The organism is Anoxybacillus tepidamans PS2, assembly GCF_000620165.1.
Taxonomy (GTDB): domain Bacteria; phylum Bacillota; class Bacilli; order Bacillales; family Anoxybacillaceae; genus Anoxybacteroides; species Anoxybacteroides tepidamans_A.
Genome location: NZ_JHVN01000011.1, coordinates 1 through 115,343, shown reverse-complemented (window position 1 = coordinate 115,343; position 115,343 = coordinate 1). Strand labels below are relative to the sequence as shown.

104 protein-coding genes, 1 tRNA gene, 2 pseudogenes, 1 riboswitch and 3 other annotated features (1 of these 111 running past the window's edge) are annotated in these 115,343 nt (G+C 43.5%); of the genes and pseudogenes, 98 read left to right on the top strand and 9 right to left on the bottom strand.

Going from position 1 to position 115,343, the window contains the following annotated elements; translation table 11 throughout:
- On the bottom strand, positions 1 to 672 hold the 5' portion of the coding sequence (locus N667_RS0110580; protein WP_027409546.1) for a phosphosulfolactate synthase. The gene continues 108 nt to the left of window position 1, outside the view; only the first 672 of its 780 coding nucleotides appear in the window; the start codon lies at positions 670 to 672; its stop codon lies off the left edge, out of view.
- The gene (locus tag N667_RS0110575) at positions 669 to 1,352 is read right to left on the bottom strand and encodes a 2-phosphosulfolactate phosphatase (protein WP_027409545.1); all 684 of its coding nucleotides are present in this window, start codon (positions 1,350 to 1,352) and stop codon (positions 669 to 671) included. The genes N667_RS0110580 and N667_RS0110575 overlap by 4 nt, the downstream gene beginning before the upstream one ends.
- A 242-nt stretch (positions 1,353 to 1,594) precedes the next feature.
- On the opposite strand from N667_RS0110575, the gene N667_RS0110570 reads away from it, so the two are divergent.
- The 4 genes and pseudogenes from N667_RS0110570 to cysC all read left to right on the top strand — a co-directional run bounded on the left by N667_RS0110570 (position 1,595) and on the right by cysC (position 4,550).
- Positions 1,595 to 2,311, top strand: a complete 717-nt coding sequence (locus N667_RS0110570; protein WP_035098725.1) for a phosphoadenylyl-sulfate reductase — start codon at positions 1,595 to 1,597, stop codon at positions 2,309 to 2,311.
- A pseudogene (locus tag N667_RS18580) lies at positions 2,308 to 2,739 on the top strand (inorganic phosphate transporter); the annotation flags it as partial. The gene N667_RS0110570 and the pseudogene N667_RS18580, both read left to right, overlap by 4 nt.
- Before the next feature lie 54 nt (positions 2,740 to 2,793).
- A complete protein-coding gene (gene sat / locus N667_RS0110560) occupies positions 2,794 to 3,960 on the top strand; it encodes a sulfate adenylyltransferase (protein WP_027409543.1) in 1,167 nt (388 codons plus the stop codon).
- Positions 3,957 to 4,550, top strand: a complete 594-nt coding sequence (cysC, locus tag N667_RS0110555) for an adenylyl-sulfate kinase (RefSeq protein WP_027409542.1) — start codon at positions 3,957 to 3,959, stop codon at positions 4,548 to 4,550. Before sat ends, cysC begins: the two co-directional genes overlap by 4 nt.
- A 92-nt stretch (positions 4,551 to 4,642) precedes the next feature.
- Here the strand turns inward: cysC and rnhC are convergent, their stop codons facing one another.
- Complete coding sequence (rnhC, locus tag N667_RS0110550) at positions 4,643 to 5,548, bottom strand: ribonuclease HIII (RefSeq protein WP_027409541.1); 906 nt, start codon at positions 5,546 to 5,548, stop codon at positions 4,643 to 4,645.
- Between the two features lie 120 nt (positions 5,549 to 5,668).
- Here rnhC and zapA point away from each other — a divergent pair, with 120 nt between their 5' ends.
- The 21 genes from zapA to N667_RS0110440 all read left to right on the top strand — a co-directional run bounded on the left by zapA (position 5,669) and on the right by N667_RS0110440 (position 29,397).
- Positions 5,669 to 5,932, top strand: a complete 264-nt coding sequence (gene zapA, locus N667_RS0110545; RefSeq protein WP_027409540.1) for a cell division protein ZapA — start codon at positions 5,669 to 5,671, stop codon at positions 5,930 to 5,932.
- Between the two features lie 4 nt (positions 5,933 to 5,936).
- Complete coding sequence (locus tag N667_RS0110540) at positions 5,937 to 6,476, top strand: CvpA family protein (RefSeq protein ID WP_027409539.1); 540 nt, start codon at positions 5,937 to 5,939, stop codon at positions 6,474 to 6,476.
- A gap of 99 nt (positions 6,477 to 6,575) precedes the next feature.
- A complete protein-coding gene (polX, locus tag N667_RS0110535; RefSeq protein WP_027409538.1) occupies positions 6,576 to 8,300 on the top strand; it encodes a DNA polymerase/3'-5' exonuclease PolX in 1,725 nt (574 codons plus the stop codon).
- Positions 8,301 to 8,317: 17 nt separating this feature from the next.
- Positions 8,318 to 10,672, top strand: a complete 2,355-nt coding sequence (locus tag N667_RS0110530) for an endonuclease MutS2 (protein ID WP_027409537.1) — start codon at positions 8,318 to 8,320, stop codon at positions 10,670 to 10,672.
- A gap of 15 nt (positions 10,673 to 10,687) precedes the next feature.
- The gene (locus N667_RS0110525; protein WP_027409536.1) at positions 10,688 to 11,095 is read left to right on the top strand and encodes a DUF350 domain-containing protein; all 408 of its coding nucleotides are present in this window, start codon (positions 10,688 to 10,690) and stop codon (positions 11,093 to 11,095) included.
- Between the two features lie 341 nt (positions 11,096 to 11,436).
- Entirely contained in the window at positions 11,437 to 13,110 is a 1,674-nt protein-coding gene (locus N667_RS0110515) for an AMP-binding protein (protein ID WP_027409535.1), read from the top strand.
- A gap of 111 nt (positions 13,111 to 13,221) precedes the next feature.
- Positions 13,222 to 13,806 carry a TetR/AcrR family transcriptional regulator gene (locus N667_RS0110510; RefSeq protein ID WP_027409534.1) on the top strand — a complete coding sequence of 195 codons (585 nt, stop codon included), beginning with the start codon at positions 13,222 to 13,224 and terminating at the stop codon, positions 13,804 to 13,806.
- A 33-nt stretch (positions 13,807 to 13,839) separates the two neighbouring features.
- Positions 13,840 to 14,613: an enoyl-CoA hydratase gene (locus N667_RS0110505; protein ID WP_027409533.1), complete on the top strand. Its 774-nt coding sequence runs from the start codon at positions 13,840 to 13,842 to the stop codon at positions 14,611 to 14,613.
- Between the two features lie 86 nt (positions 14,614 to 14,699).
- Complete coding sequence (locus N667_RS0110500) at positions 14,700 to 15,473, top strand: electron transfer flavoprotein subunit beta/FixA family protein (RefSeq protein WP_027409532.1); 774 nt, start codon at positions 14,700 to 14,702, stop codon at positions 15,471 to 15,473.
- A 60-nt stretch (positions 15,474 to 15,533) separates the two neighbouring features.
- Positions 15,534 to 16,511, top strand: a complete 978-nt coding sequence (locus N667_RS0110495) for an electron transfer flavoprotein subunit alpha/FixB family protein (protein ID WP_027409531.1) — start codon at positions 15,534 to 15,536, stop codon at positions 16,509 to 16,511.
- A gap of 160 nt (positions 16,512 to 16,671) precedes the next feature.
- Entirely contained in the window at positions 16,672 to 16,986 is a 315-nt protein-coding gene (trxA, locus tag N667_RS0110490) for a thioredoxin (protein WP_027409530.1), read from the top strand.
- 336 nt (positions 16,987 to 17,322) lie between these two features.
- On the top strand, positions 17,323 to 18,510 hold the full coding sequence (locus N667_RS0110485; RefSeq protein WP_027409529.1) for a hypothetical protein: 1,188 nt from the start codon (positions 17,323 to 17,325) through the stop codon (positions 18,508 to 18,510).
- A gap of 114 nt (positions 18,511 to 18,624) precedes the next feature.
- Positions 18,625 to 19,569, top strand: coding sequence for an NAD-dependent epimerase/dehydratase family protein (locus tag N667_RS0110480; RefSeq protein WP_027409528.1), 945 nt, complete (start codon positions 18,625 to 18,627; stop codon positions 19,567 to 19,569).
- Positions 19,559 to 20,491: a lysylphosphatidylglycerol synthase transmembrane domain-containing protein gene (locus tag N667_RS0110475; RefSeq protein WP_027409527.1), complete on the top strand. Its 933-nt coding sequence runs from the start codon at positions 19,559 to 19,561 to the stop codon at positions 20,489 to 20,491. The genes N667_RS0110480 and N667_RS0110475 overlap by 11 nt, the downstream gene beginning before the upstream one ends.
- The gene (locus N667_RS0110470; RefSeq protein ID WP_027409526.1) at positions 20,488 to 21,984 is read left to right on the top strand and encodes an alkaline phosphatase family protein; all 1,497 of its coding nucleotides are present in this window, start codon (positions 20,488 to 20,490) and stop codon (positions 21,982 to 21,984) included. Before N667_RS0110475 ends, N667_RS0110470 begins: the two co-directional genes overlap by 4 nt.
- A complete protein-coding gene (locus N667_RS0110465) occupies positions 21,944 to 22,705 on the top strand; it encodes a glycosyltransferase family 2 protein (RefSeq protein WP_027409525.1) in 762 nt (253 codons plus the stop codon). Before N667_RS0110470 ends, N667_RS0110465 begins: the two co-directional genes overlap by 41 nt.
- A 112-nt stretch (positions 22,706 to 22,817) precedes the next feature.
- Positions 22,818 to 23,576, top strand: coding sequence for a hypothetical protein (locus tag N667_RS0110460; protein WP_027409524.1), 759 nt, complete (start codon positions 22,818 to 22,820; stop codon positions 23,574 to 23,576).
- A 23-nt stretch (positions 23,577 to 23,599) separates the two neighbouring features.
- Entirely contained in the window at positions 23,600 to 24,532 is a 933-nt protein-coding gene (locus N667_RS0110455) for an FTR1 family protein (protein WP_027409523.1), read from the top strand.
- 52 nt (positions 24,533 to 24,584) lie between these two features.
- Positions 24,585 to 26,027, top strand: coding sequence for a nucleoporin-interacting protein (locus N667_RS0110450; RefSeq protein WP_156936116.1), 1,443 nt, complete (start codon positions 24,585 to 24,587; stop codon positions 26,025 to 26,027).
- A gap of 17 nt (positions 26,028 to 26,044) precedes the next feature.
- Entirely contained in the window at positions 26,045 to 27,817 is a 1,773-nt protein-coding gene (gene uvrC, locus N667_RS0110445) for an excinuclease ABC subunit UvrC (protein WP_027409521.1), read from the top strand.
- Between the two features lie 69 nt (positions 27,818 to 27,886).
- Positions 27,887 to 28,065: riboswitch (Lysine riboswitch) on the top strand.
- Positions 28,066 to 28,176: 111 nt separating this feature from the next.
- Positions 28,177 to 29,397 carry an aspartate kinase gene (locus N667_RS0110440; protein ID WP_027409520.1) on the top strand — a complete coding sequence of 407 codons (1,221 nt, stop codon included), beginning with the start codon at positions 28,177 to 28,179 and terminating at the stop codon, positions 29,395 to 29,397.
- Between the two features lie 370 nt (positions 29,398 to 29,767).
- On the opposite strand, the gene N667_RS0110435 is transcribed toward N667_RS0110440, so the two are convergent.
- Complete coding sequence (locus tag N667_RS0110435; protein WP_027409519.1) at positions 29,768 to 30,223, bottom strand: YslB family protein; 456 nt, start codon at positions 30,221 to 30,223, stop codon at positions 29,768 to 29,770.
- 274 nt (positions 30,224 to 30,497) lie between these two features.
- Between N667_RS0110435 and N667_RS0110430 the strand changes: the two genes are divergently transcribed.
- From N667_RS0110430 to yihA, 26 genes are all read left to right on the top strand, one after another.
- A complete protein-coding gene (locus N667_RS0110430) occupies positions 30,498 to 31,106 on the top strand; it encodes a succinate dehydrogenase cytochrome b558 subunit (protein WP_027409518.1) in 609 nt (202 codons plus the stop codon).
- A 35-nt stretch (positions 31,107 to 31,141) separates the two neighbouring features.
- On the top strand, positions 31,142 to 32,902 hold the full coding sequence (gene sdhA / locus N667_RS0110425) for a succinate dehydrogenase flavoprotein subunit (RefSeq protein WP_027409517.1): 1,761 nt from the start codon (positions 31,142 to 31,144) through the stop codon (positions 32,900 to 32,902).
- Positions 32,899 to 33,660 carry a succinate dehydrogenase iron-sulfur subunit gene (gene sdhB / locus N667_RS0110420; protein WP_027409516.1) on the top strand — a complete coding sequence of 254 codons (762 nt, stop codon included), beginning with the start codon at positions 32,899 to 32,901 and terminating at the stop codon, positions 33,658 to 33,660. Before sdhA ends, sdhB begins: the two co-directional genes overlap by 4 nt.
- A 59-nt stretch (positions 33,661 to 33,719) precedes the next feature.
- On the top strand, positions 33,720 to 34,187 hold the full coding sequence (locus N667_RS0110415) for an acyl-CoA thioesterase (RefSeq protein ID WP_027409515.1): 468 nt from the start codon (positions 33,720 to 33,722) through the stop codon (positions 34,185 to 34,187).
- Positions 34,188 to 34,317: 130 nt separating this feature from the next.
- A complete protein-coding gene (gerE, locus tag N667_RS0110410) occupies positions 34,318 to 34,542 on the top strand; it encodes a spore germination transcription factor GerE (RefSeq protein ID WP_027409514.1) in 225 nt (74 codons plus the stop codon).
- A gap of 167 nt (positions 34,543 to 34,709) precedes the next feature.
- Positions 34,710 to 35,153, top strand: coding sequence for a MarR family winged helix-turn-helix transcriptional regulator (locus tag N667_RS0110405; protein WP_027409513.1), 444 nt, complete (start codon positions 34,710 to 34,712; stop codon positions 35,151 to 35,153).
- A gap of 9 nt (positions 35,154 to 35,162) precedes the next feature.
- A complete protein-coding gene (gene racE, locus N667_RS0110400; RefSeq protein ID WP_027409512.1) occupies positions 35,163 to 35,957 on the top strand; it encodes a glutamate racemase in 795 nt (264 codons plus the stop codon).
- A 96-nt stretch (positions 35,958 to 36,053) separates the two neighbouring features.
- On the top strand, positions 36,054 to 37,130 hold the full coding sequence (locus N667_RS0110395; protein ID WP_027409511.1) for a GerMN domain-containing protein: 1,077 nt from the start codon (positions 36,054 to 36,056) through the stop codon (positions 37,128 to 37,130).
- A gap of 83 nt (positions 37,131 to 37,213) precedes the next feature.
- Positions 37,214 to 37,978, top strand: coding sequence for a ribonuclease PH (gene rph / locus N667_RS0110390; protein ID WP_027409510.1), 765 nt, complete (start codon positions 37,214 to 37,216; stop codon positions 37,976 to 37,978).
- A complete protein-coding gene (locus N667_RS0110385; protein WP_027409509.1) occupies positions 37,975 to 38,586 on the top strand; it encodes an XTP/dITP diphosphatase in 612 nt (203 codons plus the stop codon). The genes rph and N667_RS0110385 overlap by 4 nt, the downstream gene beginning before the upstream one ends.
- On the top strand, positions 38,583 to 39,092 hold the full coding sequence (locus N667_RS0110380) for a metallophosphoesterase family protein (protein WP_027409508.1): 510 nt from the start codon (positions 38,583 to 38,585) through the stop codon (positions 39,090 to 39,092). Before N667_RS0110385 ends, N667_RS0110380 begins: the two co-directional genes overlap by 4 nt.
- A 217-nt stretch (positions 39,093 to 39,309) precedes the next feature.
- Positions 39,310 to 39,383, top strand: a tRNA-Arg gene (locus tag N667_RS0110375).
- Positions 39,384 to 39,672: 289 nt separating this feature from the next.
- Entirely contained in the window at positions 39,673 to 40,572 is a 900-nt protein-coding gene (gene ilvE, locus N667_RS0110370; RefSeq protein WP_027409507.1) for a branched-chain-amino-acid transaminase, read from the top strand.
- A gap of 22 nt (positions 40,573 to 40,594) precedes the next feature.
- Positions 40,595 to 40,850: a binding site (T-box leader), on the top strand.
- A gap of 77 nt (positions 40,851 to 40,927) precedes the next feature.
- Positions 40,928 to 42,661 carry an acetolactate synthase large subunit gene (gene ilvB, locus N667_RS0110360; protein ID WP_027409506.1) on the top strand — a complete coding sequence of 578 codons (1,734 nt, stop codon included), beginning with the start codon at positions 40,928 to 40,930 and terminating at the stop codon, positions 42,659 to 42,661.
- Positions 42,640 to 43,158 carry an acetolactate synthase small subunit gene (gene ilvN, locus N667_RS0110355; RefSeq protein ID WP_027409505.1) on the top strand — a complete coding sequence of 173 codons (519 nt, stop codon included), beginning with the start codon at positions 42,640 to 42,642 and terminating at the stop codon, positions 43,156 to 43,158. Before ilvB ends, ilvN begins: the two co-directional genes overlap by 22 nt.
- Positions 43,064 to 44,212 (top strand): ketol-acid reductoisomerase, encoded by a 1,149-nt coding sequence (gene ilvC / locus N667_RS0110350; RefSeq protein ID WP_269528351.1) that lies wholly within the window; start codon positions 43,064 to 43,066, stop codon positions 44,210 to 44,212. The genes ilvN and ilvC overlap by 95 nt, the downstream gene beginning before the upstream one ends.
- Positions 44,199 to 45,746 carry a 2-isopropylmalate synthase gene (locus N667_RS0110345; RefSeq protein WP_027409503.1) on the top strand — a complete coding sequence of 516 codons (1,548 nt, stop codon included), beginning with the start codon at positions 44,199 to 44,201 and terminating at the stop codon, positions 45,744 to 45,746. Before ilvC ends, N667_RS0110345 begins: the two co-directional genes overlap by 14 nt.
- A 28-nt stretch (positions 45,747 to 45,774) precedes the next feature.
- Complete coding sequence (leuB, locus tag N667_RS0110340; RefSeq protein ID WP_027409502.1) at positions 45,775 to 46,890, top strand: 3-isopropylmalate dehydrogenase; 1,116 nt, start codon at positions 45,775 to 45,777, stop codon at positions 46,888 to 46,890.
- 81 nt (positions 46,891 to 46,971) lie between these two features.
- Positions 46,972 to 48,387 carry a 3-isopropylmalate dehydratase large subunit gene (gene leuC, locus N667_RS0110335; protein ID WP_027409501.1) on the top strand — a complete coding sequence of 472 codons (1,416 nt, stop codon included), beginning with the start codon at positions 46,972 to 46,974 and terminating at the stop codon, positions 48,385 to 48,387.
- A gap of 12 nt (positions 48,388 to 48,399) precedes the next feature.
- Positions 48,400 to 48,990 (top strand): 3-isopropylmalate dehydratase small subunit, encoded by a 591-nt coding sequence (gene leuD / locus N667_RS0110330; protein ID WP_027409500.1) that lies wholly within the window; start codon positions 48,400 to 48,402, stop codon positions 48,988 to 48,990.
- A gap of 88 nt (positions 48,991 to 49,078) precedes the next feature.
- On the top strand, positions 49,079 to 50,056 hold the full coding sequence (locus N667_RS0110325; RefSeq protein ID WP_027409499.1) for a tetratricopeptide repeat protein: 978 nt from the start codon (positions 49,079 to 49,081) through the stop codon (positions 50,054 to 50,056).
- A 146-nt stretch (positions 50,057 to 50,202) separates the two neighbouring features.
- Positions 50,203 to 51,489: a trigger factor gene (gene tig, locus N667_RS0110320; protein ID WP_027409498.1), complete on the top strand. Its 1,287-nt coding sequence runs from the start codon at positions 50,203 to 50,205 to the stop codon at positions 51,487 to 51,489.
- 281 nt (positions 51,490 to 51,770) lie between these two features.
- Positions 51,771 to 53,036 carry an ATP-dependent protease ATP-binding subunit ClpX gene (clpX, locus tag N667_RS0110315; protein WP_027409497.1) on the top strand — a complete coding sequence of 422 codons (1,266 nt, stop codon included), beginning with the start codon at positions 51,771 to 51,773 and terminating at the stop codon, positions 53,034 to 53,036.
- 113 nt (positions 53,037 to 53,149) lie between these two features.
- Entirely contained in the window at positions 53,150 to 54,811 is a 1,662-nt protein-coding gene (gene lonB / locus N667_RS0110310; RefSeq protein ID WP_027409496.1) for an ATP-dependent protease LonB, read from the top strand.
- Positions 54,812 to 55,059: 248 nt separating this feature from the next.
- Positions 55,060 to 57,384, top strand: a complete 2,325-nt coding sequence (gene lon / locus N667_RS0110305; protein WP_027409495.1) for an endopeptidase La — start codon at positions 55,060 to 55,062, stop codon at positions 57,382 to 57,384.
- Positions 57,381 to 57,965: a ribosome biogenesis GTP-binding protein YihA/YsxC gene (gene yihA / locus N667_RS0110300; protein ID WP_027409494.1), complete on the top strand. Its 585-nt coding sequence runs from the start codon at positions 57,381 to 57,383 to the stop codon at positions 57,963 to 57,965. The genes lon and yihA overlap by 4 nt, the downstream gene beginning before the upstream one ends.
- Positions 57,966 to 58,012: 47 nt before the next feature.
- Here yihA and N667_RS0110295 read toward each other — a convergent pair whose 3' ends face one another.
- Positions 58,013 to 58,498, bottom strand: coding sequence for a LiaF transmembrane domain-containing protein (locus N667_RS0110295; protein ID WP_027409493.1), 486 nt, complete (start codon positions 58,496 to 58,498; stop codon positions 58,013 to 58,015).
- A 216-nt stretch (positions 58,499 to 58,714) separates the two neighbouring features.
- On the opposite strand from N667_RS0110295, the gene hemA reads away from it, so the two are divergent.
- The 8 genes from hemA (at position 58,715) to ysxE (ending at position 67,334) form a co-directional block, all read left to right on the top strand.
- Complete coding sequence (hemA, locus tag N667_RS0110290) at positions 58,715 to 60,049, top strand: glutamyl-tRNA reductase (protein WP_027409492.1); 1,335 nt, start codon at positions 58,715 to 58,717, stop codon at positions 60,047 to 60,049.
- Positions 60,050 to 60,065: 16 nt separating this feature from the next.
- The gene (locus N667_RS0110285) at positions 60,066 to 60,887 is read left to right on the top strand and encodes an inner membrane protein YpjD (RefSeq protein WP_035098711.1); all 822 of its coding nucleotides are present in this window, start codon (positions 60,066 to 60,068) and stop codon (positions 60,885 to 60,887) included.
- 11 nt (positions 60,888 to 60,898) lie between these two features.
- Positions 60,899 to 61,831 (top strand): hydroxymethylbilane synthase, encoded by a 933-nt coding sequence (gene hemC, locus N667_RS0110280; RefSeq protein ID WP_027409490.1) that lies wholly within the window; start codon positions 60,899 to 60,901, stop codon positions 61,829 to 61,831.
- Entirely contained in the window at positions 61,831 to 62,604 is a 774-nt protein-coding gene (locus N667_RS0110275) for a uroporphyrinogen-III synthase (RefSeq protein ID WP_027409489.1), read from the top strand. Before hemC ends, N667_RS0110275 begins: the two co-directional genes overlap by 1 nt.
- A 222-nt stretch (positions 62,605 to 62,826) precedes the next feature.
- Positions 62,827 to 63,804, top strand: a complete 978-nt coding sequence (gene hemB / locus N667_RS0110270) for a porphobilinogen synthase (protein WP_027409488.1) — start codon at positions 62,827 to 62,829, stop codon at positions 63,802 to 63,804.
- Between the two features lie 14 nt (positions 63,805 to 63,818).
- Positions 63,819 to 65,108: a glutamate-1-semialdehyde 2,1-aminomutase gene (gene hemL / locus N667_RS0110265; protein WP_027409487.1), complete on the top strand. Its 1,290-nt coding sequence runs from the start codon at positions 63,819 to 63,821 to the stop codon at positions 65,106 to 65,108.
- 116 nt (positions 65,109 to 65,224) lie between these two features.
- A complete protein-coding gene (gene spoVID, locus N667_RS0110260) occupies positions 65,225 to 66,199 on the top strand; it encodes a stage VI sporulation protein D (RefSeq protein ID WP_027409486.1) in 975 nt (324 codons plus the stop codon).
- 88 nt (positions 66,200 to 66,287) lie between these two features.
- Positions 66,288 to 67,334: a spore coat protein YsxE gene (ysxE, locus tag N667_RS0110255; protein ID WP_027409485.1), complete on the top strand. Its 1,047-nt coding sequence runs from the start codon at positions 66,288 to 66,290 to the stop codon at positions 67,332 to 67,334.
- Here the strand turns inward: ysxE and N667_RS0110250 are convergent.
- Positions 67,281 to 67,469, bottom strand: a complete 189-nt coding sequence (locus N667_RS0110250) for a hypothetical protein (protein ID WP_027409484.1) — start codon at positions 67,467 to 67,469, stop codon at positions 67,281 to 67,283. The two genes, ysxE and N667_RS0110250, sit on opposite strands and share 54 nt — an antisense overlap.
- Before the next feature lie 152 nt (positions 67,470 to 67,621).
- Positions 67,622 to 67,854, top strand: a binding site (T-box leader).
- A gap of 47 nt (positions 67,855 to 67,901) precedes the next feature.
- Between N667_RS0110250 and N667_RS0110245 the strand changes: the two genes are divergently transcribed.
- From N667_RS0110245 to N667_RS0110230, 4 genes are all read left to right on the top strand, one after another.
- The gene (locus N667_RS0110245; protein ID WP_027409483.1) at positions 67,902 to 70,544 is read left to right on the top strand and encodes a valine--tRNA ligase; all 2,643 of its coding nucleotides are present in this window, start codon (positions 67,902 to 67,904) and stop codon (positions 70,542 to 70,544) included.
- 95 nt (positions 70,545 to 70,639) lie between these two features.
- Positions 70,640 to 71,935, top strand: coding sequence for a bifunctional folylpolyglutamate synthase/dihydrofolate synthase (locus N667_RS0110240; RefSeq protein ID WP_027409482.1), 1,296 nt, complete (start codon positions 70,640 to 70,642; stop codon positions 71,933 to 71,935).
- Between the two features lie 64 nt (positions 71,936 to 71,999).
- Positions 72,000 to 75,440, top strand: coding sequence for a DUF5057 domain-containing protein (locus N667_RS0110235; protein ID WP_027409481.1), 3,441 nt, complete (start codon positions 72,000 to 72,002; stop codon positions 75,438 to 75,440).
- Between the two features lie 18 nt (positions 75,441 to 75,458).
- Positions 75,459 to 76,307 (top strand): ankyrin repeat domain-containing protein, encoded by an 849-nt coding sequence (locus N667_RS0110230; RefSeq protein ID WP_027409480.1) that lies wholly within the window; start codon positions 75,459 to 75,461, stop codon positions 76,305 to 76,307.
- Positions 76,308 to 76,327: 20 nt separating this feature from the next.
- On the opposite strand, the gene N667_RS0110225 is transcribed toward N667_RS0110230, so the two are convergent.
- From N667_RS0110225 to N667_RS0110215, 3 genes are read right to left on the bottom strand one after another with little or no spacing between them, the layout of a single operon-like run.
- Positions 76,328 to 77,959 carry a hypothetical protein gene (locus N667_RS0110225; protein WP_027409479.1) on the bottom strand — a complete coding sequence of 544 codons (1,632 nt, stop codon included), beginning with the start codon at positions 77,957 to 77,959 and terminating at the stop codon, positions 76,328 to 76,330.
- 14 nt (positions 77,960 to 77,973) lie between these two features.
- Positions 77,974 to 78,540: a type II secretion system protein J gene (locus N667_RS0110220; protein WP_027409478.1), complete on the bottom strand. Its 567-nt coding sequence runs from the start codon at positions 78,538 to 78,540 to the stop codon at positions 77,974 to 77,976.
- Positions 78,524 to 79,132 carry a prepilin-type N-terminal cleavage/methylation domain-containing protein gene (locus tag N667_RS0110215; protein ID WP_027409477.1) on the bottom strand — a complete coding sequence of 203 codons (609 nt, stop codon included), beginning with the start codon at positions 79,130 to 79,132 and terminating at the stop codon, positions 78,524 to 78,526. The genes N667_RS0110220 and N667_RS0110215 overlap by 17 nt, the downstream gene beginning before the upstream one ends.
- 115 nt (positions 79,133 to 79,247) lie before the next feature.
- Here N667_RS0110215 and N667_RS0110210 point away from each other — a divergent pair, with 115 nt between their 5' ends.
- The 35 genes and pseudogenes from N667_RS0110210 (at position 79,248) to N667_RS18565 (ending at position 114,555) form a co-directional block, all read left to right on the top strand.
- Positions 79,248 to 80,678 (top strand): hypothetical protein, encoded by a 1,431-nt coding sequence (locus tag N667_RS0110210; protein ID WP_027409476.1) that lies wholly within the window; start codon positions 79,248 to 79,250, stop codon positions 80,676 to 80,678.
- A gap of 4 nt (positions 80,679 to 80,682) precedes the next feature.
- Positions 80,683 to 81,456, top strand: coding sequence for a PRC-barrel domain-containing protein (locus N667_RS0110205; RefSeq protein WP_027409475.1), 774 nt, complete (start codon positions 80,683 to 80,685; stop codon positions 81,454 to 81,456).
- A gap of 19 nt (positions 81,457 to 81,475) precedes the next feature.
- Entirely contained in the window at positions 81,476 to 82,783 is a 1,308-nt protein-coding gene (locus N667_RS0110200) for a VanW family protein (protein ID WP_027409474.1), read from the top strand.
- Between the two features lie 8 nt (positions 82,784 to 82,791).
- Positions 82,792 to 84,459, top strand: a complete 1,668-nt coding sequence (locus N667_RS0110195) for a GspE/PulE family protein (RefSeq protein WP_027409473.1) — start codon at positions 82,792 to 82,794, stop codon at positions 84,457 to 84,459.
- An 11-nt stretch (positions 84,460 to 84,470) separates the two neighbouring features.
- Positions 84,471 to 85,514 carry a type IV pilus twitching motility protein PilT gene (locus tag N667_RS0110190; RefSeq protein ID WP_027409472.1) on the top strand — a complete coding sequence of 348 codons (1,044 nt, stop codon included), beginning with the start codon at positions 84,471 to 84,473 and terminating at the stop codon, positions 85,512 to 85,514.
- A gap of 1 nt (position 85,515) precedes the next feature.
- Complete coding sequence (locus N667_RS0110185) at positions 85,516 to 86,727, top strand: type II secretion system F family protein (RefSeq protein ID WP_027409471.1); 1,212 nt, start codon at positions 85,516 to 85,518, stop codon at positions 86,725 to 86,727.
- 72 nt (positions 86,728 to 86,799) lie between these two features.
- Complete coding sequence (locus tag N667_RS0110180) at positions 86,800 to 87,252, top strand: prepilin-type N-terminal cleavage/methylation domain-containing protein (RefSeq protein WP_027409470.1); 453 nt, start codon at positions 86,800 to 86,802, stop codon at positions 87,250 to 87,252.
- Between the two features lie 14 nt (positions 87,253 to 87,266).
- Positions 87,267 to 88,013 carry a prepilin peptidase gene (locus N667_RS0110175; protein WP_035098706.1) on the top strand — a complete coding sequence of 249 codons (747 nt, stop codon included), beginning with the start codon at positions 87,267 to 87,269 and terminating at the stop codon, positions 88,011 to 88,013.
- 16 nt (positions 88,014 to 88,029) lie between these two features.
- Positions 88,030 to 88,986, top strand: coding sequence for a type IV pilus biogenesis protein PilM (gene pilM / locus N667_RS0110170; RefSeq protein ID WP_027409468.1), 957 nt, complete (start codon positions 88,030 to 88,032; stop codon positions 88,984 to 88,986).
- Entirely contained in the window at positions 88,976 to 89,578 is a 603-nt protein-coding gene (locus N667_RS0110165; RefSeq protein WP_027409467.1) for a fimbrial protein, read from the top strand. Before pilM ends, N667_RS0110165 begins: the two co-directional genes overlap by 11 nt.
- Positions 89,575 to 90,351 carry a hypothetical protein gene (locus N667_RS0110160; RefSeq protein ID WP_027409466.1) on the top strand — a complete coding sequence of 259 codons (777 nt, stop codon included), beginning with the start codon at positions 89,575 to 89,577 and terminating at the stop codon, positions 90,349 to 90,351. Before N667_RS0110165 ends, N667_RS0110160 begins: the two co-directional genes overlap by 4 nt.
- Positions 90,352 to 90,371: 20 nt before the next feature.
- Positions 90,372 to 90,836 (top strand): prepilin-type N-terminal cleavage/methylation domain-containing protein, encoded by a 465-nt coding sequence (locus tag N667_RS0110155; RefSeq protein ID WP_027409465.1) that lies wholly within the window; start codon positions 90,372 to 90,374, stop codon positions 90,834 to 90,836.
- Between the two features lie 110 nt (positions 90,837 to 90,946).
- Positions 90,947 to 91,837, top strand: coding sequence for a hypothetical protein (locus N667_RS0110150; RefSeq protein ID WP_051530026.1), 891 nt, complete (start codon positions 90,947 to 90,949; stop codon positions 91,835 to 91,837).
- A gap of 210 nt (positions 91,838 to 92,047) precedes the next feature.
- The gene (locus N667_RS0110145) at positions 92,048 to 92,608 is read left to right on the top strand and encodes a Maf family protein (RefSeq protein WP_027409463.1); all 561 of its coding nucleotides are present in this window, start codon (positions 92,048 to 92,050) and stop codon (positions 92,606 to 92,608) included.
- Between the two features lie 27 nt (positions 92,609 to 92,635).
- Positions 92,636 to 93,316, top strand: a complete 681-nt coding sequence (gene radC, locus N667_RS0110140; RefSeq protein ID WP_027409462.1) for a RadC family protein — start codon at positions 92,636 to 92,638, stop codon at positions 93,314 to 93,316.
- 152 nt (positions 93,317 to 93,468) lie between these two features.
- Positions 93,469 to 94,497, top strand: coding sequence for a rod shape-determining protein (locus N667_RS0110135; RefSeq protein ID WP_027409461.1), 1,029 nt, complete (start codon positions 93,469 to 93,471; stop codon positions 94,495 to 94,497).
- An 18-nt stretch (positions 94,498 to 94,515) separates the two neighbouring features.
- Positions 94,516 to 95,379 carry a rod shape-determining protein MreC gene (gene mreC / locus N667_RS0110130; RefSeq protein ID WP_027409460.1) on the top strand — a complete coding sequence of 288 codons (864 nt, stop codon included), beginning with the start codon at positions 94,516 to 94,518 and terminating at the stop codon, positions 95,377 to 95,379.
- A complete protein-coding gene (mreD, locus tag N667_RS0110125; protein ID WP_027409459.1) occupies positions 95,376 to 95,894 on the top strand; it encodes a rod shape-determining protein MreD in 519 nt (172 codons plus the stop codon). Before mreC ends, mreD begins: the two co-directional genes overlap by 4 nt.
- A 78-nt stretch (positions 95,895 to 95,972) precedes the next feature.
- The gene (minC, locus tag N667_RS0110120) at positions 95,973 to 96,626 is read left to right on the top strand and encodes a septum site-determining protein MinC (RefSeq protein WP_269528352.1); all 654 of its coding nucleotides are present in this window, start codon (positions 95,973 to 95,975) and stop codon (positions 96,624 to 96,626) included.
- A gap of 2 nt (positions 96,627 to 96,628) precedes the next feature.
- Positions 96,629 to 97,432, top strand: a complete 804-nt coding sequence (gene minD / locus N667_RS0110115) for a septum site-determining protein MinD (protein WP_027409457.1) — start codon at positions 96,629 to 96,631, stop codon at positions 97,430 to 97,432.
- A 233-nt stretch (positions 97,433 to 97,665) separates the two neighbouring features.
- Complete coding sequence (locus N667_RS0110110; protein ID WP_051530029.1) at positions 97,666 to 99,114, top strand: glycoside hydrolase family 32 protein; 1,449 nt, start codon at positions 97,666 to 97,668, stop codon at positions 99,112 to 99,114.
- A gap of 117 nt (positions 99,115 to 99,231) precedes the next feature.
- The gene (locus tag N667_RS0110105; RefSeq protein ID WP_027409455.1) at positions 99,232 to 99,996 is read left to right on the top strand and encodes a M23 family metallopeptidase; all 765 of its coding nucleotides are present in this window, start codon (positions 99,232 to 99,234) and stop codon (positions 99,994 to 99,996) included.
- The gene (locus tag N667_RS0110100) at positions 99,989 to 100,852 is read left to right on the top strand and encodes a M50 family metallopeptidase (RefSeq protein WP_027409454.1); all 864 of its coding nucleotides are present in this window, start codon (positions 99,989 to 99,991) and stop codon (positions 100,850 to 100,852) included. The genes N667_RS0110105 and N667_RS0110100 overlap by 8 nt, the downstream gene beginning before the upstream one ends.
- Before the next feature lie 120 nt (positions 100,853 to 100,972).
- Positions 100,973 to 101,052: a sequence feature (ribosomal protein L21 leader region), on the top strand.
- 14 nt (positions 101,053 to 101,066) lie between these two features.
- A complete protein-coding gene (gene rplU / locus N667_RS0110095; protein ID WP_027409453.1) occupies positions 101,067 to 101,375 on the top strand; it encodes a 50S ribosomal protein L21 in 309 nt (102 codons plus the stop codon).
- 10 nt (positions 101,376 to 101,385) lie between these two features.
- Positions 101,386 to 101,727 carry a ribosomal-processing cysteine protease Prp gene (locus N667_RS0110090; RefSeq protein ID WP_027409452.1) on the top strand — a complete coding sequence of 114 codons (342 nt, stop codon included), beginning with the start codon at positions 101,386 to 101,388 and terminating at the stop codon, positions 101,725 to 101,727.
- A gap of 5 nt (positions 101,728 to 101,732) precedes the next feature.
- Positions 101,733 to 102,023 carry a 50S ribosomal protein L27 gene (gene rpmA, locus N667_RS0110085; protein WP_027409451.1) on the top strand — a complete coding sequence of 97 codons (291 nt, stop codon included), beginning with the start codon at positions 101,733 to 101,735 and terminating at the stop codon, positions 102,021 to 102,023.
- 202 nt (positions 102,024 to 102,225) lie between these two features.
- Positions 102,226 to 102,765 (top strand): sporulation initiation phosphotransferase B, encoded by a 540-nt coding sequence (locus tag N667_RS0110080; protein ID WP_027409450.1) that lies wholly within the window; start codon positions 102,226 to 102,228, stop codon positions 102,763 to 102,765.
- 29 nt (positions 102,766 to 102,794) lie between these two features.
- Positions 102,795 to 104,081, top strand: coding sequence for a GTPase ObgE (obgE, locus tag N667_RS0110075; RefSeq protein WP_027409449.1), 1,287 nt, complete (start codon positions 102,795 to 102,797; stop codon positions 104,079 to 104,081).
- Between the two features lie 21 nt (positions 104,082 to 104,102).
- Entirely contained in the window at positions 104,103 to 104,546 is a 444-nt protein-coding gene (locus N667_RS0110070) for an ACT domain-containing protein (protein WP_027409448.1), read from the top strand.
- Between the two features lie 20 nt (positions 104,547 to 104,566).
- A complete protein-coding gene (pheA, locus tag N667_RS0110065) occupies positions 104,567 to 105,415 on the top strand; it encodes a prephenate dehydratase (protein WP_027409447.1) in 849 nt (282 codons plus the stop codon).
- 215 nt (positions 105,416 to 105,630) lie between these two features.
- Positions 105,631 to 111,258: a DNRLRE domain-containing protein gene (locus N667_RS18575; RefSeq protein WP_232223955.1), complete on the top strand. Its 5,628-nt coding sequence runs from the start codon at positions 105,631 to 105,633 to the stop codon at positions 111,256 to 111,258.
- A gap of 567 nt (positions 111,259 to 111,825) precedes the next feature.
- Positions 111,826 to 112,116, top strand: coding sequence for a hypothetical protein (locus N667_RS0110050; RefSeq protein ID WP_027409446.1), 291 nt, complete (start codon positions 111,826 to 111,828; stop codon positions 112,114 to 112,116).
- Between the two features lie 293 nt (positions 112,117 to 112,409).
- A pseudogene (locus N667_RS0110045) lies at positions 112,410 to 112,853 on the top strand (RHS repeat-associated core domain-containing protein); the annotation flags it as partial.
- A 358-nt stretch (positions 112,854 to 113,211) separates the two neighbouring features.
- On the top strand, positions 113,212 to 113,832 hold the full coding sequence (locus N667_RS20185) for an RHS repeat-associated core domain-containing protein (protein ID WP_084279108.1): 621 nt from the start codon (positions 113,212 to 113,214) through the stop codon (positions 113,830 to 113,832).
- Positions 113,833 to 114,105: 273 nt separating this feature from the next.
- Positions 114,106 to 114,555 (top strand): DUF5071 domain-containing protein, encoded by a 450-nt coding sequence (locus N667_RS18565; protein WP_051530025.1) that lies wholly within the window; start codon positions 114,106 to 114,108, stop codon positions 114,553 to 114,555.
- Positions 114,556 to 115,343 lie beyond the last annotated feature (788 nt).

Below are 115,343 nucleotides of genomic sequence, written 5' to 3'. Positions count from 1 at the left end.
ATTAGAACCAAATAATTTAATAAAGTAAGTCTGCATTGTTTTCGTAGGTGCTTCAAAAATGATACGATCAATATTGATTCCAGAGAAAATGATTTCGTCCATTAATCCTTGGCGAATTTCGCCATTGCGATGGCATAAACCGCTCGTTCCGCTCTCTCTCGCTTCAGTAATCACTTTTTCTGCTCCGGCTTCAAGGTCCTCGATAATATACTCAAGCCATTCAGCAGGGCTTTGCAGGGCGGATTTGTCGCAGTCTTTGTTTCCTACCTCGCTCAACACATGGAATTCTTGGGAAAACTCAGAAATGAACTTTGCTTTTTCTTTGTTTGTTAAGTTTATAGTACCATTAGAAATTTCAACGTATTTGCAGCCGTATGTCTTGCAGTAATGATAAAAATCCTCCACTTTTCCTTGACTGCAAAACTTCTCAAATAACGTGCCGCCAAAAAAGAATTGAATATCGTTTTCCTTGAGGCAAGCGATTTTCTCTTCTATATGTTTGGTAAGAAGCGACGTTCCCCAACCGAACTTGACAAAATCGATGAAATTTTCGTTGCTATCAATTGTATCCTTAAAATAATTTAATGGAACACCATTATCAATTAAAATAGTAATCCCGCGGTTTCTCGGTTTTGATTCTCTTATTGGTAAGAGAAGTGCAGAATCGCTCATATTTTTAACCTCTCAATTGTTGGTATTTCTTTGGATTTGTTCACCCACATTACAAAATCGCTATTTATCTCACGCATACAAAAATCAATATCTTCACGGTTAAACTCACATCTGTTTGGATCATAAAATTTTTGCGCAGCAAACGAGTTTTTAATTCGATTCATTACATCGGACGCTGTGGGCCCATTCTCTCCTTTAATAATCCCTCGGATATATTCGGCGCAAGCCAGATCATCATCCCCCGTTGGATGAGAGGCAATGATGTTGATGGAAAGATCTTTCCCTAAGTCTCGAACATAGGTTGCAGTCGTTTTCGCATTTGAAAAACCTGTTACGAAAACATTTTCGGCGTTCAAGGAATTCAGTGTCGCCTTTACCCCATTGGTTGTCTTTTGGACCAACGTTTTATTTTTTACATCGTGGGATAAGAGACGTTTTGGAGAATTATCTAGGTCAAACCCTTGAATTGCTAGACCGTTCACCTCCCCGGCCAATAGGTAATGAGGATGTGCTGATTTTAACCAGAATGCTTCCTCAACGGACGGAACAAGCAAAATGTTTTTGGCGCCATGAAGAAATGCGTAATGCGCAACGGTAAAAGCGCGAATGACATCAATGACGATGTTTATATCAGAGGCTCTCAGCTTTTGGTCATTGCCCTGGTATATCGTAATGGTCATCGTGTTTTCCACCTCGTTTTATGTTCAAGGTCAAAAGAATTATATTCACCCATGCTAACCAATGTTACCCATTATTGATAAAGTTTAGATGGAGTTATAATTAGGCTTTCTTACGAAGAACATTTTTATCTTGCGTGAATATTTTGCCTATAGGTTTTGACCTAGTTTACGAGTCAGTAAAAACAAATTGGTAAATAGAACAGATGATAACGATTTGTAATAGAAAGGAGTTAACCAGAAAAATGCTGACATATGAGACATGGGACCGAAAATATGTAGAAAATGCAATAAAGCAAATGACTGATTATATGGATGTGATCAAATGGGCTTATCGTGAATATGGCGACAAAGTGGTATATGCCTGTAGTTTCGGGGCGGAAGGGGTCGTCTTGATCGATCTGATTTCCAAAGTTAACAAAACCGCCACTGTACTGTTTCTAGATACAGGGCTGCATTTTAAAGAAACTTACGATGTGATTGAAAAAATAAAGAAAAAGTATCCTAGCCTAAATATTGAAATGGTAAAGCCTCGGATTAGTCTTGAGGAGCAGGAGAAGTTTTATGGCAACGAATTATGGAAGGATAATCCAAATCTTTGCTGCCATCTTCGTAAGGTAGTTCCTCTTAAGGAAAGGCTAGCGGAAGCAAAAGCTTGGATTTCAGGGTTAAGGCGTGAGCAATCGGATGCTAGGAAACATATTGATTTTATTAATAGAGATGAAAAATTTCAACGAATAAAAATTTGTCCAATCATTTATTGGACATGGGAAGATGTTTGGAACTACATTAGACTAAATGATTTGCCTTACAATGAACTGCATGATTACAATTATCCGAGCATTGGTTGCGAAACGTGCACATTGCCTGTGAACGACTTAAACAATTTGCGGGCAGGGAGATGGGCCGGAAGCGAAAAAACGGAATGCGGTCTTCATAATCTGCACGAGGAAAAACAATGATGCTCACGACAATAGCTTTTATTATTTCCTTCTTTTTTGCAATGAACATTGGGGCGAGCGGTGCGGCTGCAGCAATGGGAGTGGCATATGAATCCGGTGCGATCAAAAGAAGATATGTTGCTCTTCCGCTATGCAGTATCGGTGTTTTCCTCGGCAGCCTCGGGGGAGGAGAAGTCGTGAAGACAATCGGTTCCGGGATTATCCCATCGTCCATTTTAACGATTCAAATCGTTATTATTATTTTGACAGCTGCCGCGATTCCTCTATTCGCCGCAAACATCATGGGCATTCCGTTATCGACGGGCGAAATCACTGTCGGCTCTGTTGTCGGCGTCGGAATTGCCTACAATGCTCTGTATGTTAATAAACTACTATTTATTGTTTTAGTATGGATTATTATTCTAATTATTGCGTTTACCGTTACTTTTTATAGATAAATGGCAATTTCTAATATGCTTCATATCCTCAGGAGGTTATCAACAATGAATTTAAGCACCCCACACGGCGGAACATTAGTAAACCGCTGGAATCCCGAATATCCACTTAGCTCTATAACGCAAGAAATTAAGTTGTCATACGCAGAGTTAAGCGATCTTGAGCTCATCGCTAATGGCGCTTACAGTCCACTTACGGGGTTTTTAGGACATGAGGATTACACATCTGTCGTTGAAACAATGCGCCTTGCTGATGGTACCGTCTGGAGCATTCCGATCACGCTTGCTGTTACAGAAGAAGAAGCGAATAACCTTTCTATTGGTGAAGCGGCAAAGCTCATTTATAACGATGAGGTATACGGCGTGATTGAAATCGATGACATTTATTACCCTGATAAACAAAAAGAAGCACTCTTTGTATATAAAACAAATGAAATCGCTCATCCGGGAGTTAAGAAGTTATATGAAAAGCCTAACGTTTACATCGGCGGACCAATTACGCTTATTAAACGTACTGATAAAGGCATCTTTGCCCCTTTCTACTTCGATCCAGTAGAAACGAGAAAGCATTTTACGGAACTTGGATGGAAAAGTGTTGTTGGTTTTCAGACGAGAAATCCTGTTCACCGAGCTCATGAATACATTCAAAAATGCGCGCTTGAAACTGTTGATGGTCTGTTTTTGCATCCATTAGTGGGAGAGACAAAATCAGATGATGTCCCGGCACATATTCGGATGGAAAGCTATCAAATATTACTTGAAAACTATTACCCAAAAGAGCGCATCTTCCTTGGGGCGTTTCAAGCTGCCATGCGCTACGCTGGGCCGCGCGAAGCCATTTTCCATGCGATAGTGCGCAAAAACTTTGGATGTACACATTTCATTGTTGGACGCGACCACGCAGGAGTTGGGAATTATTATGACACATATGAGGCGCAAGCCATTTTTCTAAACTTTACCCGGGAGGAACTCGGGATTATCCCATTATTTTTTGAGCATAGCTTCTATTGCACAAAATGTAGAGGAATGGCATCGACAAAAACATGTCCGCATGATCGTGAGTATCATATCGTGCTATCGGGAACAAAGGTAAGAGAAATGCTTCGGAATGGGGAATTGCCGCCAAAGGAGTTTAGCCGTCCTGAAGTCGCAAACATACTTATTGAAGGGATGCAAGATCATATTAGGAAAGTTGGGACGGAGGGAGCCCGGTGACTAATAATATTGTATGGCATCCATCAACGATTACAAAACAAGATAGACAGAAGTTGAATGGGCATAAAAGCTGCGTTCTTTGGTTTACAGGATTATCTGGATCAGGGAAGTCCACGTTAGCAAATGCCATTCAAGTTAAATTGCATCAGTTAGGTGTAAGAAGTTATATTTTAGATGGTGATAACATTCGATATGGGCTAAATAAAGGGTTGGGATTTAGTAAGGAGGACAGGGCCGAGAATATACGCCGCATCGGAGAAGTGGCTAAGCTTTTCGTAGATTGTGGGATTATTACATTAACGGCTCTTGTATCTCCTTTTCGCGAGGACCGTGAGCAAGTACGAAATCTTTTCCCAGAGGGGGAGTTTATCGAGGTTTATGTGAGATGTCCCCTTGATATTTGTGAGAAAAGAGATCCTAAAGGACTCTATCAGAAAGCGAGACGAGGAGCGATTTTGCAGTTCACAGGCATCGACTCTCCATACGAGGCCCCTTTGTTCCCAGAAATTGTCATTGAAACGGATAAATGCTCGATTGCTGAAGGGGGCGACACGGTTATAAGTTATCTCAAAGGGAAAGGCATTATTTAGGGAAAAGCGCATAGTATCGTGGCATACATTTGAATCATGACGGAAAAGTATTTGAGAGATTTGTTGCCGCACAACACGAATATGTTGTGCGGTTATTTGCTTGATAGCTGCATCGCTTTGTTTGTATTAGCAAAGTGAACTTTTGCATACTTGTTTAAAGCAGTGATTCCGCGTAACTGAATCAATGTGGCTGCAGCTTGATCGACTTGCATCCCTGCTCCCTTTGGAAGTTGTATGCCAGCTTCATTGCTCAATCGCTTCATCTCCTGCAAAAAGACGTAGCGGGCAATAATCGAGGCAGCCGCTACAGCTATGTGAATCGTTTCCGCCTTCGGATAACAGTATACATGTTTGCGAATCACATGTTCTTCATTTTCGAGATAGCGGAAATATAAATCTTTTTCAATAAATTGATCAATAATAATGGCTTCAGGTTCAGTTGGCAAGAGTTTTTCTGTCAAACTCCTAATTGCCTGGTTATGTAATAACGCTTTAATTTTTGTTTGCGGCATCCCGTTTTGCTGCCATTCGTTATACGTTTCATTTGCAAGAATCACTGTTTCGTATGCGAATCGATCCATTAATATGGGTGCAAGTCGGATAATTGTTTCATCGGTTAATTGTTTGGAATCTTTTACTCCCATTGATACAGCTTCTTTAATATGCTCTTTATCAACATAAGCAGCAGCGACAACAATTGGTCCAAAATAATCTCCAGTGCCGACTTCATCCGATCCGACGGCTGATACAGTAGCTAAAGTGGCTGCTGGGGATGTTGTTTTCTTTTTTTCCGTTTGGTTTTGCCATTTTGCTGCTTCTTCCTCTGCTGCTTTTCCTTGAAACAATACTTTTCCTGAACGGTAGGCGGTAATTGTACAACCTGAGAGTTTAGCAACGAATAAGGCACCAGCGGGAAGATGGCTTGTAACGTTTGCGGCGTAATACTTGCGCATCTGTTCAAGAAGCATTTCATCGGTAACAATGACATGATTGGCCAATAGAATCTCTCCCTTCTTTTTTGTTTTTTCTCGCCTTTCCTCTCTATCATCGTATCTTTTCATTATACCAGCATTCATGATATGATAAACAATAGGATTTTGGAGAATGGGGGAAATCATTTGACGGAGCAACGAAAAACTAAAATCACAGTCGACATATACGGACAACCATATTCGATTGTTGGCACGGAAAGCTCTAGCCATATTCGGTTAGTAGCGTCGATTGTTGATGATAAAATGCGGGAAATAAGTTCGAAAAACCCGACATTGGATATAACAAAACTAGCAGTATTAACAGCGGTGAACGCTGTTCATGAATATATTAAGCTAAAAGAGGACTATGATCGCCTCTTGCAACAAATGAAAAGAGAGAAGGATGAGTGATTGAATGATTGATGTAGCGTTGCTTTTCATCCTTTTGACAGGATTTATGATCGGATTAAAACGAGGTTTCATTTTACAGTTTATTCATATGACCGGCTTCATTATTGCCTTCGTTGTTGCTTATATCAATTATGAAAAATTTGCACCAACGCTTAAATTGTGGGTTCCGTATCCTTCTTTCGGTGATCCGGAGACAGTCAAAATGTTGTTTGAAAGCGCCCACCTCGACGAAGCATATTATCGGGCGATGGCGTTTGCGATTTTGTTTTTTGCTACTAAAATTGTGATGCAGATTATCGGCTCAATGCTTGATTTTGTTGCGCAGCTGCCGCTGTTAAAAAGCATCAACCGCTGGGCCGGTGGAGCCCTTGGTTTTGTAGAAGTGTATTTGCTTTTATTCTTGCTGCTTTATATTGGCGCATTGATTCCGATTCAAAGCTTACAGGCGCAATTGCAGCATTCGTTCATGGCAAGCATCATTGTCAAACATACTCCGTTTTTATCCGATATGCTGACACATATGTGGCTTCGTTACATGGCATAATGACTTCTCTATCCGGTATAGGGAAGTTTTTTGTCTTTTTTGCAAAAAACTTGTATCATTTTTTCATAGTCGATCGTACGTACAGGTGGTGCTTTTATAATGAAAAACAAAAAAGAGGTCATTCAATTATTAGAAACGATCGCTTTGTATATGGAGATTAAAGGAGAAAATCCTTTTAAGATCGCAGCATTTCGTAAAGCAGCTGCCGCGTTGGAAACGGATGAACGCAGTCTGAATGAAATAGAAGATTTCACCAAAATTTCTGGAATCGGAAAAGGGACATCCGCTGTTATTTCCGAGTTTATGGAAACGGGTAGTTCAACTTTGCTTTCGGAGTTGCAAAAAGAGGTGCCTTCTAGTCTTTTAGATCTTTTAAAAATACCGGGGCTGGGCGGCAAAAAAATTGCCAAATTGTATCAAGAGCTCGGAGTATGTGACATTAGCTCTTTAAAAGAAGCATGCTTGGCGCATCAAGTGCAGGCGCTATCTGGATTCGGAAAGAAGACGGAAGAGAAAATTTTGGCGGCGATTGAGGAGTTCGGTTCTCGCCCGGAACGTTTGCCGCTTTCTATTGTGTTGCCGATTGCTGAAGAAATCGAAAGGCAGCTGGAAGAAATCAAAGAAATTATTCGTTTTTCCCGTGCTGGCAGCTTGCGGCGCGTAAAAGAAACGGTGAAAGATTTAGATTTTATTATCTCAACGAGCGAGCCGCAGCGTGTGCGAGAACAGTTAGTTTCGTTAGCTAATGTTTCACATATCATCGCTAACGGGGACACAAAAGTCTCTGTTCAGCTGCGCTACGAATATGATATTGCGGTTGATTTTCGTTTAGTAACTGAGGAGCAGTTTGCGACGACTTTGCATCATTTTACTGGCTCTAAAGAGCACAATGTCCGCATGCGTCAGCTCGCGAAAGAAAGAGGAGAAAAAATTAGTGAATACGGTGTCGAAAATATCGAAACAGGCGAAATGATAACGTTTGCAGATGAAAAAGCATTCTTCGCCCATTTTCAGCTGCCGTTCATCCCGCCAGAGCTGCGCGAAGATGGCAGTGAAGTGGATAAGTATAACGAAGAGAACCGTCTGATCCAGCTTTCTGATATTCAAGGCGATTTGCATATGCACTCTGCTTGGAGCGATGGAGCGTGTTCCATCGAGGAATTAGCGGAAGCATGCCGGAAAAAAGGATACCGTTATATAGCGATTACCGATCATTCGCAGTTTTTAAAAGTGGCTAACGGTTTAACGGTGGAGCGTCTTAAAAGGCAGAGGGAGGAAATCGAGCGCTTAAACGCGAAGTACAGCGATTTTACCATTTTGGCTGGCATTGAAATGGATATTTTGCCTGATGGAACGCTTGATTATGATGATGAAGTGCTGAAAGAGTTAGATTTTGTCATTGCCGCTATTCATACCGGATTTTCCCAAGATCGGAACACAATTATGAAGCGCTTGAGAGCGGCACTTGAAAACGTTCATGTCGATTTGATCGCTCATCCGACAGGACGCCTCATCGGACGGCGTCAAGGGTATGATGTTGATGTCGATCTATTGATTGAATTAGCGCGCGCTACGAATACGGCGCTTGAGTTAAACGCCAATCCGCATCGCCTTGACTTAACATACACCTATTTAAAGAAAGCGCAAGAGGCGGGTGTGAAAATTGCTATTAATACAGATGCTCATCATTTAGATATGTTAAACGATATGGAAATTGGCGTGGCGACGGCCCGAAAAGGCTGGATTCGCCGCGATTCGGTCATTAACACATGGACGCTAGATGAACTGCGCCGTTTTTTGCGGCGCCACGATGAAACATGCTAACAAGAGAGGTGGCATCCGTGCATACAAGAGTTTTGAAAGTGTTGGAATTTGATAAAGTGAAACTGCAATTAATCGAACACGTTTCTTCTTCATTGGGAAGAGAAAAGGTGGAAAAACTTTTCCCTTCTGCTGATTGGGAGCAGGTGGTTAAATGGCAAGAAGAAACAGATGAAGCCCTGTTGGCGTTGCGCCTGCGCGGACATGCTCCGCTTGGCGGGATTTTTGATATTCGTCCAAGTTTGAAACGGGCTAAAATCGGCGGTACGCTCAGCCCGCATGAGCTGCTTGATGTGGCGAGCACGATATATGCAAGCCGGCAAATGAAAGCGTTCATTGAGTCGCTGAGCGATGAGAAAACAACAATGGTATATTTGCCGCAATATGTGCAGCAAATAACAGCATTTCCTGAGTTAGAGCAGGCAATTAAACATTGCATTGATGATTCGGGGGAAGTGCACGATCACGCAAGCGACCGGCTGCGCTCGATTCGTCAGCAGCTGCGGAATACCGAAGCGAGAGTGCGTGAAAAATTAGAGAGTATTATTCGATCGTCTTCCGCTCAAAAAATGTTGTCTGATGCGATTATTACGATCCGCAACGATCGGTATGTCGTGCCGGTCAAGCAAGAATACCGTCATGCTTACGGCGGCATCGTGCACGATCAATCATCCTCTGGAGCGACTTTGTTCATCGAGCCGCAAGTGGTTGTTGATTTGAACAATCAACTACAAGAAGCACGTGTGAAAGAAAAACAGGAAATTGAACGGATTTTAACCGAGCTGACTGCGAAAGTGGCGGAACATAGTGATGCGCTGCTTATAAATGTTGATGTACTAGCCGAGCTTGATTTTATCTTTACGAAAGCAAAATACGCGCAAAAAATAAAAGCGACGAAGCCTAAGACGAACAATCAAGGGTATATTCGTTTGTTGAAGGCGCGCCATCCGCTTATTGACCCGAACGTTGTCGTTCCAAACGATATTGAACTGGGCAAAGACTACACAACGATTGTGATTACCGGTCCAAACACGGGCGGAAAGACGGTGACGTTGAAAACGATCGGTTTGCTAACGTTGATGGCGCAAGCGGGTCTCTTTATTCCGGCGCTCGACGGCTCGGAGTTAGCCGTCTTTCGCTCGGTGTATGCTGATATCGGCGACGAACAATCCATCGAGCAAAGTTTGAGTACATTTTCATCGCATATGGTGAACATCGTTGACATTTTGCGCAATGTCGACCATGACAGCCTCGTTCTTTTTGACGAATTAGGGGCGGGAACGGATCCGCAGGAAGGGGCAGCGCTGGCCATTGCTATTTTAGATGAAGTATATGAGCGCGGAGCACGCGTTGTAGCGACTACGCATTATCCAGAGTTAAAAGCATACGGCTATAACCGTTCTGGCGTCATTAATGCAAGTGTCGAATTCGACATTGATACGTTAAGCCCGACATATAAGTTACTCATCGGAGTTCCGGGGCGAAGCAATGCCTTCGAAATATCGAAGCGGCTCGGCCTAGATGAGCGGATTATTCAAAAGGCGAAAGGACAAATTAGCACAGAAAGCAACAAAGTAGAAAACATGATTGCTTCGCTTGAACAAAGTAAAAAGCAAGCCGAGGAAGAGCTGGCTAAAGCGGAAGCAACGCGCAAAGAGGCGGAACAGCTTCGCGATGAATGGGAGAAAAAATGGGAAGAGCTAAATGAAAAACGCGACGAGCTCATCGAGGAGGCAAAGCGCAGGGCGGCAGATATTATTAAAATATCGCAGCGGGAAGCAGACGAAGTCATCCGTGAACTCCGCCAAATGCAAAAAGAAAAATTAGCGGAGATTAAAGAGCATGAGTTAATTGCGGCAAGAAAGCGGCTCGAAGAAGCAACCCCAACCATCAGCAAGAAAAAAGCGGCGAAATCGAAGCGGACGCATCATGAATTCCGCCCTGGCGATGAAGTAAAAGCAGTTCATCTGAACCAGAAAGGCTATTTGATTGAAAAAGTATCCGATGACGAATGGCAAGTACAGCTCGGCATCTTAAAAATGAAAATTAAAGAAAAAGACCTCGAATATATTGGCAGCGCCAAAGTGACAGAGACAAAACCGCTCGCAACCGTTAAAGGAAAAGAATATCACGTCGGATTGGAACTTGATTTGCGCGGCGAGCGCTACGAAGATGCCCTTGTCCGTGTTGAGAAATATATTGATGATGCGCTGTTGGCTGGCTATCCACGTGTATCGATCATTCACGGAAAAGGAACAGGAGCGCTCCGCAAAGGTGTGCAAGAGTTTTTGAAAAAGCACCGTTCTGTAAAAAACATTCGATTTGGTGAAGCGACTGAGGGCGGAACGGGTGTGACGATTGTCGAATTAAAATAATAAGGGGCGAAGGCGATGAACTCCTTTTGGGAAAATGAAACGGTGAAAATTGCGGCCAATTTCAGTGTAGCGGTTTTATGTATGGTTGTGTTTTTAGCCGTATTTGAGCTCGTTACCAAATATAGAAATTGGGAAGAGATTCAAAAAGGCAACGTAGCAGTGGCGATGGCTACAGGCGGCAAAATTTTTGGTATCGCCAACATTTTTCGTTATGCTATCAGCCACCATGAATCTCTCCTCTCGGTGATAGGTTGGGGAGTATATGGGTTTATTTTGCTGCTTGTCGCGTATTTCATTTATGAATTTTTAACTCCAAAGTTTAATATTGACGAGGAAATTGCGCAAGACAATCGGGCAGTGGGTCTCATTTCGATGGTGATTTCAGTTGGATTGTCATTTGTCATCGGAGAAAGCATTCGATAGAACGGGGAGTTTAAAAAGATGGAAACATTAGCAAAAGTGTTGTTTGTGTTATGTGGAGTGTTTCTCGCGATCGGTATCGTATACTTGCTGTTTTTTGCCTAAAAGCGTCCTACATGATGTGGGCGCTTGTTTTTTTATCATAACGATGAATGGGAGCGCTACTGTTTTGCTCTCCAACACCCGAATGGCTGAGAATAAAGGAGAACGGAAAAACGTCGTTATTTGCTATCATGACGATTTAGGAAAAATTTGTTTCTTCCCTATTTTTCTGATGTAATTTTTGAAGAAATGTAATAAAATAAGAATGAATGTTCAGAATTATCAAAAACGGAGGGGATATGATGGAAAAACGGTGGCTTGCCCATTACCCGCCGCAGATCCCGCACCACCTCGATTATCCGCCGAAGCTTTTATCAGATTATTTGAAAGAGACGGCAGAAGAGTTTGGACAAAAAGTGGCGATTGATTTTTTAGGAAAACGGTTAACGTTTGCAGATGTTTATACACAAGCGCTGAAAATGGCCAACTGCCTCATTGAACTTGGTTTGCAGAAAGGCGATCGTGTCTCCATTATGTTGCCAAACTGTCCGCAAGCCGTCATTAGCTACTATGGTGTATTGCTTGCTGGCGGAATTGTCGTACAAACGAATCCCCTTTACATGGAAAGAGAACTCGAGTATCAATTGAATGATAGTGGAGCAAGCATCATCATTACATTAGATATGTTCTACTCAAAAGTGATGAAGGTAAAGGCGACGACCCCACTCAAACATATCATTGTCACGAGCATCCAAGATTATTTGCCATTTTTGAAGAAACTATTATATCCGCTTGTTCAGAAAAAGCACAATCAACCGTTAGTTCGCATCGAACAGCAAAACGGTCAGCATCTATGGAAAAATATTATCGCTTCCGCAAAATCGGATGAAGTAAAAGCGAAAGTGGATCCGATTGAGGATGTTGCTTTGTTGCAGTACACCGGTGGAACAACAGGCTTTCCGAAGGCGGCAATGCTGACTCATCACAATTTGATTGCCAACACGTTGATGTGCGCCCATTGGATGTATCGCTGCAAGAAAGGAGAGGAAGCGATTTTAGGAGTATTGCCATTTTTCCACGTGTATGGCATGACAACCATTATGAACTTATCGGTTATGCAAGCATATAAAATGATTCTTTTACCTAAATTCGATATTGAGGCGGTATTAAAGACAATAGAACGGAAAAAACCGACGCTATTTCCTGGAGCACCGACGATGTATATTGCTTTGCTCAATCATCCTAATCTATCAAAATACGATTTGTCATCGATTAAAGCATGTATTAGCGGTTCCGCTCCGCTGCCGGTGGAGGTGCAAGAAAAGTTTGAAACGCTGACTGGCGGAAAACTGATTGAAGGATATGGATTGACCGAAGCGTCCCCCGTCACTCATGCTAATTTTCTATGGGACGGGGAGCGGTTAAGAGGAAGCATCGGCGTCCCGTGGCCGGATACGGAAGCAAAAATTATCTCATTAGAAACGGGCGAAGAAGCAGCTATTAATGAAATTGGCGAACTTGTTGTCCGTGGGCCGCAAGTGATGAAAGGGTATTGGAATCAGCCGTTCGAAACGGAAAGCGTACTGCGTGATGGATGGTTATATACAGGCGATATGGCCTATATGGACGAGAAAGGGTATTTCTTCATTGTTGATCGAAAGAAAGATATGATTATTGCAAGCGGCTATAATATCTATCCGCGCGAAGTGGAAGAAGTGCTATATGAGCATCCGAAAGTACAGGAAGCAGTGATCATCGGTGTTCCTGATGAATATCGCGGCGAAACGGTAAAGGCTTTTGTTGTGTTGAAAGACGGTGTGCAATGCACCGAAGAGGAATTGGATCAGTTTATGAGAAGCCGGTTGGCAGCGTATAAAGTACCGCGCATTTATGAATTTCGGAAAGAGCTTCCGAAAACGGCTGTCGGAAAAATTTTACGCCGCGTATTAGTAGAGGAGGAGAATAAAAAAATGTAAAATAGATGGCGAATATTTGGATGATTTTTTATCTTGACAAACAAAGCAGATAATTTTTAAAATTTAAATATGAATGATTATTCATTCATATTCAAAGAAGGGGAATGCATGTTGAAACGAAATAAACCAAAATTTATGCAAATCATCGAGGCTGCTGTGCTTGTTATTGCTGAAAACGGCTATCATCAAGCGCAAGTTTCTAAAATTGCAAAACAAGCGGGTGTAGCAGACGGAACGATCTATCTTTATTTTAAAAATAAAGAAGATATTCTCGTTTCACTTTTCCAAGAGAAAATGGGCTCTTTTATTGAGAAAATCCAAAAAGAGATAGAAGGAATTTCAAGCCCTTCGGAGAAATTATACGTGTTAATAAAAAAACATTTTCAACTGTTATCGGTCGACCGCCATCTAGCGATCGTGACCCAACTCGAATTGCGCCAGTCGAACAAAGAGCTTCGCTTGCGAATTAACGAAGTATTAAAAGGATATTTGCGACTTGTTGAACAGATCTTAATGGAAGGAATTGAGAGCGGAGAGTTCCGCAAAGATTTAGATGTTCGCTTGGCGAGACAAATGATTTTTGGAACGATTGACGAAACGGTCACAACGTGGGTCATGAATGAACAAAAATATGACTTGGAGGCTTTGGCCAAACCCGTTCATGAACTGCTAACACGAGGCTGTTCAGCCTCTTAATATTTTTATATAAAAATAAGGGGAGAGGGAAAAATGGAATTTTTCAAAGTAAGCGCGGAGGAACTTGTCGCGACAGTTACGTTTTCGCGTCCTCCGGCTAATGCGTTGTCATCCGCAGTTTTGAAAGAGTTTTCAACATTGCTTGACGAATTAGAAAACGATGACAACGTCCGCGTCATTCTTCTTCATGGAGAAGGAAAATTTTTCTCGGCTGGTGCCGATATTAAGGAATTTACGACGATTGGCGAAAAAGAGCAAGCGACACAATTAGCTCTTCTCGGCCAACAGGTGATGGAAAAAATTGAACAGTTTCCGAAACCGGTCATTGCTGCAATTCATGGGGCGGCTCTCGGTGGAGGATTGGAGCTAGCGATGGGATGCCATATTCGCATCGTCGCTGAAAACGCAAAGCTTGGACTACCGGAGTTGCAGCTTGGACTCATTCCGGGATTTGCTGGAACACAGCGCCTAACACGTTACGTTGGTTTCAGCAAAGCGGCGGAAATGATGTGGACAAGTGAACCGATCACAGGTGTCGAAGCGGTTCAATGGGGGCTAGCGAATAAAGCAGTACCGGAAGAACAGCTATTTGAAGAGGCGTTGACATTGGCGCGCAAAATCGCACAAAAGAGCCCTATTTCTGTTCGAGCAACGGTTGAACTGCTTAACGCAGCTAAGTCGAAGCCGTTTCATGAAGCTGTCCAATACGAAGCGGAGTTATTTGGCCAAGTGTTTGTATCCGAAGATGGAAGAGAAGGGGTACAAGCGTTTATTGAAAAGCGCCCTGCGCAATTCCGTGGAAAGTAAGCGGTTGCATTTCATTTTTATTTATTTAAAATTTACGGAATTTTTGAAAGTGAACAAATGTTTGATAAACACAGGGAGGGTTTCCGATGAATATTTTCGTCTTGATGAAGCGTACGTTTGATACAGAAGAGAAGATTGTCATTCAAAATGGTAAAGTGAACGAGGAAGGCGCTGAGTTTATTATCAATCCATACGATGAATATGCGATTGAGGAAGCGATCCAAGTCCGCGATAAGCTCGGCGGTGAAATTACTGTCGTTACAGTAGGCAACGAAGATGCTGAAAAGGAATTGCGCACAGCGTTAGCGATGGGATGCGATAAAGCGGTGCTAATTAATATCGAAGATGATGTTGAAGAAAGCGATCAGTACACAACAGCTAAAATTATTGCCGAATATTTAAAAGACAAAAATGCAGATTTGATTTTAGCAGGAAACGTAGCGATTGACGGCGGATCGGGTCAAGTCGGTCCTCGCGTTGCGGAAATGCTTGGCATTTCGTATGTGACAACGATTACGAAACTTGACATTGATGGCGGAAAAGCGACTATCGTTCGCGATGTCGAAGGAGATGAAGAAGTCATTGAAGTATCGCTTCCATTGCTAGTAACGGCGCAACAAGGACTAAACGAACCGCGCTATCCTTCGCTGCCTGGAATTATGAAAGCGAAGAAGAAACCGCTCGATGAACTCGAATTAGACGACTTGGATTTAGAAGAAGAGGATGTTGCTGCAAAAACAAAAACGGTGGAAATTTTCTTGCCGCCGAAAAAAGAAGCAGGAAAAATCCTTCAAGGGGATATCGCTGATCAAGTGAAAGAACTCGTCACATTGTTACGCACAGAGGCAAAAGTGATTTAATCGTAGCCGGAACATAGCCAAAAAATTGCGTTTATTTTCATATATACGGGGGGACGGAACATGACACGAAAAGTAATTTCATTAGCAGAAGTTCGTGACGGATCATTGAGAAACGTATCATTTGAAGCAATTGCAGCGGCAAAGACAATCGCGCAGGGCGGGGAAGTTGTTGCCGTGTTGGTTGGAGAAAACGTCCAAACTTATGGCAATGAATTGATCGCATATGGCGCGGATCGCGTTGTTGTAGTGGAGAGCGACAAGTTGAAAACATATACGCCAGATGGATACGGTCAGGCGTTAATGGCAGTCATTGATGCGGAAAAACCGGAAGGAATCGTGTTTGGACACACAGCGTTAGGAAAAGATTTATCGCCGAAGTTGGCAACAAAATTGAATGCGGGCCTTGTTTCCGATGTGGTGGCAATTGAAGAGAAAGATGGCGAATTGTTGTTCACGCGTCCAATTTATTCTGGTAAAGCGTTTGAGAAAAAAGTCGTGACAGACGGCATCGTGTTTGTAACGGTTCGTCCGAACAACATTCCGGCTCTTGCCCGTGACGATGCTCGTTCTGGCAACGTTGAAAGCCTTTCTGTCGATATTAAAGATTTGCGCACGATTGTAAAAGAAATTGTCCGCAAGACAGCGGAAGGCGTTGACTTGTCAGAAGCGAAAGTCATTGTTGCTGGCGGACGCGGAGTGAAAAGCGCAGAAGGATTTAAGCCGCTCCAAGAATTGGCTGATGTATTAGGCGGCGCAGTGGGCGCTTCGCGTGGTGCGTGCGATGCCGGATATTGCGATTATTCGCTGCAAATCGGGCAAACAGGAAAAGTAGTTACTCCAGATTTGTATATTGCTTGCGGCATTTCCGGAGCGATTCAACATTTAGCCGGCATGTCCAACTCAAAAGTGATTGTTGCTATTAATAAAGATCCAGAAGCAAATATTTTCAAGATAGCAGATTATGGCATCGTCGGCGACTTGTTCGAAGTTGTGCCGCTATTAACAGAGGAATTTAAAAAATTAAAAGTTCATTCATAAAAAACGCAAAAACGAGCAAAGCCCATGTGTCTTTGCTCGTTTTTTGTTATAATAAAATATTGAGTAAAAGCAAATATTAGTGCTGAAGCAAAAAATTAGCACCTTTCTTGATAAAATGATATACTTTGCTTACAACAGCAATTCATAGGAGGAATGAAGAATGGCAATTGTTAATGCAACTGATCAAACGTTTGTAACAGAAACAAGCACAGGGGTTACATTAGTTGATTTTTGGGCTCCTTGGTGCGGACCTTGCCGCATGATCGCTCCAGTGCTAGAAGAAGTAGACCAAGAGATGGGCGATAAAGTGAAAATTGTCAAAGTAAACGTTGATGAGAACCAAGAAACGGCTTCTAAATATGGTGTGATGAGCATCCCGACTTTACTCGTATTCAAAGACGGCAATGTCGTTGATAAAACTGTCGGTTTCCAACCGAAAGAGGCACTTGTTCAATTGTTGCAACAACATGTATAATCATAAATTTTTGAAAGAGATTCAGCATTGTCTGACTCTCTTTTTTGTTATAGCTTAAGAACGAAATGATAAGGTGTATTAGTGCTGACAAATCTGTTCTAGATTTTTTACATAACCACTGAGAAGTCTTCCACCTCTAAACTGTAGGTGGGAGAGGTTGTGTGGTTGGTTGAGCGGACATACTAATGGACCAAAAGAGCCTGCAAATAAATACTGCAGGCTCTTTTAGTTTATAAAAAAGCTTATTGACATTGATAATTATTCTCTATTATAATCTTTTTGTGTTAATGAAAATCATTATCAAATAAATAGGTATGGTTTAACGGGGGGTACATCATGTTGGTAAAATGGAAGTTTCTAGCTGTGTTTGCTGCTGTTGCATTGATGATGGGAGCATGTTCAACGAACCAGGAAACAGCGGCGCCGAAAACAGAAGAAAAAGAGGAATCAGCTGCTAAACAAAAAGAAGAAAAAGCAGAGGAAAGCGAGAAGGAAGAAGTAAATTATAAAGATGCGTTTCAGCAGGCACTTACTGAACTAGAAAAAGCAAAACAAGGACAGAAAGTTGACTTCGATAAGGTAATGGATCTGTACAAAGAAAATTTACAAGCACTTGTACAAAAACGAGATGCTGAGTTCCAAGAAACGCTTGACCAACATATTACAACTGCTCTTGCAGCAGGGAAAGACGGCTCGCTTAAGCCAATGGTTGTAAAGCAAATTTTTGATAAACTGATGCAAAAAGTATTTTATGTAACTATTAAACACGAGTTTGCAGAAATAGAAGAACATTGGGGCAATAAAGAAGAAGTAAAAGAAGAAATTGAAGAAGCAAAAGAGTTTTATGAAATCTTACAACCGACTGTAGAAAAGCGCGATGCCGCTTATGGAACGAAGCTCGTCGATGCAATGAACGGAGCGTTTGCCCAAATTGAAGATGCTGCTGCAAAAAATAATTCGCTTGAGTTTGCTCTAGCAAAGCAAGTCGTTGATAAAACGTTGATGAAAACATTCTATTTGGCAACGGGAGCGCTTCCGCATGGCTATGCAACAAAAGCGGCGGCAGAGGCGAAAGAAAATGCGGAAGAAGCAAAAGTGGAACAAGCAGAAGGTTGGGCATTTTATCAATCGCTTTATCCGTATATGAAGAAACATGCAGCAGAAGAAGCTGATTATATCTTAAAACAGTTTGATCTACAAACAGATGTAAAAACGTTAGATGCGACAGCTATCAATAAAGCATTTATCCGCGGACTGACAAAGGTAGCGCTTCATGAATACGAAGAAAGCGAAGAAAGCTGGGGACAAGATAAATCAGCTGTTACAGCGCTTGAAGGCGCATTGTTTATCGATATGATCGGCAGCGATTTAAAAACGTTGTTAGGCGATCAGGCACTCACAACATTAAATAGCCAAGCGCAAAAATATTTAGAAGCAGCTAAAGCAAAAAACAAAGAAGAAGGGGAGAAGCTGCTTCAGCAAATTACAGCAACGCTTAAAACCGTTGTTGAAAAAGCAAAATAAAGTAAGCAAAAAACCTTGTGACCGAACAAGGTTTTTTGCTTTTGAAAATGCTGTGCTTTTCTGTTCTTTATTATGGTACGATGAGTAAGAAGTAAATTAGTTGGGGTGAAATCGTTGAATATTTTAGTTACGGGCGGCGCCGGTTTTATCGGCAGTCATCTTGTATCTAAGCTGCTTTCTGCCGGACATCGCGTCATTGTGATTGATAATTTTCATCCATATTATGCAAAAGAACGGAAACGGAAGCAATTCTCCGTGCTGACTGACGGCTATGATATCTGCATACATGAAATAGATTTGCTTGATTCTCGAAAAGTAAATGAGGTTTTCCAACTCTATCAATTTGATTGTGTATACCATTTAGCCGCTTTGCCTGGTGTTCCGAATTCACTATTGCAGCCGCTTGATTATGTCGATTACGATATTAAAGCGACAATTAACGTCTTAAAGGCAGCGGGAGATGGAGGGGTGAAACATGTTTTGTTTGCCTCTTCTTCGTCTGTATATGGCAATCAAGGGCATGTGCCATTGCGGGAAGAGATGGCGATCGGGAATGTTGCGTCACCGTATGCCGCGGCGAAATATGGTGCCGAATCGTTTTGTTACGCTTACGCCAATATATTTGGGTATCAGTTAACTATTTTTCGCTATTTTACTGTTTATGGTCCGTGGGGGCGCCCTGATATGGCGGTTAGCCAATTTATTCATCGCCTGTTGCGCGGAGAAGAAATTGTTGTATACGGGACGAAAACGGCCCGGGATTACACGTTTGTAAGCGATATTGTCGACGGCATGATAGCAGCGTTGCATCGAAGCGGAAGCAATGATGTATTTAATCTCGGATCGGGAAATCCGATTACAATGGAGAAACTGCTTGCGCTTTTACAAATGCATTTTCCTGCGATGAAGATAAAGTATGCCCCGGAACGGATTGGCGACGTCAAAGCGACATGGGCCGATATTACAAAGGCGCAGCAAGCATTCGGCTACAAACCAGCCGTCACATTTGCGGAAGGGTTGGCAAGAACGATTGAATGGGCCAAAAAGTATGACGCGTAAACATGTAGCGCTCGCAATGCGTATTGTCGGATTGGGGCTGGTTATTTCCTTTCTTTTTCTAACGTACCGCTATTTTGACGCTGCCGCATTGGCTCAGCATGTTCATACCTTGAAGAACCATATTCATATATTGCTGTTTATGTTTGCTGTATACGGCGCTTCATTTTGGCTGAGGGCATTGGCGTGGAGAGCGTATGTTGGAAAGCCCATTCCTCTTTCTGTTTATATGAAGGGATTATTTTTAAGTTTGTTTATCAATCATATATCACCAATAAAAATCGGGGATGTTTCACGCATCGCTGTTTTGGCGAGGCAAAGCGGCATCTCTCTTGACGAATCGGCTCACTCGGTTGCAGTTATACGGCTATTGGATATGCTTGTGTTGTTTGTTTTTTCCGCGTGCGGCATGTATGCATACTTTCATCAATTTTCCGTTAACCGTCTTGCATGGGCTGGAATCATAGGAGGGATAGGGCTTCTTATTTTTCTAGCGCGCAAATCGAATACGCGATGGATGGACAAACACTGGAAAATGATTAGAAAGGCTTTGGTGGGAAAACGCGGTGTTTATATTGGGAGTATGATCGGCATCAGTTGGTTATGTGAAGCTGTTGTTGTCTATGAGATTGCGCATTTGATAGGAGTAAGGTTATCGGTGCCTCAGTCGATATGGGTGAATAGTGTAACGGTGTCCGGACAATTGTTTCAAATGGCGCCGGGGGGTTTAGCAACGTACGAAACGGTCATGGCATTTGCGATTACAAGGATGATTCCAAATTGGCACGATGCCTATGCGATAGCAGTTATGACGCACGCATTTAAGTTTCTTTTTTCCTATGTTGCTGGCGTTGCTATGTTTTTTGTATCGGCAAAGGAGATGAAACAGCTGCGTTCATTGTGGAGAGGAAGTGTGAGAAAGTGAAAAAAGCATCGAAATTTGAAAAAATCGCGGCGCGATGTTGGAATTTATTAAATGAAGGGAAGCCGTTTACCCCGATTTTTGTCATTGGCACAATGCTTCTCTATCATTTTAATGGGATCGTAGAGTTTACGGAACTCAAACAGCTCGCTCTTAGCTTCATATTGGTGTTGCCACTGTTTGTCATTTATTATGTGTATGATTATCCGCTATTTTTGCGCAATTATTTATGGATTCCTTACATCGTTTTTTTGATCATTTGGAAGTTTGTTAATGTAAAACTGCTTTTGTTGGCGGTCGGATTATATTTTTTCTTTACCGTCTTTTTTTGGGGGACGCTTTATTACCATTTAAGAATCGGTACAACCTGGTGGAACTTTACCCGGTTTTGGAAGCTCGTGTTGAAAAATAGCGATTCGACGAGTGGAAATGCGCAGGAGCAGTTGCCGAAATTTTTGCTTTTATTGTCTCTATGGGAGTACAACTATGTGCAAATGCAGCACGGGTGGACGTCTTTGGCCCTTGGACAGATGTTTGGGTATTATATTTTTGTTCTTGCATTTTCGTGGATTTTGCACAGATATTTGTTTGACTGGAAACCGGATATTATTTCGACGTACACGAACAATATAAGTGTACCTGAGCGGCCTTTAAATGAAAAAGTAATTGTCATCGTGATCGACGGCATGCGTAAAGATCGTTTTGAGCAAGCAAATGCACCATTTTTAAAGTCGCTGCGCGAGCGGGGAACGGAATTTACTCAGATGGAAACGGTGTATCCGGCACGTACGGTCGTTTGTTTTACTTCCATGTTTACTGGAACGTATTCGTTTGAGCATGGCATTCACTCTAACATGGTATGGAAGCTTGGTATTAAGGTCGAAAGCATTTTTGATTCGTTGCGGAAGATTGGAAAAAAAGGGCGTTTATTGGGCATTGCACACCTTGTTGATTCGTTTGGCGATGATGTAGAAACAGTAACTGCTGTGATGCATAACGATGTGGCAGATAAAAATATTATTGAACGTGCCAAGCTTATAATGGAGGAACAAGATCCGGATTTGTTCATTGTTCAGCTCATTGCGACAGATCAAACAGGGCATAGCCGAGGTGTATTGTACGATGAATATATCGAAAAGATCGAGGAGGCGGACTCTTTAATTCGAGAGTATGTGGAATGGCTCGAGCAAAAAGGAAAGTTGCAAAACGCCACGCTCATCATTTGTGCTGATCATGGACAAGCGGATGGAATCGGAGGACATGGCCATCTCGATGAAGGAGAACGATACGTGCCATTTTTTATGTACGGGCCGAGTATCGAACAAGGAAAGCGAATTGACAGAAAACATAGCCTTGTATCGCTAGCTCCGACGATCGCATATTTATTAGGCGCTCCATATCCAAGCCACAGCCGCGGTCCCGTCTTAATTGAGGCCATAAGAAAGAAGGGAAACGATGAGAAAGCAAAAAGTGATCGTATTTTTACCGGCACATAACGAAGAAGAAGCAATTGGCGAAGTAATTAAAAAGATACCCCGTCATTTCCACCCGCTTGTGGAAGTAAACGTATTAGTAATCGATGATGGATCAACAGATCATACCGTAGGAGTAGCGAAGAAAGCGGGAGCTGATTATATATACCAGATGGAACAAAATAGAGGGCTGGGCGCAGCTGTGCGACAAGGGCTACAGCAATGCCTTGCTCTTGGAGCGGATATCGGTGTGATGATTGATGCCGATAATGAATATCCTGCTGAACAAATTCCTGATTTGCTTGCTCCAATTTTTAAAGGAGAAGCGGATTATACAATGGGGTCTAGGTTTCTTGGCAAAATCAAGGGGATGAGGTGGCACCGCCGTCTCGGCAATTATTTTTTTACATGTTTGCAATCGCTGCTGTTGCGGACGTGGATTTATGACGGACAGTCAGGAATGCGGGCCTTTTCGCGGCAAGCGATGGAACATGCGGAGATTATTCACGATTATAACTACGCTCAAGTATTGACACTTAATTTAATACGGAAAGGATTTCGGATGAAAGAAGTGCCGATCCGCTACAAAGTAAGAACAACAGGTCAGTCGTTTATAAAATTTCGCGCCTATATGACGTCAGTATTTCCTGCTATATGGAAAGAGATGAAACGGCCAGTGAAAAAAGTCGATATTGATTTTACAGCTCATGTACTTCCAAATATAGATGAAAAAAAGTGTTCATGAAATAATAAGACATCATGAGGATAGAAGAAACCTTCTATCCTTTTTTAGAATGCATATATTGACATAAAAGATGATAATCATTATCATTGAATGTGTAGGAGGAGATCGGATTATGAAGTCATTCCGTTTATTTTTTTGTTTATTATTGATATTCATTCTCACTTATCCACCAATGACGGCTTTTGCTTACTCCTATGGTGACCCTAATGAAGAAAAAGTTGCAGAAGTGTATAAGCAAATGGCGGAAAAATTAAATCAACAGCCGCCAGACTTTGCAGAAGCAAAAACGATTTTTGAAACCGTGAAAGAAGAACTCGATATGCATATGGGAACAGAACCATCCCAAACGGTGCTAGCTGATATTGACGCAAAAAATAAAGAGGCAGTGCTGCGAGATATGAAAAAGATTCTCGTTCTAAACATTGCGCGCCGTCTTGAAAATATCGAAAAAAACTTTAAACAATACGAAACAAGCAAGCGTCTATTAGCGAAAGCATTTGCTACATACGAAGCGCTCTCTCCTTCTGTTCAAGCGAACGATGCAGCGCTCGATAAACAATTGAGGACAGAGTTTGACAATGCTTTGCAATCATTAGGAAATCCAGGGCTGTTTGGCGTCGGCAAAAAGCAATCGGATATTGAGAAGTTTAAGAAAAGCAAAGAGTTCATTTTAACATCGTTGCAAAAACAATTTGGGTTAAAGAGCTTGAAAGTTGGCCATTTTTCAGAAAGCGCAACAGAAAAATCAGATGCAGCCGAAAAAAAAGAATGGACGGATCTATCGAAATTAAAAAACTGGATTCCGCTTGCTGTTTTAGTTGTTGTCATTGCTGGTGTGGTCATTTATTCGGTGCGTCGGAAGCGAAATTAATCGTGTAGAAAGGAGAGCTTGCGATGGAGGTTCAAGCGCTGTTAATCACGTTCCGCGAAGTGTTGGAAGCTCTGCTTATTGTTGGAATTATTACATCGTATTTAAAAAGAGTTAATCATACTAAATATACGAAATATGTATGGCTTGGTGCTGGATTAGCGGTATTGGCAAGCGTGGGAGTTGCTCTTTTGTTTCAAGTTGTTTTTACAGGCTTTGCCGCGATGGGAAGCGAGATGTATTTAAAAATCTCGATTATGTTTATTTCGGCGATTTTGTTAACCCAAATGGTGTTTTGGATGGCAGAGCATAGCCGAGATATGAAGAAAAATATGGAAGGGAAAATGGATCGTTTTATCACGACAGGCAATGTCGTCGGGATGGTTATACATTCATTTTTAGTTGTGCTCCGCGAAGGAGTTGAGACCGTGTTTTTCTTTGCGGCCATTACCGGCGGAAACATTGGAGCTGCGATGCAAGGCTGGGGGGCGATTACTGGTGTTGTGATTGCAGCGCTAGTCAGCTATATATTTTTTAAAGGAACAATGCGTGTGCCGCTCAAGACTTTCTTTAAAGTGACGGGGGCTTTCATTATCCTAATAGCGGCAGGGCTTTTAGTGCAAGGAATTTCCATGTTACAAGATCTAAATATTATTGGAAGCGTAATGCCGCACGTATATGATTTGACGTGGCTTTTGCCGGAGCATCCGATTGATTATGACCACTATCTTCGCGATCACGGTGTCGCTCCTTTATTACCAGGAGATGTCGGTGTCTTTCTAAAAGCATTGTTTGGTTATTCGGCAATGCCATCTCTTGAAGAAGTCATTGCATATATTGGATATTTTGTTGTGATTTATTTACTTATTAGCAGCCGTCACTCAAAAAATGCCAAAAAGTCGAAGCAAGAAGATATGAACGTTCAAGCGCTTGAACCGAAGACGAAGCATGTAATTTAGAAAGTACAAGGCAAAATAGTCTTGTACTTTTTCGTTTGTGCAGGTGAACAATATGAAAAAATATTTTCTGAGAAATCATCGATATATGTCATATTTTAGTTTTATAGCGCTTTTCTTGTTGTTTTGTGCAGAGATCATGTACGCCAGCCCATATGCTGCATCATGGGATCAAGTAGATTTTGCCCTTGCTTTAGAGCGCTATGATTTATTGGCAATGCAGCCGCATTTTCCGGGTTATCCTTATTTTATCTTGGGCGGAATGCTTGTTCATGCGTTTATAGCAAATCCTGCTAGAGCGCTGTCTATTTTAAATATAGTGCTATTATGCTCAGCATCGGTCCCCATATTTTTACTAGCTAAAAAATATGGCGCTAAAGAGGCGGCATGGCCTATCACTGTTCTAGTGCAATCGACAAGCTATGTTACTTTGATAGGAAGCCAGCCGATGTCGGAAGGAGCGGCGCTTGCTGTTTTATGGTGGTATATGTGGGCGGTTGAGCGGGCGTACGCTCGAGTCACATGGTCTGCCCATCTGCTTGCCCTGTTTTTTTTCGGACTTCTTTTAGGTATTCGTCTTTCATATGCTCCATTTGCCGTCGCCCTGATTTTTTTATGGTGGGCAGATTGGAAGATGCATCAAAGAGTTCGGCGCTTATTTTTTCTGGCTGCTGCTGCGCTTTTGTTCCAGCTTATTTGGGTTATCGCTGTCGCTTTGACAGAAGGCGGCCTACATAGTTTTTTAAAATTAGCTTTGTCGTTTACTAATGGGCATTTTCAAGAATGGGGCGGAACGGTGTCTAATGATCACGAAGCGTTTTGGCAGCGGGCAAGCCGCTTTTTGTTTTATAATTTAATTTGGGCAGGCGTCTCTAGTCGAACGGCCATGTTGCTTGTTTTTTATCTGTTCGCATTTATCGCAGCTATTTGCTTACAGCGTCGATTTTCGTTTCCGCGGTGGTTTTTAGTATCGGTTGCTTCTTATTTTGTTTGGGCGCTATTTGCGCAAAATATTGAAAAGCCGCGGCATATTATTCCGCTTATTCATTTCGGCCTTTTTTATATATGGCTTCGTTTCTTTTATAAAAGTTTTCCGTATCAGCGACTGTTAGCGCTAATTGTTATCATTACACAAATGATGGTAGGCACGTTAAATATCCGCGAGCAAGCCTTGCGTTTGCCAGCCTCTTATCAATTAGCATATGATATGGAGAAGAAAGAGGAATCATTTGTTCTATATACGTGGGAGGAAGCGAGAGTTCTCGAATATCTTCATGCTGATTTTCCGTATGAACAAGCATTGCATTTTTCATTTTTTTTACAGCATAAAGCGAACTATAAGCATGTTAAAATTTATTTGACAGATCATGTCGTCAAAGGATTCGAGATGCAGGGGATTCCGCTTGCCGGTCATTTACGAAAAGTAAAAACATATCGATCGAGCACTTTAGCGGATCCAGTGTATGGAAATATTACTTTGTATGAGTGGATAGATTGAATAATGGAGTGATTGTGATGCATGATCACTTAAAAGAAAAGTTGTCTGTATTGCCGGAGCAGCCGGGCTGCTATTTAATGAAAGATAAGCACGGAACAGTAATTTATGTCGGCAAGGCAAAAGTATTGAAAAATCGGGTGCGCTCGTATTTTACAGGCACGCACGACGGCAAAACGCTCCGCCTTGTGAATGAAATTACCGATTTTGAATACATTGTAACCTCCTCCAACATTGAGGCGCTTATTTTAGAGATGAATCTCATCAAAAAGTACGATCCGAAATATAACGTCATGCTTAAGGATGATAAAAGCTATCCGTTTATTAAAATTACAGCCGAAGAGCATCCGCGGCTTATCATTACTAGAAAAGTAAAAAGAGACCGCGGCAAATATTTTGGACCGTATCCAAACGTTCAAGCGGCAAATGAAACAAAAAAACTGCTGGATCGAATGTATCCGCTCCGTAAATGTTCGTCGTTGCCGAACCGCGTATGTCTTTACTATCATATGGGACAATGTCTCGCACCGTGTGTGTATCCGGTAACAGAGCAACAAAATAGGGAAATTGTTGAACAAATTGTTCGTTTTTTAAATGGAGGCCACGAAGAAGTCAAAAAAGAATTGACGGAAAAAATGTTCAAAGCGGCTGAAGCCCTCGAATTTGAGCGAGCTAAAGAATACCGCGATCAAATTGCTCATATTGAAACGATTATGGAAAAGCAGAAAATGACGATGAATGATTTCATCGACCGCGATGTGTTCGGCTATGCTTACGACAAAGGCTGGATGTGCGTTCAAGTATTTTTTATCCGCCAAGGTAAACTGATTGAGCGGGACGTTTCCACGTTTCCAATGTATCAGGAGCCAGAGGAGGAATTGCTCACGTTTTTAGGACAATTTTATACGAAGGCCAACCATTTTAAGCCAAAGGAAGTAATTGTGCCAACAGAAGTCGATGGTGAGCTGGCAGAACAGTTGCTCGAAGTGACAGTTGTCCAGCCGAAAAAAGGAAAGAAAAAAGAGTTGGTAGAGTTGGCATGCAAGAACGCAGCGATTGCTTTAAAAGAAAAATTTTATCTAATTGAACGTGACGAAGAGCGGACGGTTAAGGCGGTCGATAACCTGGGAAAAACGCTTGGAATTCCGGCTCCTTGCCGAATTGAGGCATTTGACAATTCCAATATTCACGGTACCAATCCTGTTTCGGCGATGGTTGTTTTCGTTGATGGCAAGCCTGAAAAGAAAGAATATCGCAAATATAAAATTAAGACGGTTCAAGGGCCTGATGATTATGAATCAATGCGCGAAGTAGTGCGTCGCCGTTACACGCGCGTCTTAAAAGAAGGGCTTCCGCTGCCAGATCTTATTTTAGTAGACGGTGGAAAAGGACATTTAGCAGCGGTCAAGGATGTATTAGAAAATGAGCTCGGTTTGGACATCCCGCTTGCCGGTCTAGTGAAAGATGATAAACACCGCACATCCGAATTGCTCATGGGAGAGCCTCCGCAAATTGTCCCGCTAGAGCGTAATAGTCAAGAGTTTTATTTGCTGCAGCGCATTCAAGATGAAGTGCATCGATTCGCGATCACGTTTCATCGGCAAACGAGAGGAAAGTCATTATTTCAGTCAGTATTAGACGACATTCCTGGAATTGGGGAAAAACGCAAAAAAGCGCTCCTGAAATATTTCGGTTCTGTGAAGAACATGAAAGAAGCGACGATCGAGGAATTGCAAAAAGCTAATATTCCGCGAGCGGTTGCTGAGAAAATTTACGCCAAGTTAAGAGAATAGTATTGTCAATCAAATAAAATATTGATATAATTACGTTGAATTGCATATTTATACACTTCTGAACACGGAAGTGAAGATAGAGGTGCGAACTTCAAGAGTAGACATTTGGAGGAAAATGAGTTCCGAGGAAAAATGTCGAAAGGGGAGCGTCGCCGAAGTGGGGAAAGTCTCATTGCTTTTCCTGCTGGTTCTGCGTTTAAGAAATGTAGGACTGTCAAGATGATTCATCTTGGAGAGCTATCTCACTGTGTGAAGCGAATGTATTTTTTTCGTTATGCACAGCAATGAGACATCTCTCATTGCTGTTTTTTCTTTCTATACCGGTATAGAGCAACATCTTAGAATAAAGGATGAGGAGAATGGCAATTATTGTTCAAAAATTTGGCGGAACGTCTGTTGGTTCCATTGAACGCATTCAAAATGTGGCTAATCGGGTCATTCAGGAAGTGAAAAATGGGAATCGTGTCGTTGTTGTCGTTTCTGCGATGGGAAAAACGACGGATGAACTCGTTGGCTTAGCTAAGCAACTATCAAGCCAGCCAAGCAAGCGGGAAATGGATATGCTTCTTTCAACGGGGGAGCAAGTGAGCATTGCCCTTTTGGCGATGGCTTTACAGGAACAGGGATATAAAGCCGTTTCGTTAACAGGATGGCAAGCGCGAATCAAAACAGAGGCGGTTCATAGCAATGCCCGCATTATTGATATTGATACATCATGCATTCAGCAATACTTACAAGAAGGCAACATCGTTATTGTTGCGGGGTTTCAGGGAGTTACTGAAGCGGGGGAAATTACAACGCTTGGACGCGGTGGTTCCGACACGACGGCAGTGGCGTTGGCAGCGGCTTTGCAGGCAGATAAATGCGATATTTATACCGATGTGACAGGAGTATTTACAACCGATCCCCGTTATGTCAAAACAGCAAGAAAGTTAAAAGAAATTTCATATGATGAAATGCTTGAATTGGCGAATTTAGGAGCGGGTGTCTTGCATCCGCGCGCGGTGGAATTTGCGAAAAACTACCAAGTGCCATTGGAAGTTCGCTCAAGCATGGAACAAGAAAGAGGCACGATCGTAAAGGAGGATGTTTTAATGGAACAACAGTTGATTGTTAGAGGCATTGCTTTTGAAGATCAAGTCACGAGGGTGACTGTTCAAGGGCTGCCAAGAGGACTGCAAGCATTGCCAACTATTTTTACATCGCTGGCTCATCGCGGGATTAACGTCGATATTATTATTCAGAGCATCACAAATAACGAAACTTCATCAGTTTCTTTTTCAATTCGCACAGAAGATCTGCCTGAAACGCTACAAGTATTGCAGTCGCTAGGAGGAGTAAAGGTCGAATACGAAAGCGAATTAGCAAAAGTATCGATTGTAGGTTCGGGCATGATCTCCAATCCAGGCGTCGCTGCGCAAATGTTTGAGGTGCTGGCGGAATGCGGGATTGAGGTCAAGATGGTAAGTACGTCCGAGATTAAAATTTCAACAGTTGTGGCGCAGGAAAGCATGGTTAAAGCGGTGGAAGCATTACACGCTGCATTCCAACTTGAAGAAGCGGCCGCATTGAATTCCTAAAAAGGGACAGGCTAGGGATCGATTAAGAAATTAGGTAAATGCTAATGGGCGTTTTCGACTGTCAAGGCTATTTGCTTGATTGACAGTCGAAAACATTTTTGTTGCACCGTTCACAAGTGTTGATGATCCATTATTTTACTAAAAATATGGAATGATATAGCTAGACACAGGCTTTTCTGCCTCTTCCCTCGAACAAGAACGCTAGCGGGCAAATGCATTTGCCCGCAAAGCGTTCGGTGTTCGAGGAGGGCATGCATATGGCATGCCCAGTCGGCAAGCAGAGCTTCGCCGACTACGGCAGAAAAGCTAGGAATCAAGCAATGCCAATTGGTTTTTATTGGATCATCACCACACCTGTGCACCGTTCGTTTTATTCTTCAACGGTGTCTTTACGGTCCCATTTCACCGTAAATATTACTTTTTTCGCGCGTTTTTTCTGCTGTTCATACGCTTCGGCGACACACCGTTTTTGAAGTTCAATTTGTTGTGCGAGAAAGCCAGCCTCTAGTTGAAAGGAACAGTCGTCGTTTATGTCCATACGGGCGGCGATGATCGGCCCTGTCAACTCAAGTTCTAATTCTTCGCTAGTTTCTTTCGTCACAACAAGCGGTCCCCAGCCAGCTTTTTCGAAAAATAAAATGACATCGCCCAATGTTTCTAACGGGTAGCGACGCGCTAATTGTTTTCCAGCCCAATATAAAATGCTCGCTGTCTCTTTGCCGAGCAAATCAGGAATAAGAATTTCACGAATAAGTCCATAGCCAAAGGCTGGAATGTCGATATGTTGCAGCGTTTCATATTGTTCTTGAAATGATATAGGTTTCACATACTTCCCCTCTTTCTACCACTCATTATAGCCGAACAATGGAGAGAAATCAGCATGTTTCTTTCGATTTTTGCGTAAATATTGTTGTAATTTTCAAACGATTGAACATTTTATGAACTCGTTTTCTTGACGGTACTACATTGTGGGAGTACAATGTATGTGACGCATGATTAATGGAAATGGAAGCATTTACAGTTCTATTAATCATTTAGTTAGTGTGGATGGGGAGTGCATTATATTTTATCGTCACTATTTTAAAAAGGGGGTTCATTCTATGGCAGGAAACCGCGAATTTTTTTATCGTCGACTCCATTCATTGCTAGGAGTTATTCCAGTAGGTATTTTCTTAACGCAGCATTTAATCGTTAACCATTTTGCGACAGACGGTCCAGAAGCGTTTAACCGTGCGGCATCATTTATGGGACACTTGCCGTTCCGTTACTTTTTAGAAATATTTGTGATTTTCTTACCGTTGCTGTTTCATGCAATTTATGGTCTTTATATTGCTTTTACAGCACAAAACAATGTAAGCAGATACGGTTATTTGCGCAACTGGATGTTCATGTTGCAGCGGCTAACAGGAATTATTACCCTCATTTTCGTGACATGGCACGTATGGGAGACTCGGGTGCAAGCTGCGTTCGGTGCTGAGGTAAACTATGAGATGATGGCAAACATTGTTGATAATCCGTTTATGCTCGGATTTTACATTGTGGGGATCGTTTCAACCGTATTCCATTTTGCGAACGGTTTATGGTCATTCTGTGTAAGCTGGGGGATTACGGTTACTCCTCGTTCACAACAAATTTTTACTTATGTGACAATGGCCATTTTCGTAGCGCTTTCGATCGTTGGCATTCGCGCTATTTTAGCATTCGCTTAATCCACGACTAGCAATCTTTTAGGGAGTGAGTAACAATGAAAAAAGGAAAAATCATAGTAGTTGGTGGCGGTCTAGCCGGACTAATGGCAACCATTAAAATCGCCGAAGCGGGCGTGCCAGTTGAGTTGTTTTCGCTTGTGCCAGTGAAGCGATCTCACTCTGTCTGTGCTCAAGGTGGAATTAACGGTGCGGTAAATACGAAAGGTGAAGGAGACTCTCCATGGGAGCACTTTGACGATACGATATACGGCGGCGACTTTTTGGCAAACCAACCGCCAGTGAAGGCGATGTGTGAGGCAGCGCCAGGGATTATTTATTTGTTGGATCGCATGGGTGTTATGTTCAACCGGACACCTGAAGGACTGTTAGATTTCCGCCGTTTCGGTGGAACGCAGCATCACCGCACAGCTTTTGCGGGTGCAACAACTGGACAACAGTTACTTTATGCGCTTGATGAACAAGTGCGCCGCCATGAAGTTGCTGGTTTGGTTACTAAATATGAGGGTTGGGAATTTTTAGGTGCTGTATTGGATGATGAGCAAATTTGCCGCGGAATTGTAGCCCAAAACTTGACGACGATGGAGATTAAATCGTTTGCGGCCGATGCTGTTATTATGGCTACAGGAGGACCGGGAATTATTTTCGGTAAATCGACGAACTCGATTATCAATACTGGCTCAGCTGCATCTATTGTTTACCAACAAGGAGCATATTATGCGAACGGAGAGTTTATTCAAATTCACCCAACTGCGATTCCTGGCGACGACAAATTGCGCTTGATGAGTGAATCGGCACGCGGTGAAGGTGGACGAGTCTGGACATATAAAGATGGTAAACCATGGTACTTCTTAGAAGAAAAATATCCAGCTTACGGAAATCTTGTGCCACGTGATATCGCAACTCGTGAAATTTTCCATGTTTGTGTCGATCTAAAGCTTGGCATTAACGGCGAAAATATGGTATACTTAGATCTTTCCCATAAAGACCCTAAAGAGCTTGATATTAAGCTTGGGGGAATTATCGAAATTTACGAGAAGTTTATGGGAGAGGACCCACGCAAAGTGCCAATGAAAATCTTCCCAGCTGTTCACTACTCAATGGGTGGATTGTGGGTCGATTACGACCAAATGACAAACATCAAAGGGCTATTTGCGGCGGGTGAGTGCGATTATTCAATGCACGGAGCTAACCGCTTAGGCGCGAACTCGCTCTTGTCTGCGATTTACGGAGGAATGGTTGCGGGTCCGAAAGCTGTTGAATATATTAAAGGTTTAGAGAAATCGGCGGATGCGATGCCGTCATCCTTGTATGACCGCTATGTAAAACAGGAAGAGGAACGTTGGAACGATATCTTGTCTATGGATGGGACAGAAAATGCTTACGTTCTTCATAAAGAGCTTGGCGAATGGATGACGGATAATGTAACGATCGTTCGTTACAACGATAAATTGTTGAAGACAGATGAAAAAATTCAGGAATTAATGGAACGTTATAAAAACATCAATATTACTGACACTTCGAAATGGAGCAACCAAGGAGCGTCATTTACTCGTCAATTGTATAACATGCTGCAACTGGCGCGCGTTATTACGCTCGGTGCGTATAACCGCAATGAGAGCCGCGGAGCTCATTATAAACCAGAGTTCCCAGAACGTAATGATGAAGAATGGCTCAAAACGACAATGGCGCGCTTTACGCCAGATGGTCCAGCGTTCCATTACGAAGATGTTGATACATCGTTAATTAAGCCGCGCAAACGCGACTATTCGAAAAAGAAAGGAGAGGTGAAATCATGAGCGAGAAAAAAACGATTCGCCTCATTGTAACGCGACAAGATAGTCCAGATTCTGCGCCATACGAAGAGGAGTTTGAAATTCCTTATCGTCCAAATATGAACGTCATTTCTGCTCTTATGGAAATCCGCCGCAACCCGGTGAACGCCAAGGGAGAAAAAACGACTCCAGTTACGTGGGACATGAACTGTTTAGAAGAAGTATGCGGAGCTTGTTCGATGGTTATTAACGGAAAACCACGCCAATCTTGTACGGCTCTTGTTGACAAGTTAGAGCAGCCGATTCGATTGGAACCAATGCGCACGTTCCCAGTTGTACGCGACTTGCAAGTAGACCGCAGCCGTATGTTTGACTCATTGAAAAAGGTAAAAGCGTGGATCCCGATTGACGGAACGTATGATTTAGGACCTGGTCCACGTATGCCGGAACGGAAACGTCAATGGGCATATGAGCTTTCCAAATGCATGACTTGCGGTGTTTGTTTAGAAGCGTGTCCGAATGTGAATAGCAAATCAAACTTTATTGGTCCTGCGCCACTTTCGCAAGTGCGTCTATTCAACGCCCATCCGACGGGAGCGATGCATAAGGCAGAGCGCCTTCAAGCGATCATGGGCGACGGGGGGCTTGCGAACTGTGGAAACTCACAAAACTGTGTGCAGTCTTGTCCAAAAGGCATTCCGTTAACGACATCAATCGCGGCGCTCAACCGTGAAACCACTATCCAAATGTTCCGCAATTTCTTTGGAAGCGACGAGGTATAATGAAGAAAATCCTCTTCATGGCTAGCCATGAAGAGGATTTTTTATTAGGGGGGAGATTTATGAAAAAAATTGATTATATTGATCATTTTGATGAATGGCAGCGCTCTTTTCGCTTTTTTCATCGTCTCAAAGTTCGTTTTTGCGAGACGGACATGTTTGGCCATTTGAACAATACCGTTCCATTTATTTATTTTGAGGAAGTACGGACGAAATTTTTGCAAGAAATCGGTTTTATGGAAAAATGGACGAACGAGCACTCGGAAGAAATTCCAGTCGTCGCGGATTTAAAGTGCGATTTTCTTAAACAAGTCTTTTTCAACGACGAGTTGTATGTGTACGTCAAAGTCCATAAAATTGGAACATCATCGGTTGACCTCCATTACATGGTTAAAAAAGAGAATCGAGAAATCGTGTTGGTCGGACGAGGAGCGCTTGTGCAGATTAACAAATATACGGGAAAAAGTGTCCCGTGGAACGATGAAATGCGGCAAAAGCTCCAACTTTCTCAGTCCGCTTTATTTGCTTAGGAAAAAGCAACTATTTTTCTGGATACACCATGAATTTTTGTCACCGTAACCCTCTTGTTCACATACTATATGGTGAATAAATACCCATCCGGCAGTTCAGGTCTGGCTAAAGCAAGGAGGGTTATCGTACTTGAAGGATAAATCATTTCAATCAAAGCCATTGCTTACGAAAAGAGAAAAAGAGGTATTTGAATTATTAGTTCAAGATAAAACAACAAAAGAGATTGCTAGTGAACTGTTTATTAGTGAAAAAACAGTTCGCAATCATATCTCAAATGCCATGCAAAAGCTTGGAGTGAAGGGGCGCTCTCAAGCGGTGGTTGAGTTGCTTCGAATGGGAGAGCTTGAACTATAGGTAATGCCGGCTATCCTTAGCAATAAGGTAGCCGGTTTATTATTGTTTGCTCAAATTCTTATTGATTATGTGGAAAAGTGTAGTAAAATGAAGATGGTTCGTTTTGCTTGCATTTTTACGAGAAAACATGAACAATATGATATGGATAAACCTGTAGGGGAGATTGTATGCCGTTTGCCATGGATAAAAAAGCCGTCATCGAACTTGAGAAGTCTTTGCGTTATATCGCAGCGATTTTAAAACAAAAAGGCCGGGAGATTTTAACTCATTACCCGATTACTCCACCGCAATTTGTTGCTTTGCAATGGCTTTTAGAAGAAGGAGATATGACGATTGGAGAACTGTCGAATAAAATGTATTTAGCTTGCAGTACAACAACGGACTTAGTCGATCGGATGGAGAAAAACGGGTTAGTAGCAAGAGTAAGAGATCAAAACGATCGGCGGGTTGTACGCATTCATCTCCTTAAAGAAGGCGAACGAATTATTGAAGAAGTCATTAAAAAGCGCCAACACGATTTGGCGCAAGTACTAGAAAGCTTCTCGGCTGAAGAGATTGCTTTTTTAGAAAAAAGTTTAAAGAAATTACATCAAGAAATGAAGAAAGAATGAGGCGATCACTTGGAAAGACCAATTGGTGTTATCGATTCAGGGGTTGGAGGACTAACAGTTGCAAAAGAGATTATGCGGCAGCTGCCGAAAGAGAGAATTATTTATTTAGGAGACACAGCAAGATGCCCATATGGTCCGCGTCCGGAAGAAGAAATTCGTCAATTTACGTGGGAAATGACGAATCATTTATTGCAATATGATATTAAGATGCTTGTTATTGGGTGCAATACTGCCACTGCAGTGGTTTTAGAAGAAATTCAGAACGAACTTGATATTCCTGTCATAGGGGTTGTGCACCCAGGGGCGCGTGCTGCATTGAAAATAACCAAAAACGGGCAAATTGGCGTCATTGGTACAATCGGAACTGTAAAGAGCGGAGCATATGAAAAGGCGCTAAAATCCATCAATCATCATGTTCATGTTGAAAGCTTGGCTTGTCCGAAATTAGTTCCGCTTGTCGAAAGCGGGATTTTTGATGGGGAAGAAGCGAAACAAATTGTTGCCGAATCGCTTCAGCCGTTAAAAACAAGCGGGATTGACGCGCTAATTTTAGGGTGTACACACTATCCGCTGCTAAGCCCATTAATTCAAGAATATATGGGTAAAAAGGTGAAGTTGATTTGTTCTGGAGACGAAACCGCGCGTGAGGTAAGCGCCATTTTACATCATAGCGGTTTGTTGCATACAGGTAGAAAGCTTAATGACCATTTATTTTTGACGACTGGACCGAAAGAAATCTTTCAGAAAATTGCCTCTCAATGGTTTGGACAGCCAATTGAGAATGTTCAAACGATCGAACTATAAAAAAATCCTTCAGCATATGCTGAAGGATTTTTTTATTCTATTTTTTTAAAAGGCTCGTATACATAGTAGTACAAACTATTGTTAGGAGGGAAATTGATGTTGAATCGGCGAACATCTAAGTTTATTACACCCATTATTGCTTCGGTCGTGCTGTTAGGCGGGTGCGGACTGTTTGGAAAGGATCGAGCGATTAAAGAAATTGATCCGCCACAAGATGTTAGTTATCTAAAAGATGGAGGGTCGCTGCAGCAATCGAAACAAAATAATGCAGCCAGCCAAAAAGAAGAGAAAGCGACCGAAACTGTTAAACGGGAACTTTATTTAATTGACAAAAACGGATTTGTTGTGCCGCAAACACTCTCTTTACCAAAAACAGATTCTGTTGCCAAACAAGCACTAGAATATTTAGTGCAAGGAGGACCGGTGGAGGAAATGTTGCCTAATGGATTTCGCGCTGTTCTTCCGGCCGACACTCGCGTATTGAGTGTCAATCTGCAAAAAGATGGAACGATTATTGCGGATTTCTCCCCTGAATTTGCTCACTATAAGCCGGAAGACGAAAAGAAGATTTTACAGGCCATTACCTGGACATTAACACAATTTGACAACGTTAAGAAAGTAAAAATTCGCATCAATGGCCATGACCAGTCAGTAATGCCGGTTAATGGTACGCCAATCGAGGATGGAGTAAGCAGAGAGGATGGCATTAACCTTGATACGAGCGGTGTCGTTGATATTACAAATACGCACCCTGTGATTGTGTATTTTGTTGCGCAACAAGGAGAGCAAACGTATTACGTGCCGATAACGCGCCGCATTCCAAATGAGCAAAAAGATGACATTGCGGCGGCAATCAGTGAATTAATTAAGGGGCCAACATATGGAAGCGGACTTGTAAGCGGATTTCAGCCAGACGTTCAGTTGGTTGGCCAACCAACGTACAAAGATGGAAAAGTGACATTAAACTTTAACGACGCTATTTATGGAAGCAACAAGAAGCATGTAATTTCTGAGGACGTGTTAAATGCTCTTGTTCTATCGCTAACGGAACAAAAAGGGGTTGAAAGTGTAGCGATTACCGTAAATGGGAAAGCAGATCTTGTGAGAGAAGATGGAAAAGCATTATCCGAACCGGTAACGAGACCAGAAAATGTGAATACAGGTAGTTTTTAATGCTATACTATGGTATAAAAAGAGGTAGGCTATGTTGCTACCTCTTTGTTATTTATTTTTGCACTTTTTAAGGAGGACTTTTTATGAGAGTCGATGGAAGAGAAAATAAACAACTGCGCCCTGTACATATTGAAAAACATTTTATTAAGCATGCCGAAGGATCTGTGTTAATCGCTGTCGGCGATACAAAAGTGATTTGTACTGCAAGCATCGACGATAAAGTCCCTCCGTTTATGCGCGGAGGCGGAAAAGGATGGATTACGGCTGAGTATGCGATGTTGCCGCGCGCGACAGAGCAGCGAAATGTCCGTGAATCGAGCAAAGGGAAGTTGTCGGGAAGAACAATGGAAATTCAGCGTCTTATTGGGAGAGCCCTTCGTTCGGTTGTCGACTTGGAGAAGCTTGGAGAAAAAACGATTTGGATCGACTGTGATGTGATTCAAGCGGACGGCGGTACGCGTACAGCATCCATTACGGGAGCTTTTGTTGCCATGGTGTTGGCATTTTCAAAGTTGCTGGAAGAAAACAAGCTATCGGAACTTCCGGTAACGGATTTCCTTGCCGCAACATCTGTTGGAATTGATCCAGAAAAAGGTGTCATCCTAGATTTAAACTACGTTGAGGATTCCGAAGCAAAAGTAGATATGAATGTCGTCATGACTGGTTCTGGACGTTTTGTGGAAATTCAAGGAACGGGGGAAGAAGCGACGTTTTCCCGTAACGATTTACAGGAGCTATTAGAAACGGCCGAATTAGGCATTCGCCAGCTCATTGATATTCAAAAAGCAGTACTTGGGCCGCTAGCAGAGCAAATTCAAAACCGATTAGAAAGTGTGGATCCATCATGAAAGAAGTGATTATCGCGACGAAAAACGCCGGAAAGGCAAAAGAATTTCAAGCATTGCTTGGTAAAAGAGGGGTGGAAATAAAAACGCTCCTAGATTTTCCTGACTGTCCAGATATAGAAGAAACGGGGAGTACGTTTGCAGAAAATGCGCGCTTGAAAGCTGAAACGATCGCATCGAACTTTCAGCGAGCAGTCATTGCTGATGATTCGGGACTTTCAGTCGATGCATTAAACGGCAAGCCGGGCGTTTATTCAGCACGTTATGCCGGAGAGGAAAAAAACGATCAAGCGAATATTGCGAAAGTGCTAAAAGAAATGGAAGGGATTCCTTTTGAAAAAAGAACGGCGCGTTTCCATTGCGCGTTAGCTGTTGCGATTCCGGGAAAACCGACAATGGTAGTCGAAGGAACGTGTGAAGGATATATAACGGATGCACCAAAAGGGGAGAACGGGTTCGGGTACGATCCAATTTTTTTTGTTCCACAAAAAGAAAAAACAATGGCCGAACTGACGAAAGAAGAAAAAAACAAAATCAGTCACCGCGCTGACGCGCTAGCCAAGCTGGACAAAAAGTGGAACGACATCATAAACGGAGAGTCAGAAAGATGAAGGTGCTTATTGTCAGCGACAGTCACGGATTAACAAAAGAACTAATGGAGATTAAAAAGCGTCATGCTCATGAAGTGGATGCGCTTATTCATTGCGGGGATTCCGAGTTGCCATCTGGATGTGTTGAATTAGCAAGTTTTTTGTATGTGCGAGGCAATTGTGATGTCGATTCCTCATTTCCAAAGGAGCGCATAGAGGACATAAGCGGGGTTCGCTTTTTCATTACGCACGGTCATCTTTACAATGTCAAAATGACGCTGATGAATCTTTATTATCGCGCGCAGGAAGTGGGGGCGAAGGTCGTTTGTTTCGGACATTCACACCTTGCTTTAGCAGAAATGATAGACGGCATTTTGTTCATCAATCCAGGAAGCATCCTCCTGCCTCGCCTGAGAAAGGAAAAAACGTACGCACTGCTTCATATCGATTCTGGGCAAGCAACAGTTCAATTTTATGATATTTCAGGACAAGAAGTGACAGATTTAGCAAAATCATTCACATTTTGAGCGGGAATATCTTCCCGCTTTTTTAGTATGTGGTTGACTTTATGGTGTAGCTTGCGTATAATAAAAACTGTCTTTGTTGGCTCTTATAAACCAGTGAATTATGTCTTTAAAAGTATCAGCGTACCGCACGAGCCACAGCTTGAATAGGCATACTGAGTGCGGGACGGCGGGAAACCCAAGAGCCGTGTTAATTTTTAAATAATAACGTTCATATTATGTCCCAGTAGCTCAGCAGGATAGAGCAGCGGCCTTCTAAGCCGTCGGTCGGGAGTTCGAATCTCTCCTGGGACGCTCCTAAAAAACTCTTTCCAATGTTCGGAGAGAGTTTTTTGTTGTTCTCCTTCTTTGTTTCTTCTCCCCTCTTTTTGCGGAATTTCGAAAAAAATTTTTCCCCCTTTTTTCCCTTGATGTAAAGATAATGTAAGCGCATTCAAATATTCCGACGAATCAAAATATTCAAAAAATAGTATTGACTCTTCCTTATTTTGGTCTTATTATAATTTTCAAATAAATCAAACGAGTTAAAAAACAGCGTTGTTACTAGCAAGGACGCGCTTAGTAAGGGAAGAGGGGAAAAACATTGAACGAACAATGGATTTTTTTAAACGACGAATTTGTTACAAAAGAAAATGCAAAAATTTCCGTATATGATCACGGCTTTTTATACGGAGATGGGGTGTTTGAAGGAATTCGTGTCTATAGCGGCAACGTCTTTCGATTGCAAGAGCATATTGACCGCCTATACAACTCAGCGAAGTCCATTTTATTAAACATTCCGTACACGAAAGAAGAAATGACAGATTTAGTTGTGCAGGCGGTACAGAAAAACGGGTTTCAAGACGCTTACATCCGCGTTGTTGTCTCCCGGGGGGTCGGTGACTTAGGTCTTGATCCATATAAATGCACAAAGCCGCAAGTCGTCATTATTGCAGAGCCGCTGGCCATCTTCCCAAAACATTTATATGAAACAGGAATCGAAGTGGTGACAGTAGCGACAAGAAGAAACCGTCCGGATGTCCTCAGCCCGAAAGTCAAATCATTGAACTATTTAAATAACGTGCTCGTTCGTATCGAGGCGCATTTAGCGAATGTGAGCGAGGCGTTGATGTTAAACGACCAAGGGTATGTGGCTGAAGGCTCCGCCGATAACGTATTCATCGTGAAAAACGGTGTTCTTTATACGCCTCCGGGATATGTAGGAGCACTCGAAGGCATCACAAGAGACGCGATTATTGATATTGCGAAAGAGCTCGGTTATGTCGTAAAAGAAGAACCATTTACCCGCCATGATGTATATACGGCTGATGAGGTATTTTTGACAGGCACGGCAGCGGAAGTGATCGCGGTTGTAAAGGTAGATGGACGCGTCATCGGCGATGGAGTTCCTGGGGCACATACGAAACGATTGCTTGAAGCATTTAGGGAGCGTGTCATTTCTGAAGGAGTCAAAGTATACCAGACGAATGCGAATGTCGGTTAATGAACGAAGACAACGAAATTAGGCAAAAGCGTTGAAGAGGATAAGTAGTCAGTGGGAAAGGCATCTGCAGAGAGCCGGGGGAGCTGGAAACCGGTGGTGCCGCCGCTTGATGAACTCACCTCTGAGCGCCAGCTTGAACGCATTAGCTAGTAAGGCTGGCCGGGTGGAATCCCCACTCGTTATTAAAAAGAACGGCTGTTGGTGAGGCTGTTCGTGAGGTGGCCAAATGGCCATGAAGAAGGGTGGTACCGCGGAAAGAAAACCTTTTCGCCCCTTTGACCTAGCATTAGCAGGTCGCAATGGGGTGAAAAGGTTTTTTCATTGCTTTTATAAAATTGAAGAGGAAGGATGGAGCATGGAAAAGATGAAGGTGGAGGAAAAGCGAGGACAAAAGACGAAAATGAACGGCGCTTTAATGTTAATCGAGGCATTAAAGGCCGAAAATGTCGAGGTCATTTTCGGCTATCCGGGAGGGGCGGTATTGCCCATTTATGACAAGCTATACGATTCAGGAATTTTTCACGTTCTAACGCGTCATGAGCAAGGAGCCATTCATGCGGCGGAAGGATACGCACGTATTTCAGGAAAGCCCGGGGTTGTCATTGCCACCTCCGGTCCAGGAGCGACAAACATTGTGACAGGTTTAACAGATGCGATGATGGACTCGCTTCCGCTAATTGTATTCACAGGGCAAGTAGCATCAAATGTAATCGGTTCGGATGCGTTCCAAGAAGCGGATGTTGTTGGAATTACGATGCCGATTACGAAACATAGTTATCAAGTTCGCGATGTTCAAGAACTTCCAAAAATCATTAAAGAAGCGTTTCATATTGCGACAACCGGACGTCCCGGCCCGGTGTTAATTGACATTCCAAAAGATATGACAACACTAGAAGGGGAATTTGATTACGAACAGGACATCCATCTTCCAGGATATCAGCCAACAACTCAACCGAACCACCTACAAATTCGCAAGCTCGTAGAAGCAGTCAGCCAAGCGAAAAAGCCTGTTATTTTAGCGGGAGCGGGCGTGCTTCATGCAAATGCCTCTCAGGAGCTTCAACGGTATGCGGAGCAGCAAAAGATTCCAGTTGCTCATACGCTGCTTGGACTTGGGGGATTTCCGGCAGATCACCCGCTATTTCTCGGTATGGCTGGGATGCACGGCACCTATACGGCAAATATGGCTTTATATGAATGTGATTTACTCATTAACATCGGCGCTCGTTTTGACGACCGCGTTACCGGAAATTTAAAGTGCTTTGCTCCGAAGGCCGTTGTCGCGCATATCGATATTGATCCTGCGGAAATTGGTAAAAACGTCCCGACCAAAATTCCGATCGTCAGCGATGCAAAAGAGGCGCTAAAAGAATTGATTCACCAGGAAGGGAAACCCGGAGATACAGCCGCTTGGCTCGCACAATTAGAGGGGTGGAAAAGAGAGTTTCCGCTTGGCTATAAGAATGATACACATGCTGTCAAACCGCAAAAATTAATTGAAATAATTTACGAGCTGACGAATGGTGAAGCGATCGTAACAACAGATGTCGGACAACATCAAATGTGGGCGGCACAATATTATAAATTTAATCAGCCGCATCGTTGGGTTACTTCAGGTGGGCTCGGCACGATGGGATTCGGCCTTCCGGCTGCGATTGGCGCTCAGCTTGCGAATAGAGGAGCAACAGTTGTTTCGATTGTCGGTGACGGCGGGTTTCAAATGACGCTCCAAGAGCTTTCAGTTATCCAAGAACTGAATTTGCCGATTAAGATCGTCATTGTCAACAATCAAGCGCTTGGGATGGTTCGCCAGTGGCAAGAGCTCTTTTATGAAAAAAGATATTCGCATTCACTCATCCCAAATCAGCCGGATTTTGTCAAATTAGCCGAAGCTTACAATATTAAAGCGTTTCGGGCAAAAACAGAAGAGGAAGCAAGAACAGTGCTGCAGCAAGCTTTTGCATTGAAAGAGCCTGTACTCTTAGATTTTCATGTAGCAGCCGACGAAAACGTCTATCCAATGGTGGCGCCCGGAAAAGGATTGCACGAAATGGTGGGGGTGAAACTGTGCGAAGAATCATTACAATGACGGTGAATAATCGTCCAGGTGTACTTAACCGCATTACCGGATTGTTTACAAAGCGCCATTACAATATTGAAAGCATTACAGTCGGACAGACCGAAACGGAAGGCATTTCCCGCATGACATTCGTCGTCAACGTGGAAGATGAGCGCACCGCGGAGCAAATTACAAAACAATTAAACAAACAAATTGATGTTTTAAAAGTAAACGATATTACCGATCAAGCGATCGTCGCTCGAGAGCTTGCGCTTGTCAAAGTATCGGCGCCTCCCTCAGTGCGGCAAGAAATTTATACGTTGATTGAACCATTCCGCGCTTCCATTGTTGATGTAAGCCGTGACAGTGTCGTTATTCAAGTAACAGGAGAACCAACAAAAGTCGAAGCTTTGATCGATTTGCTGAAGCCTTATGGCATTAAAGAAGTGGCACGAACAGGAACAACAGCATTTACACGCAGCTCCCAAAAGGCAGCTGCTTCATATAAAACAGCATTTATTATCTAATAAACTATCAAAAAGGGAGAGATGGACTATGGCAAAAGTTTATTATAACGGAGATGCAAATGAGAAGTATTTACAAGGGAAAACAGTGGCGATTATTGGATATGGCTCACAAGGACATGCGCATGCACAAAATCTTCGTGACAGCGGAGTAAATGTTATCGTCGGACTTCGCCAAGGAAAATCGTGGGATCAAGCAGAGAAGGATGGATTTCAAGTCCGAACTGTTCGTGAGGCAGCGAAAGAAGCAGATGTTGTAATGGTTTTGCTCCCAGATGAGAAGCAGCCAACTGTATACAAAGAAGACATTGAGCCGGAATTGCAGCCGGGTAACGCGTTAGTATTTGCACACGGTTTTAATATTCACTTTAACCAAATCGTTCCTCCAGCAGATGTCGATGTGTTTCTTGTCGCTCCAAAAGGTCCGGGTCATTTAGTGCGTCGCACATACACAGAAGGTGCCGGTGTCCCAGCATTAATCGCAGTCTATCAAGACGTAACAGGAGAAGCGAAAGAAACAGCGCTTGCTTACGCGAAGGCGATCGGTTCTGCAAGAGCGGGCGTGTTAGAAACAACATTCAAGGAAGAAACGGAAACGGATTTATTTGGAGAACAAGCGGTATTGTGTGGCGGGGTGACATCACTTGTTAAAGCAGGATTTGAAACGCTTGTCGAAGCGGGCTACCAGCCGGAAGTGGCTTATTTCGAGTGTTTGCACGAATTAAAGTTAATCGTCGACCTTCTTTACGAAGGCGGGCTCTCATGGATGCGCTATTCGATCTCCGATACGGCGCAATGGGGCGACTTCATTACAGGGCCGCGCATTATCAACGAGTCGGTAAAAGCCGAGATGAAAAAAGTGCTTGAAGATATTCAAACAGGCAAATTCGCAAAAGGTTGGATTCTCGAAAATCAAGCGAATCGTCCAGAATTCAATGCGATTAACAGAAGAGAAAATGAACACCTCATTGAAGTGGTCGGACGCGAGTTAAGAAGCATGATGCCGTTCGTGAAGGCGAAACAGAAAGAGGCGGTGGTCTCAAGTGCGAAAAATTAACATTTTTGACACGACATTGCGCGATGGGGAACAGTCTGCTGGCGTGAATTTGAATTTGCAAGAAAAATTGGAGATCGCGCGTCAGCTAGAGCGGCTTGGCGTCGATATTATTGAAGCGGGATTTCCTGCTGCCTCAAAAGGGGATTTTGAGGCGGTCAAACAAATTGCCGAAACGATTCAAACGTGCTCTGTAACCGGGCTTTCTCGCTCGGTTCAGAGCGACATCGATGCGGCATGGGAAGCGCTGAAAGGCGGAGCGGAGCCGAGACTTCATCTATTTATCGCCACATCACCAATCCATATGGCTTATAAATTAAGAATGACGCCGGAGCAAGTAGTGGAAGCGGCTGTATCCACAGTGAAATACGCTAAGCGTTATTTTCCGGTCGTACAATGGTCAGCAGAAGATGCCTGTAGAAGCGAACTTCCTTTTTTAGCGGAAATTATATCGAAAGTGATCGAAGCAGGTGCGAGCGTTATTAATATTCCAGATACAGTCGGATATATTACACCGAAGGAATATGGTGAAATATTCTCCTTTTTAAGAAATAATGTTCAGAATATTGAAAAAGTATCATTGTCTGCCCACTGCCATGACGATTTAGGAATGGCCGTTGCGAACTCGCTTGCCGCAATTGAAAATGGAGCGACGCAAATCGAAGGAACGATTAACGGAATTGGAGAACGTGCAGGGAACGCAGCGCTAGAAGAAGTGGCTGTAGCGCTTTATATTCGCAAAGACTATTATCAAGCAACAACGCGCTTGAATCTTCAAGAGATTAAACGAACGAGCAATTTAGTGAGCAAACTGACGGGAATGGCCGTCCCGGCAAATAAAGCGATTGTTGGAAAAAATGCTTTTGCGCATGAGTCCGGAATCCATCAAGACGGGGTATTAAAAGAAAAAACAACGTATGAAATTATTTCCCCGGAACTTGTCGGGGTGCAATCCAACTCGATGGTATTAGGAAAACATTCAGGCCGCCACGCTTTAAGAAACAGGGTGGAGGAACTTGGATACTCGTTGTCGGAAGAAGAAATTAATAAACTATTTATTCGTTTTAAAGAATTAGCTGATAAGAAAAAAGATATTACCGATGACGATTTAGTCGCTTTAATTTTTGAAGAGAAATTTGATCATTTTAAAGCGTTTTATCAGCTTTCCTCGATTCAAGTGCAATATGGGACGAAACAAATCCCAACAGCAGTGGTTGTGCTGACAGATGGACAGGGAAATAAAATTCAGGAAGCGGCAACGGGGGCAGGAAGTGTAGAAGCATTGTATAACACGCTGGAACGATGCTTCCAAACAGATGTAACATTATTAGACTATCGAATCGAATCGGTCAGTGGAGGAAGAGACGCTTTAGCACAAGTATTTGTCAAAGTGTGTGCCAATGATATCGAAACGAGCGGCCGAGGTACGGCGCATGATGTGCTTGAAGCCTCTGCTAAGGCGTATATTAATGCTGTCAACCGCGTGTTTATGATTGAAAAAATGCGAGAAGAGAATCAAAAAGTAACAATCAAATAGATTTATTAAACAAACGGAGGGGAACAATATGGGAACATATCGAATTGCCGTATTGCCGGGAGATGGAATTGGAAAAGAAGTAACAAAAGGAGCTGTGGAAGTTTTACAAGCAGTCGCGACGAGATTTGGGCATAAATTTGACTTTGCATACGGGTTTATTGGCGGAGAGGCGGTTGATAGAAAAGGAACACCGCTTCCGAACGAGACGCTTGATATGTGTCGTCAAAGCGATGCGGTTCTTCTCGGGGCGGTTGGCGGTCCAAAGTGGGATGGAAATCCTCCGCATTTGCGGCCGGAAAGAGGGTTGCTTGCGATTCGTAAAGAGATGAATTTATTTGCAAATTTAAGGCCAGTCAAATTTTATGAAAGTTTAGCAGATTCCTCGCCACTAAAGGCCGATGTCATTCGCGATGTTGATTTTCTAATCGTAAGAGAATTGACAGGCGGGCTATATTTCGGAAAGCCAAGCGGTCGGCTTGTCGAAAATGGAGAAGAGGCAGTTGTCGATACGCTTCTTTATAAGCGAGAAGAAATCCGGCGGATCGTGAAAACGGCGTTTGAGCTAGCGAGAAAAAGAAGAAAGAAAGTAACGTCTATCGATAAAGCGAATGTGTTGGAATCGAGCCGAATGTGGCGTGAAATCGCCGAAGAGGTTGCTCAGGACTTCCCGGATGTGGAGCTAGAGCATATGCTTGTTGATAACGCTGCTATGCAGTTGATCCGCAATCCAAAACAATTCGATGTATTAGTTACAGAAAATATGTTTGGCGATATTTTAAGTGATGAGGCATCGATGTTGACAGGATCGCTTGGAATGTTGCCATCTGCAAGCTTATCAACAACTGGCCCAAGTCTATATGAACCGATTCATGGATCCGCTCCCGACATCGCTGGGAAAAATAAGGCAAATCCAATTGCGACCATTTTATCGAGCGCGATGATGCTTCGTTTATCGTTCGGTCTTGATGAGGAGGCAGCCGCTATCGAGAGAGCTGTCCAGCAAGTGTTGGCATCCGGCTACCGTACGGCGGATGTGGCGAAAAAAGGGCAACGGGCCGTTTCTACTAGGGAAATGGTCAATGAAATTAAAGCGACAATTCTTGATCAAGAAGCCATTTGGAATATTATGGCGGTATATGCATAAGGAGTATCTATTTTTCCGATTATATGCCAAACGACGTTGTGAAATAGTGCACAAATATTGACTTAAAGAGAGGTGGAAGATGTGACGCCAAAAACGATTATCGAAAAAATTTGGGAAAACCATGTTGTTTACCGCGAAGAAGGAAAGCCGGATTTGATATATATTGATTTGCATTTAGTTCATGAGGTAACCTCTCCACAGGCGTTTGAAGGCTTGCGGCAAAAAGGGCGGAAAGTGCGCCGCCCTGACTTAACATTTGCAACGATGGATCACAACGTTCCAACGCTGAATCGTTTTGTTGTGAAAGATGAAATCGCGAAAAAACAAATAACGGCCCTAGAAAAAAATTGTCGTGAATTTTCGATTCCGCTCGCCGATTTATCGAGCCCGGAGCAAGGGATCGTTCATGTCATCGGACCAGAGTTAGGATTAACGCAGCCTGGAAAAACGATCGTTTGCGGTGACAGCCATACGTCGACGCACGGTGCATTTGGTGCACTGGCGTTCGGAATCGGAACGAGCGAAGTGGAGCATGTGCTCGCTACCCAAACGCTGTGGCAACACCGTCCAAAAACATTGGAAATTCGCATCAATGGTCATTTAGCTGATGGGGTCACGGCTAAAGATGTCATTCTAGCAATCATTCATCGTTACGGAGTCGATATCGGAACGGGATACATTATCGAATTTACGGGGGATGTTATTCGCAGCATGTCGATGGAAGAGCGGATGACCATCTGTAATATGGCGATTGAGGCGGGGGCGCGCGCCGGATTAGTCAGCCCTGATGAAAAGACGTTTGAATATTTGCGGGGACGAAAATATGTACCGAAGGGAGATGAGTTTGAAAAAGCGGTAGAGCGTTGGCGGCAATTGGCCACGGATGAAGGGGCGACATACGATCGTACATTGGAAATTGACGCTTCGACGATTGCTCCAATGGTCACATGGGGAACGACGCCAAGCATGAGCGCGCCAATCGACAGATATGTCCCGCATCCGGAAGACTTCTCGAACGACACTGAGCGGAAGGCCGTCCAACTCGCTTTGCAGTATATGGGATTAAAGCCTGGAACACCAATGACAGAAATTAACGTCCAGCATGTATTTATCGGTTCTTGCACGAATTCGCGAATCAGTGATTTGCGGGCTGCAGCTGAGATTGTGAGAGGAAAAAAAGTTGCACCGGGCGTAAGGGCGCTTGTTGTTCCTGGTTCTCAGGCAGTGAAACGGAGAGCGGAAGAAGAGGGACTAGCGAAAATTTTTATTGAGGCAGGATTTGAATGGCGAGACTCAGGTTGCAGCATGTGCCTAGGGATGAATCCGGACACGGTGCCGGAGGGGGAGCATTGCGCCTCGACATCGAACCGGAATTTTGAAGGCAGGCAAGGTAAAGGAGCGAGAACGCATTTAGTTAGCCCAAAAATGGCAGCAGCGGCGGCCATTTACGGTCGCTTTGTTGACGTTAGAAAACTGCAGAGTGAATTAGTTCGTTAAGGAGAGGAGAATATGCAGCCATTTACGATTCATAAAGGAAGAGTAGCAGGGATTGATCGCTCTAATATTGACACGGATCAAATTATCCCAAAACAATTTTTAAAACGGATTGAGCGCACGGGGTTTGGAAAATTTTTGTTTTACGATTGGCGCTATATTGACGAACGTACTCTTAATCCTGATTTTGAACTTAACCGTCCGGAAAATGAAGGAGCGACGATTCTTGTCGCCAATGAGAATTTCGGGTGTGGCTCTTCCCGCGAGCATGCCCCGTGGGCGCTGCAAGATTACGGGTTTAAGGTTATCATTGCTCCATCGTTTGCCGACATTTTTTACAACAATTCATTAAAAAACGGGCTGTTACCGATCCGATTAAACAAACAAGATGTTGAATATCTTTTAGAACAAAGCAAGCGGGCGGACTATGAATTAACGATCTCGCTTGAGGAGCAGCGAGTATATGATGAAAAAGGATTTAACCGAACGTTTGTGATTGACCCATATCGAAAACAGCTATTGTTAAAAGGATGGGACGAAATCGATTTGACGTTTGTCTATGAGCCTTATATTGTTGAATATGAAAAGAAATATCATTCTGCTTAAAAAAGAAGCCGACTCCAACAAAACGGAGTTGGCTTTTTGATTGAAACATTGCTATACTGATTAACAAATTGAACTGTGGTGAACAAATATGGACAACATTATTCCGTTTCCAAATTTAAGACAACGTTTGCTTGAAAGAGGATTAGAAGCATTACAAGTAAAGCAATATAAAAAAGCCCTTCATTTCTTTTATGAAGCAGAAAAGTTAGAGCCCAATGATCCGGAAGTAGAGCTTAGTATGATCATTTGCTTATTTGAGCTCGGAGAATGGGAAGAGGCGAAAGAGCGTTGTTGTCGTCTGCTTGAGGAGCAAAAGGTAGACGACACGGAGCTTCTGCCGATTTATTTATCCATTCTTATTCAACTAAAGCAGTATAAACAGGCGGAAGCAATGATATACAAAGCATTGCAAAATCGGCATCTTTCTCCAAGTCTTCGAGATCATTTTATTCAATTGCTTCAACTTGTTGGGAAAATGAATACACCTTTATCGAGTACTTCTTATTATAATGAAGAAATACGTCAATTACTGAAGTCGGAACGGCTCACTGACCAAATGAAAGCGATTAAACAGCTAGAAGAAAAAGAAGAGATTGAGGCTTTGCTGCCGATTTTAAAGCAATATTTAAATGAAGAAAATAACCATCCAATGGCCAAAACGATGGTGCTTCGCTTGCTTACAGAGAAAAAAGTAAGAGAAGCTATTACAATTACTAAGTTTGGAGAAACGATGACAGTCGTTCCGGCACAACTCGACGAATCGATAGAAACAAAATTTGCAGCAGGGGTGCTAGAGCGGCTCGAACGGGATTTAGCGAACGATAATCCGAGTTTGTATGAAATGGCTTCGGAGATCTGGCTTCGTTATGTGTATATTCTTTATCCATTCTCCGCTGCTTTCTCATCGTGCGAGGCATGGGCGGCTGCTCTTCATTTAACGGCATGCCATCTTCAAGGGAGTGCGGAGCCTTTAGAAGGAATTGCTGAACGCTATGGCGCAAGTGTTGAAGAAGTAGAAACACTATACAAAAAACTTTATGAAATAGAAGAAATTTCTTGCATTTAATCTATTGTTTATATTGAAACAGGTCTATTGTATGTTATAATATAATGGTTGTATTACGTATATCTTTATAAGTTTTACTTACATACATGCACGGTCGCTGGACAAGTGTTCACGATCTAGACTGATTTTGTGTTGGAGGGAAAAATATGGTAGCTAAATGGGAAAAGCTAGAAGGGAACGAAGGCGTTCTTACAGTTGAAGTAGATGCGGAAAAAGTCAATGAAGGTTTGGATGCTGCATTTAAAAAGGTAGTAAAACAAGTTAGCATCCCTGGATTCCGCAAAGGTAAAGTTCCTCGCTCTCTATTTGAGAAACGCTTTGGTGTAGAGGCGTTGTATCAAGATGCGCTCGATATTTTATTGCCTGAGGCGTACGCAAAAGCCGTGGAGGAAACTGGAATCGAACCAGTTGACTATCCGCACATTGATGTCGAGCAAATGGAGAAAGGCAAAAGCCTAATTTTCAAAGCAAAAGTAACTGTCAAACCTGAAGTAAAATTAGGGGAATATAAAGGACTCGAAGTCGAAAAACTAGACGACACAGTAACAGAAGAGGATGTTGAAAACGAATTAAAACGCCTTCAAGAAAACTATGCAGAACTAGTTGTAAAAGAAGACGGAAAAATTGAAGAGGGAGATACAGCCGTTATTGATTTTGAAGGATTTGTAGATGGAGAGCCGTTTGAAGGCGGAAAAGCCGAGAACTATTCGCTAGTGATCGGTTCCGGTACGTTCATTCCTGGATTCGAAGAACAACTAATTGGCTTGGAAGCAGGGGCGGAAAAAGAAATCGAGGTAACGTTCCCTGAGGAATATCATGCGGAAGCGTTGGCTGGAAAGCCTGCGACATTCAAAATTAAAGTGCATGAAATCAAAACAAAACAACTTCCAGCGTTAGACGATGAATTCGCAAAAGATACAGAGGAAGACGTAGAAACACTTGAAGAATTAAAAACTAAAATTCGCGGGCGTTTAGAGGAAAGAAAAAAGAACGAAGCAGAAACAGCGCTTCGCGACGCATTAGTTGAAAAAGCGGCTGCGAACGCCGAAATCGACATTCCTGAAGCGATGATTAAAACGGAAACAGATCGCATGTTGCGCGAATTTGATCAACGTCTGCAAATGCAAGGATTAAACCTTAACCTTTACTACCAATTCTCTGGTCAAGATGAAGCAGCATTACGCGAACAAATGAAAGAAGATGCTGAAAAACGCGTGCGCGTGTCACTGACTCTTGAAGCAATTGCGAAAGCAGAAAACATTGAAGCAACAGAAGAAGAAGTAAACGCTGAACTTGAAAAGATGGCGGAAGCATACAACTTATCTGTTGATAAAATTAAAGAGCTTCTTGGCAACCTTGATGTTGTAAAAGAAGACGTGAAATTCCGCAAAGTTGTCGATTTCCTTGTTGAGAACAGCAAAGTGGCTGCATAACATAAGGGGTTGCACACATACAATATAAAAAGGTAGAGAGCATTTGTTGCTTGAGATGATAAAAGAACAAGGCGCGAGGTCGTTCGTGCCTTGTTCTTTCATAAATAATAGAACATATGATTGAGAATTTTCTAATTTTTCAAATATATAATGATTTTTTATTAGCGTTTGCAATGTGATTTATGATAAAATGACGAATACATAAGTTTTATAATTCAGCGTTTGTGGAAAAGTAAACAAGTACATACCGTGATGCGAATCTTATAGCAAGGGGTGAAAACATGTTTAAATTTAATGACGAGAAGGGACAGTTAAAATGTTCTTTCTGCGGAAAAACTCAGGATCAAGTTCGCAAGCTCGTAGCCGGCCCTGGGGTATACATATGCGATGAGTGCATTGAACTATGTACCGAGATTGTTGAGGAAGAGTTAGGAAGCGAAGAGGAAATCGAATTTAAAGATGTTCCGAAGCCGAAGGAAATCCGTGAAATTCTAGATGAATACGTCATCGGCCAAGATGCGGCGAAAAAGTCGCTTGCTGTTGCTGTCTACAATCATTACAAACGCATTAACTCCAACAGCAAAATCGATGATGTAGAACTTTCGAAAAGTAATATTTTGATGATTGGGCCGACTGGAAGCGGAAAAACGTTGCTTGCTCAAACATTGGCGCGCATTTTAAACGTCCCGTTCGCCATTGCTGATGCAACTTCCTTAACGGAAGCGGGTTATGTTGGTGAAGATGTAGAAAACATTCTCTTAAAATTAATCCAAGCGGCGGATTACGATGTCGAGAAAGCAGAAAAAGGGATCATCTATATTGATGAGATTGATAAAATTGCCCGCAAATCGGAAAATCCGTCGATTACACGCGATGTATCAGGCGAGGGAGTTCAACAGGCGCTTCTAAAGATTTTAGAAGGAACGATTGCCAGCGTTCCGCCTCAAGGTGGACGGAAACATCCGCATCAAGAATTTATTCAAATCGATACGACCAACATTTTATTTATTTGCGGCGGCGCATTTGACGGAATCGAACCGATCATTAAGCGTCGTTTAGGGAAAAAAGTCATCGGCTTTGGAGCGGAAACGCAACAAAGTGACATTGATGAAAAAAATTTATTATCAAAAGTGCTGCCGGAGGATTTATTAAAGTTTGGCTTAATTCCGGAGTTTGTCGGTCGCTTGCCGGTCATCACAAGCTTAGAGCAGCTTGATGAAGATGCGTTAATTGACATTTTAACGAGACCGAAAAACGCGATCGTGAAGCAATATCAAAAAATGCTTGAACTAGACGATGTGGAATTGGAGTTTGAGGACGAAGCGTTGCGAGAAATCGCCAAAAAAGCGATTGAGCGGAAAACAGGTGCGCGCGGTCTTCGTTCCATCATCGAAGGAATTATGTTAGACGTAATGTTTGAACTTCCTTCGCGCGAGGATGTGCAAAAGTGCGTTATTACAGCGGAAACGGTGCGCGGAACGAAGGCGCCAAAACTGATTCGTCACGATGGCACAGTTGTTGAACATGGAAGAAAAACCTCCGCTTAAATTTAGGGAAAGAAGCTGTCTTTCTGAGAAGACAGCTTCTTTTTTGTTTATTCCTGCTTCTAGGAGGAGATACTATACGTACTACATACTACTGAGCAGGAGGATTTTAGCTGATGAATTGGACAAACATTGCTTTATTTGTACAACTATTTTTCGGAGTAATCATCGGGCTTTACTTTTGGAATTTACTAAAAAGCCAGCGAACCCAAAAAGTTTCAATTGATAAAGAATCCCGTAAAGAAATGGAACAGCTGCGCAAACTCCGCTCCATTTCTTTAACTGAACCGCTTGCAGAGAAAGTCAGACCGAAAGATTTTGCCGATATCGTGGGACAAGAAGATGGGATTAAGGCGCTAAAAGCTGCTTTATGCGGCCCGAATCCGCAGCATGTTATTATTTACGGACCTCCTGGAGTAGGAAAAACGGCAGCGGCTCGGCTTGTGTTAGAAGAAGCGAAAAAAAACCCGATTTCCCCCTTTAAAAAGAATGCTGTATTTGTAGAACTCGATGCGACAACAGCCCGATTTGACGAACGAGGAATTGCCGATCCGCTTATCGGTTCTGTCCACGATCCTATTTACCAAGGGGCGGGAGCGATGGGACAAGCCGGCATCCCACAACCGAAACAAGGAGCGGTGACGCATGCACACGGGGGCATTCTCTTTATTGACGAGATTGGTGAACTTCATCCGATTCAAATGAACAAACTGCTGAAAGTGCTCGAAGACCGAAAAGTATTTTTTGAAAGCGCTTATTATAGCGAAGAAAACCCGCAAATTCCAACACATATTCACGATATTTTTCAAAACGGTCTTCCTGCTGATTTCCGACTTGTAGGGGCGACGACAAGAACGCCAAATGAAATTCCTCCAGCGATCCGTTCGCGCTGCTTAGAGGTGTTTTTCCGCGAACTTGATCAGGAAGAAATTGCTCTAATTGCCCGCAAAGCGGCAGAAAAAATTCGGCTCAATGTCTCGGAAAGCGGAATTCGCACGCTTGCTGCTTACGCCCGAAACGGTCGAGAAGCAGTGAACTTGATGCAAATCGCTGCTGGTATTGCCATTTCAGAAAAGCGAGAAACGATTCTTGACAAAGATATTGAGTGGGTCATTCATTCAAGCCAGTTATCGCCAAGGTATGAAAAGAAAATTGGCGACACGTCGATGGTTGGATTTGTGAATGGACTAGCGGTATATGGTCCAAATACAGGAGCATTGTTGGAAATTGAAGTGACCGCTTTGCCAGCTAAAGACAAAGGAACTGTCAACATTACGGGAATTGTTGAGGAAGAAAGCATCGGTAGCAGGGAAAAATCGATTCGCAGAAAAAGCATGGCAAGAGGATCGATTGAAAATGTTATTACGGCACTAAGGGCAATGGGGGTTCCTGCTGATCAGTACGATATTCATGTGAATTTTCCAGGCGGCATTCCGGTTGATGGACCATCGGCTGGTATTGCAATGGCAGCTGGCATTTATTCAGCCATTTATCGTCTGCCTGTCGATCCAACTATTGCGATGACCGGGGAGATTAGCATTCACGGGTATGTGAAGCCGGTCGGCGGCATCTTTCCGAAAGTGAAGGCGGCAAAACAAGCAGGAGCGAAAAAGGTCATTATTCCGCAAGAGAACATGCAGTCGATGCTTACAGAAATTGAAGGAATTGAAATCATTCCTGTTCAGCGTTTAGAAGAAGTTCTTTCAGTTGTATTTGAACAAGAAGCGCATGATTCCATCCCTGCTTCAGCTGATCAATCGAAAACGAAGCTTGTGTAGAGAATTTACGACTTCGACCTGATGTATACTTGCGTCGAAGTCGGCTTTTCTTTGTAAAAAGGGCTTCTTGCCGGGAGGACGATGACTTGAGCCAATAGATGTGCGAAGTTCATGAACATTCGATCGAGCATTCATCAATGACGGCTGGGAACACATTTTATTGTTTGATCTGTACGCTTCGCATTTTACAAACATATATCTGTGCTATACAATAGACGAATAGAAAACGAAGTATGGAGGTGTTTACTATGACGAGAAAGAAAGAGATAGTCGTCCCTCTTCTCCCTTTACGCGGACTGCTCGTATTTCCAACGATGGTACTGCACCTTGATGTCGGTCGGGAAAAGTCTGTGCAGGCGCTTGAAAAAGCGATGGTAGAAGAGCATATCGTTTTTCTTACGTCACAGAAGGACGTTTCCATCGATGAACCAATTGTCGATGATTTATATGAAATGGGGACGCTCGCTCGAGTAAAACAATTGCTCAAGCTTCCAAACGGAACGTTTCGTGTATTAGTGGAAGGCATCGCTCGAGCGAAAATTACTGAACTTGTGAGCGAGGAGCCATGTTTTATAGTAAAGGTAGAAAAATTTGTGGATCGGGCGACAAAAGATTTAGAAGATGAAGCATTGAAGCGGACAATGCTTGAATATTTTGAGCAATACATAAATTTATCGAAAAAGATGTCAGCAGACCTCCTAGCATCTGTCGCTGATATTGATGAGCCGGGGCGGATGGCGGATATTATCGCTTCACATTTGCCGTTGAAGCCAGAGGGGAAACAAGAAATATTAGAGACGGTCGATGTGAAAGAACGCGTTCATAAGATTATTCAAATTCTGCACAATGAAAAAGAAGTGCTGCAACTTGAGAAAAAGATTAGTATGCGCGTGAAACAATCGATGGAGAGAACGCAAAAAGAGTATTATTTACGTGAACAGATGAAAGCCATCCAAAAGGAACTCGGCGAAAAGGAAGGAAAAACCGGGGAGGTCGAAACGCTCCGGGAAAAAATTGAGGCCGTTGGGATGCCGAGCTCTGTCAAAGAAGCTGCTTTAAAGGAATTGGAACGATACGAAAAAGTTCCCGCGACGTCAGCTGAAAGCTCGGTGATCCGAACGTATCTTGACTGGCTTCTTGCGCTTCCGTGGACGAAGCAAACGGAAGATATTCATGATATTAAGCGGGCAGAAGCTATTTTGCATGAAGAACATTACGGATTGGAAAAAGTGAAGGAGCGCGTCCTTGAGTATTTGTCGGTACAGCAGTTGACGAAATCACTAAAAGGGCCGATTCTTTGTTTAGCGGGTCCTCCGGGGGTCGGAAAAACATCGCTTGCCCGCTCGATCGCTAAATCACTCAATCGCCATTTTGTCCGCATATCGTTAGGCGGAGTGCGTGATGAATCAGAGATACGCGGGCATCGACGCACATACGTAGGGGCGATGCCTGGGAGAATCATTCAAGGGATGAAAAAAGCCGGTACGATCAACCCTGTCTTTTTGCTCGATGAAATCGATAAAATGTCGAGCGATTTTCGCGGCGATCCATCGGCAGCGCTTCTTGAAGTGCTCGATCCAGAACAAAACCATGCGTTCAGCGATCATTATATTGAGGAACCGTATGATTTATCAAAGGTAATGTTTATCGCAACAGCCAACAACTTAGCGACCATTCCGCAGCCGCTTTTGGATCGGATGGAAATCATCACGATTCCTGGCTATACCGAGGTAGAGAAGCTGCATATTGCGAAGCAGCATTTGCTTCCGAAACAAATGAAGGAGCACGGTTTGAAAAAATCGAACCTGCAAATGCGTGATGAGGCGATTTTAGACGTTGTTCGTTATTATACGCGTGAAGCGGGGGTGCGTGAACTAGAACGGCAACTAGCAGCGATTTGCCGAAAAGCGGCGCGCCTCATCGTGTCAGAAACGAAAAAGCGGGTTGTGATTACCGAAAAAAACCTGGAAGAATTTTTAGGAAAACGGAAATATCGTTATGGTCAAGCAGAGTTGCGCGATCAAGTAGGAGTGGCAACCGGCCTCGCTTATACGCCATTTGGCGGTGACACGCTTTCGATTGAGGTGTCTGTTTCGCCAGGGAAAGGAAAGCTAGGCCTCACTGGGAAACTAGGCGATGTCATGAAAGAATCGGCGCAGGCGGCTCTTAGCTATGTCCGCTCCCAAGCCGAAAAGCTCGGAATTCAGCCTGATTTCCATGAAAAATATGATATTCACATCCATGTGCCAGAAGGGGCCATACCGAAAGACGGCCCTTCAGCAGGAATTACAATTGCGACAGCCCTCATCTCCGCTTTAACGGGAAGACCGGTCAGTCGCTTTGTAGGGATGACAGGCGAAATTACATTGCGCGGGCGCGTGTTGCCAATTGGCGGATTAAAGGAAAAAGCGTTAAGCGCCCATCGAGCTGGATTGAAAAAAGTGATTTTGCCGAAAGAAAACGAAAAAGATTTGGATGATATTCCTGACATCGTAAAAAGGGATCTACAATTTGTCTTAGTTTCACATTTAGAAGAAGTATTACAACATGCATTAGTAGGGGAGAAACGATGAAAGTAACAGCAGCTGAAATCACAATAAGCGCGGTAAAGCCGGAACAATATCCGGCTAGCGCGCTTCCAGAATTTGCTCTAGCTGGACGCTCAAACGTCGGCAAATCGTCATTCATTAATAAAATGATTAATCGAAAAAACTTAGCGCGCACGTCATCAAAGCCCGGAAAAACACAAACATTAAATTTTTATTTGATCAATGAGTCGTTTTATTTTGTAGATGTTCCAGGCTATGGCTTTGCAAAAGTGTCGAAGCAGGAGCGGCAGGCGTGGGGAAAAATGATGGAAACGTATTTTACAACAAGAGAGCAACTGCGGGCCGTTCTGTTAATTGTCGATCTGCGTCATCCGCCGACAAAGGATGATGTCATGATGTACGAATTTTTAAAGCATTACGAGCTGCCAACGGTTGTCGTGGCGACAAAGGCCGATAAAATCCCAAAAGGAAAATGGCCGAAGCATCAAAAGATCGTCCGCGACACGCTCAACATGGCCCCTGAAGACCCGCTTATCCTCTTTTCTGCAGAAACGGGGCAAGGAAAGGATGAAGCGTGGGGCATCTTGCAAAAATTTATGCAATAGAAGCAAGGAAAAAACACCAGCGAACGAGCTGGTGTTTTTTGTATGAGTTATTTCTTTTTAGCGAATAATATGTATATCCCAACAATAATGAAGAGAAGCGGCCAAAATTGCCAAACCGAAGAAATGCTTGTTTGAATGATGAGAAATAAGTGATTGAATCGATCGGAAAATAGCATGATACAAGCAAGAATGAGAAAAAGCAAACCTTGGATAAACCCCGCTTTCATTTTTCGGGCGCTTAGAAAAAAAGCGGCCGCAACGATAAAAAACAAGGTTCCGGTTTTATTAGGCCAACTTTTTGATAATTGTACGAGAATAAAATGCAGACCGAAGCCAAATAACATCACACCTGGAAAAACATGTTGATACTCCCGGGCATAATAGGCTTGGGCAAGCAAAGCAATGCCAAAAATAACAAGCAAAGCTGGCCAACCTTGAAAGAGCCTTAAAAAAGGAAATGGTGCTTGACTGCTTAAAAAATAAATGCCTAGTCCAATCAATACGATGCCAGAAAAAATTCCATTTTTTTTCATCAATCTCTCCTCGTTTCCGAATGAACTTCTCTTGATGAATATTATTTTTTCTGTTAAGGTACATGTGGGGGAATTTGTACGTGACGCTTCTGCCTGTATAAAAGTTTATCATACAGTTTCAAATTGTGTTCACATTTTTTTCAGTATGCATGCACTTATACATGCTATAATATAGTGAGATTACTATGTACTTTTGGTTAAGGGGGTATAGGAAAAGTGCATATTGTTGTCGTTGGCGTAAACTATAAAACGGCCCCTGTAGAAATTCGTGAAAAATTGGCATTTAGCGAATCTGAATTGGTCGAAGCAATGAAGCTTTTAAAGCAGCAAAAAAGCATTTTAGAAAACGTGATTATTTCGACATGTAACCGTACGGAGATTTATGCTGTTGTCGACCAAGTCCATACTGGGCGTTATTATATAAAAACATTTCTTGCGGACTGGTTTCAAATTGATAAAGAAACTTTGGCTCCCTACCTAACTATTTTAGAGGGGGAAGCGGCGATCGAGCATTTATTCCGTGTTACCTGCGGGCTTGATTCGATGATTTTAGGAGAAACGCAAATCCTTGGACAAGTGCGTTCGAGCTTTCTAGTGGCTCAAGAGGGAAATACGATTGGTACGGTGTTTAAGCAATTGTTCAAGCAAGCGGTTACACTCGCGAAACGAGCTCATTCTGAAACGGAAATCGGTTCGAATGCCGTATCTGTCAGTTATGCGGCGGTAGAATTGGCGAAAAAGATTTTCGGGGATTTATCGACGAAGCGCGTGTTGATTGTAGGAGCGGGGAAAATGGGAGAGCTCGCTCTGCAAAACCTTTACGGGAGCGGCGTGCAGCACGTCACGGTTATCAACCGCACGTTTGAAAAAGCGGAACATTTGGCAGAGAAATTCTCTGGCAGCGCCAAACCTCTTTCCGAACTGCAATGTGCTCTTATTGACGCCGATATTTTAATCAGCTCGACGGGCGCGAAAGAGTACATCATTACAAAAGAGATGATGGAGCATGTTGAAAAAATGCGCAAAGGCCGTCCGCTGTTTATGGTCGATATCGCCGTGCCGCGCGATCTAGATCCGGCGCTCGCCGAGATTGAAAATGTGTTTTTATACGATATTGATGATTTACAAGGGATTGTTGAAGCGAATTTAGCAGAACGGAAAAAAGCAGCGGAACAAATTGAAATTATGATTGAAGCGGAATTAGTAGAATTTCAGCAATGGCTTCATACGCTCGGCGTCGTTCCTGTTATCGCGGCGCTTCGGGAAAAAGCGCTCGCCATTCAAGCGGAAACGATGCAAAGCATTGAGCGAAAGCTGCCGCATTTGTCGGAGCGCGACCGAAAAGTATTGAACAAACATACGAAAAGCATTATCAATCAATTGCTCCGCGATCCGATTTCGCGCGCAAAAGAACTAGCGGCAGAGCCAAACGCTGAAGAAGCGCTGCAGCTGTTCGCGAAAATTTTTAACATTGAAGAAGCATTGCAGCCGCCGAAATCGTCAAACAATCATGATAAGGAACGTTCGGTTGTACCATCTCTACAACCATAAGAGAGGAATTTTGCCAATGCTTACACGGTTGTATGAATTATCGGTACTTTTGTACGCGTTGTCCGTATCGTTATATTTCATAGATTTTTTGCATCATAACCGGAAGGCAAACCGCATCGCCTTCTGGTTACTTTCTATTGTCTGGGTTTTTCAAACCGCTTTTTTTCTATTTCGCATTGCCGAAACGGGCCGCTTTCCGATTTTAACAATGTCGGAAGGTCTTTATTTTTACGCGTGGGTGCTTATTACGCTGTCGCTTGCGATTAACCGGTTGCTCCGCGTCGATTTTATTGTGTTTTTTACGAATGTGCTCGCATTTTTTATGTTGGCGCTTCACACGTTCGCACCCATTCATGATCAGCCGGAGGCAGCGGCAGAAAAATTGATTTCCGAGCTGTTAATGATTCATATTACAATGGCTATACTGGCGTATGGGGCCTTTTCTCTTTCGTTTGTTTTTTCGCTTCTATATATGATTCAATATCATTTATTAAAACAAAAAAAATGGGGGAAGCGGCTGCTCAGAATGGCCGACCTAACGAAATTGGAAGAAATGTCCCATGTTTTAAATTTGATCGGTTTGCCTATGTTGTTACTAGGGATTATTCTTGGCCTCATTTGGGCTTATATTAAAATTGAACATTTCCATTGGTATGATGCGAAAGTGCTAGGATCTTTTTCCGTGTTGGCAGTTTATAGTCTATATTTTTACAAACGGATTGTTCAAGGCATTCACGGGAAAGCGATCGCATTGTGGAATATCGGTTCTTTTTTATTTTTGCTTGTAAACTTTTTCTTATTTGGCAGTCTGTCGAAATTTCATCTTTGGTATTCATAACGGAGGTTAACATGCGGAAAATTGTTGTCGGTTCTCGTCGAAGCAAGCTTGCTTTAACGCAAACAAATTGGGTCATTTCCAAGCTAAAAGAGCTTGGGGCACCGTTTGAGTTTGAAGTGAAAGAAATTGTTACCAAAGGCGATCAAATTTTAAATGTGACGTTGTCGAAGGTCGGAGGCAAGGGATTGTTTGTTAAAGAAATTGAGCAGGCCATGCTCAATAAGGATATTGACATGGCGGTGCATAGCATGAAAGATATGCCGGCTGTATTGCCGGAAGGGCTCATCATTGGCTGCGTTCCGAAGCGGGAAGACCACCGTGATGTGATGATTAGCAAGCAGCATATTCCATTTTCCGAACTTCCAAAAGGCGCGGTGATTGGAACAAGCAGCTTGCGCCGTTCTGCCCAGCTTTTGGCGAAGCGCCCTGACCTGCAAATAAAATGGATTCGCGGCAATATCGATACAAGATTAGATAAATTGCAAAAAGAAGACTATGATGCCATTATTCTTGCAGCGGCAGGTTTGCGACGGATGGGGTGGGCAGAAGAGGTAGTGACCGAGTATTTATCGACGGATGTTTGCCTTCCGGCTGTCGGGCAAGGGGCATTGGCCATCGAATGCCGCGAAGATGACAAAGAGCTGTTGAAATGGCTGCAAAAATTAAATGATATAAAAACAGAGCGGGCCGTTCTTGCCGAGCGTACTTTTCTAAAAGAAATGGAAGGCGGGTGTCAAGTGCCGATCGCCGGATACGGTTATGTAAATGAACGAGATGAAGTCGTCTTTACGGGACTTGTCGCCTCGGCAGACGGAAAGGAAACTTATAAAGAAACGGTGATTGGAGCAGATCCAGAAGAAGTAGGGCTGAAGGTGGCCGAGAAATTAGCACAGTTAGGAGCAAAGACTCTAATTGAGCGGCTGAAAGAGGAGTTAGATCAGTAATGGAGCATCTTCCGTTACTTGGAAAAAAGGTTCTTGTTACAAGGGGAAAAGAACAAGCTCAAGAGTTTTCGGACAGGCTGAGGCAAGCGGGCGCCTGCCCATTAGAAATTCCGTTGATCTCTGTTTCGGCCGTGGCGGATAAAGAAAAGGTCAATAAGTACCTTCGCGATTTATCTCGTTATAATTGGATCGTTTTTACAAGCGCGAACGGCGTCCGCTTTTTCTTTTCGTTTATGAAAGAAGTACGGTCGCTTCCTAAGATTGCTGTGGTTGGCAGAAAAACGGCTGCCGCCCTAGAAAAAAGGGGGATTCACCCGGATATAATTCCGGATGAATTTGTGGCTGAGGGGCTAGCGGAAGCGATGAAACCGATCATCGAGCCTCATGACCGCATTTTATTAGTGAAAGGGAATCTAGCGCGACCGGCATTAAAAGAAGAGCTTCTTTGTTTAGGTGCAGACGTTGATGACCTGGTGGTATATGAAACAAATATTAATGAAAGCGGAAAAGAGCAGCTGCTTGATTTGTTAAAAAAGAAGGCAATTGATGTAATCACGTTTACAAGTTCGTCAACGGTTCATAGCTTTATGCGCATGCTTGAGGGAACGGACCTGCTGTCATTAGTGCAGCGTTGTGTGATCGCCTGCATCGGACCGATTACGAAACAGGCAGCTGAGCAAGCCGGGCTATCAGTACATATTTGTCCCGATCAATATACGATTGATGATATGATAAAAGAGATGGAAAAATTTTTTGCAAATCGTGCGTGTTGATGATCTATTGTTTGGAATTAGTAATGCTATAAGCTTTTCTATCACATCCCTCGAATAAGAAAGGCTAGCTGCGGGAAAGTGTTCATTGTTTAAACGAAGGATGCCTGCAAGCCAACAGTCTGCTGAATAGGCAGAAAAGTTCGAGGCAAGGCTACGTACATCGTTTTTTGTTGGTTAATCAACACGTCCGTTGCAAATAGTTCATTTACGGAGGGGAAAAAGATGGGTTCATTACAGTTTGACCGTCACCGCCGCTTGCGGCAAACAGCGAATTTGCGGGCAATGGTCCGCGAGACGTATCTTCACGTTGAGGATCTCATTTATCCGGTTTTTGTGATCGAGGGAGAGAATATTACACAGGAAGTGCCATCGATGCCGGGGGTATATCAATTTTCTCTTGACCGGCTAAACGAAGAAGTAGCGGAAGCGGTAGATTTAGGTATTCGTTCTGTTATTGTATTCGGCATTCCAGCGGAAAAAGATGAAGTCGGTTCGCAAGCATACTGTGAACAAGGCATTGTGCAGCAAGCAATTCGACAAATTAAAGAGACATTTCCAGAGCTTGTAGTAATCGCTGATACGTGTTTATGTGAGTATACAAGCCACGGCCATTGCGGCGTCGTGGAAAATGACGAAGTGCTTAACGATCCATCGCTTGAATTGTTGGTAAAAACAGCGGTAAGCCAGGCGAAAGCAGGCGCGGATATTATCGCTCCTTCAAATATGATGGACGGATTCGTTGCGGCGATTCGCCAAGGTCTAGATGAGGCAGGATTTGCGCACGTGCCGATTATGTCTTATGCGGTCAAATATGCTTCTGCGTTTTACGGGCCGTTTCGTGATGCGGCGAATAGCGCACCGCAATTTGGCGATCGCAAAACGTATCAAATGGATCCAGCCAACCGTCTTGAGGCGTTTCGTGAAGCGGAGTCCGATGTGCGCGAGGGGGCTGATTTTATCATGGTGAAGCCAGCTCTTGCGTATTTAGATATTATTCGCGACATGAAAAACCATTTCCGTCTTCCGATCGTCGCTTACAACGTAAGCGGAGAATATGCAATGATCAAAGCGGCTGCACAAAACGGCTGGGTTGACGAAAAACAAATTGTAATGGAAACGCTTATTAGCATGAAGCGGGCCGGAGCGGACTTAATTTTAACTTACTTTGCTAAAGATGCGGCCCGTTGGTTAAACGAATAAAGGGGAGAATGATGATGCGAAGCTACGAACGTTCAAAAGAAGCGTACAAAGAAGCGGTACAGTTGCTTCCAGGAGGGGTAAACAGCCCTGTCCGCGCTTTTCGGTCAGTGAAAATGGACCCGATTTTTATGGCGCGCGGAAAAGGATCGAAAATCTATGACATTGACGGCAATGAATATATTGATTATGTCCTTTCATGGGGGCCGCTTATTTTAGGACACGCGAATGATCGAGTAGTCGAAGCGCTAAAAAAAGTGGCGGAAAATGGTACGAGCTTTGGGGCGCCGACATTGATCGAAAATGAACTGGCGAAGCTTGTCATTGAGCGTGTGCCATCGATTGAGATCGTGCGCATGGTCAATTCTGGAACAGAAGCGACCATGAGCGCATTGAGACTGGCGCGAGGCTTTACAGGAAGAAATAAAATCATTAAGTTTGAAGGCTGCTATCACGGTCATGGAGATTCTTTATTAATCAAGGCTGGTTCAGGAGTGGCAACGCTCGGCTTGCCTGACAGTCCAGGCGTCCCGGAATCGGTCGCGCAAAATACGATTACTGTTCCTTACAATGATCTTGAGAGCGTCAAATACGCGTTTGAGCGTTTTGGAGAAGATATTGCCGCTGTCATTGTAGAGCCGGTAGCTGGAAACATGGGGGTTGTTCCGCCTGTTCCAGGGTTCTTACAAGGACTTCGGGATATTACAAACGAGTACGGTGCACTTTTAATCTTTGACGAGGTAATGACAGGCTTCCGCGTTGATTATCATTGCGCGCAAGGATATTTCGGCGTCACGCCGGATTTAACCTGCCTCGGAAAGGTCATTGGCGGCGGCCTTCCAGTCGGAGCATACGGCGGAAAAGCAGAAATTATGGAGCGTATCGCACCAAGCGGCCCGATTTACCAAGCAGGCACGTTGTCCGGAAACCCATTGGCGATGACAGCGGGCTACGAAACATTAATTCAATTGACGCCGGCCACGTACGAAGAGTTCCGCAAAAAAGCTGATCGGCTTGAAGCAGGATTGCGTAATGCGGCACAAAAATATGACATTCCGCATACCATTACACGTGCTGGTTCGATGATTGGCTTCTTCTTCACTAATGAGGAAGTGGTGAATTATGAGAAAGCGAAAACATCCAATTTGGAGATGTTTGCTGCTTATTACCGTGAAATGGCTGAGCAAGGCGTATTCCTGCCTCCGTCCCAGTTCGAAGGCATGTTTTTATCAGCAGAGCATACAGATGAAGATATCGAAAAAACGATTGCAGCTGCAGAAAAAGCATTTGCGAAGTTACGAGGATAAAAAATGGCCATGCCATGTGCATGGTCATTTTTTATTCATATTCTTTTTATACTATTCATATATTGGGTAATGACATAAAAAAGTTTGGATGAAAAGGACGGAAGGAGGAGGCACGCTTGGAGCAATCATATTTACGTTTTTCGCTTGAGGAATCGATCTGGTTTAAAAAAGGACAGGAAGTCGCGGAGTTTCTCTCTATTTCTTTAGATCCGGTTATTTCCGTTGACGAATATGAGCATTATATTACGATTCGCGGTGCACTTGAATTAAGCGGGGAGTACCGAATGGTAGACGAAGAAGGGGACGAATTAGATTTACATGATTTTAGCACCCATCGCTTCATACAGCAAGTGACGACACGCGAAGATGGTATTAGCGAATTGTTCCATCGTTTTCCTGTTGATATTACTATTCCAAAAAGCCGGATTTATAACTTAGAAGACGTTTACGTAACGATCGAATCATTTGACTATGACTTAGGGGAAGGCGGCCGTTTGTCGTTGATGGCGGATATTTCAATTAGCGGTATCGGAGAAGGCGCGGTCAATGAAGAAGAACTAGGGCAAGAAGAGTCATGGTTCGAACCGTTTGAGGCAGTCGCACGCAAAGAAGTTTATGACAAAGAAGTTTATGAAAGAGAGAATGAGGAAAACGTTGTTGAAAACAACCAAGCAGAAATAATGGAAAATATAGAAAATGAAACAAATAGAGACGATCATGAAAATACCGATTTACATGTAGACGTAGAGCAACTTGAAGAGAAGGAGCCTGTATTGGAAAACGAGGCGAAAGTATCGATCGGGGCAGCGAAACAAAGGGAAGACGATGTGGCGGAAGAAGCAGAAGGCCATCCAAAACCACGAAAAGAAAATGCTCTTTATTTAACAAAACTATTTTCAAAAGAGCAAGGAGAGGATTTTTCAAGAGTGAAAATTTGTATCGTTCAACAAGGCGATTCAATGGACAAGATTGCACAGCGATACGATTTGAGCGTTCAGCAAATATTAAGAGCCAATCATCTTGACTATGAAACGGAACTTCGCGAAGGACAGTTGCTGTATATCCCAGTGCCCGCTAGCAACCGTCCATAAGCTAGATTTTATCTCCCACTTTAACGGCATTATTTGATAGCGAGAAGTGGGGGATTTCTTTTCGATATTGACGAAAGGGGGCTTTCTCTTGCAAGATCAACTTGTTCAATATCGCCCCATTTTGCAGCGTTATCATTTGCAAACATCGCGCATTGATGATTATGGAAACGTCAAAAAAGTGTACACAAACGCTGGAATTTTTGCGCTAAAAGAAATTAAAGATCTAAAATATATTCGGGCAGTAGAGCAAGCTTATTTTTTTTACGGGCAACAAATGATTCCGCTTTATGTAGCGAGAGACGGTGCCCCGTTTGTTGCCAGCAGTGGCCGTTATTATTATTTAATGCCGTGGATTTTATCCGAAGAGCAGAGAACGAAAAGAGAGGACAACCTTTCATTTTTTCGCGATCTTGCTTCATTGCATCAAAAGACGGTACGGGAAGTGGATGTGAATGAAGACGATGTGAGAAAATATTATGAAGCAAGGAAACAGGAATGGGAAAAGCAACGTTCGTTTCTGCAATCGTATGCGGAGCAATGTGAACGGGAATGGTATATGTCACCGTTTCAATTGCAGTTTTGCACGTATTTCCATGAGCTGATGCAGGCGTATTGGTTTGCAGAAACGCAGCTTGAAAGATGGTATGAGAAAGTAAAAGAAACAAAAAAATGGAGAATAGCCTTCGTTCACGGAAAGGCTGTACCGTCGCACTATGTGCGAAACGGGGAAGAAAAAGGGTATTTTTGTAGCTGGGAGCGAGCTTATTGGGCTTCACCATTGGTAGATATATTGACATGTTTCCATGATTACGTGCGAACAGCGCCGCCGATCGGCGAGGAGTGGATCGAGGGAATGCTTGAATATGAACGGCAGCTGGTGGTTCGCGAGGAAGAGCGAGCTTTTTTTTTAAGCCATGCCGCCTCCCCATCTCATGTGTATCGCTTTGTTTCGCGATATGTAACGGATGAGGGGAAAGACATGCATGAGTATGATGGTGTTGTGCGGCTGCAGCGGGAATATTGGGTGGTCAAACATACAGAATATATTGTTACGCGGCTATTACAAAAAGCAGAGCAGTCATCAAATCCACTCGAGGTAGAAAGCGACGGCGATGAGCACAAAAATAGCCAATAAAATGACGTCGAACGTAGTCGGCAAGAAAATCGTGCGAATCGCTTGAAAAATGGTAATTGGGATGATGACTTGCGCACAAATGGCACGAAGCTGACGAAGCCATGGCGGCCACGAATATGGATTGAATCGTCTCATTGATCGTACCTCCTGTCATGTCGTTACTATTACATTATGAAGCTGCGGAATTTTTGTCACCAAAAATAAAAAAGGTGAATAAGTAAATAAAAAAATGGAAAAGATGATTGACGATAAATTGAGTTTTTCGGTAGTATGTATAATGAACAAGACAAAAAGCGAAGATAGGGAAGAGTACGACGCATAACGCCTTCAGAGAGGGAAATCAATAGCTGTGAGATTTCCTAGGAATGTTATCGTTGGAAGGTCGCCCTTGAGCTGCTTCTTTGAACGGCTGAAGCCAAGTAGAAGAAGCCGGTTGCAGCCGTTAATGCTTAAAGCGCTTAAGCAGCCTTGCTTAAGAACAAAGGTGGTACCACGGAAGAATTCTCCTTTCGTCCTTTATGGATGAAAGGAGTTTTTTATTTGGAAAGATGACAGGAGGGAATGAAAATGGAGACGAAAGAATTGACGATGTCGACGAAATACGACCATAAGGCGGTCGAGACGAACCGATATCAATGGTGGCTCGACGGCCAATTTTTTGAAGCAACGGGGGATGAAAAGAAACAGCCGTTTACGATCGTGATTCCGCCGCCAAACGTCACAGGAAAATTGCATTTAGGCCATGCGTGGGATACGACATTGCAAGATATTATTACGCGCATGAAGCGAATGCAAGGCTACGATGTGCTGTGGCTTCCGGGCATGGACCACGCCGGAATTGCGACCCAGGCAAAAGTAGAAGAAAAGCTGCGCCATCAAGGGCTTTCCCGCTATGATTTAGGCCGCGAAAAATTTGTGGAAGAAACGTGGAAATGGAAAGAAGAGTATGCAGCGCATATTCGTTCGCAATGGGCCAAGCTTGGCCTTGGACTCGACTACACACGCGAGCGCTTTACGTTGGACGAAGGGCTATCCAAAGCGGTGTGCGAAGTGTTCGTTTCCCTTTATAAAAAGGGGCTTATTTACCGCGGCGAGTATATTATTAACTGGGATCCAGTAACGAAAACAGCGCTTTCTGATATTGAAGTTATTTATAAAGATGTTCAAGGCGCGCTTTATCATATGCGTTATCCTTTGGCGGACGGTTCCGGTTACATTGAAGTGGCGACAACGCGACCTGAGACGATGCTCGGCGATACAGCGGTGGCCGTTCATCCAGAAGATGAGCGCTACAAACATTTGATTGGCAAAACAGTCATCTTGCCGATTACGGGCCGCGAAATTCCAATCGTCGGCGATGAATATGTCGACATGGAGTTCGGCTCCGGCGCGGTGAAAATTACGCCGGCGCACGACCCGAACGACTTTGAAATCGGCAACCGCCACAACTTGCCGCGCATCCTTGTCATGAATGAAGACGGCACGATGAACGACAACGCGATGCAATATAAAGGCTTAGACCGATTTGAATGCCGCAAGCAAATCGTTAAAGATTTGCAAGAACAAGGCGTGCTGTTCAAAATTGAAGAGCATCTGCATTCGGTCGGCCATAGCGAACGCAGCGGTGCCGTTGTGGAGCCGTACTTATCAACGCAATGGTTCGTCAAAATGAAGCCGCTTACGGAAGCGGCGATTGCGCTGCAAAAAACGGAAGGAAAAGTCAACTTTGTGCCGGAGCGGTTTGAGAAAACGTATTTGCATTGGATGGAAAATATTCGCGACTGGTGCATTTCCCGGCAACTATGGTGGGGACATCGCATTCCGGCATGGTATCATAAAGAAACGGGCGAGGTTTACGTCGATCATGAGCCGCCAGCGGATATCGAAAATTGGGAGCAAGACCCGGATGTATTAGACACATGGTTCAGTTCAGCGTTATGGCCGTTTTCAACAATGGGGTGGCCGGATGAAACAGCTGCTGACTATAAGCGTTATTACCCGACGGATGTTCTCGTTACGGGATATGACATCATTTTCTTCTGGGTATCGCGCATGATTTTCCAAGCGCTTGAGTTTACAGGGACTCGTCCATTTAAAGATGTGTTGATTCACGGATTGGTACGCGACGCTCAAGGTCGGAAAATGAGCAAATCGCTCGGCAACGGCGTGGATCCAATGGATGTGATCGATCAATATGGCGCCGACTCGCTTCGTTACTTCTTGGCGACAGGAAGCTCCCCGGGTCAAGATTTGCGTTTTAGCACCGAAAAGGTGGAAGCAACATGGAACTTTGCGAATAAAATTTGGAATGCTTCCCGCTTTGCCTTGATGAACATGGGCGGTTTAACATATGAGGAAATCGATTTGACCGGCGAAAAATCGGTTGCCGATAAGTGGATTTTAACGCGGTTGAATGAAACAATCGAAACGGTAACGAAGCTGGCGGAAAAGTATGAGTTTGGCGAAGTGGGTCGCGTTTTGTACAACTTTATTTGGGACGATTTATGCGATTGGTACATTGAAATGGCGAAATTGCCTTTATATGGCGCCGATGAAGCGGCGAAGAAGACCACTCGCTCTGTTTTGGCGTATGTGCTTGACAATACGATGCGTCTCCTTCATCCGTTTATGCCGTTCATTACCGAGGAAATTTGGCAGCACTTGCCACATGAAGGCAAATCGATTACTGTGGCGAAATGGCCAGAAGTTCGTTCTGAATTGGTGGACAATGAGGCGGCGGAAGAAATGCGCCTTCTTGTCGATATCATTCGCGCCGTTCGCAATATTCGCGCGGAAGTGAACACGCCGCTAAGCAAGCCGATCAAGCTTCACATTAAAGCGAAAGACGCCAAGGTTCAATCGACACTTGAAAAAAATCGGGCGTATATCGAGCGTTTCTGCAATCCAAGCGAGCTAATCATCGGCACGGACATCGCTGCGGCAGAAAAAGCGATGACAGCCGTTGTCACAGGCGCAGAACTCAGCTTACCGCTGGAAGGGCTTATCAACATTGAAGAAGAAATGAAGCGCCTCGAAAAAGAATTGGAAAAGCTCGATAAAGAGGTAGAGCGTGTGCAGAAAAAATTAAGCAACGAAGGCTTTATTAGCAAAGCGCCAGCTCACGTTATCGAAGAAGAGCGGAAAAAAGAACAAGATTACATCGAAAAACGCGACGCGGTGCGGGCGCGCATTGCTGAATTAAAAGGATAGACAACGTTTGAAGATGTCGTATATGATGAAGACGAGTCCAGCTTACGGATTCGTCTTCATATTTGTATAAAGCAGGCAAAGGGGAGGAACTAGGAATGGTTCGTACATATAATGAAGCCATTGATTGGATTCATAGCCGTTTAAAGTTAGGAATAAAGCCAGGGTTAAAGCGAATGGAATGGATGATGGACAAGCTTGGGAATCCAGAACGCCGCATGAAAGCGATCCACGTTGCTGGAACAAACGGAAAAGGGTCAACCGTTTGTTACTTGCGCCATATTTTGCAGGAGGCCGGTTATTCGGTCGGCACGTTTACGTCTCCATATGTCGAGCAGTTCAATGAGCGCATAAGCGTCAATGGTCAACCGATTTCCGACGAAGAGCTTGTTCAGCTCGTCGACGTGATCAAGCCGCTTGCGGAACAATTGGAAAAGACCGAACTCGGGGGACCGACTGAATTTGAAGTCATCACCGCGATGATGTTCTACTATTTTGGCAGATTGAATGTTCAAGATATTGTGATCATTGAAGCGGGCCTCGGCGGACGCTTTGACTCGACGAACGTTATTTATCCGCTTCTATCCGTTATTACCAATATCGGTTATGACCATATGAACATACTAGGAGAGACACTTGAGGCGATCGCATTTGAGAAAGCAGGCATTATTAAGGCGGGAGTTCCTGTCATTACCGCTGTTGAGCAGCCGGAAGCGCTTCGTGTCATCGAAGAGAAAGCATCCGCTGTGAAAGCAAAGGCGTATGTGCTCGGCAACGATTTTACAATAACAGCCCACTCTCCAACGGAAACAGGGGAGCAATTTACAGTCGAAACGCTGTTTGTGAAATATCCTTCTTTAACAACGACGATGTTCGGGGCGCACCAAGTGAAAAACGCATCGCTTGCGGTCATGGCCGCCGACTATTTGCGTACGTACTACTCTTTCATTATTGAAGAAGAACATATTCGCAGCGGCATTGAAAAAGCAAAATGGATCGGCCGCTTTGAAAAGCTTTCTGATGAACCGCTGTTGATCATCGATGGAGCTCATAATGAAGCGGGAATTAAAAGCTTGATTGAAACGGTACAAACGCACTATGCGGACAAGAATGTGCACATATTATTTGCCGCTTTGTCGGATAAGCCGCTAGACAAAATGATTCAGCCGCTTGCTGATATCGCAAAAACGATGACCTTTACTTCTTTCGATTTTCCGCGGGCTGCCACGGCCAAACAGCTCGAAGCGCTATGCCAGCACCCAAATAAAACGTGCCGTGAGGACTGGCGGGAATGGATAGAAGAAAAGCGAACTTCTTTTAAAAACGATGATCTGTTCTTAATCACTGGTTCGCTTTATTTTATTTCAGAAGTTAGAAAGTTTTTGAAAAATTAATATATTATAAGCGCGAATTGCTGTTATAATGAAAGAAAATAGGACTTAGGGAGGAGGGAGGACAGTGAAAAAAGCATTTTCTATCTTTTTATCAATATTGCTTGTGATCTCCTTTTTTGCCCCTTTGGATAAGGGACATGCCGCTGGTCAGCAAGTTGTATACAAAGTACTAGAAATCGTGAGCCAGTTATCTTCTCCATCACCGCTTGAACAGCAGATCGGAAATCGAAAAGACATGGAGATTACTACGATGACCATGAAGCGGTTTGTGGCGCTGCGCGATGAGTTGGATGGGAAATATGATGCAATTGTCATTTCAACTGGCGATTATAATCCGGCTCCTGTCAATTCATCACCAAGCTACAGCTTGTCGCAAAGGGCAGCGGCGCATGACACAAAAAATGTAATGAACGACATTACGAATTTGCGTGCGCAGCAAATGAAGCAGTTTTATATTGATAAAGGGCTTCCAGTCTTTTTTCATCAAGATATATTAAAATATAAAAGCAGTAAGCTATATCAAAACTTTAACCAGTATAAACAGACAAATGTGAAAAACAACGTTATTTTTTTCGATGACCGAACGAACCTGCAACCGTACTTTGCTAAATTCGGTTCAAAATTTTATGCTGAAAGACCGCAGCTGGAGCTGACATCGATCCCGTCTTCAACCCAAGTTTTTAAAAAGGGTGATACAATTTCTTTCAATTACTCCATTATCAATTATAAGGACTATTCGAATAAGCTTCTTACAGTTAACCTATATATCGACTCTGATTTTAATGATCAATATACGAGCGAGGAAATTGTTGCATCCCAGCAAGTGCAGGGCGAAAACGGGACCATTTCTTATACGCTTCCTGCTGGTTTTTCTGGGGTGCGTTATTGGAAAGTAGAGGTTGTCGATGAAGCGAACACGTTAAAGGATTATGAAAAAGGCTATATCAAATTCCAAGATGTGGTTCCGAAAATTAATGTGTTGCAAATTCGGCAGTCAAACGACGCAAGTTCTTTGTTAAACAGCAAAAATATGAACCAATCCTATTTGAAGCGTACGAATGAGTATGAAATTGCAATCGATGTGACAACTCTCAGTGATTTTCAAAAAAGCAAGCTTTATGAACCGAATTATTCGCATGAACTGATCAATGGCAAGTACAATATGATCATTTTTGGCTTTGCTGATTGTTATAATGGCTGTAACAACCCGATTAATTTAAATGCGAACGCCGTTCAGTCGATTAAAAATTTTATCGCTACTGGACAAAGCGTCATGTTTACCCACGATATTATGTTCGGCAAAAATAACGTATGGGTGAACGAATTCGGTCCGATTGTCGGCCAAATTCAGCCGCAAACGGATTTAGGAAATGGAGCGCCTAATACATCGACAACTACGAAGAAAGTCAATAGCGGCTTAATAACAGATTATCCGTTCTCCTTAGGAGACAACATTACAGTGGCGACAACGCATAACCAATATTATACGCTCGATCTTGAAGACAGTTCCGTTATCCCTTGGTACAACATTGTCGGGTCACCTCGGGACTCGTATGACAGTTGGAACCACTATTATACGTATTCCAAAGGGAATGTGACATACTCCGGAACGGGGCATGTCGGTACATGGGCAGGGTTCCCGGATGACGAGCAAAAGCTGTTTGTTAATACGATGTATCGTGCCTTTTTGGGTTCAAACCATGCACCGCAGATCACTGTATTTACACCAAAAGAAACGGATCAAATTCCAAGCAATCAAAATATTGAATTGTCTTACAAAGTGGAAGACCTAGACCTAACAGATCACACCTTTTCAACAAAAGTATGGTTGAACGGAAATGAAGTGTATTCAAAAAACAACGTGCCAAACGGAACAACCATTATCCAATCGATTCCGCATCAAATGCCGAATGGCGGTGTGGCGACGATTAAAATTGAAGCGACGGATTCCAAAGGAGCGAAAACGACGAAGGAATTTCAAGTTGCCATTGCGAAAGTGACCGCCAATATTGAAGTCAACCGTACAGTTCCGTCAACCTTAGTTCCGGTGAATCGAATGATCACAGTGCAATACACGCTCAATCCGAAGCAGCTTTCGCTCATCGCTAATTCCTTGCTTAATGTAACCAATATTCAATTCCAAGAAACATTACCAGCGGGTGTTGAAGTCGTATCGCTGCCAAACGGGTTTACGAAGCAAGGAACCGTTGACGAAGGATATACGATTAAAGGGACGTTGCCGGATATTATATACAATAAGGTAGGATCGCTTTATACAGCTAATCCACAGACGTTTTCCATTCAATTATCACCGACGCGAAAAGGTGAGTTTTCCTTATCGCAAGCCACTTTATCGTATAAAGATTTGAACGGTCAAACAACGAGCGTATCATTTAATCCGTTACGATTTGTAGCAGATTATGAAATAACAGGTGTTTCGCTGCCGGATACCGTGTTTGTCAATCGAGGTGTTCCAAAAAATTTAAACTTGTTAATGAATGTTTCACCGCAGAACGCCACAATCGCGTCGATTGACTGGAGTGAAAACAGCAATGGTTCGATCGTTTCGGTGGATAAAAACGGAGTGCTGACGGCTGTCAATAAGGGAAGCGCGGAAGTGACGGTAAAGGTAAAAGATCTGTTTGGCAATGAACAAATTGCGAAAACAAAAGCGATTGTCCGCATTCCTGTCGACTCAATCACGATAAGTGACTTTACTGTGGATGTTGGAGAGACGAAGGCTATTCCAATCAATGTCTCACCAGCTGATGCCAAGGACAGCATTTCTTACTCGATTGGTAACGATATCTATGCCAAAATAGACCAAGCGGCAGGAACGATCACAGGGAAAGCTGAAGGAGTGACAACGCTAAAAGTTACTGCTTTTAACGCGAATGACGAAATCATTGAAAAAGTAGTAAATGTCACTGTTCGCGCTGTTCCGGTTCAAGCGGTCGTTGTTTCGCCAGCTGCTGCATCTATCAACATCGGAGAAACGATTTCGTTGTCGGCATCCATTGTGCCAGACAATGCGACATATAAAGAGATTCGCTGGAGCTCGTCCGATCCGAGTGTTGCTACTGTCGATCAAAGCGGCAAGGTCATCGGTGTTGGAACAGGAAAAGTACAAATTACAGCTACCGCCCATAACGGTGTAACAGGGACGGCTGTCATTCAAGTAGGTTCACCGTTGACAGGTATTTCCCTGCCGCCAACGTTGACCGTTGAAAAAGGAAAGACGATCAACGTGTGGTCGTACCTCGCAAAAATACCGAGCAATGCGACAACTAAAATTGTGGACTATCGTTTTAGCATCGCGGACAGCTATTATGCGGTTGTCGATTCTAGTGGCGAGGTAACTGGGAAGCGACTAGGAGAAACGATGCTTACCGTTCAATTAACTGATGAAACGAACCGAACATGGACCGCTACAACGACGGTTCAAGTCGTGGAAAAAGCGAACAACCCACCGCGTGGCGGCAATAAGAATGGCTGGTTGTATTAGACAAGGACGTGGTTCTTTATGAAAAAATTCATCGTTGCCATAAGTATTCTTTTGGCATTAGGCGGGTGCTTTCCTACAAAACAAGAGAAACATCAGCAGTTGATTCAAGCGATCCGAAAAGGAGATAACAAATTTGTGCAAGAATATATTGCGAAAGAAAAGGATATCAATTTTAAAACCAAAAATGGATCGCCTGTTGATATAGCGATGAATCAAAAAAATAAAAGCATCGCAATAGAGCTACTGAAAGCGGGAGGAAAGTCGGCTTACGTGCCGCTTCCTCCGCTTAGTTTCGCAATTGTGGCAGCATCGCCGCAAGGAAATGAAGCAAACAGGCTCATTGTGCAGAAATTAATCAATCAGAAGACGATTGGACAAAGAGATAAGCAGGGCAACACGCCGCTTTATTATGCAGTTGAAAGTGGAGATGTACAGTTGGTTGCTCTTCTATGCAAGCGGGGAGCCATTATTGACGCGGCTAATAAGGAAGGGATCACCCCGCTCCTCCACGCAGCACAACTAGGAAAAACTGAAATGGTCCGCATTTTGCATGAACGCGGAGCAAATGTTAATCGTGCGAACGAAAAAGGGGAAACGGCTTTATTTAAAGCGACAGAAGGAAATTATGTAGAGACGGTACAATATTTGTTGCAGGCAGGAGCGCATGTTAATGCGAAAACAAAAGTGGGGAAAACGGCGTTAATGACGGCGGCTGAATATGGATATGACAGTCTCGTTGCTTTGCTGCTTCGAAGCGGCGCGGATGTACATGTTCAAGACAAAACTGGCAATACAGCTCTGTCGCTTGCGAAATACTGGAAGCATGAAAATATTGTTCGCAGGTTACAGCAAAAAGGAGCGCGGTAATCCGCGCTCCTTTTCCTTTTTTAGTTTATTTGCAGCTTATCAGGAATTAGTGCGAGCTTTTTGACCAATGGGAGACCTAATCCTCGATTAATAAAGACATTGATATCGTATTTAAGAACAAAGCGCGCTTTTGTTGCTTGTTGACCGTCAGGCAAAACAGGCGGCGTGAAGGAAATGTTGTCTCCCCGATCTGAAGTCGATCCGCGGTATGCGTTAATCACAAGTCCTGTTGAATCAGTATCAGAAATGGTTTGATTCCCTATTCCACGAGCAAACAGCCCCCCTTGAATATTAATATACGAACCGACAGCATAAAGGATGGCATTTGAATCAGTGTAAAAGAAACCTTTCAAGTTTGGGGTCGTTAGCGAAAAATTATTTTGAAATTCATTGATACGGGCAATCTCTAGCTCCCCTTTTGTCAATAAAACCACCTCTTTGTTATTAAAGCCTGAAATGGTTGCGTTATAAATAGACGTATTTCCGTATACATAAATAGTGGAATCAAAAGCGACATTTCCGCGAACATCCAAATTGCCTAAAACAATGATATTGCCTTTTATATTTAATGGCGACAAACCGCTATTTTCTAAATACACGTCTCCATTTACAATCAGCCATTGATTGTCATTCAGATCAAGTGATCCGAGATCTAAGTAGGGCGAAGAATATCCAGTAAGTAGAATAGATTTGCCGCTGCTAATAGCATCCGGAAATTTTTGAATGCTATCAATGACAGTAAAATGATTTTGCAATTTGTCTAACAGATCAGGAATGGGCAGGTGCACAAGCGATTTATATTGCTCTTGGGCTTGCGGATCGAATGCTTCGATGCCCGCAGCGCTTAGCAACTTATCTTTTAGAGTAAAATCAAAGTCAACATCGATAAATTCTTCTTGGTCTTTCTGAACAGCAGGGCCTGTAGATTGAAATGGCAACATCGATTCACTAGATGCAAAATGAGCAGAGTTTTTCATAAATCCTGATGGCGAGAGATCGTAACAAGCTTTTGCCCCATTTTGCTGGTCACAAACATAGCGGTTTCCATTTGCAAATAAGATGTTTGTTTCACTCGTTGTCGGAAACGATGTCGGTTCGCTATATTTTTGTGAGTTATAAATATAGTTGGCGACATTGGTCATATAAAAATCTTTGCCAGCATAAATATGGCCATCTATATACATTCCGCCGTTTAATGTGACATCTTCTCGGGAGCCAATCGCATATTTTAAAAAACTCGGCGTATTCGTCACAATAATTTGGCGGGAAACGGTTCTATTTCCTGCTTTTTTGGAAATGATATAAACGCGTGTGAACAGTTTGCCTCGATCAATGTCGTTGTTCGCTGTCACATCTTGAATAGACACATGGTATCGTTCGATTAATTGCTGAAGAAACCCAAACTGCGGGGTTCCTAAGTCGATATCAAGCTGTGCGGGAGTGGACAATTGCAGATTCTCTACCTTCACTTTCATTTCGGCAATGGCTTCTTCGATTGCTTTTGTCGCTTCATGGAGCGATTCGACATCCTCTACCCGCACTTGCGTAAATTTGGCTTGGTAAATGCTGACGGATAAAATGGTGAGACCCAGTATGAAAAAAATGGTGACGATGAGCAGTGTAAGCACTAAGCTATGGCCTTTTTCGTTCATTGTTCCACTTCCTTTTAAAACCCGAATTCCGTCTTTAGCACAAACGGCTTTATATAGAGCACATCGTTCGGTTTTGCGTGGTCGCGATCTTGAACCGCCAGCACGAATGTGACAATGCCGCTATAGCACATATTTCCTTCTTTCTGTACACAGCTATACGAAAGCTTCGATTGATTGGAGATAATTTGTAGTTGGTCCGAACTCATTTTGCCGCCGTTGATGAACAATGCGTCGTTTTGTAGTTCAATATCCAATGTCTGCTTAGCTGTTTCTTGTTCTTCGACCCATCCAACGCTCGGGTTGATCACTTTCTGTTTATTGTTGACAAAGGCAAGGTGCTGGTCAGTTGTGGCGGTCATATCAATTCCGTCAGGCGCGAATTGATACAACTGATTCATGACGGTAGCCACGACATAATCGGCTTCGCTGCGGAGTTGGTTTTCGATGCCGATCTGTTTGTATGCTTTAATGCCGCTTAACAAGACTCCGTAAATGGAAGCGAGAATGAAAGCGGAAATCGCAACAGCTGCAAGCAGTTCCAATAACGATAATCCTTTGTTGTTGTTAACGTATCGTTTCATTGGCAATCACACCTTCGAGCCATTCTGCTTGATTTGGATCGTCTCCCCAGCGGACGATGACATACACTTTCAGCAAATATTTTTGCAGCTTAGGATCGGTATTTTCAATCGCGGTCTCTTTTATTTTTTGCTGTAACGAAGCCGGAAATTCTGCCGGGGGCGACTGCTTTAAATCATTCCAGCGCTGCGGATCGTTATAAGGAATGATAAAGACGTGTATGCGCTGTTCATCATATGTCACATTGTTAATGGTCGGGCGAAACAGCGCTTCGCACACTTGTTTGTTTTCAAAGAGGGACAAACCGCATTTGGCTGCGTCTAGTTCCACATATAGTGCATTTGTACTGTTTATTTCGTCCTCTACGTATTTTTGCAGTGTCGAAAAATCGAGCCGTTCCACGTATGATAACACACCGCGCGCCACATTGATGGCCACCGTCTTTCCTTGGTTGTACGATGTATACTTCATCGCATTGGTGAAAAATAAAAAAATCCCTGCAGCTGCCGCCGATAAAATGACAATCGAGGCCAGCACTTCAATTAATGTAAATCCTTTACATGGGTAAAACGTAATAAATTTCTTTTTCTCCATTTTGCATAGCCTTCTTTCAAAATATGTAACTTTATTATACAATATGTTAGAGTCAAGTATTGTTTTATTTTTAGGAAAATTGTCTTATATTTGCGTCGGGAAACGGGGTGAAATATTGAAGCCGTTTTTATTCATGCTCGCCGCTTTGGTCATTGCCGCCCCTTTGTTACTGATACTGCCGATTGGATTAAGCCGGAGCGGTAAAATAGCGACGTTGGCTGTTTCATTATTATTGTCGCTGCTTGCAGTTTCCGCTCAGTCGGTATTTCCGCTTTGGCAGCTTGGCTTGCTTTTATTGCTGCTTGCTTTAGCGATCACGTATTTGCTTCACCGGCAATTTGGCTATGCGTTATATGCGGCAGCGAAAGGAGAAGAAGAGGAAGACGCTGCGTTTCCTTTTGATACAGAATTCATTGATGAACGGGCGTCAACGGCAATGAAAACGGATGAAAACGAGCTGGCTGTTGTCGAGAATGACGACATTGAGCTCGAAGATAAGATATTGGCAGCTGCGGAACTAGAACTGTCCTCGCAACTAGGAGAAGAGGAAAGCAGCGAGGAGAAATTCAATGATTGGCCGATTCCGTCGTCTGATTCGGAAACAGCGCTTGAAGTTTTGGAAGAAATTGAACCGAAAGCGGAGCGTTTGGATGATGAAGAATTAGTTGCAGCTTGGCCGCTTTCGGCGCTAGAATCAGAGGAATGGCTCGCCGTTGAGTCGGAAATAGATCAGGTAGTCGACAAAGAGCTAAACGATTGGCCGTTTGCCTCTTTACAATCGGAGACGTTGCTTGCGGTGGAGGAACAATCAGCTTTAGAACCTCTTCGCTCCAGTGGTGAGGAACTGGATGATTCTCTGCTTTTCGATACAAACGCGGAGCCTTTCAAAAGCGAAGCGAATGACGAGCTGCCAGTCACGGTTATAGATGCTCTTGATCCATCTGTCGAGGAATCAAATTTGCTGGCAGACGAAGCAGAAGAGTCTATGAAAGGATGGTTCGAACAAGAGAGCGCCTATTTAACGCTGGTTGCGTTAGAAGACTCGGAATTGGAAGCAGACGAACCTGCCTTGAACGATGATAGAACCGATAACTGGAAACATCAAGAGCTATTTGACGATATTGTTCTGCCTGAGAGCGCTGCCCAAGACGTCGATGATGCGACAGCCAAATTGGACGAAGCGTTGATCGGTGAAGAACGTTTAGGGAAAGCGGATCGCGGACAAATGCTGTCATCTAGCGGTTCTCCAGTGCGAAACGTCGTAATCCAGTCACTTGCAATGGAGCTGCAATTCATGCGCGGCCGTTTGGAAAAAGAAGAGTATGAACAGCGCATCTTTCAATGTTTGCGATCTCCGCTTGCCGAACAGGATTATTATATGTTTGCCCGTTTGTTGGCCGAACATTATTTGCTAGAAAAAGAATATGAGAAACTGGCGCCGTGGTTGGCGCATTTGCGTGAGAAATTTTGCAATTATCCTATTTTAATAGATGAAATCGAATTTTTTGCTCAAACAATGAAATCTTATAATGGACAGGTGTGGTGAAGGTATGAAGTATAGTGCGCAAATTGTAGGACTTCCGATTATTAGCATCTCCGATGGCGGACAAATCGGAACGGTAAAAACGCTCGTAATCAACCCTGAAAAAGGGACAATTGATTTTTTAACAATTGAACAAGAAGATGTGCAATTTAGCCTAAAGGCGATTCCGTTTAAAAAAGTCGTCGGCATTGGCGAGTTTGCCGTAACGGTGGAAAATTACGGCGCGGTGATCGATTTAGCGGAGATTCCGATCGCCAACCAGTTAGTCAATAAACAAATCCGCATTAAAAACACGAAAGCGATGACGAGAAAAGGACAGCTGCTTGGCGAAGTGACCGAATTTTTCATCGATGAGGAAACAGGGGACATTATGGGGATTGAACTGCAAACAAACGGAAAGCAAGCCGCGTTGTCTTCTGAGTTTGTATTGACATATGGCAAAGACATTTTAATTGTCAACGAAACGGCCCCTGCTTCCTTAGTCGATGATGCGAGCCAGATTGGACAAAAAAAGGAACCATTCGCTGAAGCAGCCGCGACAACGGATATGTTAAACAGTGCGGAAGCGTCCGAAAAAGAACAGGGGCAAATGACTTTGCAAACATTGCGGGAAAAACAAATTGAATTATTGCAAGGCAAAAAGGTAACAAAAGACATTCTAGATCAAAACGGAAATGTTTTCATTGAGGCGGGCACTGTCTTAACGGCAGAGCATATCATGAGAGCTCAAGAAGAAGGACCGAGCGTAATTATTGATATATCCATGAATGTCGATGCATAAGAAAAGGGGGATTTCGTTTGTGCGGCCATTAGCTGGGGTTAAGCTATTTTTGGCAATTGTTGTTTGTACGGTTTATTTGACAGGTTTTTCGCAAGCCGCCCCCCTTGTCTATCAAACGTTTTTTGTAAAAAGCGATGGCTTTGCCTCAGGCACGATGATTGGACCGGTGTCGATAGCACAGTTGGAAAAAAATGATGCGATGGAAGCGGTACAAAAAAAGATCAATGAATGGACGGCGTCCGTTCATATGAAAATGGTTTACCAAGAAAAAGCGGAAGAGATTCCTGTACCATTGTTTTCATTTCGCGTTGAACAAAGCATCGATCAAGCGGTGGGGGGGCACCGGTCGCCGCTTGTTGTCCAATTGGATGACAAGCTGCTTTCGACGCTATTGGATCAACTCATCTCCCCGACGCTGAAATCTTCTCTTAATCAAGAGCAGCTCAAGCGAGATTTGTTGGCCATTGCGTCACAGCTGCAAACCAATCCACCAGCGCTCGACCTTGCGAACTATGTTGTTGCGCAAAAAGGGGCACAAAGCACACCGATAAGCGAGGCGACGATGGCAGCGTTAGGGGACAGCCGCGCGGAAGTTATCGCGTGGATTCGTGCGCATCGAGAGATTGAAATGAAAGGGAAAAGTGTGTTCTCGCTCGCCTCGTATTTTGCCGACAACGCCTCTCCAGAAGCAATGAGTATGATTGGCACCGCTATTTATGAGGCGATTTTGCCGACCAATTTTACAATTGTCGAGCGCCATACGAGCCGAACTTTGCCATCGGGCCTTCCGCTCGGCTATGAAGTGAAGGCCGATCCGAATATGCGCGACTTCCGTTTTTATAATCCAAATGCGAGTGCATATGTGCTTCGGTTTCAGCCGGCAGGCAGCGGTTTTCACGTTTCGCTGCTCGGGCTGCCGTTTGCGTATAAATACGTAGTTAAAACGAGCGATGTAGAATATTTTGCTCCAAAAACGATCGTTCAATATAGCCCGCTTTTAAAGCCGGGGGAACGTCAAAGAAAGCAAGAAGGAAAACAAGGGATGCTTGTCAAGGTAAAAAAAGAAATCTATGACGAACACAACCGATTTGTTCGCTCGGAAGTCATTGCAGAAGATTTTTATCCGCCGGTATACGCCATTGAGGTTCGCGGTTTAGAAATCGGAAACGACTTGAATAACGAGAATAGAGCATCAGCGACCGATGGGCAAAAAACAACAACCGATTCGGGCAAATTAGAGCAACAGAACGGCGGCGCGAGCCAAAGCGAGCAAACGCCGGCCGCGAATAACAATGAAAAAAACGAGAGCACGCAGTATGAAAAGTAGGGATGAGGATGAAGAAAAAGCAAGAGCGGAAGCGATTAGGAGATTTGCTGGTAGAAGCCGGATTGATTACGGAGCGACAGCTTGAGGAAGCGCTTGAGCAAAAAGCGCCGGGACAAAAGCTCGGCGATGCGCTGCTACAACGGGGCTATATTACGGAACAGCAGCTGATTGAAGTGTTAGAATTTCAGCTCGGCATTCCTCACGTAAGTTTATATCGCTATCCCATTGATCCCAAGCTGACGAACCTTGTGCCGAAGGAATTTGCCAAGCGAAATATGGTGATGCCGCTGAAAGCCGAAGGCGACCGTCTGCTTGTAGCGATGGCCGATCCAATGGATTTTTTCGTCATCGATGATTTGCGTCTTTCGACAGGATTTCATATCGAAACGGCGATCGCTTCGAAAGATGATATTTTGCGCGCCATTAACAAATACTACGATGTCGATGAATCGATGGAAGACTTCTTGCGGATGGTACCGACGCAAGAAACGGTTGAAGAAGAGAGGGTAACCGAAGAAGATTCGCCGATCGTCCGCCTCGTCAATCAAATTTTGCAGCTGGCTGTTGAGCAGCGGGCCAGCGACATCCATATCGATCCGCAAGAAACAAAAGTGCTCATCCGTTACCGAATCGATGGTGTGCTGCGGACGGACCGCGCTTTGCCGAAGCATATGCAAAGCGTATTAACCGCGAGAATTAAAATTTTAGCGAATATGGATATAACTGAACATCGCATTCCGCAAGACGGGCGGATTAAAATGAATATAGATTTTCATCCGGTGGATTTGCGTGTTTCGACGCTGCCGACGGTATATGGGGAAAAAATTGTGATGCGCGTCCTCGATTTGGGAGCGGCGCTTAATGATATTGAAAAGCTTGGATTCAATAAGCTCAATTTGCAGCGGTTTATTGAGTTAATTGAACGGCCGACTGGAATCGTGCTCATTACCGGTCCGACCGGATCGGGAAAATCATCGACATTGTATGCGGCGCTCAACCGGTTAAACAATGAAGAAGTGAATATTATCACGATTGAAGATCCGGTCGAATACCAGCTTGAAGGGGTTAACCAGATTCAAGTCAATCCGAATGTCGGGCTCACGTTTGCCCAGGGGCTTCGTTCGATTTTGCGCCAAGATCCGAACATTATCATGGTCGGAGAAATTCGCGACCGCGAAACGGCAGAAGTGGCGATTCGCGCTTCGCTGACGGGGCATTTAGTATTGAGCACGCTGCATACAAACGATGCGATCAGCACGATTACCCGATTAATTGATATGGGCATTGAGCCATTTCTCGTGGCGACCTCGCTTGCTGGCGTGGTTTCGCAGCGGCTTGTTCGCCGCATTTGCCGCGATTGCCAGCAAGAACAGGAACCGACGAAGCGAGAGATTGAAATTTTTGCAAGGCGGGGGCTGAAGCTAGAAAAAATCATCCGCGGCCGCGGCTGCCCAACATGCAATATGACGGGCTACAAAGGAAGAATTGCTATTCACGAATTGTTGGTGATGAATGATGAGATGCGGCGCGTGATTTTAAATCACGAACCGTTTTCGAAATTGCGCGAGCTGGCGGTCAAAAATAAAATGATCTTTTTGATCGACGACGGATTGTTAAAAGTGAAGCTAGGGCTGACAACGCTTGAAGAAGTGCTAAAAGTAGCAATTTTAAGTTAAAGGTGAGGACGATGAAACAACGATTAGACCATCTGTTGCGGGCGGCTTTCGAATGGAAAGCGTCCGATGTGCACTTGACGGTGGGCGTCCCGCCGATTATGCGCATTAATGGAGAATTGAAGCGGTACGGACAAGAAGCGCTGCGTCCCGAGGACACGGAGGGAATTGCGAGAGCGGTCGTTTCGCAGACGCTATGGGAGCGGTTTGAAGAGCGGGGCGAGCTCGATTTTTCCTATGGAATCCCGGGAGTTTCCCGCTTCCGCATCAACGTATTCAAACAGCGTTCCTGCATTTCGCTCGCGATTCGCGTCATTCCTACTAGAATTCCGACCATCGACGAATTAAAGCTTCCTGAGGTATTGAAGCATATTGCGGCCAAACCGCAAGGACTCGTGCTTGTCACCGGTCCGACGGGAAGCGGAAAATCAACGACGCTTGCCGCGATGATCGACTATATGAACAAAACGATGAAAAAGCACATTATAACGCTAGAAGACCCGATCGAATATTTGCATAAGCACGGCGGCTGCATTATCGATCAGCGCGAAGTCGGATTTGACACGAATAACTTTGCCAACGGTTTGCGTGCCGCGCTGCGCCAAGATCCGGATGTCATTTTAGTTGGCGAGATGCGCGATCTGGAGACGATTCATACGGCGATTACGGCAGCGGAGACGGGGCACCTGGTGCTGGCAACGCTGCACACGTCGAGCGCACCAGCCACAATTGACCGCATTATCGACGTGTTTCCGCCCGCCCAGCAAGCGCAAATTCGCATTCAGCTCGCGTCTGTGCTCGTCGCTGTCATTTCGCAGCGGCTCTTTCCAAATGTGCAAAAAAACGGCCGGGTGGCGGCCACTGAAATTTTAATCAATAATGCCGCAGTGGCCAATTTAATTCGCAACGAAAAAGTCCATCAAATTGTCAATGTCATGCAGACAAGCCGAGCGGCCGGTATGCAGACGCTTGCTTCAAACATTAAAGAGCTGCTGCAAGCGGGACGGATTTCGCAAGAAGCGGTAGAGCCGTATCTTATAGGGGAACGGGGCGAATGACATGCCACAATTCAAATATGAAGGCCGAAATATAAAAGGACAGCGGCAAAAAGGCACCGTTACCGCTTCGACAAAGCGGGATGCTGTCATCAAGCTGCGACAAAAAGGCATTAAAGTCACTGAAATCAGTGAAGTGCCGCCAACGCTGCTAAACAAAGAAGTTACGTTTGGCAATGCGGTCAAGCTGCAAGACTTCGTTATTTATTTGCGCCAATTTGCGACATTGCTGAAAGCAGGGGTGTCCGTCGTTGATTCGACGCGCATTTTAGCCGGACAGACCGACAGCAAGGCGCTAAGCAAGGCCCTCGCTGATGTCGAGGAAGCTTTGCGCGGCGGCAACCCTCTATCAGCGGCCACCGCCAAGCATCCGCGCGTGTTCCCTCCGATGTTTGTCAACATGATGAAAGCGGGCGAAGCGAGCGGAAACATGGATGAGACGCTTGAGCGGCTTGCGGATCATTTCGAAAAGGTGCACCGAACGCGGCAAAAAATCATTTCCGCGCTCGCCTATCCGATCGCCGTCGGCATCATTGCGATTGCCGTTGTCATCTTTTTGCTTGTTGCGGTCGTGCCGACGTTTGTGAAAATGTTTGCCGATTTTCGCGCTGACCTTCCAGCGATTACAAAATTTGTGTTAAAAGCGAGCGAAGTCATGCAGGCGTATTGGTGGCTTGTAGCGCTTGGCGTCTTCTGTGTGTATATGGTGTTTGCGGCGCTCAAAAAACGAAAGCAAAGCAAATATTATCTTGATTATGCGCTATTGCGGCTGCCGATTTTTGGGAAGTTAATGCAAAAAGCGGCGCTGGCGCGCATGACGCGAACGCTCAGCTCGCTGTTTTCAAGTTCTGTTCCGATTTTGCAGGCGCTGTCGATTGTTGAAGATGTCATTGAAAACGAGGTCATCGCCAAAGTGCTCAAAGAAGCGCGTGATGCGCTCGAACAGGGGCAATCGATGGCTGAGCCGCTGAAAAAACATTGGGCGTTTCCGCCGCTTGTTACGCAAATGATCGCAATCGGTGAACAAACCGGTTCGCTCGATGCGATGCTTGCCAAAGTTGCTGATTTTTACGAGGCGGAAGTGGATGCCGGAACGGATCGCTTAAAATCGTTGATTGAGCCATTGATGATCGTACTTTTGTCAGGGGTCGTAGGAACGATCGTCACATCGATCATCGTTCCAATGTATGATATTTTCAATCATATCCAACAATAATTTATTTTCAAAAAAATGATAGATATTGTAAAATGATAGATAAAAAGACTTATATGAAAAGGAGAGGAAATCATGTTAAAGAGATTTTTAAAAAATGAGCGCGGTTTGACGCTTATCGAATTGCTCGCCGTCATCGTCATTTTAGGAATCATTGCGGCGATTGCGATTCCAACTATCGGTAACATTATTGACAACTCGAAAAAAGATGCGCACGTAGCGAACGCCGAGGAAATTATTAACGCGGCACGCTTGGCGAAAACGCAAGATACGTCGGGGACAAATAGTTGGTCATTAAACGATTTAGTTAAAGGTGGATTTTTGGAGTCCATTCCAAAATCTCCGGGAAATAAAGGGGCGTATGATCCAGATAACTCCACTGTAACGTTTGTGCCTGCAGCAGCCAATGCCTCATCTTATTATCAGATCAAATTGAAAGCTTCAGATAATGGGGCAGGATATTATATTAACACGGACAACAAACATAAAATTACTAGAGATGATGTTTCTTTAGATGCTACTAAATAGCAATGAGTGATATTATGTATGTCATTATTGCCGTATACTCTCTCCTCCTCGGCTCCTTTTTCAATGTCGTTGGATTGCGGGTGCCTAAGGGGGAGTCGATTATCAAGCCACGTTCACATTGTCCGCGCTGTCAGCGAACGCTGACAGCGTGGGAATTAATTCCTGTCGTTTCCTATATCGTTCAAGGGGGTGCGTGCCGCGGTTGCGGTGTGCGCATTTCGCCGCTTTATCCGTTCATCGAACTTTTAACTGCGATTCTTTTTACGATTTCGCCGCTTTGGGTGGGATGGTCAAAAGAATTGATCGTCAGTTGGACGCTTGTGTCGCTGTTGATGATTATTTTCGTTTCCGATGTTCGCTATATGATCATTCCAGATCCAGTGTTGCTGTTTTTCGCCGTTCTTTTTATAATCGAGCGCTTGTTTGTTCCGCTTTCCCCGTGGTGGGATTCGCTTGTTGGCGCGGCGGTCGGCTTTTCGGTTTTGCTGTTGATTGCCGTCGCAAGCAAAGGCGGCATGGGGGGCGGCGACGTTAAATTGTTCGGTGTCTTGGGGCTTGTGCTCGGATGGAAATATACGCTGCTTGCGCTCTTTGTTTCAACGTTTTACGGCACCGTGTTTGGGGTCATCGGCATGGCGCTTGGAAAAATCCGCCGCGGCGAACCGATGCCATTTGGGCCGCACATCGTATTCGGCACGTTGACCGTTTATTATTTTGGACACGCTATCATTGAGTGGTATCAACAATTGATCTTCTTTTAAATGACGGGGGACTTACATGAACATGTTCAGCCTTTTCAAACCGCGGCATAAAATAGCGAATATTGTCATCAAAGATCATGTGATTCGATATGTTGAAGTCAAGCCTCATGATCCGTTTTCCGTTCAAAAATGGGGAGAACGGGACCTTCCTAGAGGATTGATTCACGATGGCAAAATCCATGATCGTGAAACGCTTGGGCTGATTTTAGAGGAATGCGTCGACGAATGGAAGCTGAAAAAACGGCGCGTCCGCTTTATTGTGCCAGATCCGGTTGTTGTTATTAGGCGAATTCCGCTTCCGAACGACTTGCAAGAGGATGAAATTCGCGGTTATTTATTTATGGAATTGGGGACGACGATTCACTTGCCGTTTGAAGATCCAGTTTTCGACTATACCGTATTGGAGCGAACGAAAGAGAAGCTGACGATTTTATTGTTCGCCGCTCCTGAACAAATGGTGCGAAGCTACGCGCAGCTTTTGGAAGAAGCGATGCTCCGGCCCGTCGCCGCCGATTTGTCGCCTTTGTGCGTGTATCGTTTGTTTTACGCGGCCGATCAAATTCGAAGAGGAGATCATTTGCTGATCGTGCAATTGGACGAATCCGCTATCAACGCTAGCGTGTTTTACAACAATGCCCCTGTGTTTATGCGGCAGCTATTGTTTGCGTCATTGGATGAAACAATGGAGACGAGCGATATGGAAGAAACGCTCCGGCCATTTGAAGATGTATATAAGGAAATTGAACGAATTATGAATTTTTACCGCTTTTCGATCCATCAAGGCAATGAGCAAATTACTCGTCTATTGTTGACTGGCGACCATCGCTACTTATCGCGCATTCATGAAGCGATGCAGGAGCGGTTTGACGTTCCTGTCGAGCGATTGTCCGCATCGTTTGCGGCAGCGGTCGAGCCGCGTTATCATTTGGCATGGGGACTTGGATTAAAAGAGGGAACGAACGATGCTCATTGACATTAACTTACTGCCGAAAAAAGAACCGAAAAATGTTGTGCTTCTCGTTGGTATCACCATTGTGCTTACTGTGGCCATTGCCTTGGGAGTCGTATTTTATATGTCAATGCAAAAAACAGAAACCCAAATTCAAATACTGTCGCAGCAGTTAAAACAGACGCAGGCGCTCGAAGCAGTCGAGCAGCAAAAACTTGAAAACGCTCAATCGACACAGGAAGTCGAGGAACTACAAAAAGCGGTGGAATGGGCGAAGCAATATCCGCTGAAAACGGTGCTTTTGCTTCGCAATATGGCCAAGCTGCTCCCAGAACGCGGATTTATGATGAATTTTTCGTATGCGGAAGACGGTGTCGTCAATGTGGCGGTACAGTTTGATACGGACGAGGAAGCCGCCTATTATTTAAAGCAATTATCGGAAGCTACCTTTGTTTCAGATGTACAATTAAAAAGTGTATCGGCTTTAGAACAGAAAAGCGGCGAATCGACTGCAACGAACGAGGAGGATCGTCATATATTGCCGCGCTATTTAGCACAGTATGAACTGCATGTGAACAAAGCTGCCTTAAAAGAAGAAAAGGAGAAACAACCATGACCGTCCGGTTTTCAAAGCGCGAAGTGTTGCTAGTGCTGCTTTCGCTCGTTATCGTTGGCGCATTTTTTACAGGGCTGTATTTTTATACTCTCAAACCGCTTTATGATCGCGTCGACGGATTGAGCACCACTGTTGCCAACGAACAGAAACTGCTCGCTGCTTTGCGGCAGCAGACGGCAAAAGGACAAGGGGATTTGATCGACAGCGTCGTGGAACTAGAAAAGAAGGTTCCGGTTAAGCCGTTTGTTGAGCAGCTCATTCTTGATTTAGAAAAAGCGGAAGTTGTTTCGGGGAGCTTTATTTCAAGCATGTCGTTTAACGAAGATGCGGACATCCAAACGTCGCAACAGTCAACCCCGCAAGCGAACGGACAAAAGGCGGCGCCGTCGAACGCTGGAAATGCGGCGGCACAGCCGTCTTCATCGCAGCAAAACAATGCTGCGCTCGCTTTGCCAAACGGATTAAAAAAGGTAACCGTTCAGCTGACAGTTCAGTCGCCATCGTACTATCATTTAGAGAGATTTTTGCAAACGCTCGAAGGACTGGACCGCATCGTTTCTGTTGAAGCACTATCCTTTACAGGCAATCCAGAAATGACATCGACGGAGACAGCTGTTAAGCCATTGACGTACTCGTTGACGGTGAGCGCCTTTTATCACCCAGGGCTTGCTGATTTAGAGAAAAAAATGCCGCCTTTTGATGCGCCTCCTCCAAGCGAAAAACGCAACCCTCTCACCGAGTTAGTTCCGGACGCATCGGACAACGGGCCATAGGCAGAGAGGGGAAGAGCGTTATGTTGCTGCGCACAAATCGAGGGATGACATTGATTGAGCTGCTCGCCGTTATAGTGATTTTAGGAATTGTTGCTTCGATTGCGGTGGTCGCGGTGCTTCATTTAATTGAGAAAGCGAGATCGCAAGCGTTTGTTTCTGATGCGTATGCTTTGTATGAGGCGGCCCGTATTCATGGGGGGGCGGAAAAAGTCGAATTTTTGGCGCACCGTTCTTCGGAACTATTAACATATAAACAGCTTGTCGAGGACGGGGGGCTTGAACCGATCGAAGACCCGTTCACAGGAAACCGCTTGCCGGAAGACGGCAATTCATCGTACGTGCTTATCAAAAAAGACAGTAATGGTCAGCTTGATTACTTTATTTGTCTAAAAGGAGAAACAAAACAGCTTTGTTCATACAGCGAAACACAAAAGGAAATCCCCGTCGACAAGCTGTCGGTTACATTGATTACAAATATAAAATAGCGCGATATTTGACGAAAACCTTCGAGAACAAGACGACAAATGTCTTGTTCTTTTTTGTCGCTAGTATGGTAAGATGGGCAAAGAATGGAAGAAACGGGGATGGTGAAATAATGGACAAGCAAGAAAAAGGGATTGTCATAAAAGTGAACGGACAAGAGCGGCCATTTATGATGGAAACGCCGACGATCGAGATCAGCCAAACAGAGGTGAGCGCGGCACAGGAAGAAGAAGTAGAAACCTATTCTCCTGTTTCTCTAAAACAAGTAAAAAGTAAAAAAAAGCGCTCGCCGTTTGTTCGAGCAGTGAATGCTCGGATTAAATCGGCGGTTCTGTCAATCTTGCTTGCGGTGTTGGTTGGGACAAGCTTCGGTTTTGTTGTATTGCACGTCATTCCAAAAGCGAAAGAGCCGGCTTCACTAAGCAACAATTCTTCTTTTATAAGCGAGCAGCCGAAACAGGAGGCGACAACAACGGGCGTCGCTTCGGTCAAGCCATCATCACAAACATTTTCGATCAGTGTCATTCAGGCGGGGGTTTTTAGTGACGAAAAAGCAGCACAAGAATATACTAAACAACTGCAAGCATCGGGAATTCCTGCCGTGGCTGTCGGACAAAATCCAACAGCAGTACTTATTGCAGTAGGAAGAGATAAACAATTGCTTGGACCGCTTAATGACCTGTATAAACAGAAAGGGAAAACGACCTATATAAAATCAATATCTATTACTCAAATCAAAAATTCATTGCAGCGGTCATTGTATCAAAAGATGGCAGATCTCTCCGCCATGTTGCTAGGAGAAAGCAAAGTGACAAACGAAGATTGGACGTCTTTGCAAAAAGAATATAAACAGTTTCAAGAAGAATCGGCTTCACAAGACCAAGCCGCAAAGTATATGAAAAACTCTTATTTATCGTTAATGGCTTATCGGGAGCAAAAAGATGAATCGTTATTATGGAAGGCGCAGCAAGAACTGCTTAATGCATTAAAAGCTGCCAAATAAGAAGCGAACCGAGTCGCTTCTTTTTTTGTGGCTTTTCTCTATTACACCTACACTCTGTTGAGAGATGGGAGACTTCTCGATAGGTATGTTAAAAATTGCAATTTTTCAAAAGCGATTCTCGTTATAAAAAATTGTGTCGAATCATGAAATTTGATACGATACAATTGTATCTTCCAATTTGAAACAAATGCGAAAAGGGTGTGATATGTAATGAAGCTTATACTCGCCTCTAGTTCCCCTCGCCGCAAGCAACTGCTGGAAATGGCAAACCTTCATTTCGATGTCCTCGTTAGCGATATTGACGAACAAATTCAACAAAACGAAACACCAGAGCAAATCGTTCAATCGCTTGCTTATCAAAAGGCGAAAGCGGTTCAAGCAGCCCATTCCGATGCGTATATTATCGGTGCCGACACGGTCGTTGTGTACAACGGAAGCGTGCTAGGGAAGCCAAAGACAAAAGAGGAAGCAGCTGATATGCTGCGCATGTTGTCAGGAAAGACGCATCAAGTGTATACAGGGGTGGCGATTGTGTCGCCAGAAAAGGAAGCCGTCTTTGCTGAGCGGACCGAGGTGACATTTTGGGATCTTACAGAGACCGATATTTATGAATATATCGAAACGGGCGAGCCGATGGACAAAGCGGGAGCATATGGCATTCAAGGAAAAGGGGCACTATTTGTCAAGCGGATTGAAGGTGATTACTTTTCCGTTGTAGGCCTTCCGCTCTCCCGCACGATTCGCGAGTTGAAAAAACTTGGCTGGCAATAGAACGAAAGGGAGGTTGACTAGAAAGCGATGTCGCTTATGATTCGCGATGTTCCGAAAGACGCCCGCCCGCGCGAGCGTCTTCTTTCCGATGGACCGGAAAGTTTGTCGAATCAAGAATTATTGGCGATTTTATTACGTACCGGAACAAAAAATGAATCGGTGCTTGAACTGGCTCAGCGGCTTCTCCATTATTTTGAAGGACTGCGCCTGTTGAAAGATGCAACCGTTCAGGAAATTACAAGCATTAAAGGCATCGGTGCGGCAAAAGCGATTCAAGTTTTAGCAGCGATCGAACTGGGCCGCCGTATAAGCCGCCTCAGCTATGATGAGCGATATGTGATTCGTTCGCCGGAAGATGGGGCAAGATACGTTATGGATGATATGCGCTTTTTATCGCAGGAACACTTTGTGGCGATTTACTTAAATACGAAAAATCAAGTGATTCATCGAAAAACGGTTTTTATTGGAAGTCTAAACGCCTCTATTGTTCATCCGCGTGAAGTGTTTAAAGAAGCGATTAAACGTTCCGCTGCCTCCGTTATTTGCGCCCATAATCATCCTTCTGGAGACCCTACTCCAAGCCGTGAAGACATTGAAGTAACGAAGCGCCTCGCTGAATGTGGACGCATTATTGGCATTGAGCTTTTGGATCATTTAATTATTGGTGACCAAAAATTCATTAGTCTGAAAGAAAAAGGATATGTGTAAATAGTTCTCTTTTTTTGTCGAATACGCTATAATAACAGTTATGAGTTTTTCCTCGCGTTGCTTACAAAACATATATGTAAATGATGAGTGCAAACATAATGGACGAATAACTATAAAATCAGCATTTTGTTTCAGAAAGGAAGATACAAGCTATGTTTGGATTGGGAACACGAGATCTTGGGATTGACTTAGGTACAGCTAATACCCTTGTGTATGTAAAAGGAAAAGGAATAGTTGTTAGAGAACCGTCGGTTGTTGCGTTGCAAAAAGATACGAAACAAATTGTGGCAGTTGGAAACGAGGCGAAAAATATGATCGGGCGTACGCCTGGAAACGTCGTTGCTTTACGTCCGATGAAAGATGGGGTTATCGCCGACTACGAAACAACTGCGATTATGATGAAGTATTACATTAACCAAGCAACAAAAAATAAAGGGCTTTTTGCCGGAAAACCGTATGTGATGGTGTGCGTGCCGTACGGTATTACCGCGGTGGAGGAACGGGCGGTCATCGACGCGACTCGTCAAGCCGGTGCTCGCGATGCGTATACGATTGAAGAGCCGTTTGCGGCGGCCATCGGTGCGAATTTGCCGGTATGGGAGCCAACAGGAAGCATGGTCGTTGATATTGGTGGCGGCACGACGGAAGTGGCGGTCATTTCACTTGGAGGTATTGTAACGAGCCAATCGATTCGCATCGCTGGCGATGAAATGGACGAGTCGATTATTCAATACATCCGCAAAACGTATAATTTGATGATCGGAGAGCGTACGGCGGAAGCGATTAAGGTGGAAATCGGTTCTGCTGGAACTCCTGAAGGAATCGGCACGATGGAAATTCGCGGTCGCGATCTGTTGACGGGATTGCCAAAAACGATTGAAATTAGCGCTGAGGAAATTGCTGAAGCGCTGCGTGATACGGTTTATGCGATTGTTGATTCCGTAAAAAATACGCTTGAAAAAACGCCGCCAGAGCTAGCGGCCGATATTATGGACCGCGGCATCGTGCTCACAGGTGGAGGCGCTTTGCTTCGCAATTTGGATAAAGTAATCAGCAAAGAGACGGAAATGCCAGTCATCGTTGCGGAAAATCCGCTTGACTGCGTAGCAATTGGCACAGGCAAAGCGTTAGACCATATTCATTTGTTTAAAGGCAAATCAAAATCAAAAGATCATCGCTAATTGTAAGAGGTGTAAATCATGCCACAATTCTTTTTGAATAAACGTCTCATTTTATTGCTTGTCAGCATTATTTTTCTCGTGGCATTGATTGGTTTTTCCTTAAAAGATCGGAAAGAACTGACTTGGTCTGAGCAGTTTATTAAGGATACGACCGGTTTTGTTCAGCTTCTGTTCCATAAGCCCGCACAGCTCGTTGCGGGCTTCTTTGAGAATGTTCAAGACATCAAAAATACATACAAAGAAAACAAGCTATTAAAAGAACGGCTTGAAGAATACGTAATGCTCGAAGCGGAAGTGCAGACTCTTAAAAAAGAAAATGAAGAACTCCGCGCAATTTTAGATAAAAAAGAAAGTTTACGCGACTTTATCCCGATTGAAGCGACCGTCATTGGGCGAAATCCAGAGAGATGGCAGGAGACGGTGATCGTCAATAAAGGCGAACAGCAAGGCGTGAAAAAGGATATGGCCGTCATTACCCCGTCAGGGCTCATCGGAAAAGTGCAGCACGCCTCACAGTTTACGTCGACTGTTCAATTGTTAAGCTCTGTTGACCAAAAAAATCTGATTTCCGCGTACGTCCAAGGCAAAGCCGGCAGTGTATTCGGATTGATTGAGGGCTATGATGAAAAGCGGAAAGCGCTGCTGCTAAAACGCATTCCGTTTGACGCCAAAATCGAGAAAAAGCAGCTTGTGATGACAGCCGGTCTTGGAGGAGTTTTTCCAAAGGGGCTTCCGATTGGCGAAGTGGAGGAAGTCGTGCCAGATGAGTACGGCCTTACGAAAATGGCATATGTGAAGCCAGCAGCGAATTTTTATGACGTTGATGAAGTCATTATCGTTAAGCGGAAAATCGATGCGGTGCAAGAGGAGGAAGCAAAGTGAAAAAGCTGTTTCTTCCTTTTCTAGCGATCCTTTTTTTTGTCAGTGAAAGCCTTCTTGTCGATTTGTGGCCAAAAAATGACTGGTATCAGCATTATTTATTTGCCCCGCGCTTTTTGTTTATTTTTGTTATTTTTGTGACGGTGTATGTAACACAAGCCCATGGGATGATTTACGGATTTATTTTAGGAATGTTATATGATGTCGTATATACGGAAGTTCTTGGGGTTTATATGTTTTCATTTACATTAATGGCCTATGTCATGGCGAAAGCGATGAAACTATTCCATAATCATTTGGCCGTTACTTGTTTTCTTAGTATGGTGGCTATTGTAGTTCTTGAATTGTATGTTTACGGAATTCAACTGTTAATTGGAAAAACCGATATGCCGTTCGACCAATTTTATCCGCACCGCCTCTTGCCGACATTGCTTATTAATGCGATTTTTCTTCTTCTTTTTTCGTACCCATTAAAGCAGCGGCTATTGAAAATTGAGCGTTACGAGCGGGAAGAATGAAAAGGAAAATAGGCGGGTGTTGTAGAATTATTCGTTGAGGTGAACGTTGTGAATAAGCAGAAACAACCGTATGTCACAATGAAGGGAACGAAAGATGGATTGACGTTGCATCTCGATGATACGTGTTCCTACGACGATTTGTTAACTGAACTAGATGAAAAACTAACGGGCAATGAATATCAAAACGTTGACGGGCCGCTTGTTTCGGTCCATTTAAAGCTAGGGAATCGCTATTTAACGCAGGACCAGGAGGAGCAATTGCGGACGCTTATTCGGGCGAAAAAAAACTTGGTTGTCGCCTCAATCGATAGCAATGTCATGACAAAAGAAGAGGCGCTCGAATGGAAGCAAAAAACGGAGGTCGTTTCAGTTGCAAAAATCGTTCGGTCTGGACAGGTATTGCATGTGCACGGCGATTTATTGTTAATTGGTGATGTGAATCCCGGAGGAACGGTTGTGGCGGGAGGAAACATTTTTATTCTTGGTGCTTTGCGGGGAGTTGCGCATGCGGGATGTTACGGTAATAAGGAAGCGGTCATCGCAGCATCGATTATGAAACCGATGCAGCTAAGGATCAGCGATGTGATGAACCGCGCTCCAGATTATAAAGCTGAGGAACGAAATGAAATGGAATGTGCATATATCGACGACAATGATCAAATTGTCGTCGATCGCTTGCAGCTACTTACACATCTTCGACCGAATTTAACACGGTTAGAAAGGAGATTTTAACAGTGGGAGAAGCTATCGTCATTACGTCAGGAAAAGGTGGCGTTGGAAAAACGACTACAACAGCGAATTTGGGGACGGCTCTTGCTCTGTTAGGAAAGCGTGTTTGCCTTGTCGATACTGATATCGGGCTGCGCAACCTCGATGTTGTCATGGGCCTTGAGAACCGCATCATCTATGATTTAGTCGATGTCGTGGAAGGACGTTGCACGGTGCAAAAAGCGCTCGTAAAAGATAAGCGTTTTGACGATAAGCTGTATTTGTTGCCTGCGGCGCAAACGAGCGATAAAACGGCGGTGGCGCCGGAACAAATGAAGCAGCTTATAGACGAGTTAAAGCAGGATTATGATTATGTTTTGATTGATTGCCCAGCAGGCATCGAGCAAGGGTATAAAAACGCAGTCGCCGGGGCCGACGAGGCCATTGTTGTAACGACGCCTGAAGTGTCGGCAGTGCGCGATGCGGATCGAATTATTGGATTGCTAGAAAAAGAGGAACATGTAAAGCCGCCGCGCCTCGTCATTAACCGCATCCGCAATCATATGGTGAAAAGCGGCGACATGCTCGATATTGATGAAATTGTTATGCATTTATCAATCGATTTAATAGGAATTATCGCCGATGATGAAAACGTCATCAAAGCGTCAAACAACGGTGAGCCGATCGTTCTTGATCCAACGAGCAAAGCGTCGATCGCTTACCGCAACATCGCGCGAAGAATTCTTGGCGAGTCTGTGCCATTGCAGCCGCTTGAAGAAGAACAAAAAAGCGTGTTTACGAGAATTAAAAGATTTTTTGGTGTACGTTAAGAGAAAACAAGGGGCAGTTTTCAGTGCAACTGGGAATTGCCCCTTTTTGTAAAAATGCTATGTCTCTATATTCAAAATACTATGATGTAGTAGAGTTAGTGCTAACGATCATATTGTTATCACTACTACATCCTTGCAAGCAGCGGAAGGAGTCATGTTAAGTAATAGGGGAAGGATTGATTCGTTTGCCTAGAAATCTCGCATTTGTAAAAGAAGTGGAAAAACGTGTAAAGATGGCGGAAAAAACAATAAAAAATCATGCTTATCGACTTGCGTATCATATTATGGCGCCTGTCAATTGGATGAACGACCCAAACGGGCTGGTGCAATTTAACGGGGAGTATCACGTATTTTACCAATTCCACCCCGATGCTCCAAAATGGGGACCGATGCATTGGGGGCATGTTAAAAGCAAGGATCTCGTTCATTGGGAGCGCGCTCCTATCGCTCTGGCTCCAAGCGAAGAATACGATCAAGGCGGCTGTTTTTCCGGCAGCGCTGTCGTTGATGACAATGGGATTTTAACTTTGATTTACACGGGAAATGTATGGCTGAATCAAGAGCAAACCGAACTAAAACAGTACCAATGTATAGCGACAAGCCAAGATGGAATCCATTTTGAAAAAGATCCAAACAATCCGGTGCTTTCCGAGCCTCCATTTGATTGCCAAGGGCACATCCGCGATCCGAAGGTGTGGAAACATGAAGAAGAGTGGTATATGGTATTAGGAACAAGGGAAGGCAACATCGGAAAAGTCGTCCTTTATAAATCAAAAGACCTTCGGCATTGGACATTTGTAAATGTTGTGGCGGAAAGCGACGGCCGTTTAGGATATATGTGGGAATGTCCCGACTTGTTTCATTTAGACGGAAAAGATGTATTGCTTTTTTCGCCGCAAGGGATAGAGCCGGATGGCGACCGCTTTAACAACCTTCATCAAACCGGGTATGTTGTTGGAACGTTCGATTACAGTACCGGAGTGTTGAAGCACGGCGCTTTTCAAGAGCTAGATAAAGGTTTTGATTTTTATGCGGCTCAAACATTTTTGGATGAAAAAGGAAGAAGAATTTTATTTGGCTGGATGGATATGTGGGAGTCGCACATGCCGACACAAGAACACGGCTGGGCCGGAGCGTTGACGATTCCTCGGCTTTTAGAGCTGACAAGCGATGATAAAATGGTTATGAAGCCTGTGCCGGAATTGCAATTGCTTAGAGAAGGACATACGAGATTGGAATCGATTTCAGTGAAACCGGAGCAGGCCCAATATATTCCTTCTATCAAGGGGGATCGCTTGGAAATTATCGCTGAGTTTTCTTTAGAAGAATTCAAGGGCACGGCGTTTGGAATGAAAGTGCGCTGCTCTGGCGACGGCGAGGAAGAGACGGTTTTTTGCTATGATGTTAAAGAGTCCGTGATTATATTTGATCGAAACCGTTCAGGAAAAGGCGAGGGAGGTGTCCGTCGCGCCAAGCTCGATTTGAAGTCAAGACATACGATCAAGTTCCACGTCTTTATCGATAGATCTTCTGTTGAATTGTTTGTTAATGACGGCGAGTTAGTGATGACAGGAAGAATTTATCCAACAGAACCGAGCGAATTGGTCGGGGTGTTTGCCGACGGTGCGGAGGCGACTGTTCTTTCTATGGATGCTTGGATTTTAAAAGATATTTGGCAATAACGGCTAAATCAGAGGTTGTTTTTCCTGCCTCTGATTTAGCCATCTTTTTTATCATATCGCTACAGGTTGTCTCATACATTAGTACAAACGATCATGTGGGGGAATGGTGAGAGATGGATGAACAAGCGCGCTAAAGAGATTCGCAAAAGAATTGAAAAACGGAAACGGCAGCGTTCGATACAATCGACTCTTTCTTATCAACCGCTAGCCGATTTAACAGACGAAGAACGGTACGGGCAGCCTGTCATTACGTATGATCGTTACGCAGCGGATGACAAGCATCCTCTATTTCGGAAAGAAGTGTTTCTGCTAAAAACGCTTCTTTCTGCTTGCCTCGTATTATTATCAGCGGTCGCATTTAGAAACCCTTCCGAAACGCTTGCACCTGTTCGAACGTTTGTAAAACATACGATGGAACAGGAATTTCAATTTGCGGCGGTATCGAAATGGTATGAAAAACAGTTTGGTGAGCCGCTCGCCTTATTTCCGGAGAAAAAAACAGAAACAGCCAAGAAAAACACAAAATCGTACGCCGTTCCAGCTTCGGGGAAGGTTCTTGAAAACTTTGAGAAAAATGGACAAGGAATTATGATTGAAACGAACGGCGAGACACCTGTCGAGGCGATGGACGAAGGCATCGTCATTTTTGCTGGCACAAAAGAAAAGTTAGGAAAAACGGTGATCATTCAACATGCGGATGGAAGCGAATCATGGTACGGCAATTTAGGAGCGATTACGGTTAAACTGTACGATTTTGTCGAAGCAGGAAAAGAAGTGGGAACGACGATGAAGGATGCGAATGAAGCGAAAGGAGTCTTCTATTTCGCCATTAAGCAAGGCGACCACTTTATCGACCCAATTCAGGTGATTCCGTTTGAATAAGTATGTATCCTTAGTGATGAAAATCCATATTCATCCGTTGTTGTGGCTCATGAGCGGAGTCGCTGTGGTAACCGCGCATTTCCAGCAATTGTTTCTTTTATTTTTTATTGTGCTCGTCCATGAACTCGGACACGCTGCGATGGCGTTATTTTTTTCTTGGCGCATTAAGCAAATTTTGTTGCTTCCGTTCGGCGGAGTCGCGGAAGTTGAGGAACATGGGAATCGTCCGTTTCATGAAGAACTGCTCGTAACGCTTGCTGGTCCGATTCAGCATGTTTGGCTGTTAGGAGCAGCGTTTATCCTCTGGAAATATCATTGGCTTTCGTTTGATGTGTGGCAAATGTTTGTCCATTACAATATCGCGCTTTTTGCTATTAATTTCTTGCCGATTTGGCCGCTTGATGGCGGAAAGCTATTATTTCTTGTCCTGACTCGTTATTTTCCTTTTAGTAAAGCGCATGAAAGGATGATTGTCTGCTCGTTGGCGCTTTTAGCTTTACTGGTGGCGGCAATTGCCATCATCGCACCGGCGCAAATCGATCTTTGGATTATTGCTTTATTTCTTTTTGTGTCGCTTATGAAAGAGTGGAAACAGCGGCGCTATGTCATGATGCGTTTTTTGCTTGAGCGGTACTACGGGAAAAAAGGCCATTACGAGAAATTGCAGCCGATTACGGTAGAAGCGTCAGAGCCGGTTCTAAAAGTGTTGCAGCAATTTTACCGCGGGCAAAAGCATTCGATTATCGTTGTTAAAAATAAAAAAGAACAAATGATTCTTGACGAGAACGAAGTGCTTCATGCGTTTTTTGCTGAGCGGCAAGCGGATGGGGCGATTGGAAATTTGATCTATGCGTGAAAAAAAGAGGGCATATATTGACAGCCCTCTTTTTATTATGGTACTATTTTTAATGTTGTAGAAAAATTTTGTACCGCATCCATGCGGACAAAATTCGGTGCATACAGTCGTTTGATCGCACCCGTGCTACAACCGCTCAGCGCAGGTTATAAGCGTTCGCGATGGCGAAACGCCTCGTGCTGGCGAGTCTGAGTCTATGTTAGGAGGTGCAACAATGTACGCAATCATTGAAACTGGCGGTAAACAAATTAAAGTTCAAGAAGGCCAAGAGATCTACATCGAGAAACTTGACGTAGCTGAAGGCGAAACTGTTACATTTGACAAAGTGTTGCTTGTAGGCGGTGAAACTGTAAAAGTTGGCAACCCTACAGTAGAAGGTGCAACTGTAACAGCGAAAGTACAAAAACACGGTCGTCAAAAGAAAATCATCGTGTTCAAGTACAAGCCGAAAAAGAACTATCGCCGTAAACAAGGTCACCGTCAACCTTACACAAAAGTAGTCATTGAAAAAATTAACGCGTAAGGCGTCGACGATGATAAACGTAGAGATTGAACGCACAGACGAAGGAAAAGTTAAAGGCTTTACGATGAGCGGTCATGCTCATTTCGCAAAGCGCGGACAAGATATCGTTTGTGCTGGGGCATCAGCGGTTTCGTTCGGGACGCTCAATGCCATTATGGCATTGACGAACGTCAAGCCGCATATCACCCAAGGAGAAAAAGGCGGCTATCTTCGCTGCGAACTTCCTGCCATCGAGGATGCTCGCGCCGATGAGAACGTACAGCTTCTCCTTGAAGCGATGCTCGTTTCCTTACAAACGATTGAGAAAGATTACGGAAAATATATCCGCATTGTTGATAAAAACAGGAGGTGACACTCATGTTAAGACTTGATCTTCAGTTTTTCGCATCGAAAAAAGGGGTAGGTTCGACAAAGAACGGCCGTGACTCTATCGCAAAGCGTCTTGGCGCTAAACGTGCAGACGGCCAATTCGTAACAGGCGGTTCGATCCTTTACCGTCAACGCGGCACAAAAATTTATCCAGGTGTAAACGTGGGCCGCGGCGGCGACGATACGCTTTATGCGAAAGTGGACGGCATCGTTCGTTTCGAGCGTTACGGCCGCGATCGCAAAAAAGTGAGCGTATACCCTGTAACACAAGAAGCATAATGAACGTTGGAAAACTCTAACCGCTTTTGGTTAGGGTTTTCTTTTTGCCTAGATTCTAACATTGAAACTTTAGCATGGAAAAAGCGTGACTCTCTCTTTGGGTTCATTGGGCGAAGAACGCTGTTGTTTATGTTTCGCTACTAGCTGTTTTAGTTGCCATTTGGTATAATTTAGCTAAAAATGATGAGTAGGGGCGCCACTAATGGAGAAACGATGGAGTGTATTAGATGCATTGCGCCATTCCCGCCATGACTGGCTGAATAAAATCCAGCTCATAAAAGGGAATTTGGCGCTCAATAAATTAGAGCGAGTGAATGAAATCATTGAAGAAATTGTCCGCGACATGCAGCATGAGACGAAGCTGACGAATTTAAGGGCTCGACGATTTGCCGAAATGTTAATGACATATAACTGGGAAGCGCGAAAAGTTTCAGTTACATATGAAGTGCTTGGCGATGGCTGCGATTTGTCGGCGCACGATAAGGAATTGACAGAATGGTGCGCTGCCTTATTACAAGAGATCGAGTATCAAGCGGATATGAACGGTGAAAATCATTTAGACATTTCAATTGAGGCTTCTGCTGAAAGCGCGCGGTTGTTTTTTGACTACAGTGGCACAATAAAGGATGGAACTGCGCTTGCTGATTGGCTTAAGCAGCATCAGCGCGGACACGCGATATGCATGGATCATTTCTCAATACATAGCAATGAAATGACTGTCGTTATCAACATTTGTGCCTAAGCATCAAAGAAGAGATCGGAGGAAAAAGCATGTTTGTCGATCAAGTGAAGATTTACGTCAAAGGCGGTGACGGCGGGAACGGAATGGTCGCGTTCCGCCGCGAAAAATATGTGCCAAAAGGAGGACCGGCGGGCGGCGATGGCGGCAAAGGCGGCGATGTGGTGTTTGTCGTCGATGAAGGATTGCGCACGCTAATGGACTTCCGCTATCAGCGCCATTTTAAAGCGGCAAAAGGCGAAAATGGCATGTCGAAAAACCAGCACGGAAAAAACGCGGAAGATTTAGTTGTCAAAGTGCCGCCGGGAACGGTGGTCATGGATGCGGAAACAAAGCAAGTGCTCGCCGATTTGACGGAAAACGGCCAGCGCTTTGTCGTCGCCAAAGGCGGCCGCGGCGGCAGAGGAAATACACGTTTTGCCACTCCGGCCAATCCGGCTCCGGAAATTGCCGAAAACGGCGAGCCAGGCGAGGAGCGCGATGTGATTCTTGAGCTGAAACTGCTCGCTGATGTCGGACTCGTTGGCTTCCCAAGCGTTGGCAAATCGACACTTCTTTCCGTTGTTTCCGCCGCCAAGCCGAAAATCGCTGATTACCATTTTACGACGCTTGTCCCGAACTTAGGAGTGGTGGAAACGGAAGACGGCCGCAGCTTTGTGATGGCCGATTTGCCGGGATTGATTGAAGGGGCGCATCAAGGTGTGGGACTTGGACACCAATTTTTGCGCCATATCGAACGGACGCGCGTCATTGTTCATATCATTGACATGGCGGCCGTTGAGGGGCGCGACCCGTACGAAGACTATGTGGTCATCAACGAAGAGTTAAAACAGTACAACTTGCGTCTCACCGAGCGGCCGCAAATCGTTGTCGCTAATAAAATGGACATGCCAAACGCAGAAGAGAATTTAAAAGCTTTTAAAGAAAAACTGCCAGAAGACGTGCCGATTTTCCCAATTTCTGCGATTACAAGGCAAGGCTTGCGCGATTTATTGTTTGCCATCGCTGATCTTTTAGAGACGACGCCAGAGTTTCCGCTTCATGAAGTCGAGGAGCCAGCCGTGCAGCGCGTCGTCTATAAGCTCGAAAAAGAAGAACCGGCGTTTACAATTACCCGAGACAGCGATGGAACGTTTATTGTATCAGGGGAAAAAATCGAAAAGTTATTCAAGATGACCGATTTCTCTCGCGACGAATCGGTGCGCCGCTTCGCTCGGCAGCTGCGTTCGCTTGGCGTCGATGAGGCGTTGCGGGAGCGCGGGGCGAAAGACGGCGACATTGTGAAATTGCTCGATTACGAATTTGAATTTATTGACTAAGGAAGCGGAGGATGCGTTCCGGTGGATAAGAAATTTTATCTTGTGCGGGAGGATGTGCTGCCGGAAGCGATGCGGAAAGTATTGCAGGCGAAAGAGCTGTTGGAGCGGAAAAAAGCCGATTCGGTGGCGGAAGCGGTGCAGCTTGTCGATGTGAGCCGCAGCGTGTTTTACAAATACCGCGATGCGATCTTTCCGTTTCAGGCGGTCGTGAAAGAAAGCATCGTGACGTTATTTTTTCATTTAGAAGATCGCTCCGGCACGTTGTCAAAGCTATTAGGCGTTGTGGCGGCAGCCGGCTGCAACGTCCTGACCATTAATCAAACGATTCCGCTGCAAGGCCGTGCCAACGTCACTTTAACAATCAGCACAAGCGGCATGACGGAAGACATTGAGGAGTTTCTTGCGAAATTGCGCCGTCTCGAATTTGTAGAAAAAGTAGAAATTGTCGGGTCGGGTGCGTATTAGAACCAAGGGAGAGGCGAATGATGAAAATTGGCTATTTAGGACCGAAAGCGACATTCACCGATTTAGCGGTGACGACGATGTTCCCTGATGCACAAAAGCAAGCGTATGATACGATTCCTGAATGCATCGACGCTGTCGATAGCGGCGAAGTAGAACTTGCGGTCGTCCCGCTTGAGAATGCGTTAGAAGGGTCGGTCAACTTAACGATCGACTATCTAATTCACGAACAGCCGCTGCCGATCGTCGGCGAAATTATCGCGCCGATTCAGCAGCATTTAATGGTGCATCCGTATCATGCGCATGCATGGAATGATGTAAAAGAAATTTATTCACATTCCCATGCGATCGCGCAATGCCATAAATTTTTGCATCAAAACTTTAAAAAAGCGAAATATGTATATATGACGTCAACGAGCGCCGCTGCCAAATTCGTCAGCCAACATCCGCATCTCCCAATTGCGGCGATCGCCAACCGCTTGGCAGCGGAAGAATACGGATTGACAATCGTACGTGAAAACATTCACGACTATGACTATAATCATACGAGATTCATTGTCGTCCGCAAACAAAATGAAGAATTGTTGCTGCGCTCGCCGCTGTATGCGGGCGATAAGACGACGCTCATGATCGCTCTTCCGAAAGATCAAGCCGGCGCCTTGCATCAAGTGCTGTCCGCCTTCGCGTGGCGCCGTCTGAACTTAACGAAAATTGAATCCCGTCCCGCAAAGACGGGGCTAGGAAACTACTTTTTCATCATCGACATCGATCAAAAAATGGATGACATTCTCATCCCAGGAGCCATTGCCGAACTTGAGGCGCTCGACTGCACCGTGCAAGTATTGGGAAGTTATCCGTATTATATTATTTAGAACACCCCCAGCTGCAAAAAATGCGGCTGGGGGATTTTTTTATTCTCAATCATTAATGAAGGCTGTTAAATTAGCTTCATTTTACTACCAGGGATATCCATTGAATCAAATTTTTATTAATTTACATTATTTGGATTATTCTAAACGTTTATATCGTGTTGCTATAATTTTATTGTCATCCGGATGATAAAAAATTATGAAGGGAAGGAAATAGGGTGATAGGAAAATGGTTATTTAATTATTATCGCTATATTGCTATTATTCTTTCATTTTGCTTAATTTTTAGTTTCGTTGTTCCACCATTTGCACAAGCTGCTTTTGGAAAAGCTGACCGGACAATGTCAAAAAAGCAAAATATTGAAGCAAAAATCGGTGACCTTCCTGCAAAACGCCCAAAATCAAAATTGGAATTAGAGAGCAAACGAACAGAGTATTCGACAAGGTACTTAAATCCGGATGGGAGCTTTACTGAAGAGATATATCTACAACCTCAATTCTACCAAGATCCTCATGATAAGAAGTGGAAAAAAATTAATAACAACTTAAAACAAAGTAAAACTAATACGTTTGAAAATACAGCCAATTCCTTCAAAGTAACATTCGCAGAGCAATCTAATCAAGCTGAACTTGTTTCTGTAGAGGAAAACGATAAAAGCCTTTCACTTATTCCATTAAATGAAAAAAATGTACAAGGTATTGTAAAGAATAATGAAATTACTTATAAGGGATTGTTTGAACAAACAGATGTGCGATACCGTATTCAAGGAAATGCGGTCAAAGAAGATATTATCCTTAACAATAAACCTTCTGACAATGCCTTTACTTTTGAGATCAAACTAAAAGGAGTAAAGGCCGTTGCTAAAAAAGACGGAACGATCGTTTTTGAAGACGCAAAAGGGAATCCTAAGTGGTACTTTGAAAAGCCATATATGTTCGATGCGAACCACAAGTATTCTGATCAAGTTGCATTTCATTTGCGTCAAAAAGACGGAAAAACTTATGTAGATGTTATAGCGGATGAAAGTTTTTTACAAGATCCAGACATAACATACCCAGTGACGATTGATCCTACGATTAATGATTGGGATGTTTTACGGGACAATTTTATTGCAAGCAATTTTCCAGATTCAGTTTACTCGAGTAACACATACATGGATACAGGGTATAACAGTTATTTCGGAACGACTCGTGCTTTAGTGAGATTTTACCTTCCGAGTCTTCCGAGTGATAGCGTAATTTCCAATGCGACATTTAATGCATACCAAACAAATGCTGATGGTCAACAAGTGTCCATTGATTTATATCGGATCATAAGTAACTGGTCTTCTTCTGTTACTTGGAATAATCAACCTTCTATTCGAAGTACAAAAGAATCAACAACAACAAACAATACAGCCAATGCGTACTGGAGCTGGGACATCACTCAGTTAGTCAAAGACTGGTACAATGGCATTCAGCCAAACTACGGACTAATGTTAAAACAGCAAAACGAATCGTCTTCTCCATATCGCACATTTAATACGGTAAACAACAGTGTTAATACTCCACGTATCACGATTAACTATTGGGTAGAGCCAATCGGCCAAGAATCTTTCTGGACGACCACTAAAGATGGGGTGAATCCAGCAAACGGGAACCTTGTTTTACAAACAACGGATCTTGCTATTTCTGGTCTGGGTGAAGATGTTGAAGTTACGAGAACATACAATAGCCGAAAGTCCGGCTCGAATGGGATGTTTGGTTATGGATGGATGTCTAATGTCGAAATGAACATTTGGGATGCAGGCAGTGGGCCAGTTACGTTTGTTGATGGAGATAATACTCGTCATATTTTTGGTGAAAAAGTTGGCGGGGGATACGAAGCTGCTGGTGGTGTCTATCTCGATCTAATCAAGAATGGGGACGGCACTTATACAATAACCAAAACCGATGGTACGAAACTTTATTTCAATACAAATGGCAAACTTTCTCGCATGGTCGATACAAATGGGAACACGACTACATTTAATTATAATGCAAACGGAAAATTAGCTTCAATTACAGATGCATCAGCAAGAACGACAACGATTGCCTATGGAACAAACGGATATGTATCGAGTATCACCGACCCAGCAAACAGAACCATCTCTTATGAGTATGATGCTTCCGGCAACCTAACCAAAGTTACGGATGCTCAAGGAAATGCGACCATTTTTACGTATGATTCAGATCATAATCTAACAAGTATTAAAAATGCTCGAAATATTACGACGACAATTGGTTATGATACATCCGACCGTGTAACGAGCATTGAACGCCCTATTACGATTAACGGCGCACTTACAAATAGTACCACAAATTATTCATATGACAAAACCAATGGTGTTACGTCGGTCACAGATGGCGAAGGGAGACGGGTAGATTATACCTACAACGCTAACGGCAATATTATTCAAATCACAGAAAATCCTTTAGATGCTCAAAACAAGGCTGTGACAACATTTGATTATGATAATAACAATAATTTAACCCGAGTAGTGGAACCAAATGAAAATAAGGCGAATGGAACCGCAGCGTTCATTTATCAATATGACGAAAAAGGAAATATTGTCAGCGTTCAATTGCCAGAAAATCAGTCGGCACAATATACGTATGATTTGCAAAATAATCTTATCAAAGAGCAGGATTTCAACAGCAACGTCAGCACATTTGATTATGATCAAAATAACAATCAAACCGAAGCGATCGATCCTTATACACAATCAGTTTCACAGCGATACGATAATCTGGGAAATTTGCAGTATTCGACGCATCCAATGTCTACAGCCGATAACTTGGTAAGTAACTCTAGCTTCGAGTTCGATAATAATGCGGATAATTGGCCAGACAACTGGACAAAGGCCGTAGAATCAGGGAAAACTGCTACATTCAGTTGGACGACAACAAGCAAATTTGGGAATAAAGCGATCAGTATTTCGAATTCGACCGGATGGGCGATTGTCAGTTCTGATAAGCAGCCGTATGATGGTGGAATTTATGTGGCAAGCGGTTATGTAAAAACATCGTCCATGTCTGCGCAGGCCCTTATAAAAGTTGAATATTTTGATGCACAAGGAAACTGGTTAAATCAAAAAATTTCTTATGGGTTGGCAGGAACGAACGACTGGACCCGGCTTCATGTCGTCGCGGATAATGCTCCATCGGGAACTCAGACCATTCGAGTATCTGTCGGTGTAAACGCCGGTTCTGGAACTGCTTATTTCGATGGGATCCAATTAGAGAAAGGAACGGTTGTCAGCGCCTATAATCTTGTAGATAATTCCAGCTTCGAGCGAGATATCAATAGTGATGGAATTCCTGACAGTTGGACAACAAGCGGCAACTTATCAGCAAATGATGGACTAGATACAACAGTTGCGAATATATATGTCGGAAGCAAGTCATTTAAAATCACGGGAGAGTCTGGGAAAAATAAATATATTAAACAACGGATTAATATTTCTGGCGACAGCAACACTAAACTTACGTTGTCTGGATGGTCCAAACAGGAAGGAGCCAATCCAAACGGCGGTTACTATAGCTTGCAAGTAGCAATCCACTATACGAATGGTACAACCGATTGGGGTTATGCAAACGACTTTGATAAGGCGAAGACTGACTGGCAACATGTTGCCGCGGAAGTAAAACCGAAACAGGCCTTCGATTACATTGACGTGTATTATTACTATTATAATCAAACGGGCACAGCATGGTTTGATGCAATGCGTCTAGAAGTAGGAGCTTCTCTGACGTCGTACACGTATGATGCAAAGAAAAACTACGTCACCAAAGTCACCGATCCGGCAGGAAATACGGTTTCGTACACATACGATGCTATCGGAAACCAAACGAGCGTCACAGATGGAAAAGGAAAAACGACTTCTTACGAATATAACAACAATAACCAATTAACCAAAGTCACCGACCCAAACGGAAATGTGACTACCTATGGTTACGACGGTGCGGGCAATCGAACATCGGTCACTAATGCAAAGAATTATACAACTAACTATACGTATAATGAATGGAACCAAATCTCTAGTTTCAAGAACCCGTTAAATCAAACGACATCCTTTGCTTATGATAAAAACGGCAATCTTACAGGGGTTACGTATGCAAACGGGGATCGCGTATCCTATAGCTACAACGCACTGAACCGACTCATTGCCGTTGCTTACAACGGGACAACAAAATGGACGTTCAATTACGATGCCAATGGCAACGTGACGTCGGTGACGGATGCCACTGGAAATGCAACCACGTACACATACGATAAAAACAATCGTCTCACTCGCATCAGCAAAGGATCATCGAACGCCATTGCCTACGGTTATGACGATAATGGAAATGTTACATCGACATCCATTACGGCTGGTACAACGACTGATACGATCGGATACAGCTATAATCCATTGGACCAGTTAGTCGTCTTGTCAAGAAACAGCGCGAATTTAGCGAGATTTACGTACGATGAGCGCGGAAATATTTCGTCCATCATCCATGCCAATGGAACTTATACCGCTTATGAATATAACGATGCCAATCAGCTAAAATCATTGAAAAATTTCGATGCCAACGGAAATGTTTTAAACTACTTCCTCTACAGTTACGATGCTAATGGCAATATTACAGCTGTAGAAACAAAAGATGGAACGATGACGTATGAGTATGATGCATTGAATCAGCTGACAAAGGAAACACTAGCGGATGGAACAACGATTACGTACGAATACGATGCGGTTGGCAACCGGACGAAGAAAATCGTCAACAATGGAACAACTACGACGACTACGTACACGTATGACGCCGCCGACCAACTAACAGCCGTTAACGGACAGGCATACACATATGACGTGAACGGGAATTTAACGAACAACGGCAACAAGACGTTTGTGTATGATGACGAAAACCGTCTCATTCAAGTAAAAAACGCATCCGGCACTACGATCGCAACCTATACGTATGACCATCAAGGAAGACGCATCAGCAAAACAACATCAAGCGGCACGACTTACTATCACTACGATGGCGACTCGATTCGTCTGTTGTATGAAACAGACGCCAACAACAACATCGCAGCGGAATATACGTGGGACGCATTGGGCCGCCCGGTCACGATGACGAAAGGCGGAGCCACTTACTACTATCATGTGAACGGCCATGGAGATGTCGTGGCATTGACGGATGCAAGCGGAAATATCGTCGCGCAATACGAGTATGACGCATGGGGCAACACACTGTCCAAAACCGGTACACTGGCAACAGCGAACCCATACCGCTATGCCGGGTATTATTACGATGAGGAAACAGGGCTATACTACCTAATGGCGCGGTATTATGATGCGAATATGGGGCGGTTTATTACAAGAGATACGTTCCATGGGTTTGAAAATGAGCCGCAAAGTTTGAATCAGTATGCGTATACGAAAAATAATCCAGTAATGTATGTGGATCCGAGTGGGCATATCTCATTGAAGACAGTTGCAAATTCAATTAAATCTTTAGCAGTCAAAGTTGGTGCTGCCACTGTATTTTGGGCTATTCAGACACTTTATGATGGTCTTATGACTTATTTTTGGGGACATCCATCCCAGCTAGATATAGGACTTTTTTGGATGAAAACGGTCATTACTGGTCAAGCTCTATTGATATCTTCATTTTATGGACCATGGACAGCGGGAATAGTAACTACTGTTGCAAGTCTTGCTTCGGATGCTATGGCACGATTTATTAAATCTTATAGCACGACAATTAAAAAAAGGAAGAAAAGTAAGTCTGCTATATCAAAAGAGCTTACACAACTGACTTACAACTACTTTTTCTGAGACTATTTTCTAAAAAAATATCGCCTTTAACAAAAGCATTCTATGGGAATCGTTTTATAAAAAATCCTTATAATAAGATTGGTGATATGAATTGAGGATGTATGTTGAAATTTTGCTTTTAGGTACCATGATTTTTTTATTCGAATTTTTGAAGGATAAGAAGAACTGGAAGAGGGATCTGAAAAGATTAGTTTATTTTGTTATCGTTGTATCCTTCATTAATTTTATCTTAAACTTAATTCTCGATTCGATAGGATAGCCTTATTTTGAAGGTGTAGATTATTGGCATAAGCAAGTCCCTAAAAGGAAGTGGAAAAAGATAATCCGTTTCTCTCCATTTCCTTCTTGTTATTTTTTGGTGATTTTTCAAAAGTAGCTGGCGTATATCGACCAGCTCTGCAATATTGCAGAATGCAATCAAATAACAGTCAACACATTATCAAAGGTATTAACGATCTGTACTTTTGTATAAAACAGATATTGGGTTGGACTCGGATTTTGACTAACTCTTTGTACCTGGTTGCCGCAAGAGTTTTAGGCAATGGGGTTCTCTGAAAGGAGGACTATATGAACTATTATATAGGCATGTCTTTTATTATTTTGTTGTTAATATTAGGGGGAAGTTATTATGTTTATAAAGGGATAAAATATTCTTCAAAAGAACGGGATTTAGACCAGCGTAAGGGAGGCTATGTAGTAGCGGGGAACGGGTGGTTGGATGAGTTCATTAGGTATGTGATGCCGTTTATGCCAGTATGGTTCGGTAAAATTTTTTATATGGTATTTGGTTTTATTATTATAATAATGGGTGTCTGTTTTCTTTACTTTTTTGTTACCGATTTGCTAGCTACCCTCTAATGTCTATTAAACAAAAGAAATTATAAAGACGACGTAATGGCGTCAGACTGTTTAAAAACTCATTATTTACTAGGCATGGGGTGTGAACAGTCCCATGCCCCTCTTAATGTATGTTTTAAAATGAAAGGAATAATTTATTGAGCATTAGAAAATAATCTAAAAAGGCCGCTTAGTATTGAAAATCGAATATAAGCTGTCTGTGATGATACCGGTTTAAAACCGGTGCGCTCGCATCGGCGAACCCATACCGTTATGCCGGGTATTATTACGATGAGGAAACCGGGTTATACTACCTAATGGCACGGTATTATGAGGCGAATGTGGGGCGGTTTATTACAAGAGATACGTTCCATGGGTTTGAAAATGAGCCGCAAAGTTTGAATCAGTATGCGTATACGAAAAATAATCCGGTGATGTATATTGACTCAAGTGGGCATTTAAGAATAATAGGAGTAAACTTGGCAGGCTCAATTTTTAATTTTGCTATCGGCGCAGCCGTTGATGGTGGTACTGGTGCAATTCAAGCCTTTATTATTAAAAAAGGAAAAGAGGCAGCGAAAAGGCTGTTTTATAAAACCGTAGTGTCCCGTCTACAAGCTTGGGGAGCAAATAAATTAGCTTGGATTGTAGGCTTTGCAGTGGGGGTTGCACTTGATTATTTAGATATAGGTACAATGATTGCAAAGGAAATTGACAAGCGGGATAAACATCCTAAAAACGGGTGGATTGATATTTAATGAAAAATTGGATGAAATCTATTACTTTATTTATATGGGGGACTCTTTTTCTATATCTAGTCAATTTCTTTGGTATACCTAAAAACATTTACTATTTTCTAATAGGTGTTCCTTTTGCTACCGGGATTGGTTTACTCATTATATTTCTTTTTGAAAAAAGTGACGATACAAACAAAAAATAATTATATTATTCGTGGCGCTGGTTGATCGTTGGGACGGATACCTGTCACTTGTCAAATAGAATGTAGAATCCCCCAGCCGCAAAAAATGCGGCTGGGGGTGTTTTATAGGATGAGTATCTGTCACTTAGTTTATTGGATAGAGCAGATGCCAACAACAACATTGTAGCGGAATATACGTGGGACGATTGGGCCGCCCGGCCACGATGACGAAAGGCGGAGCCACTTACTACTATCATGTGAACGGCCATGGAGATGTCGTCGCATTGACGGATGCAAGCGGAAATGTCGTCGCGCAATACGAGTATGACGCATGGGGCAACATTCTGTCTAAAACCGGCGCGCTGGCAACAGCGAACCCATACCGTTATGCCGGGTATTATTACGATGAGGAAACCGGACTATACTACCTGATGGCGCGTTATTATGATGCGAATATGGGGCGATTCTTGACAAGAGATACGTTCCATGGGTCTGAAAATGAGCCGCTTAGTATAAATCAATATGTTTACACTAAAAATAATTATGTTATATATGCGGATATAAATGGTCACTTCGCTTTGCTTTTAGTTCCATTAGCAGGTGTATCAATTTCATGGTTAACAGCAGCCGCTGCTGAGGCAACCGCAATAGTGATTGCACATGTTGCAGCAAATGAGATAGTCAGTGTTTTAGAACGTAAATTTAACGTATCCCCCGAGAAGTCTCCCACCTTTAAGCGAAGTGTAGGTGGGAGAGGTTCATTAGGAAAAACCCAACAGTTATCTATCGTACTGGAAGTGGAAACGGCACTAATTTAACTCCAAGACCAAAAGATGTTAGTGGGCTATCCTATACTACAGTAAAGCCTTTATCTGGACCATATACAGCAACTACTATTGAGGCCATTAATGCAACAGGAAAACTAGTAGCAATAAAAGATGGTAAAACTCATGTGTCAGTGAGACCAGTAAATATGAAGAAAATGCAGGGATGGATAAACTCAAGGGAAAATGCTAATACTAGACCACATGAATATACAAAATTATTGCAGGCCCTTTCTGTGAAAGTTAAATAGTAGGAGATGAATTTTAATGGAACTTAGCGAAGTTAAAAGATTGATGAAAAACTTGAGTTGGAATATGCCCAAAGAAGTTCAACTATCTGCAATAAGGGAGTTAACAACAATTGATGATGAATACACTCCTTTGTTAATACAAGATACCGAGAAGCATTGTTGGGAGAATGCGGTTAAAGTTTTAAATAAAATTGGATACCCACGAAATAGGCTGGCGATACCCTACTTAATAGAGTTAATGCAAGATATGAATTGGCCTGGTGTCCCTACAGCGATAGAGATATTGAAGAGTATAGATAAAAGTGTGATAGTTCCACATATAGAGGCTTCGCTAATAAAAGCAGCTGAGGATGACGATCGCATGTGGATAGGGGGAATTCAGAGACTTATAGATATATTACAAATTTCTGAATCAGACTTTCATGATAAGGAAGTATATAAGTTATTAAAATTATCGGATTGGTAAGTCAAGAAATTAAGGACGGATGCCTGTCAATTGTCGAATATCATGTAGAATCCCTCTAGCTGTGTGAAATGCAGCGGGGGTTTTATATTTATGAAGAGTCCTTTATTTCCGAATAGAGTGTAGAGGGAATTTTGTACCGTTTTCTCTATTGTTACGATGGTTCAAGTCTAAAATTCCCTTTGATAGACAACATGGATCTGATGACTTGATGTATGATTTTTCCCTAAGTTTTGATGTTTTGGATCCACTATTAATTCTATCAAAGGAGAAAGCAACATGGCTCTTTTTTTATTTCTCTGTTTACGCAATTATACGAACTTAACTCATGTAGTTAAATTATTCTATAAAAATAATTATTAAGTGATTTTTATCTGGATAAAAATATAATATTAATAATAACATCCATGTTAATTGATGGGGATATGTGTATATAATTCCAATAATAAAAAAGTTATTGACTATTCAATAAATAATTTATATATATTATACAGATATATGAAAAATACCTTTATTTAACCATAAAAGGAAGGGGGAATGGGATACGACGTGTAGGTTTTTCATTCAATTTATAAGTTTACTTTATTCTAATAACTAGCGAGGTGATATCATATGAGGAAAAGGAAAGCTAAATGGTATTCATTTATTTCTTATTTACTCGCTTTTACAATGACATTTTCGACACTGACTCCTTTCGCAAAGGCTGAGGAGAACACACCTTCAGCGATGAACGCTTCTTCAACAGAAACAACAGGAGACAGTGCAGCATCGACTGCTAATGATGAGAACTC

Coding starts and splice junctions, on each gene's coding strand:
- N667_RS0110575 (WP_027409545.1), bottom strand. CDS start 1,352: ATGACCATTACGATATACCAGGGCAATGACCAAAAGCTGAGAGCCTCT.
- N667_RS0110570 (WP_035098725.1), top strand. CDS start 1,595: ATGCTGACATATGAGACATGGGACCGAAAATATGTAGAAAATGCAATA.
- sat (WP_027409543.1), top strand. CDS start 2,794: ATGAATTTAAGCACCCCACACGGCGGAACATTAGTAAACCGCTGGAAT.
- N667_RS0110540 (WP_027409539.1), top strand. CDS start 5,937: ATGATTGATGTAGCGTTGCTTTTCATCCTTTTGACAGGATTTATGATC.
- polX (WP_027409538.1), top strand. CDS start 6,576: ATGAAAAACAAAAAAGAGGTCATTCAATTATTAGAAACGATCGCTTTG.
- N667_RS0110525 (WP_027409536.1), top strand. CDS start 10,688: ATGAACTCCTTTTGGGAAAATGAAACGGTGAAAATTGCGGCCAATTTC.
- N667_RS0110515 (WP_027409535.1), top strand. CDS start 11,437: ATGGAAAAACGGTGGCTTGCCCATTACCCGCCGCAGATCCCGCACCAC.
- N667_RS0110505 (WP_027409533.1), top strand. CDS start 13,840: ATGGAATTTTTCAAAGTAAGCGCGGAGGAACTTGTCGCGACAGTTACG.
- N667_RS0110500 (WP_027409532.1), top strand. CDS start 14,700: ATGAATATTTTCGTCTTGATGAAGCGTACGTTTGATACAGAAGAGAAG.
- N667_RS0110495 (WP_027409531.1), top strand. CDS start 15,534: ATGACACGAAAAGTAATTTCATTAGCAGAAGTTCGTGACGGATCATTG.
- trxA (WP_027409530.1), top strand. CDS start 16,672: ATGGCAATTGTTAATGCAACTGATCAAACGTTTGTAACAGAAACAAGC.
- N667_RS0110485 (WP_027409529.1), top strand. CDS start 17,323: ATGTTGGTAAAATGGAAGTTTCTAGCTGTGTTTGCTGCTGTTGCATTG.
- N667_RS0110475 (WP_027409527.1), top strand. CDS start 19,559: ATGACGCGTAAACATGTAGCGCTCGCAATGCGTATTGTCGGATTGGGG.
- N667_RS0110465 (WP_027409525.1), top strand. CDS start 21,944: ATGAGAAAGCAAAAAGTGATCGTATTTTTACCGGCACATAACGAAGAA.
- N667_RS0110460 (WP_027409524.1), top strand. CDS start 22,818: ATGAAGTCATTCCGTTTATTTTTTTGTTTATTATTGATATTCATTCTC.
- N667_RS0110455 (WP_027409523.1), top strand. CDS start 23,600: ATGGAGGTTCAAGCGCTGTTAATCACGTTCCGCGAAGTGTTGGAAGCT.
- N667_RS0110450 (WP_156936116.1), top strand. CDS start 24,585: ATGAAAAAATATTTTCTGAGAAATCATCGATATATGTCATATTTTAGT.
- uvrC (WP_027409521.1), top strand. CDS start 26,045: ATGCATGATCACTTAAAAGAAAAGTTGTCTGTATTGCCGGAGCAGCCG.
- N667_RS0110440 (WP_027409520.1), top strand. CDS start 28,177: ATGGCAATTATTGTTCAAAAATTTGGCGGAACGTCTGTTGGTTCCATT.
- N667_RS0110430 (WP_027409518.1), top strand. CDS start 30,498: ATGGCAGGAAACCGCGAATTTTTTTATCGTCGACTCCATTCATTGCTA.
- sdhA (WP_027409517.1), top strand. CDS start 31,142: ATGAAAAAAGGAAAAATCATAGTAGTTGGTGGCGGTCTAGCCGGACTA.
- sdhB (WP_027409516.1), top strand. CDS start 32,899: ATGAGCGAGAAAAAAACGATTCGCCTCATTGTAACGCGACAAGATAGT.
- N667_RS0110415 (WP_027409515.1), top strand. CDS start 33,720: ATGAAAAAAATTGATTATATTGATCATTTTGATGAATGGCAGCGCTCT.
- N667_RS0110405 (WP_027409513.1), top strand. CDS start 34,710: ATGCCGTTTGCCATGGATAAAAAAGCCGTCATCGAACTTGAGAAGTCT.
- N667_RS0110395 (WP_027409511.1), top strand. CDS start 36,054: ATGTTGAATCGGCGAACATCTAAGTTTATTACACCCATTATTGCTTCG.
- rph (WP_027409510.1), top strand. CDS start 37,214: ATGAGAGTCGATGGAAGAGAAAATAAACAACTGCGCCCTGTACATATT.
- N667_RS0110385 (WP_027409509.1), top strand. CDS start 37,975: ATGAAAGAAGTGATTATCGCGACGAAAAACGCCGGAAAGGCAAAAGAA.
- N667_RS0110380 (WP_027409508.1), top strand. CDS start 38,583: ATGAAGGTGCTTATTGTCAGCGACAGTCACGGATTAACAAAAGAACTA.
- ilvB (WP_027409506.1), top strand. CDS start 40,928: ATGGAAAAGATGAAGGTGGAGGAAAAGCGAGGACAAAAGACGAAAATG.
- ilvC (WP_269528351.1), top strand. CDS start 43,064: ATGGCATTAAAGAAGTGGCACGAACAGGAACAACAGCATTTACACGCA.
- leuB (WP_027409502.1), top strand. CDS start 45,775: ATGGGAACATATCGAATTGCCGTATTGCCGGGAGATGGAATTGGAAAA.
- leuD (WP_027409500.1), top strand. CDS start 48,400: ATGCAGCCATTTACGATTCATAAAGGAAGAGTAGCAGGGATTGATCGC.
- N667_RS0110325 (WP_027409499.1), top strand. CDS start 49,079: ATGGACAACATTATTCCGTTTCCAAATTTAAGACAACGTTTGCTTGAA.
- tig (WP_027409498.1), top strand. CDS start 50,203: ATGGTAGCTAAATGGGAAAAGCTAGAAGGGAACGAAGGCGTTCTTACA.
- clpX (WP_027409497.1), top strand. CDS start 51,771: ATGTTTAAATTTAATGACGAGAAGGGACAGTTAAAATGTTCTTTCTGC.
- lonB (WP_027409496.1), top strand. CDS start 53,150: ATGAATTGGACAAACATTGCTTTATTTGTACAACTATTTTTCGGAGTA.
- lon (WP_027409495.1), top strand. CDS start 55,060: ATGACGAGAAAGAAAGAGATAGTCGTCCCTCTTCTCCCTTTACGCGGA.
- yihA (WP_027409494.1), top strand. CDS start 57,381: ATGAAAGTAACAGCAGCTGAAATCACAATAAGCGCGGTAAAGCCGGAA.
- N667_RS0110295 (WP_027409493.1), bottom strand. CDS start 58,498: ATGAAAAAAAATGGAATTTTTTCTGGCATCGTATTGATTGGACTAGGC.
- N667_RS0110285 (WP_035098711.1), top strand. CDS start 60,066: ATGCTTACACGGTTGTATGAATTATCGGTACTTTTGTACGCGTTGTCC.
- hemC (WP_027409490.1), top strand. CDS start 60,899: ATGCGGAAAATTGTTGTCGGTTCTCGTCGAAGCAAGCTTGCTTTAACG.
- N667_RS0110275 (WP_027409489.1), top strand. CDS start 61,831: ATGGAGCATCTTCCGTTACTTGGAAAAAAGGTTCTTGTTACAAGGGGA.
- hemB (WP_027409488.1), top strand. CDS start 62,827: ATGGGTTCATTACAGTTTGACCGTCACCGCCGCTTGCGGCAAACAGCG.
- hemL (WP_027409487.1), top strand. CDS start 63,819: ATGCGAAGCTACGAACGTTCAAAAGAAGCGTACAAAGAAGCGGTACAG.
- N667_RS0110250 (WP_027409484.1), bottom strand. CDS start 67,469: ATGAGACGATTCAATCCATATTCGTGGCCGCCATGGCTTCGTCAGCTT.
- N667_RS0110245 (WP_027409483.1), top strand. CDS start 67,902: ATGGAGACGAAAGAATTGACGATGTCGACGAAATACGACCATAAGGCG.
- N667_RS0110240 (WP_027409482.1), top strand. CDS start 70,640: ATGGTTCGTACATATAATGAAGCCATTGATTGGATTCATAGCCGTTTA.
- N667_RS0110230 (WP_027409480.1), top strand. CDS start 75,459: ATGAAAAAATTCATCGTTGCCATAAGTATTCTTTTGGCATTAGGCGGG.
- N667_RS0110225 (WP_027409479.1), bottom strand. CDS start 77,959: ATGAACGAAAAAGGCCATAGCTTAGTGCTTACACTGCTCATCGTCACC.
- N667_RS0110220 (WP_027409478.1), bottom strand. CDS start 78,540: ATGAAACGATACGTTAACAACAACAAAGGATTATCGTTATTGGAACTG.
- N667_RS0110215 (WP_027409477.1), bottom strand. CDS start 79,132: ATGGAGAAAAAGAAATTTATTACGTTTTACCCATGTAAAGGATTTACA.
- N667_RS0110205 (WP_027409475.1), top strand. CDS start 80,683: ATGAAGTATAGTGCGCAAATTGTAGGACTTCCGATTATTAGCATCTCC.
- N667_RS0110195 (WP_027409473.1), top strand. CDS start 82,792: ATGAAGAAAAAGCAAGAGCGGAAGCGATTAGGAGATTTGCTGGTAGAA.
- N667_RS0110190 (WP_027409472.1), top strand. CDS start 84,471: ATGAAACAACGATTAGACCATCTGTTGCGGGCGGCTTTCGAATGGAAA.
- N667_RS0110185 (WP_027409471.1), top strand. CDS start 85,516: ATGCCACAATTCAAATATGAAGGCCGAAATATAAAAGGACAGCGGCAA.
- N667_RS0110180 (WP_027409470.1), top strand. CDS start 86,800: ATGTTAAAGAGATTTTTAAAAAATGAGCGCGGTTTGACGCTTATCGAA.
- N667_RS0110175 (WP_035098706.1), top strand. CDS start 87,267: ATGTATGTCATTATTGCCGTATACTCTCTCCTCCTCGGCTCCTTTTTC.
- pilM (WP_027409468.1), top strand. CDS start 88,030: ATGAACATGTTCAGCCTTTTCAAACCGCGGCATAAAATAGCGAATATT.
- N667_RS0110165 (WP_027409467.1), top strand. CDS start 88,976: ATGCTCATTGACATTAACTTACTGCCGAAAAAAGAACCGAAAAATGTT.
- N667_RS0110160 (WP_027409466.1), top strand. CDS start 89,575: ATGACCGTCCGGTTTTCAAAGCGCGAAGTGTTGCTAGTGCTGCTTTCG.
- N667_RS0110155 (WP_027409465.1), top strand. CDS start 90,372: ATGTTGCTGCGCACAAATCGAGGGATGACATTGATTGAGCTGCTCGCC.
- N667_RS0110150 (WP_051530026.1), top strand. CDS start 90,947: ATGGACAAGCAAGAAAAAGGGATTGTCATAAAAGTGAACGGACAAGAG.
- N667_RS0110145 (WP_027409463.1), top strand. CDS start 92,048: ATGAAGCTTATACTCGCCTCTAGTTCCCCTCGCCGCAAGCAACTGCTG.
- radC (WP_027409462.1), top strand. CDS start 92,636: ATGTCGCTTATGATTCGCGATGTTCCGAAAGACGCCCGCCCGCGCGAG.
- N667_RS0110135 (WP_027409461.1), top strand. CDS start 93,469: ATGTTTGGATTGGGAACACGAGATCTTGGGATTGACTTAGGTACAGCT.
- mreC (WP_027409460.1), top strand. CDS start 94,516: ATGCCACAATTCTTTTTGAATAAACGTCTCATTTTATTGCTTGTCAGC.
- minC (WP_269528352.1), top strand. CDS start 95,973: ATGAAGGGAACGAAAGATGGATTGACGTTGCATCTCGATGATACGTGT.
- N667_RS0110110 (WP_051530029.1), top strand. CDS start 97,666: ATGGCGGAAAAAACAATAAAAAATCATGCTTATCGACTTGCGTATCAT.
- N667_RS0110105 (WP_027409455.1), top strand. CDS start 99,232: ATGAACAAGCGCGCTAAAGAGATTCGCAAAAGAATTGAAAAACGGAAA.
- rplU (WP_027409453.1), top strand. CDS start 101,067: ATGTACGCAATCATTGAAACTGGCGGTAAACAAATTAAAGTTCAAGAA.
- N667_RS0110090 (WP_027409452.1), top strand. CDS start 101,386: ATGATAAACGTAGAGATTGAACGCACAGACGAAGGAAAAGTTAAAGGC.
- rpmA (WP_027409451.1), top strand. CDS start 101,733: ATGTTAAGACTTGATCTTCAGTTTTTCGCATCGAAAAAAGGGGTAGGT.
- N667_RS0110080 (WP_027409450.1), top strand. CDS start 102,226: ATGGAGAAACGATGGAGTGTATTAGATGCATTGCGCCATTCCCGCCAT.
- obgE (WP_027409449.1), top strand. CDS start 102,795: ATGTTTGTCGATCAAGTGAAGATTTACGTCAAAGGCGGTGACGGCGGG.
- pheA (WP_027409447.1), top strand. CDS start 104,567: ATGAAAATTGGCTATTTAGGACCGAAAGCGACATTCACCGATTTAGCG.
- N667_RS0110050 (WP_027409446.1), top strand. CDS start 111,826: ATGAACTATTATATAGGCATGTCTTTTATTATTTTGTTGTTAATATTA.
- N667_RS18565 (WP_051530025.1), top strand. CDS start 114,106: ATGGAACTTAGCGAAGTTAAAAGATTGATGAAAAACTTGAGTTGGAAT.